The sequence below is a fragment of the Pseudanabaena yagii GIHE-NHR1 genome, from assembly GCF_012863495.1.
GTDB classification, from domain to species: Bacteria; Cyanobacteriota; Cyanobacteriia; order Pseudanabaenales; family Pseudanabaenaceae; genus Pseudanabaena; species Pseudanabaena yagii.
The window spans coordinates 348,529-463,871 of the sequence record NZ_JAAVJL010000002.1; the positions used below are offsets into that span (position 1 = coordinate 348,529).

Consider the following 115,343-nt stretch of genomic DNA (forward strand, 5'->3'; position numbering starts at 1 on the left):
TAGAACTAGGAAGAGACACTTCAAAGTTATATAAATAGCAGCATCAAAAGCAGCAATCAAATTACAATGTAAGCCAAAACGAGGGCAACCAGCAATTCTCATTATCACTTTTGCTTTGCCCAAACCGTCAAACTATCAACCAAGACATAGGTTTTTCAAGAATCGCTATTGAAATGAGTCTCAATAACTGCCTGCCACCAGAGCAAAGCAAAAATTTCATGATCAAGAATTGCTGTAATCAAATATCATGGCTTGACAATTGGATCGCAACCAAGCTAGGATAATGTGCTTATGTCTTGACCCAAAATCAGATATATACTCCGCCCACTAAAACTGCAGTCATTAGTGCATGAATAAGCCTACTCTTGTTACTCCTGCCTTCGTTCTACCAGATCTTGTAGAAATCCAGCGGGAGAGTTTTCGATGGTTCCTAGAAGAAGGACTTATTGAAGAGCTTGAGAGTTTCTCACCGATTACAGATTATACGGGCAAAATGGAACTCCATTTTATTGCCAAAGATTATAAACTCAAGCGTCCAAAATATAGTGTTGATGAGTCCAAACGTCGGGATGCCACCTATGCCGTACAGATGTACGTTCCCACGAGGCTTATTAATAAAGAAACAGGAGAAATAAAAGAGCAAGAAGTTTTTATTGGCGATCTGCCCCTGATGACAGATCGTGGAACCTTTATTATTAACGGCGCTGAGCGAGTCATCGTCAATCAGATCGTCCGTAGTCCTGGGGTTTATTACAAACAAGAAATCGACAAAAACGGTCGCCGTACCTACAACGCCAGCCTCATTCCCAACCGAGGCGCATGGCTGAAGTTTGAAACTGATAAGAATGATCTTGTCTGGGTGCGTATCGACAAAACTCGTAAACTATCGGCACAGGTATTGCTTAAAGCGATCGGCTTAAGTGATTCCGAAATTTTGGATGCCCTCACTCATCGAGAGTATTTCCAAAAGACCATTGATAAAGAAGGTCAGTTTGACGAAGACGAAGCCCTTAAAGAGCTTTATCGGAAACTACGTCCAGGTGAGCCACCTACAGAGTCTGGTGGTCGTGAACTATTGCGATCGCGCTTCTTCGATCCTAAGCGCTATGACCTCGGCAAAGTTGGACGTTACAAGCTCAACAAGAAACTACGTCTTAATACCCCTGACACCGTGCGGGTATTAACAGAGAAGGACATTCTCACCGCAATTAACTACTTGATTAACCTCAAGTTTGATATCGGCGAAATTGACGACATTGACCACTTAGGCAACCGTCGTGTACGTTCCGTTGGTGAATTGCTACAAAACCAAGTCCGTGTGGGCTTAAACCGTCTTGAAAGAATTATCCGTGAACGGATGACCGTTTCTGATGTTGATGCCCTTACGCCTGCATCATTGGTCAACCCTAAGCCCCTAGTTGCCGCAATCAAGGAATTCTTTGGTTCCAGCCAACTGTCTCAGTTTATGGATCAAACCAATCCTCTTGCTGAGCTTACCCATAAGCGTCGTCTCAGCGCCCTTGGTCCTGGCGGTCTGACTCGTGAACGCGCAGGCTTTGCGGTACGGGATATTCACCCTAGCCACTATGGTCGCATCTGCCCCATCGAAACTCCTGAAGGCCCTAACGCAGGTCTAATTGGTTCCTTGGCAACCCATGCCCGTGTTAACCAGTACGGTTTCATTGAGACTCCTTACTATGCAGTCGAGAACGGCAAGGTACTGAAAAACCAAGAGCCGATCTACATGACAGCCGACGAGGAAGATGAATTCCGTGTTGCTCCTGGTGACGTAGCTACCAATGAAGAAGGCTACATTTTTAACGAAATTGTGCCAATTCGTTACCGTCAGGAATGGGGGACGGCATCTCCTGAAGAAATCGACTATGTAGCAGTTTCTCCCGTACAGATTATTTCAGTAGCAACATCACTAATTCCTTTCCTTGAACATGATGATGCTAACCGCGCCCTGATGGGATCGAACATGCAACGTCAAGCAGTTCCTCTCTTGCGTCCTGAACGTCCCCTAGTTGGTACTGGTCTGGAAGCACAGGCAGCCCGTGACTCAGGGATGGTGATTGTCTCACGAGTTACAGGTGAAGTGTCCTACGTTTCTGCTGATGAAATTCGCGTCAGAGCCGATGATACGGGTATCGAGAGCATCTACCGTCTGCAAAAGTATCAGCGATCGAACCAAGACACTTGCTTAAATCAGCGTCCTCTGGTTTGGGTTGGTGATAGCGTTGTCGCTGGGCAAGTGCTTGCTGATGGCTCCGCAACGGAAGGCGGCGAAATTGCTCTCGGACAGAATATTCTCGTTGCCTATATGCCTTGGGAAGGCTACAACTACGAAGACGCGATCCTAATCAATGAGCGTCTCGTAATTGATGATGTTTACACCTCAATTCATGTTGAAAAATACGAAATTGAAGCGCGTCAAACTAAATTAGGGCCTGAAGAAATCACTCGCGAAATTCCTAACGTTGGTGAAGATTCTCTGCGTAACCTTGATGAACAGGGCATTATCCGCATCGGTGCTTGGGTAAGTTCTGGAGAAATCCTCGTTGGCAAGGTGACACCTAAGGGTGAATCCGATCAGCCTCCTGAAGAAAAACTATTAAGAGCTATCTTTGGTGAAAAGGCACGTGATGTGAGAGATAACTCCTTGCGCGTACCTAACGGTGAAAAGGGTCGCGTTGTTGATGTGCGCGTATTTACTCGCGAACAAGGCGATGAGTTGCCCCCTGGGGCAAACATGGTCGTCCGTGTTTATGTTGCTCAAAAGCGCAAGATTCAAGTCGGCGACAAGATGGCAGGTCGTCACGGTAATAAGGGCATTATTTCTCGAATTTTACCCAAGGAAGATATGCCTTTCTTGCCCGATGGCACTCCCCTCGACATCGTGTTGAACCCTCTGGGTGTACCTTCACGGATGAACGTCGGACAGGTGTTTGAATGCTTGCTCGGTTGGGCTGCGGAAAACTTGAACGCTCGCTTTAAGATCGTACCTTTTGATGAAATGTATGGCGAAGAAGCATCGCGTGAGTTGGTACATGGTCAGCTAGAACACGCTCGTAATCACACTGGCAAGGATTGGGTATTTAATGATGAATTCCCAGGTAAATTGACAGTCTATGATGGACGCACTGGCGAACCCTTCGATCAGCCTGTGACCGTTGGTAAGGCATATATGCTGAAACTGGTTCACCTTGTTGATGACAAGATCCATGCCCGTTCTACTGGTCCTTACTCTCTGGTTACGCAGCAGCCTCTTGGTGGTAAAGCTCAACAGGGTGGTCAGCGTTTTGGAGAAATGGAAGTATGGGCGTTGGAAGCCTTCGGTGCTGCCTATATTCTCCAAGAATTGCTCACGGTCAAGTCTGACGATATGACAGGACGTAACGAAGCCCTCAATGCGATCGTTAAGGGTCATGCAATTCCTCGTCCTGGTACACCTGAATCATTCAAGGTATTGGTACGCGAACTTCAGTCTCTCTGCTTAGATGTGTCAGTTCATAAGCTATCAGAAGATGGCAGTAACCAAGATACCGAAGTTGATCTAATGGTGGATGTTGGCTCTCGCCGCACCCCTAGTCGCCCAACCTACGAGTCAATCTATCGAGGCGACATTAACTTTGATGAGGACGATGATTAGGTTTGAGTTTTAGTGATTATTAATGGGTGATTGGTAATCGGTAATTGGTAATGGGTGAACTAATCAATTCCCAATTACCAATCCCCAATTACCAATACCCAATTAAGAATATAAATACGCAATTAATTAAGGACGTTGTAACGTATGGCGAAAGTGGAACAGCGATTTGACTATGTCAAGATTGGCTTGGCATCACCCGATCGCATTCGTAAATGGGGCGAACGTGTTCTACCAAATGGCAGTTTGGTTGGTGAAGTCACAAAACCTGAAACAATTAACTACCGCACACTCAAGCCAGAAATGGATGGCTTATTCTGTGAGCGCATTTTTGGTCCTGCGAAGGACTGGGAATGTCATTGTGGCAAATATAAACGGGTGCGCCATCGTGGTATTGTTTGCGAGCGCTGTGGTGTAGAAGTTACGGAGTCGCGAGTACGCCGTCACCGCATGGGCTTCATTAAGCTAGCCGCTTCAGTTACCCATGTATGGTATCTCAAGGGTATTCCTAGCTATATGGCAACCCTGCTGGATATGCCTTTGCGCGATGTGGAACAAATTGTTTACTTTAACGCCTACGTTGTCCTCAATCCTGGGATTGAAACTGAGGTAGATGGAGTTGTTGTATCCGTCAATAGCCGTGAAATTCGCATTCGGGGCATTGATGGCGTAGAACGCGCTCACTTATTGCATCCGAAGCATGTACCAACGGTTCATGAGAATCAAGTGGTTGAAGCGGGTGAAGCGATCGCTAGTGCCTACAATCTTTCTTACAAGCAGCTATTGACTGAAGATCAATGGATCGATCTTGAAGATCAAATCTATGCTGAAGATCCTGTTTTAGATGGCATTGAAGTTGGTATTGGTGCTGAAGCAATTAAGCAATTATTGCAAAACATCAATCTTGAAAAAGAAGCTGAGCGACTTCGTACTGATATTGAAAATTCCAAAGGGCAAAAACGCGCCAAGTTAATTAAGCGCTTGCGCGTGGTTGACAACTTTGTGGCAACTGGCTCAAAGCCTGACTGGATGGTACTCGATGTCATTCCTGTAATTCCGCCTGACTTGCGCCCAATGGTGCAGTTGGACGGTGGACGTTTTGCGACTAGCGACTTGAATGATCTTTACCGTCGCGTGATCAACCGTAATAATCGTCTGGCGCGTTTGCAGGAAATTCTCGCTCCTGAAATTATTGTCCGTAATGAAAAGCGGATGTTGCAAGAAGCGGTAGATGCCTTGATCGATAACGGTCGTCGTGGTCGGACTGTGGTTGGCGCAAATAATCGTCCCCTCAAATCTCTCTCTGACATTATCGAAGGTAAGCAAGGTCGTTTCCGTCAAAACTTGCTCGGTAAACGGGTTGACTATTCGGGACGTTCGGTAATCGTCGTTGGTCCTAACCTGAAGATTCACCAATGTGGTCTGCCCAAGGAAATGGCGATCGAGCTATTCCAACCCTTTGTAATTCATCGCTTGATCAAAACGGGCTTGGTGAATAATATCAAGGCTGCGAAAAAGCTAATTCAACGTAATGATCCAGCCGTTTGGGATGTACTCGAAGATGTAATTCGTGAACACCCTGTAATGCTGAACCGCGCTCCGACGCTTCACCGTTTGGGCATTCAAGCTTTTGAACCATTGCTAGTCAGTGGTCGGGCGATTCAACTGCATCCCCTTGTATGTCCTGCCTTTAACGCCGACTTTGACGGTGACCAAATGGCGGTTCACGTCCCCCTATCCATTGAAGCTCAGGCAGAAGCCCGTCTGTTGATGTTGGCTTCTAACAACATTCTCTCGCCTGCAACGGGTCGTCCTATCGTCACACCTAGCCAAGATATGGTTTTGGGTTGTTATTACCTCACTACGGAAAACCCCTATAAGCAAAAGGGAACAGGTCGTTATTTTGCTAATTTCAATGATGTGGTGATGGCTTACGAGCAGGGTGAAATTGATATTCACTCCAGTGTATGGGTGCGCTTTGACGGCATTATTGAAGGTCAAGGTGAGGAAAAAGACACCGAAGACCCAAAGGTCACAACCTTAGAAGATGGTACTAAAGTCAAAGAATTCCCATTCCGTCGTATTCGTGAGGACGCTGAAGGTGGCTTGATTTCACAGTATGTCAAAACTACTCCTGGACGGGTGATTTTCAATCAGGCAATTTATGCATCACTAGCTAGCTAAATGTTAAGAGAAACAGTGCAAAGCACTGTTTCTCTTACAGCATAAAAATTTGAACTAATTACAAGATTATTTAATAGCTTAATACCATGGCAGATTTCACGATTAGCAACACGGATTCGCCTGAAGAAAAGAAGCCTCAACGCTTTATTAACCGTACCATTGACAAAGGACAGCTAAAAAAGCTGATTGCTTGGGCTTTTACCCATTATGGAACTACTAGCGCTGCTAACGTTGCTGACCAATTGAAAGCGTTAGGCTTTCGCTATGCAACTCAGGCAGGAGTATCGATCAGTATCGAGGATTTACAAGTTCCTGCCAGTAAGAAGGCTTTGCTAGCAGCAGCAGAACAGGAAATCGAAGAAACTGAAAGTCGTTATACCAGAGGTGAAATTACTGAGGTAGAACGTTTCCAAAAAGTAATTGATACATGGAACGTGACTAACGAGAACCTCAAGGATGAGGTGGTGAAAAACTTTAAGAGTAATAACCCTCTTAACTCCGTTTACATGATGGCTTTCTCTGGAGCGCGGGGTAATATCTCGCAGGTGCGTCAGCTAGTCGGTATGCGTGGCTTGATGGCAGATCCTCAAGGGGAAATCATTGACTTACCAATTAAAACCAACTTCCGTGAAGGTTTGACAGTTACCGAGTACATCATTTCTTCCTACGGTGCACGTAAAGGGCTGGTAGATACAGCACTACGGACGGCAGACTCTGGCTACCTCACCCGTCGTCTAGTAGACGTATCGCAGGATGTGATCGTTCGGGAAAATGATTGCGGTACTACTCGTGGCATTCGTCTAAAAGCAATGCGTGATGGGGAGAAGACCTTAATTAAGCTTTCTGATCGCCTATTTGGTCGTGTCGCTGCCGAAGATATCGTTGATCCGAAGACTGGCGAAGTGATCGTCATGCGGAACCAAGAGATTTCTGAAGATCTCTCCTTGGCAGTGCAAAAGGCTGGTGTTGAAGAAGTTTGTGTCCGCTCGGCATTTACCTGTGAATCGACGCGATCGGTTTGCCAAATGTGCTATGGCTGGAGCTTGGCTCACGCCGAACTAGTAGATATTGGTGAAGCTGTAGGGATTATCGCCGCACAGTCCATCGGTGAACCTGGTACACAGCTAACCATGCGTACCTTCCACACTGGTGGTGTATTTACTGGGGAAGTTGCGGAACAACAACGAGCTCCCCATGATGGTGTTGTTAAGTATAGCAAAAAGCTGAAAGTTCGCCCCATGCGTACCCGTCACGGTGAAGATGCATTTATCGTGGAAGCGAATGGCGATTTCACCTTAGAAAGCTCTGAAGGTAAGCGTGTATATGCGGTCACCCAAGGTTCGACTCTCTTAGTTAGTGATGGTCAGAAGGTAACTCAAGGTCAGTTAATGGCTGAGGTTGCGGCTACAGGTCGGACTGCACGTAAGACTACAGAGAAGGCAACTAAGGCTCTCAACACTGGTTTAGCAGGTGAAGTCTTATTCTCTGATCTGGCGATCGAAGAAAAGAAAGACCGTCAAGGTAACACCAGTTATGTAGCTCGTGGTGAAAAAGGTCGGGTTTGGGTCTTGGCTGGCGAAGTTTATAACTTGCCCCCCGGTGCTGAGCCAACTGTCAAGAATGAACAACAAGTCGTTGAAGGTGATGTTTTAGCCGAAACTCGCTTGATTACTGAACATGGTGGTGTGGTACGTCTCAGCGAAGAAGACAGCCGCCATAATCGCGAAGTGGAAATTATTACGGCTTCGGTAGTGCTTGATCAGGCGATCGTGAAGGAAGAAAGCTATCAAGGTCGTGAACATTATGTTCTCGAAACTCAAGGTGGTCAAAGCTTCTCCCTCAAGGCTTCCCCTGGAACTAAGCTAACCAATAATCAGGTAGTTGCAGAGCTGATTGATGATACTTACCACACCAAGAGTGGCGGTATTATCAAGTTTGCAGGTGTGGAAGTTGCTAAGCGCAGCAAGGGCAAACAGGGCTATGAGGTCGTCAAGGGCGGTACTTTGCTCTGGATTCCTGAGGAAACCCATGAAGTCAACAAGGATGCTTCGTTGTTGATGGTCGAAGAAAACCAGTTTATCGAAGCTGGTACGGAAGTTGTGAAGGATATCTTCAGCCAAACCGCAGGTGTTGTCGAAGTCTTCCAAAAGAATGATATTTTGCGCGAAATCGTGATTAAACCAGGGGATTTGCACTTGGTTGATGATCCGCAAACAGCGATGCAAAAGAATGGCTCTTTGGCTTACCCCGGCACAGAAATCATGCCCGGATTGGTTTCACCTGAATTGCGCTATGTGGAATATTTGGATTCCACAGAAGGACCTGCGTTGCTTTTGCGTCCAGTAGAAGAATACCAAGTACCTGATGTTCCTACGGTTCCTAGCCAAGAGTCGGTAAACCAAGAAGGTCGTTCCATCGGGTTGCGGGCTGTGCAACGCATTCCCTATAAGGATGGCGATCGCGTTAAGGCGATCGATAGCGTTGAGTTACTCAAAACTCAGTTGTTGTTAGAAGTTGATACCGATGCGCCTCAATTGGCAGCCGATATCGAGTTTATTCCTAACGACAAAGACCCCGGTAGCTTGCGTTTGCAACTGGTAATTCTTGAATCCCTCGTGATTCGTCAAGATACCTCTGGCGATCCTGCCCATAGCAACTCGCGCACCCGTCTGCTTGTAAATGATGGTGATCGCATTGACCCCGGGGCAGTTGTCGCTCGTACCGAAATTCTTTGCAAACGTGCGGGACAAATTCGCGGTATTCGCCAAGGCTCGGAAGTAGTACGCCGCTTGCTCGTAGTTACTGAAGCTGATTGCATTACCACCGATTGTCCTAGCCCCAGTGTCCAACCTGGAGATTTGCTAAGAGCAGGTGACGAAATTGGCGCAGGTGTAATTACCGAAGAATCAGGTCAAGTCCTCAAAGTTGAAGATGGCAAGGTTGTCTTCCGTATCGGTCGTCCTTACCTCGTGTCCCCCGGCGCATTGCTGCAAATCCATGATGCTGACCTCGTACAACGGGGTGACAACATTGCGCTACTGGTATTTGAGCGTGCAAAAACAGGGGACATTATCCAAGGTCTACCTCGAATTGAAGAACTGCTCGAAGCCCGTAAGCCTAAGGAAATGTGCGTACTTGCCCGTACATCTGGTACTGCTCAAGTTACCTATGATTCCGATGATAATCCTGAAGTCAAGATTCTTGGCGATGATGGCACATTGGATGATGACTATTCCTTCAATGCGGGGCAGAGTGTGATTATCTCCGATGGTCAAAAGGTCTTGGCGGGTGAAGCAATTACCGATGGTCCCGCAAATCCCCATGACATTCTCGACATTTACTTCCATGCCTATAAGGAATCCCTTGGCGTGCGTCAAGCGGCACTCCTTGGGTTACAGAAGGTACAAGAGTTCTTAATGAACGAAGTCCAATCGGTATACCAATCTCAGGGTGTGGATATTTCCGATAAGCACATTGAGGTAATCGTCAAGCAGATGACCTCCAAGGTACGCATCGAGGATGGTGGCGACACCACTCGTCTACCAGGGGAACTTGTAGAACTCCATCAAGTTGAGCAAATCAACGAAGCGATGGAAATTACGGGTGGCGCACCTGCGGACTACACGCCTGTATTGATGGGTATTACCAAGGCAAGTTTGAATACCGACAGCTTTATCTCGGCAGCGAGTTTCCAAGAAACTACTCGTGTTCTCACGGAAGCAGCGATCGAAGGTAAGTCTGACTGGTTGCGTGGTCTCAAGGAAAACGTCATTATCGGTCGTCTGATTCCTGCGGGTACAGGCTTCAATGCTTACGATACGCCTATCGTTGATGTGGATACTGGCTATGAGCCAGATCTTGGCTATGACGAAGAAGCGGATGATGTAATCATTGATGATAATACTGCCCGTAATTATCAAATCATTGAGCCTCGCATCGAGCCAATCCGTGTCATTGATAAGCCTCGTAGCCGTCGCAGCTTTGATGATGAGCTAGTAGATGATGATGTGGAATTCGATGATGATGACGATGAAGAAGATGACGATGATTTCGATGATGAAGACTAACTAAAAAAAGGAGCGCTAGGCGCTCCTTTTTTTAGATCTCTTGTAGAACCCCGTAGAATGAAGGATAATCGGATTTTATAACGTTTACAAATTCATGTCTGTTCGAGTTCGTATTGCACCAAGTCCTACGGGTAACTTACATATAGGCACTGCCCGCACGGCTGTATTTAATTGGCTATATGCCCGTCACCACAAGGGGACATTTATTCTCAGGATCGAAGATACCGATCGCGAAAGATCTAAGGATGAATATACTCAAAATATTTTGGAAGGTTTGGCTTGGTTAGGAATTGATTTTGATGAGGGGCCATTCTTTCAAACCCAACGCAGCGATCGCTATATTGCTACAGTGCAAAAGCTCCTCGATGAAAAGAAAGCATATTTCTGCTATTGCACAGAAACTGAGCTAGATGCCATGCGGGAAGCTCAAAAAGCAAATAAACAAGCTCCTCGCTACGATAATCGCCATCGCCATCTTACTGATGAGCAACGTCAAGCCTTTGAAGCCGAAGGTCGTCGTCCTGTAATTCGTTTCATTATTGAGGAACCACGCACGATCGCATGGAATGACCTCGTACGCGGTACTGTCTCTTGGAGCAGCAGCGATCTCGGCGGTGACATGGTAATTGCTCGTGTTGATGATCAAGGAAAGATTGGGCTGCCTCTGTATAACTTTGCGGTGGTTGTGGATGATATCGATATGCAGATTACCCAAGTCATTCGTGGGGAAGACCATATTGCCAATACTGCTAAGCAAATTCTAATTTACGAAGCTCTCGGTACAACTCCACCTCAGTTTGGACATACACCTCTGATTCTCAATCAGCAAGGTGCGAAAATTTCTAAACGTGATGGTGCGACTTCCGTTTGGGAATTTCGGAACATGGGCTATATTCCCGAAGCCTTTAATAATTACATGGCTCTACTTGGTTGGTCGCCTTCCGATGGAAAAGAACTCTTTACGATCCAAGAAGCATCGCAAATCTTCAGTTTTGATCGCGTTAATAAAGCAGGTGCTAGATTTGACTGGGATAAGCTCAATTGGATTAATAGCCAATATTTACATTCTCTACCGACTGAAGATGTTTGCGATCGCCTTACTCCCTTTCTCAAAGAATCTGGCTATGACTTGACATCCGTAGATCGTCAATGGTTACTTGATCTCACAAAACTGATTGCCCCTAGTTTAACCTTGCTCACTGATGCGGCAACAATTAGCAAGTTCTTCTTTACGGACTTTGAAGACTATACCGATGAAGCGAAAACGACTCTCCAAGGTGAGGTGATCGCAGGTATTATCACGGCTCTGATTGATGCGCTAAAGGAAACTTCAGATTTAGATGCGGATAGCGCTGGGGAAATTATTAAAGCTGTCACCAAATCACAGGGTGTAAAGAAAGGTGTGGTAATGAAGTCATTACGGGCTGCCCTCACTGGCGATCTACATGGTCCCGAAATTTTGCCTACCTTTGTACTTCTCCATCGCAAAGGTTTAGCATTGCCTCGCCTGCAACGAGCTTTAGCTATTAATAGCAATTCTTGAGTTAGTTAACGTGAGTTCGAGATAATTTGAAATGGGCTTAAGGTTTGCTACGCAAACCTTAAGCCCAAAAGTAAAAGCCTTGCGGAGTAAAGATTTTATATGTGCAACGCCGATATGCTCATTAAATGACCCATTACCAAAATGGCTATAGAGACTGATGGGGTAACCTTGTCAGTCTCTAAATGTAATGAATTGAAGGAACAGGCTAGGATGGACTCTAACCATCGACCGATCGCTTAGAAGGCGATTGCTCTATACAACTGAGCTACTAGCCCAAACAAATTCACGGCTTATTATAATACACTGAAAGTCAAATTTTTGGCAATCAGTTGAAAAATATCATCGTCTAAAAAATTGGGGTAGTGCTAAGGGAGGTGGAGCAAAGCGCTGTCTCTCTTAGCATTTAAGCTGTAGAATTTGTTTGAGATTAAGTCTTGTAAATTCAGTAATCCAATCTATAGTGAAAAACGCTGTAAAACTCAGAAGAGAGTTGCGACGCGAAGCGTCGCAACTCTCTTCTGAGTTTATAAAACTGTCTACTGCTATAGAATGTGACATTTTGAGAGTAATTTGTTAAAAATTACTTTTTAAACCGTCTCAAGAAATTGCTAGAGTGCAATGATAGACAAAATTTATTCTGATATATAAAACTATGGATAGTACATTAGCGATCGCATACCTTGGGGCGTTAGTCCTGCTCTTAGCAGGGGTTAGCTGGTTAGTTATCCGCCAGATTCTCAAAGCCCGTAGCTTAGAAAATGTTATTTCTGAATTGCAACCTAAGCTGCAAAAAGAAAAAGGGACACCCGAAGACTATTACCAACTGGGTAGCGTATATTTACGCAAAAAGCTTTATGCTCAAGCTATTACCTTATTTAATAAGGCAATCAAAGAAGGTGGTGACAATCTTCCTGAAGTCTACAATGCGTTAGGATTTTCCTATTTTTCTCAAGATCAGTATGATCTAGCAATCAAAAATTACAAAGAGGCGATCGCTTTACAGGCTGGCTATATCACTGCAATCAATAATCTTGGTCATGCCTATGAGAAGAAAAAGTTATTGCCTCAAGCGATCGAGATGTATGAGCAGGTGCTAGTTTTGGACGAAAAAAATGAAACTGCCAAGCGCCGCCTGAATTCCTTACGCAAACAATTTGTACCTACTGCATCCTAAAAAATGAGAGGCAGCGCTTAGCGCTGCCTCTCATTTTTTAGGATGTAAAAAAACTTGCAAAGCAAGTTTTTTTGTTTAGATTTTGGACTCGATCAGTCCGCCTCCGAGCAGCAAGTCATCTCGATAAAAGACGGCTGCTTGTCCGGGGGTAATGCTAAATTGAGGCTCATCAAAGACGATGCGGGCGCGATCTCCTGATAGCGGAATTACCGTTGCCCCCGCAGGCACAGTACGATAACGGACTTGTACGTCCGCATGGAAAGGGATATCAGTAGGAGCCATCGATACCCAGTTAACTTGATTGATTGTGCATTCTTTATCATGGGCTTCAGAGCGATCGCCAACAATCACTTCATTTTTAATCGGGTCAAGGGCAATCACATAAAGAGGATTTGCCGCCGCTACACCTAAACCTTTGCGTTGACCGATGGTGTAATGATATGTGCCATCATGCTCACCCAATACATTGCCATTTGTATCAACAATTTTGCCTTGGACAGGTGTGAGATATTTATCGAGAAAAGCTTTCATAGAGCCATTAGCTTCTACAAGACAGAGATCCATACTTTCGGGCTTTTCGGCAGTAGCTAAGCCAAATTCAGCAGCAATTTTGCGAGTTTCAACTTTAGTGGTATTACCTAGAGGAAAAACACAGCAGCTTAACTCCTCTTGTCCGACTTCATAGAGAAAATAGGATTGATCCTTAGTATTGTCAATGGCACGACGTAGTTCATAGCGTCCCGATTCGGGATTGAAATTGAGCTTGGCATAATGTCCCGTAGCAATTTTGTTGATGCCCAATTTTTCACGGGCATAGGTCATCATGGGGGTAAATTTCACGGCTTTGTTACAGCGTGAACAGGGCAGAGGTGTAGAGCCTGCCGCATAGCCAGTAACGAGATAATTGATAATATTTTCTTCAAAGACATCACGACTATCGACAATTTCGTGATGAATGCCTAATTCTTCGCATAGACGTGCGGCATCGACCATTCCTTCAGAACAGCATTGTCCTTTGCCACGCATTAACCACAGCGTTAAGCCTGTGACATCATAGCCTGTACGATGTAATAGGGCTGCGGCAACAGAACTATCCACGCCGCCCGATAAGCCGACAACTACCTTTTCTTTGATTTGGGTTTGCTCTGTTGTTAAGGTTATGTTTGACATTTGCTGTGATCGAACCATTCAAACTCAATTGTAATACTAAGAATCAAAATCGCGTTGCTTTTCGCTGTAACCCAATGCATCAAAATAAAAGGAAAGGCTTTGCTTTGCAAAGCCTTTCCTTTTATTTTGATGCTGTATAACTTCGCCAACCACCATAGGCAGTTATTTCCTTCTGTTCTTCACATAGGAATGGTTCGCCTAAAACGCCTAATACTTCCTGTTGGCTTGCCAGAATAATTTTGCCAATACATAACCCCGCAGGTTCTGACAAGAGAATTTCCCCAAGGGCAGCAGGAGTAATTGACCAGATTTCTAAAGCGATCGCTTGTCCGTTTTCGCTAACTCTAAGCATGGCGGGATGGCGATCGCGGATCGACCAAAGCCGATAAATGGGGGCAGTTATATCTTCTCTGATAAAGGTAGCACCAACTTTCTGTAAGTTCCCATTTAATTCCAAACCTCGCATCAAAGTGCCATTAACTGCAAATTCAATCATATTTACGCGGTTCTCATCCATTATATTAAAGCGCTTTGCGCTCAACCCTAAACCAAGAAATTTTTTAAAAGTGTTGCTCAGCAACACTTTTAAAAAATTTCTTGGTTCGTTTAGTCAGAAATTGCTTTAGGATAGGTGGCGCTTTGCGTCGCCTATCCTAATAATTGTAGCAGTTCCTCTTCTGAGATACAGGTCACACCTAGAGATTGGGCTTTTTCGAGTTTGGAGCCAGCCTCTGCACCAACTACTAGATAATTTGTCTTTTTACTAATAGAATCCGTGACTTTACCACCTGCGGATTTGATTAAGTCTTTAGCTTCATCACGTTTGAGGGTTGGTAATGTACCTGTCACCACAAAGGTTTTGCCTGCAATATTGGGATTGAGCGCGATCGCTTTGCCTTCTTTCGGCGCACTCATAAACTGTAAGCCTGTGCTCTGAAGGCATTCCACTAAATGCTGATTGATGTCTTTACGGAACCAGTCATAAATGGATTGGGCGATTTCTTCACCGATGCCAAAGATAGAAGCGATCGCTTCTTTATTCGCACTTGCCAATAACTCCACATTGGGGAAATTGTCGGCAATGGTTTGGGCATTGACGCTACCCACATGACGGATGCCTAAGCCATAGAGGACTCGCGCCCAAGGTTTGTTTTTGGACTGAGCGATCGCCGCAATAATTTTGTCAGCAGATTTTTGTCCCATGCGATCGAGGGTTTGCAATTGTTCGCTAGTGAGTGTGTATAAATCGGCAACAGAATTAACATGATTTTCCGTAACTAATTGTTTAACTAATTTCTCACCAATGCCATTAATATCCAGAGCTTCACGGCTCACCCAATGCTCTAGCGCCCCCCGCACGATCGCAGGACATTCAAGATTAATACAACGGGTTGCGGCTTCATCTTCAGGCTTGAGAACGGGCTGACCACATTCTGGGCAATGGGTGGGCATTACAAAACGGGTGGCGCGATAGGGACGCAGTTCAGGCAAAATTCGCACCACTTCAGGGATGATTTCTCCAGCTTTGCGGACGATCGCAGTATCACCGATATGTAAATCTAGTTCCGCGAGGCGATCGCTATTGTGCAAAGTTGCCCTAGAGACTGTCGTCCCCGCAAGGAGAACGGGACGCAGTTCGGCAACGGGAGTGAGAGTTCCTGTGCGCCCCACTTGGACAGTGACAGCTTCAATGACCGTAGGCATTTCTTCGGCAGGATATTTCCATGCGATCGCCCAGCGTGGTGTTTTTTGCGTGAAGCCTAAGCGCTCCTGTTGGGGGAAAGAGTTGAGCTTAATCACCATGCCATCGGTCATGTAGGGCAGGTCATGGCGTGCGGTTGCCCAATGGTCATAATAGTCCTGTAGTTCTTGAATGGATTTGCAGAGCTTTTTATTAGGATTGACCCGAAATCCAATTTGTTGCAGAAATCCTAGAGCTTGCCATTGGGAAGAAATATCATCCAGATTTTGCAAAGCAAAATCTGGATGATTAGTATCGGGAGAGGAGGGAAGATTAAATAAGGGTAGTTCTGTTATTGCAGAATCAGATGAGTCAGATTTAGCTTCTGGGAAATGAATAGTATAGGCAAAGAAATCGAGGCGGCGTTTAGCGACGATGCGTGAATCGAGTTGGCGTAATGTACCTGCGGCGGCGTTGCGAGGATTAGCGAAGAGGGATTCTCCCAGTTGCGATCGCTCTTGGTTAATCTCATCAAAAACTGCGATCGGCAGAAATGCTTCCCCCCGAATTTCTAAGCGATCGGGAGGATTTTCTAAATTAAGCTTTAAGGGAATGGAACGAATGGTTTTAATATTGGTGGTGATATCTTCCCCTGATACACCATCACCTCTGGTTGCGCCACGCACGAGTATGCCTTGCTCGTAGGTTAAGGCGATCGCTGATCCATCAATCTTTAATTCACAAACATATTCCATTTGAGAAACAGATTGCGACGCAATTTGTTTCTCAAGATTTAATCCTTTTTGACAACGCTCTTGCCATGAGTTCACATCATCGGTAGTGAAAGCATTTTCTAAGCTATAAAGTGGAACGTGATGCTGAACTGAGACGAATTGGCTCACAGGCTTTTCACCGACGCGCTGGGTGGGGCTATCGGGGGTAATTAGCTGTGGATATTGCTTTTCGAGATCTAGCAATTCATGGTAGAGCGCATCGTAAACTGAGTCTTCCATCGTGGGAGCATCAAGGGCATAATATTCATAACTAGCCCGTTGCAAAATCTTCCGCAGTTCTGCTACTCTCGATTGAATCTCAGGATTTAGAAATAGTTCAGTCACGATGATCTTGGCATTATTGATTAATCAATATTCTAAGCAAATTTATCATCAAATTACCTCATTAACTGGGAAGCGGTCTATAAGTTGAGCAGCTTGCTTCGCAGATTGATACATTTCCGTTGGCAAGTGGGGAACATGGGGGATTTGATAGAGTAGATCAATGGTGCGCCGCATCAGACGGACAATATCACCTTCATCAAGATTGGTGTTTTGGCATAGTTCCATCCATTCCATTCCTAATGCCCATTGCTCAACAAGTCCTGTTAGTTCATAATCTAGCCATGCAGGAATATCCACTAAATGACGACGCTGGACTTGGATTAACTCACGGCGGCGATCGCGCAAACCATCAAGGGCATCCTCAACCGTTGGCGATAAGCCAAACTTAATCCAGTTGTCAGGACGGCTGTTTTCACTGACTATCGCAGCACAGACCGTGGCAAGATGGTGGGGGGCAAGATGGTCTAGCTCTCCTGAAAGTAAGGCGCAGGCTAACCAAAGTTCATTTTCACCACGCAGAGCTGCCACGACTTGACCAACATCGGTGGGCTGGGTTTCTTGGAGACATCCGTAGGCTTGAAGAATATTGACTAAGCTCATAAACTCCTGCCAATGCCTTTGGCGGCGATCATTGACCACCTTTTGCTGAAATTCGATTTGGCGTTGTAACTGTTCGAGTCGATTAACTTTTTTGAAGACAGCGCCGCGATCGCTCATTTTAGAAACAGGATGACGATCCATTTCAGATTCGATCGCTATAACTCTTGCCTGTTGTTGCAGAACTTCGGGAGCTAACTCTGGTGGTGGTAGTGGAGTAATGGTTTGCGCGATCGCCAAGCTGGTCTCATCACCATCAATTGATTGTCCGGGACGCAATGCTAACTTGGCGGGATATGCAATATCTCCATCTAGTAATAAATCACTGCCGACTAAGACAATATCTTTATAACCTGCTACATACCAGCGATTATCGCGACCAAGGCAGACAAACCAAGGGAACTGCCCAGAGCCTTGCACCTTGGCGGCTAGTACCGTATGTACGATCAAGCCCTTATTGGTGCGAATGGTCAGAGGTGAACCTGACAATAAATAGGGCGCATAGGATGCTAAGTCATGTAAACGGGTTTCTTCTGCCTGTTGGGCGAGAAGTTTGAGTAGTCGCTTTTCCTCACGGAGGCGATCGCGCAATTTATCATAGGCTTCCAATTGTTTTAAATCAACATGGGCTAAATCTTTCTCTAATTTCGCAATTTGTTCAATTACTGCTTCTAAATTCTGGATTTGTGGAGCCAGATTGAGGTCAGCAAGATATTGACCAAAGCTTCTTTCTACCAGATCTCTAGCTTGATCAAGGGAATGGGTTTGCAAGAGATTCATCACCATGCCATAGCTAGGAGCGAACTGGCTTACAAGGGGATCGGCGCTGGAGGTGGCAAGATGGGCAGCTTCCTTGGCTCCCTCAAAGGGCGTTTGCACAGTGACGACATAGCCCACCTCATCCATGCCCCTACGTCCTGCTCTACCTGCCATTTGCAGGAATTCTGAAGCGGTAAGTAATCGATGTCCGCGATCGGTACGCTTAGAGATGCTAGAGATTACCGTCGTGCGTGCTGGCATATTAATTCCCGCCGCCAAAGTCTCTGTAGCAAAGACAACTTTAATCAATCCCTGTTGAAATAGTTCTTCAACAAATCCTTTCCACGCGGGTAAAATTCCTGCATGATGTGCGGCAATACCACGATAGAGGGCATCAATATGTAAAGGTTTGCCAATATCGGGATTGGTTGCGATAAAAGCATCAATTTGAGGTTTCAGGCGCAGTGATTCTTCGGCATTAACGAGGGAAACATTTCCCAATTCTGTAATCGCTTTATCACAGCCGCGACGACTAAAGATAAAGTAAATTGCAGGCAACATATCACGCTGCCGTAAATGAGAAACAACAGTTCCAATCGTAGGGACAATTTTATGTCGTTCTTCTTTAGTTGGTGGTTTGTTTGTGAGAGGCTTTAGTCTAGGATTAATCTTTTGATTGGAACTATCTAATAGAGGGAAAAACCCTTTGCTATTGCAGAAAGAATGTTCGAGGGGAACGGGACGAAAATCAGAATAGATTAACTCAGTTTTTCCATGAACTTTGTTCAGCCAATCCGTTAATTGTTGACTATTTGCTACCGTTGCTGAAAGGGCTACTAATTGGACTTCTGCGGGACAATAAACGATTGATTCTTCCCAAACTGTTCCTCTTTGGCGATCATTCATGTAGTGACATTCATCGAGAACCACTACTTCCACATCCGTCAGTGATGTTCCCACTTCACCAATTGGCGTACCATAGAGCATATTCCGAAAAATCTCAGTAGTCATCACTAAAATCGGCGCGTCACGATTAACCGATAAGTCACCTGTCAATAACCCCACCTTATCGTCACCAAACTGTTGGCGAAAATCCCGTAATTTCTGATTTGAGAGCGCTTTGAGCGGTGTAGTATAAAAAACGCGGCGATTACCAGCCAATGCTGCATGAATGGCATACTCACCGATAAGGGTTTTTCCTGAACCAGTGGGCGCACAAACGACGACCGACTTACCCGCTTGCAAGGCGGCGATCGCCTGTAGTTGAAACTGGTCAAGTGAAAACGGATATAGTTCTTGTGGGTCTAATGCTTGCACGCACTTTTGCCTGAGTAAATATACTTAATGTTGAGTGGGCAATAATGGTTAAATGCTTGCCTAGCCTTCTATAGTATCCTATCGCAGAGATGAGTGGCGGCGCGAAGCGCCGCCACTCATCTCTTTGTTTTTGTTTGTTGACCCGCCGAAGGCGGGTCAACAAACCTTTGTACCTCGCTTAATTTCTAAGCATTGCAGGAATAGCTAAGGCTTTTCAAGAGCCTTGACTGCCATGTTGTATTGTTCGCTATTGCCTTGTTGCTTAAAAAGTTCCGCCGCTTTCTTTAAATCGGCTTTTTCACCTTGCTTATCTTTTAACCCTGATTTGGCAATTCCGCGATTGTAGTAAGCGGCAGCAAGACCTCTAATCCCCCAGTTACGATCAATTTTGATCGCTTCGTTATAATCCTCGATCGCATCTTTCATGTTGCCTGACGCATATCTCACGACTCCCCGATTGTAGTAGGCAAGCGAAAAGTCAGGCTTAAGTCGAATTGCTTCATTCCAGTCTTCGAGTGCGCCCTGATAATCACCTAGGGTGTACTTCACTAAGCCGCGATCGCAGTAGGCTTTAGCATCATCCAGTTTGAGGCTAATGGCTTGTTTGTAATCAGCAACGACTGGATCTCCTCCTTTTTCCTTTTGGGCAATATCGTGCTTCTGGTAATAAAGAAAATACTCAGGATTCAAACGAATAGACTCACTCCAGTCTGCGATCGCCCCTTTGTAATCTTTTTTAGCGACCTTATCATTACCACTATTCACAAAAGATTGCGCCTTAGTATCTTGTTCTGACTTGGGAGTAGGAGATACTTCACTAGTTGGGGTTAAAGGAGGATTGCCTGTCTTTTGTTGAAATAGAAAGTAGCTTACAAGTGCCAACCCACTGATCAGGAAAAAGGCGATGAGTATAACTACGATCTTTTGATTACTTTTTGCCATTAACTTATTTCTCCGTCAGTCTCCATACTCCGTCCCAATCATCTTCAGGAGCATTCAGCAAGAAGTGTTGACAACGGGTGATATGAATATTTGCTGCCTTATTGCTCTTATCGAGTTCTAAGACCTCGGCAAACTCAGCCATAGCTTTACTAAATCTACGATTGAGATAATGTTCTCGCCCTGTATGATAATGCTCGATGATTTGCGATTGAATGTCACCAATTGGATCTGACTTTAAACCGATTAATTCAAAAACGCTGACGGGTTGATTTTTGCCTTTCACTTGGATGCGATCAAGTTCGCGTACCCAGATGCGATCGCCACAAAGTTTATAAGTAGTTTCGCTAATAATGGCATCCGTGCCATATTGCTTGCTGGCTCCCTCTAGTCTGGAACCAAGATTGACACCATCGCCGATCGCAGTAAATTCCATCCGTCTGGTGGAGCCAATATTGCCACTGATCACGGTGTCGGAGTTAATCCCGATGCCGATCTTGATCGTCGCCATATCGATTTCTTTTTGGTTTCTGGGCTTTAATTTCTCAATCCGCTTGACATTAAACTCTTGGAGGCGATGGCGCATATCGATCGCAGTTTGCACAGCCATCCAAGCATGATCAGGAATAGGCAAAGGCGAGCCAAATACCGCCATAATCGCATCACCGATATACTTATCAAGCGTGCCTTTATAGTTAAAGACCGCTTCCACCATGGTTTCAAAATACTCATTGAGCATTAGCACCACATCTTCGGCGGCGAGGGACTCAGTTAAGGTAGTGTAGCTCCGAATATCAGAGAAGAGTACGGAAACTTCTTTGCGATCGCCTCCCATCTTGGCATCACCACCCGCTAAGAGCTGTTCCGCTAGCTCTTGGGTCATGTAGCGGTACATGGTGCTCTTGAGCCGCTTTTCTTGGCTGATGTCTTCCATTACCACCAGTGCCCCACGCACACCTTCACCCTCATCACCCTCTGACATCGTATTGATGGAGATATTGATGCTGTGTTGCTCACCGTCAGTAGAGCGGAGAGTTTGGTCAGGATAATATTGTTTCCGCGATTTATCATCACTACCTGCCAAGCTATTTTCAAACCACTTGGTAAAGTTGGCAGTCTCGATGTCAATTAGTTCATAAACCGATCGCCCTTCGAGGGAAGTATTACCCACACCCAGCAAGTCGTAGGCGCGTTCATTTGCGGCAATAATTTTGCCATGCTTATCAGTGGAGATCACACCATCGGATAGGCTTCGCAGAATGTCCTTTTGCATTTGCTGCTCTTGCTTCACCTTGGCGAATAGTTTGGCATTTTCTAACGCTACCCCAGCTTGCACGTTGAAGACCTTCATGAATTCTTCATCGTTACTGTTAAAGCTTGCCTTAAAGCGATCGGGAGCTGCTGGCCAAGTGATGGGATCATATTCAGGAAAATCGCCACGTTGTACTTTATTAACTAGCTGCGTGACTCCAATTAACTCCTTATTTGAGTTAAAAATTGGCATACAAAGCAGACTACAGGTGCGATAACCGTTAGCTTGGTCAAATTTTTTGGAATTATCCGCATCGGGATGTTCGTACAGGTCAAAGGGAATATTCAATACTTCCCCTGTAATTGCCACGCGCCCCACATAGCCGATGCCCATTGGTACACGCAGTTCCTTAGTCGTACCATCGTGATTGACGATCTGTGTCCAAAGATCATTGCGATCGCGATCGATAAGCCATAGAGTACTGCGATCGGCATTCATTAAGAGCTTGGCTTCATCCATCACCTTTTTCAAGGTTGCCTCTAGATCCAAACTTTGTCCTAGAGACATGGCGGCTTTCATCAAGGCATCCGCAGCACGTTGTTTTTGGGCAGCAGAATAAAAAGCCTGTGAGCTTTCTAAAATGAGGCGCATCGATGGCGCAAATTGGGCAAATAGGGCTTGATCCTCTTCTGTAAAGCCAACATTATCCACCCGATCTTCGAGGGGAATTGAAGGATCACTGATCTGTAACTTATTGATTAATTGGACTACAGCTACTAATTGATCGTTGTCATTTAATAGGGGCATCGCCAGCATGGAATAGGTGCGGTAGCCCGTGCGCTCAAATTGTTTCTTAGCTTGAGTCGATCGCGGATCATCAAAAAAGTCGAAGGGAATATTAACAGTTTTACGATAGGTAGCCACCTCACCCGCAATGCTGGTCGGCTCCGTAGAAATGCGAATTTCAATATTTTTGCCGTCTTCACTGGGTACATTCGTCCAGAGTTGATTCTTGTCGGCATCTAGTAAAAAAATGGTGGTGCGATCGGCTGAGAGCAATTCACCTATTTTGCCGCGAATTGCTTGGAGCATTTCGTCAAGGATCACGTCAAAATCGGTATTGAGCATTCCGAGGGTTTGATTGACGATCCGCAGGCGTTGCTCAACATCGTTAACAACTTGGCTAAACTTTTCGGGAGTTAGTGGCGCTAGTACCGAGGCGAAATTACCGCCCGTGGTCACAACCAAGGCACTAGAAGGCGCAGAACTTTCTTGGAAAGATGAAGCTGGGGAAGGCTTGCTGTGCTTGGCAGGTGGAAATTCACTCTCTGCAATCACATCAATCGTCGCGTGGGTGTCTATGGATGGTATGCGAGAAGGGGATGATTGTGTCATATCAGCACTAAGATTTTCGGTTAGTCCCAACTTTAAGAGTCTTGATGTTAATCCAAGCGCTCTTGTTCCACTTGCATAGTTTTTGCTTTTAGACTACGCAAAGCCGCTTTTAGTCAAACTGAAAACGCTATACTAGCATCCCTCAGATTGCGATCGCAAACCCAGTGGCTTAAGACAGCAATTCTCATTATAAAAATTAGTTTTGCGAAAGCTAACCTTAGGCTGGTTTTCACAAAACTAATTTTGGTGTTTTCAGGAACCTTGGCTAAGGAAACACCAAAATTGTTTTCATGAAAGAATCGTGGCGCTTCATACCGCAATGCCTTTGGGGCTTGACGATGTTAATGGGCATGATACTAATGATCATGTTTAAGACGATCTGGCTCAAGGCGATTTAAGATCATGTCGAAAAGCCTATCGCTAACGGCTTCAGGGGTTTCATTGGCATTGACCATAATCGAGATGTCGGCTTGGGCATAGCGATCGCGCCTTTGCTCGTAAATATCATTGAGGCGTTGTAAAGGATCTTCTGTTTGTAATAGGGGGCGATGCTCAGATTCAGTCTTGAGGCGATCGTACAAAACCTCTACGGGTACGTCGATCCATACCACAATCCCGTCATGTAAATGTGACCAATTCAGCGATCGCATGACAATGCCGCCACCAGTGGCAACCACTAAGCGGGTATATGCCGATACTTGCGAGAGGATCTGCTGTTCGAGATCCCGAAAACTATCTTCCCCCTCATTGGCAAAGATTTCGGGAATTGATTTACCTGCACATTGCTCAATGAGTGGGTCTGTATCCACAAAGTTGTAATGTACTTTTTGCGCTAAAAGCTTACCGATGGTACTTTTGCCAGCACCCATCATTCCAATCAAAAATATATTCGTTCCGTTGAGCATGTGCTTAGTTAATAAAGAACCAATTTTTTGTGGTACAGCAAAGCTGTACCACAAAAAATTGGTTCTTTATTTTACTGCACAGCCCTTAGCGCAAAAAACACGAAAGTTGTTTAAAAATCACCTAGAATCATTTATTGTCATCTGACGCTTGTAATGAAACTGTAAAAGAGTACGTTGTGAATGCTGAACTCGCGCATGGTCTTGTCTCGTAAAAGTTTGTTTATCGGTGTAGGAATAGTTAGTGTTGCCGCGATCGCCAATGCACTATTTTCGCTGGAACATGATTGGCACTTACTGAGCCTTAGTACCCTGATGGTTGGCGGGACATTGCTGTTTGTAAATGTGCGTCAGAGTTTAGCAACGGTCATTGAGGAGCCAATAGTAATCGATCGCAGCTTTTTATTTAAAGAATTGCGACAGGCTCAAAAGACGATCGCTAAAATTGCCAATATCAGTAGACGTGAAGCTTTAAACGAACAAGCGCAGCAAATCACCAGCAATTTACAAAAAAACAACTTTCGGATCGTGGTTTTCGGTACAGGTTCCGCAGGGAAAACCTCAGTTATTAATGCTTTGTTGGGACGCAAGGCAGGTAAAACTGCGGCAACTATTGGCACAACGATCACCCGTGAAGAGTATGGCTATCAAGGTATTGATTTTTCGCCTGTCGGCATTACCCCAATTCATACCGAAAAGATTAAGCGCCAAGTTTCCTTGTTAGATACATCAGGGATTCAGGAAATGGGTGAGATGGGTCAGCAGCGTGAATTAGAGGCAATTAAACTAGCGCAAAATGCTGATCTGATGGTATTTGTCACCGCAGGAGATTTGACTAATACGGAATACCGCGAACTTGATCGCCTTGCGAGTTTAGGTAAGCGGGTCATTCTTGCCTTTAATAAAACTGATTTATATTTACCCAGCGATCGCGAGTATGTGATCAATCAACTCAAGGCGCGTACTCAACAATTTTTAGCCGCAACTGACGTTGTAGCGATCGCGGCAAACCCCAGTCCAATTAAAGTCCGTCAATATGCCAATGCCGAAGCTTCAGCCAGCCATGAAGCAACGCAAGAATGGTGGGAAAATGTACCGCCTGATGTAGCAGCTTTGAAAGAGCGGATTGAAACGATTTTGTCTAATGAGTGGGAAGATTTGCTGATTCAAAATACCCATCTCCAGATCCAAAGCTTGCTACAGGAAATCAATGGCACGATCAATCAAGAGCGTCGCCAAGATGCCCATACAATTATTAATCGCTACCAAATTATTGCGGCGACTACAGTTTTTGCGAATCCAATTCCTGCCCTTGATTTATTAGCAGGCGCAGCAATTAATACACAAATGTTGCTCGACCTCGCCAAAATTTATGATCGACCCTTAAATTTTAAACAGGCGCAGCAATTGGCAACGACGATCGCGCAGCAGCTATTACAACTCGGTTGCATTGAGATTGCGACTTCTGCGATCGCTTCTTGCTTTAAGGTCAATGCAATCACCTATGCGATCGGTGGCTCGATGCAGGCTGTGACTGCGGCATACTTGACCCATATCGGTGGCATGAGCTTTGTGGAATATCTAGAACAACAACCCGAAACTGCTATTACGACTCCCGCAGCCAGCAATGCTTTACAAAACTTATGTCAAAAGACCTTTAAATCGCTTCAAAGTGATCGCTTTTTCCTCGATTTTGTCACCCAAATTTCCAAACGTATCGCGATCGCTACCACATAAATACAGCTCGTTGCGCTGTATTTAATGTCAGTTCGAGTTATAGATAATTCAAATAAGAACTACAGCCTCGACTTTGCTCAGCTAGCTTACACCAATGGCTGAGCGGAGTCGAAGCCCCTCTGCAAATTATTTAAAACAACTATAAGCTGGCAAATTTTAAAAATCCAAAAGTAAAAGCCGTGCATAGCACGGCTTTTACTTTTGGGCTTTGATAGAGGGTTTGCTACGCAAAGCCTCTATCAAAGCCCGTTTCAAATTATCCCGAACTCGCGTTAATGCAACAAAAAAGCCTCGCAACGCGAGGCTTTTTTGTTGCATTAACGAAAATTAAAGGTCGCCACTGTTAGCAGATAACAAGAAGATGATGACGGGACCAGATAGCACGATCAAAGCTAGGCTGGTTAATTGGAAAATTAGCTGAAAGTTGATGCTCGACAAGGCAGAAGTTACAAAATCCATAGCAGTTATCTTAAATATGATTAATTAATCGAACAAAATTCTAGAGTTATTCTAGCAAGCATCGCTACTCAAAAAAACGTCTCATACCAAATCCGATTTAGATAGTTTAGAATAGCAGCGCTTTGCGCCGCCATTCTAAATCTTTTGGGCAATCTGTCTAAGTACGGTTTTGATAAAGAAGCGCTATCATTTGAAATACATTACATCCACAATTGGTAAGAGTTATACCTGTGCGTTATCGAATTTGGTTGCTGTCAATTCTTGCTTCTGTTAGCGTTGGAGCCTCTCCACTACTCGCTCAAGCCCTTCTACCCCATACGACTCGGATCAACTTTGGCAATCTAGAAGAGCAGGCGCTCAACTTGGCAAGGGAAGCAGCACAACTTGCTCAGTTTGAGCAGTATGATTTGGCTTTACCCCGTGCGCGTCTAGCCGCGCAATTAGCGCCCAAAGCCTACCAGACTCAAGGGATTCTGGGAAGCATTTACCTCCGTCAAGAGAAATACGCAGAGGCGATCGCTGCCCTCAATACAGCAAATACGCTCAAGAAAGATGAACCGACAATCTTATTTAGTCTAGGGGCTGCCTATCTTCGTAACAAAAGCTATCCCGAAGCGATTAGCAACCTAAAAAAGGGCTTAACTATTGAACCCAAAGCCGCTTCAGCGATGTTCGATCTAGGCAATGCTTACTTTTTGACAAAACGCTACGATGAAGCGGTCACGACTTTTAATGATGTGCTCAACCTTGATAACAAGTTTTGGGCAGCTACCAACAATATTGGTCTAGTTGAATATGAGCGTGGCAATATCGATCAAGCGATCACCAAATGGCAAAACTCCCTCAAGCAAGCGGAAAAGGTTGAGTTCCTTGCAGCTGAGCCAACCCTTGCCCTCGCTACAGCTTTTTACCGCAAAGGCGATCGCGAGAAGGCGATTCAGTTAGCAGTGCAAGCGATGAAAATTGATCCGCGCTATGGCAAGGTGTCCTATTTAGTGGAAAACCTCTGGGGCGATCGCTTAGTTGCTGATGTCCAGATCGTGCTATCACAACCTCAGGTCAAACAAATTCTAGACGAGAGCGATCTCTCCACTCGCCAAGTCACCAAAGTACGTCCCAGATAAAATATAGAGTGGCGGCGCGAAGCGCCGCCACTCTAATAAAAAGAGAGTCCACAAACAGTTTGGACTCTCTTTTTATCTGTTAGGGTTTCAGTTTTAGCTGCTCCAAATTCCATAATGCACCCGTGACCCCAGTACTACCAGCGAGGGCTGAGGGCTGGACATTTTCTACGCGATCGCGCACAGCTACTAAGTACAGTGGAACCGTTAAATGGATTAGTGGTAATTGCTCCTGTACTAATTGCTGATATTCGGCATAGATTTCTTTGCGCTTAGTTTCATCAAGTTCTTGAGCGCCCTTGATCATCAGATCATGAATCTTTTGTTCCCAATCAGCAATTTCTCTTCCAGGGAAAGGTTTTTCATCACCCGCAGGACCTTTGTTAAAGAGATGCGAATCCCCATCGGTTGCCCAAAGGTTAATGCTACTATTTGGCTCTGCACCACCTGTAAAGCCTAGTAATGTGGCATCCCATTGCTTAGAGTTATCCAGTTTCTCCGTAATAATCCGAAAATCGACGGGATTAAAATCTACTTTCATCCCAATTTTTTCGAGATCGTTTTTGATTTGTGCGCCCATCGCAACCCTACCACCCGTAGGAGCCATCAAGGTAAAGCGTACTGGATTACCTTGAGCATCTAGCAATTGCTCAGCCTCATATTTATAGCCAGCCTTTAACAGAATTTCCTTCGATTTCTCAGGTTGATAGTCATATACCTTGAGTCCTTTGTCAGGAGGGAGGAAATAGGGACTGGGAATAGAAATAGGTGAGTTTTGCGTTTGCGCTAAACCGCGAGAGAGATTCGTAATCATTGCTTCACGATTAATCGCATATGCCACGGCGCGACGAAAATTGACATCATTAAACCATTTGGCTTTGATGGGATCGACAAAGGGCTGATTGGTTTTGGGATCTTTGCCCTTATTCAAGTTAAACATGATGAACGCTTGACCAGTCGCAGGTCCCGCATTATAGATTTTGTAGCGATCGCGGTTTTCAAAACGTTTAAGGAGTTGATAGTCTTCCCCTCGCAAACGATACATATCTAGATCACCTGAACGAAATCGCAACAGTGCTGTGTCAGGTGATTCTACAATCTGCATCACAAATTTATCAATATAGGGAGTTCCCTTCTTCCAATAGTAAGGATTAGGTTTATAGATGAGCCGTTCCGACGGGCGATATTCCTGAATCAGATAGGGACCATTGCCTACTAGCTTCTCAACAGGTGTAGCCAAAGTCCATGTTTCTAAAAATTGTAATTTTTGGTCACTTGGTCGTTCAGTCAATGTGGGCGCAAAAATATGTTTGGGCAAAATACCTGTGCCACCAATAGTTCGTAAGGCTGGGGCAAAAGGTTCATTCATGAAGAAAGAAATGCGGCGATCATCTAACTTCTCAACTTTCGGTAGGGTTTGGGATTTCCCAATTCGCAAAACATCACGACTGCCTGAAGGAATCTTCTCATTGAAAATAATGTCATTGAAAGTGAATAGAACATCATCGGCAGTGAGAGGTTTTCCATCTGACCATTTCAGATCTGGGCGTAGCGTGAAAATAAGTTGTTTGCCATCCTGTTGAAATTCCCATTTCTCCGCCAGTTCAGGATCTAAATCCTTAGTAATCGCATTTTCGGTAATCAGCCCAGTTAATGTATAGCCGATCGCAATACCACTGTAAGCATCATTAATTAAAATCGGATTAAAAGTTTTGATATCACTATCAATCGGGACTACCAAGCGATCTTTGAGAACTTCGGATTTGATGGAGCAACCCCAAAGCAGCAGCGAACATATGCTGATGATCAGCAATAATATCAATGCTTTCCACTGTTTCACCTTAGCTCGCTGCTGCATACTTCTTTTCACGATCGCCATCTTTCCTCAAAAAATAAACACTAAGACCTCAACAAGCTGTTAGCTAACAGCTAACAGCTATTCACCTTTAACCAACAACACGACTGCATGAACCGCGATCGCCTCCTTTTGTCCGATCGCATCCTGACCCTCATTGGTGGTTGCTTTGACACTAACGCAATCAATGGGTAAATTCATCGCTTGCGACAGGCGATCGCGCATTGCTTTAATATGCGGTTTGAGTTTAGGGGCTTCAGCAATCACCATCGCATCAAGGTTATTCACGCGCCAGCCCTGTGCGCCAATTAACTCCTGAACTTGTTGCAATAGCATAATGCTATCGGCTCCTGCCCATTTGGGATCAGAGGGTGGGAAATAATGCCCAATGTCACCGAGGGCAAGTGCTCCTAGCATGGCATCCATGATCGCATGGGTTAACACATCGGCATCGCTATGTCCCAGTAGCCCTTTTTCATAGGGGATTTCCACGCCACCAAGGATTAGACGGCGATCGCTAACGAGTCGATGGAGGTCATAACCATTACCAATGCGGATATTCATAAAAGTTTTGCAGTTTATTTGCAGTTTAACTGTTTACAATATTAAACCCAATTTTACGTGGTGTTAGGGAGGCATGATAAGCTTAAAGAGTTGTTTGTGGAAACAACATAAATATGGCAAAAGATAAATTTCATGCTGTAGTTAGATTAGCCTTAGAAAAAGAAGGTTGGCAAATCACAGATGATCCCTATGAAATTAATGTCGAAGGTGTTGATTTTGAGATTGATCTAGCCGCAGAGCAAGTATTAGCAGCAACTAGAAACAATCAAAAAATTGCTGTAGAGATTAAAAGCTTTATCAGCCCATCAAATATTTCGGATTTTCACACAGCATTAGGACAATTCTTAAATTATAGAGATGCACTTGCCTTAACTGAGCCAGAACGTCACTTGTATCTAGCAGTACGTCTACCTGTTTATGAAAGTTTTTTTCAAAAAAGATTTATTCAATCTGCGATCCGCAAATATCAGTTGAGCCTAGTTATCTACGATGTTTCAGAACAGGAGATTGTCAAATGGTTGTAAATCAATCAATTAATCAATATAGGCAATATATTCAAAATATTCTTCTAGAAAAGTCTCGCCGTTCTTCTAAGAACAAGATCTCTTCAGAATATGAAGTACAAACTATCTTTGATACTGAGAGAGATCATTATCAACTGCTTCGGGTTGGCTGGCGTAATAACAAACGTGATTTTGGATGTGTCTTACATCTTGATATCAAAGATGACAAGATTTGGATTCAGCACGATAGTACAGATACTGGTATTGCCAATCAGCTATTGGAAATGGGCGTACCCAAAGAGGATATAGTTTTGGCATTTCATGAACCAGAAGTGAGGCAGTTCACTGGATTTGGTTGTTAATGCTTATATCTCTTGCCTAATATGGTAGGTATATATAGCAGTCCTAAATCATTTGTAGATTTTTGGGTTTGTGGAAGCGCACCCCGAAGGGGTGCGCTTCCACAAACCATTTAGGATTGCTATATTGCTAGAAATCTATGGAGATTAAGCTAAATGTCGCTCATCCTAATCTCATAAATCTTGTCATCATTGTATGCTTGACTTACAACTGCCATAATCTAGCCTAGTTGCTGACAAATTTTTATGAGCGATCGCCTGTCAAGAGTTACTAATAAAAATACAGATAAGACTGCGGAATTTTCAAATTGTCATGCACTAGAAGGATGTGTCCTAGTTGTTGATGATAACCCCACTAACTTAAGTGTATTAGTTAACTTGCTGCGGGATGTGGGGCTGCGGGTGCTAGTAGCAACTGATGGTGAAAGTGCGATCGAGCAAATTAAATATGTTAAGCCAGATTTAATTTTGCTGGATGTGATGATGCCCGGAATTGATGGATTTGAGACTTGCCAGCGTCTTAAGGCAAATACAGAAACGGAGAAGATTCCCATTATTTTTATGACGGCACTTTCGGAAACAGTAGATAAGGTGCGCGGTTTATCCTTGGGGGCAGTGGACTATATAACTAAGCCCTTTGAGCATGAAGAAGTATTAGTGCGAATTCGGACCCATTTAATGATTGCTAAACAACGTCAAACTATTGAATTACAAAATATCGAACTGCAAACAGAAATTGCTGAACGCAAGCGTGCTGAAGAGGCGTTAACTATTTTTCTCCACGCAGTTTCCCATGATTTACGTAATCCTGTTACGGGATTAATTATGGTACTTGAGCATTTGATGCAAACTGGTAATACCTATGAGAATCACATTCTCTTGCCCAAAACAACGCTAGAACGTATGCGTCAAAGTGGCGATCGCCAATTAGCACTCATTAATTCTTTATTAGAGTCCCATGTGAATGATGTCCACGGGATTATAACCCACCCTGAGCCTGTGATGATCGACACAGTGATTCAAGCCTCTCTCAATGATCTCCAAGGAATTCTAGAAAAAGAAGATACAGAAATAGTACTTCAGATTCCCTCTGATTTACCACTCGCAATGATTGATGCCGCTCATATTTGTCGAGTTTTCCAAAATCTGATTGCGAATGCCATTAAACATAATCCTCCCAATCTGAAGTTGACTATTTCGGCACAGATCAATGATGAGAATATGATGCTTTGTGAAGTTGCTGATAATGGTGTAGGGATGAATAATGAGCAAAGTGAACATCTCTTTGAGCTATATGCCCAAGGAAAGAATCAGCATCAACTAAATCGGCGATCGTTAAGTCTTGGTTTAGGTCTGTATATTTGTCGTCAAATAGTACAGGCGCATGGTGGTGTAATTTGGGTAATCGGTGAACCAAATGTTGGTTCACGGTTCTGGTTTACTTTACCGATCACTTAAACCGCGTTAATAATGGTGTGCGGCTTCGCCGCACACCATTATTAACGCGGTAGCTATGCAAACCTAGTTTTGCACAGAACCATCGGGCATAATTGTGCCAAATAATTTTGCTTCGGATAAACTTACTCCATTGAGATTTGCTAAGCGCAAGTTTGCTTTTGCCAAATTAGTACCAATTAAAAAAGCCGCATCTAATTTAGCAGAAATTAACTGCGCTCCATTTAAGGCTGCTCCACTTAAATTAGCATTACTAAGGATAGCATCACTTAAAATCGTGTCTTCCAAATTACTATTACTTAAATCAGAATTGCTCAGGATTGCATTACTCAAAACAGCATTTTTGAGATTTGCATTACTCAAATTAGCATTGCTTAAATTGGCATTACTGAGAACGGCATCAGTTAAGTTGGCATGACTCAAATTAGATTGATTGATCGTGGCATTACTCAGATCACATTCTTGTAAATTGGAGTTACTGAAATTAGCTGTACTGAGATTAGAGTCCGACAAATTTACATTGCTAAGATTGGCAAATTCCAAATTAGCATTGGTCAAATCGCTACGTCTCAAATCTGCATTTGCAAGATTGACATTACTCAAAATCGCATTACTGAGATTGGTCTCACTCAAATCCGCATTTCTTAACTCACTGGCTTCTAAGTCTGCACCACTTAAATTAGCGCCTTTAAAGGAAGCCTCTGTGAGATCGGCTCCATTGAGATTAGCTAAACTCAAATCACATCTCTGTAAACAAGCTTGGCGCAAGTGAGCTTTGCTTAAATGAGCGCCACTAACTTCTGCATCCTTGAGATTGGCTTTATACAAATCTGCTTCTCGCAAATTAGCTTTAACTAGGTCAGAGCTGCTCAAATTAGCGCCCAACAAATTTGCATTACTAAGGTTTGTCCAACGTAGATTCACACCGCTTAAATCTGCTTCACGTAGATTAGCCCTTCTCAAGTTAACACCACTCAGATTGGGAATAATTTCAGGGTTTTCAAGCCGCCAAAGATTCCAGCTCGCCACCCCTTGCTTCAGTATAGCCAGATGTTCTGAGTTGCCCATTTTCCAATTACCCCGTGATTTGGTTCCGCAATTTTTCGATTTTTGAGTTTTATGAATAGCAAAGGTCTCTAAATGACGATTTAGGACGATTTAGATTGATTTAGGATGGCTTATATTCTCACTAATAGGGCTTTGCTAAAACAAGAAAAAGTCGGTTATTTATAGTGATTTTTCAGCACATTAAGGACAAAATTTCAGATTTCACTAAATAAGCGATCACCTTTTCAAGATCAGTCAAGAGCGATCGCTCTTGGTGGTCAATTTGACTCTTCGAGAAATCCCTATGCGATTGATAGCAACTAGGGACTTGCTATTAATTAAAGTACCTGTGGCTTCGACTCTGCTCAGCCAACGTTAGCTGAGCAGAGTCGAAGCTAGATAACTTTGATGGGACATTTTTTATCCGCAAGTCCCCTACTAGATTTGGGAGATTTAAACCAGTCTGTAGCTAGCAATAACCTTATTTCACGCTAGTTTACATTATTTAACAATTTGCCACGCAATCAGTCTAAAGGGGTAGGATACATAAAGGGAATGGGGCGGAATTTCTAACTAGATAATATTGATTTTTTATTAATTTTTTATTTTTTAAGATATGGCTTCTTTTAAATCAGAACCTTTTTTATGGATTCATCTATCGGGAATTGTAGCTTTCCCGATCTTTTTAGTAATTACTTGGTTTGGATTATCAACTAGCGATCGCCTGCCCACTTTGGGATTAGAACTATTACTAATGGTTGTAATTGGTATCCTCCCTATTTTTCTGATGCAATGGTCTCGACCATTTGAGATTTTTAGTCTGTTAGTTCTGGCAATGAAACCAGACAAAATCTCCTATCAGCAGCGCCAAATCTTGAGTCTATTTAAAATGCCGAAACAACGTATCCTTAGCGCAGCAACGGCTGTGGCAATGGTGGGCATATTGTATGGGCTGTATCAATTGCCACCCTTAACGATGATTGAGTTACCGATACTCAGTCAATTGCTGGATCAATTCCACATTCTGGGACTCTTCATTGCTTGTGCTGCCTTTGTCGGTGCAAATCTATTTTTGCAAGTGCCGATCAGCGTTGTAGGGGTATTGCTTAGTAACGAACAGGAGTTTGTAAAGATCACCCCCTATCCCACTGAAAAAATTACGCAGGACTTTACCTTGGCAGGTTTTCAGGTTGACCACATTATTGCAATCGATCCAGTTTCCCCACAAAAGTAGCAATAGCAATTGATGATAATGAAACGATATTCGCTCTCGATCGCTTTTTTAATTACCTGTATTAGTGGATTTGCTTTAGCTAGGAACTTACCTGCTCGTGCCGAATCGGTAAACTCATCACAATTGATCGCTTCAGAGGTTGTTACGCCGCAGAAAGCGATCGCGCAATTACTCAACTCTCCCAAACCAAAGGCGGAATGGTTCACTCCTGAATTATTAACTAAGCTACCACTTGCCCAAATTGAGCAAATCCTTGCCGATTTGCAAATAATCGTTGGCAATTGTCGTGATGTGCAAGGTCAAGGTGTCAGTTATTTGGCGATTTGCGATCGCGGTAATGTGCCGATCAAAATTCGGCTCAATCCAGACGGAAAAATTGCCGCATTTTTCTTGGGTAAGCATCAACAGACTTTTGAACAAGCAGTTGCTAGCTTTAAAGCCTTAGAAGGTGAAGTTAGTCTATTGGTGATGGAAGGCAAAAATCAACGGGCAGGTATTCGCGCCGATCAGCCAATGGCAGTGGGTTCAGCCTTTAAACTTGCGGTACTCAATGCATTAAAAAATCAAATTGCAGAAGGGAAACTAACTTGGGGTAAAGTTATCTCACTTCAAACAAAGCACCAAAGCCTACCCACAGGACTGCTACAAAATTGGTCAGCAGGTTCTCTGTTAACGGTGCAAACCTTAGCGGGTTTGATGATTTCCCTCAGTGACAATACGGCTACGGATACGCTAATCGATCTTGTTGGTAGACAGGAAGTAGAGAGATTTTCCCTTCGCAATCGTCCTCTACTGAAAACCCGTGAAATGTTTACCTTACGGGGTTCTAAGAATGCGGAACTATTAAAGAAATATCGATTTGCTAATACTAGCGATCGCCTACAGATCCTCCAAGAAATTTCGCGTCAAGACCTACCCGATGTGATGGAATTTGTGACCAATCCCAAGGTTTCTCTTGATATCGAATGGATTTTTACAACAAGAGAATTATGTGCTCTGATTGAAGATGTTGCTGATTTGCCCTTGATGTCTTTTAACTCAGGTATAGCTGATCCAACGGGATGGGCAAAGGTTGCCTTTAAAGGTGGTTCGGATGCAGGTGTGTTAAACTTTACAACTTTCCTACAATCAAAAACTGGTAAATCCTATTGTGTTTCCGCCACATGGAATAATACCAAGCCTGTAAGTGAAGTTCAATTTGCAACTCTCTATAAAGGTTTAATTGATACTATTCCCAAATAGATACAGCGCTTTGCGCTTTCTCGAAACCCAGATAAATTTTGAAAAAGCTTGCTTCGCAAGCTTTTTCAAAATTTATCTGTATTACACTAACCCTAAATAGGCTGCTGTATTCCTAACTAATGGTTGCAAAACGCTATACTAAGTAGCGATCATGATATGCGCTCCTATGAATATTGCTCCTTTAAGTTGGACAGAACTAGAATCTCTGACGGATTTTCAAATAGACTATGTCAATGGACTTACTAATGCACAATCGAAGTTGCGCCTATTTGGGCATTCGGAAAATGATGTGCGTGTTACTCTATACCGCGATAACCATGCATGGTGTCCCTACTGTCAAAAAATTTGGCTGTGGCTAGAAGAAAAGCAGATTCCCTATCGCATCGAAAAAGTCACCATGTTTTGCTATGGCGAAAAGGAAAGTTGGTACAAAAGGAAAGTACCATCGGGGATGTTGCCTGCGATCGAGCTTGATGGACGCTTAATTACTGAAAGTGATGATATTTTGATCGCATTAGAACAGGCTTTTGGTCCTCTTGGACTCGGTATGCTCGATGCTCAGGTGATTCCTATTAGAAGATTAGAGAGGCTTTTGTTTAGAGCATGGTGCGAATGGCTCTGTCGTCCGATTATGTCTGCCCGCCAAGAACAGCGCAATCGTGAGCAGTTTATCGAAGTGATGCAAAAAGTGGAAGAGGTTTTAGGTAGTACTCCTAGCCCTTACTTTTTGGATGATTTTGGAACTGCCGATGTGATTTTTACTCCTTATGTTGAGCGCATGAACGCTAGTTTGTATTATTACAAAGGCTATTCAATGCGGGAAGAGAATCCACGAATGGCTGCATGGTTTGATGCGATGGAAAGTCGAGCCACCTATCGCGGCACTCAGAGCGATTTCCATACCCATGCCCATGATCTACCACCACAAATGGGAGGTTGTTGGGAAAATGGTGAACCACAAATGCTGATCAATAAGGCTAGAGTCGATCATGGCTCTTGGTTTGGCTTACCCGATGTTACTTATCCTGAACCTGAGAACTCGCGAGAAGAAGCGCTCTATCGTGTAATTAAGCATCGTCATAATATTATTCGGGTTAATCCTGCGGACGATCGCTTATTTGATGAGGCTCTACGTTGTGCTTTGACCAATATGATCAAGGGTACAGATTGTATTCCACCATCGGGTTCTGATGGCGCATTGAGGTATTTACGCGATCGCATTAGTGTGCCACGCGATATGTCCATTTACGCCGCAAAACGGTTGCGCGAAGCTTTAGAAAAGACGGCGGCACTAGTAGGCGATCGGCAAGGTGATCCCATTCCTTTTAAGCACCGCCGCGATCAAGACCCTGCCAACTTCAGAAATTAGTTGTCCATTTCGAGAGAGGATTATTTACCCGCCTTCGGCGGGTAAATAATCCTCTCTTGAAATGCGGCAAAGCTGCACTAAATAGTTTCTCGAGCATCCTCATTCATCAGTAATTGGCGTGGTATTACTCGAAGCGCTTCTTCTAGGGTAGTAACCCCCGTAGAAACCTTCTCACGCACACCATAGGCAAAAGACTCATAGTTCTGTTCTGATGATAAGTAGGAAACTAAATGGGATTGATCCTCTTCATTGATGATTTTGCGTAGTTTTGGAGTGATATTTAAAACTTCAAATATTGCCTCCCGTCCTAAATATCCCGAACCAAAGCAATGTTCACAGCCCTTGCCTCTTCGCCAGTCTTGATACTTAATATCTTGTATACCGATATTGAGTAACTTCAATTCAGATTTGGTTGGGACATAGGACTCAGAGCAAAAAGAACAAATCTTTCTAACTAATCGCTGAGCGACTATCCCTAATAGCGATTCAATTATTAAGTTGGTATTCATTCCCAAATCTTTTAATCTCGAAATCGTACTAATGGCATCATTAGTATGCATGGTTGAGAGTACGAGATGTCCTGTAAGAGCCGCCCTAACTGTAATTTCAGCAGTTTCTAAATCACGGATTTCCCCCACCATAATGATGTCGGGATCTTGACGTAAAATCGATTTTAGCCCTGACGCGAAGGTAAGTCCCCCTACTTCCTGAACCTGACCTTGCGTGATATTTGATAAGTTGTATTCAATGGGATCTTCCATAGTAATGACATTGACTTGATCCGTGGCTAATAATTGTAAAGTGGCATAGAGCGTACTAGTTTTGCCTGAACCCGTAGGACCCGTCACAATAATTAAGCCTTGAGGTTGAGATAGCCAATTGCGATAGATATTTAGCGATCGCTCGTTAAAGCCAACATCTTCCAGTCTAGTCATCATCATTTTGTTGCGTGGCAATAGCCGAATTACTGCCTTTTCGCCACCAACACAAGGAAATGTGCTCACTCGCATATCTAAATCAAGGTCGAGATGATCGGCAGTAACATAGTGTTGACTAATACGACCATCTTGAGGACGACGACTTTCGCCAATATTCATATTACTCATAACCTTAAGCGCCACAATTGTTTTGCGGCTAACTTCGGGCGGGAGGATGCGTGTTGTTCTTAAGATGCCATCAATGCGATAACGTACTCTCAATCCCAATTCTGTGGGTTCTAAGTGGATATCACTAGCTCGATGTTGCAGTGCTACCGAAATTAGAGCATTAATCCGATGGGTTTGATCAAGTGCTTGGGATAGATATATTTCAGAAATCTCGTCGAGATGCGCTTCTTCATTGCTTCCTGTAAGGGGATTTACAATTGGAGAAGCGATACTATTTGGCTCAGGTAAATTTTGTCTAAGAAACCATAGTAAATAGCTTTCAGAAGAGACAGTGATATTTTTGATACCTGTCAATGTGCGATTACTGATTAGTTTCATTTCTTCGCTACTTAGCGGACGTGGTGAACCTAAATAAAAATAGCCATGCCACAGTAGCAAAGGAATTATAGGTGGTAAGGATTTGCGGTCTTCAAAATAATGAAAAAATCGGTAATTAATATCTTCATCAAGTAGATCAATGCGTAAGCCCCCCCTTTTATCGACTAATAGCTGAAGGGCTTCTTCGCAAGTAATTTCTTGTTTGCGGAGACGCTTCCATACAGATGTAGGAGAATTTATAAGTACGTCATTCATACTATTTTCTGTTAATTTCTTCTCTTATCCGTGAGTGCGATCATCCCTACATACCTATAACAATAGCTATCCTACCTTTGCCTTCACTGTCTACCCCCAATATGATGATTAATGAGAAATGGCAATTATTAAGATCAGGAAACTCTCTAAAAAGTTAAATTTAGCTAGTTATTTGGCAATTTATTAAAGCTGTTCTAGAATTGCTACACCCAACATCCAATCTGGAAAAGTAAAGTATGGAAACTGAAAATAATAAACAAGTTCCCACGGAACCACTTTTCTTGACTAAAGTTGAGAACCTTGAGAAAGAGATTCAGGAGTTAAAAGCTCAAAATCAAAATCTCAAAGATCAGTTAAACTCCAAGATTCTTCAAGAGCAGCAGCTCGCACTAGCTAATTATTCCCTACAAACAGAAATAATAGATCGCCAACAGACCGAGGCGGCTCTGCGATTGCTTTTGGAGAAGTTGGCAAGTGAAAAAAATGATTTAGAACTAATTTTAGATACAACTACTACCCATAGTGACACGATTGAAGCGTTGCTCTATGACAAGGCTCTATCGCTTGCCCGTGAAGTAACGATTGATGGATTGACTCAAATTTCTAATCGTCGTGCCTTTGATCAACGCCTAGTTACGGAATGGCAACGTTTAGCTAGGGAATGTGCACCTCTGTCCTTACTATTATGCGATGTGGATTTTTTTAAACGCTTTAACGATCGCTATGGACATCCTGCGGGGGATACTTGTTTAAAAGCGGTGGCAAAGGCGATCGAAACTTGTATCCGTCGTCCTGCTGATCTTGCCGCACGTTATGGTGGTGAAGAATTTGCGGTGATTTTGCCAAGTACGCAAAAAGAGGGAGCTATCTATATTGCTGAACAAATTTGTCAAGCTGTCAATGATCTACAAATTCCCCATGAAGCATCCTATATAAGTGGATATGTGTCATTGAGTATTGGTGTATCTACCATATTCCCTGAGCGACAAATCGATCCCAAGGTGCTCGTTGAAGCGGCAGATAAGGGTTTATATTTAGCAAAAAATCAAGGGCGCGATCGCGCAATATTTAGTAATCCCTAATCTCCAAAAAAGTGTTGCGAAGCAACACTTTTTTGGAGGCTAATCACGCTACTTATGGCTTGCGATCGCTTTGTCTAGATTGACAGCATTTACACAAGATCCACTTTGCTCAAATTCTGTAATATTGCTGAGAGTTGTTTCGGCGATATTCGCAAGAGCTTGACTAGTGAAAAAGGCTTGATGACCTGTCACAATCACATTAGGAAAAGTGAGTAAGCGCTGAAAAGTATCATCCTGAATGACTTCATTAGATAAATCTTCAAAGAACAAATCTGCTTCTTGTTCGTACACATCAATACCGAGATAGCCGATCGCTCCAGATTTCAAACCATCAATCGCGGCTTGGGTATCAATCAATCCACCACGGCTAGTATTAATCAGCATTGTGCCAGTCTTGAGTTTAGCGATCGCTGTCGCATTAATTAAATGATGGGTATCAGGAGTTAATGGACAATGGAGCGAAATTACATCGGACTGCGCGAGTAGCTCAGACAACGAGACATATTCCATTCCTAGCTCTAAACAAGTAGGATTGTGATAGGAATCGTAGCCTAATAGTTTGCAACCAAATCCACGCATAATCTGAGCAAAGATCGCTCCAATTTTTCCTGTTCCTATGACACCAACCGTTGCTTCATGCAAATCAAATCCAAGCAATCCTTCAATAGAAAAATTCCCTTCTCTCACACGGTTGTAGGCGCGATGCACTTTGCGATTGAGCGATAAGATCAGCGCAACAGCATGTTCAGCTACGGCATAGGGAGAATAGGCAGGAACGCGCACAATCTGAATTCCCAAATTGTGAGCTGCGGCTAAGTCCACATGGTTAAACCCTGCCGATCGCAAAGCAATTAATTGCGTACCACCTTGGGCAAGAGTTTGCAGCATTGAGCTATTGAGATAGTCATTAATAAAAATGCAAACTGCGGGAAATCCTGCGGCAAGAGAAATCGTCTCATGGCTGAGATGGGATTCAAAAAAGACGATTTCATGCTGATGCTGCTCATTGGCTATTCCAAAAAATTGGCGATCGTAGGGCTTGGTATTGAAAAAAGCGACTTTCATAACTAGTTGGATAGAATGTGCATCAAATAATAAAGGCTCGCTAAGCGAGCCTTTATCTAGTGTTTGTGGAAGCGCACCCCTTTGGGGTGCGCTTCCACAAATCATTTTAACTACCAACGTTAAGAGTTGCTTTTGCTGGATCGTAGGGTTCCAGTTCTACCTTAACGGGTTTTACATTCCAGATATCGTCGCAGTATTCCTTGATTGTGCGATCGGAAGAGAATTTACCAGAACGGGCAACATTGAGAATACTCATAGTTGTCCAACTCTCAACATCCTTATAGGCTTCAGCTACTCGATCCTGACAATCTGCATAGGCTTGATAATCTGCCAATAGCATATAGTCATCGCGATAAAGTAAAGCATCGACAAGAGGCTTAAACAAGTCCTTTTCGCCAGGGGAGAAATATCCCATAGCTAAGCGATCGAGAACATGACGCAATTCTTCATTCTTCTCGTAGTAAGAATAAGGATTGTACCCTTCAGACTTCATTTGCTCGACTTCCGCCGCAGTTAGACCAAAGAGGAAGAAATTATCTTCGCCGACTTCTTCACGAATCTCGATATTCGCTCCATCCAATGTACCAATGGTCAAGGCTCCATTCATCGTGAATTTCATGTTGCCAGTACCAGAAGCTTCCTTACCTGCGGTAGAGATTTGTTCTGATAGATCTGCCGCAGGATAAATCAATTGTCCGAGGGAAGCACTGAAGTTCGCCAAGAAGACAACCTTAATCCGTCCATGTACATCAGGATCACGATTAACGACATCAGCAACCGCATTGATGGCTTTGATAATCAACTTCGCCATGAAGTAACCAGGAGCCGCCTTACCACCAAAGATAAAGGTGCGAGGAGTCATCTGGATACTAGGATTTTGCTTGATGCGAAGGTACAGCGCAATGATATGTAAAAGGTCAAGATGTTGACGTTTGTATTCATGAATCCGCTTGACTTGAATATCAAAGATGGAATTGACATCCACTTCTACGGAATTGTGAGCCATGATGTAATCGGCAAGCCTTTGCTTATTAGCTTGTTTGATCTGTCTCCAGCGATCGCGAAAATCTTTGTCATCCACAAAAGCTTCGAGTTTACGGAGTTCATCAAGATGCTTGAGCCAAGTATCACCAATTTTTTCGGTAATCAATCCTGATAAAGCAGGGTTAGCCAGCAACACCCAACGGCGAGGGGTAACACCATTCGTTTTGTTGTTAAACTTCTCTGGCCAAAGCTTGTAGAAATCCTTTAAGACATCTTGCTTGAGTAGTTCAGTATGCAATGCCGCAACACCATTAACGGCATGACTGCCAATGGTTGCAAGGTTTGCCATGCGTACCTGTTTGCCGCCGCTTTCTTCAATGATGGATAGACGAGACAATAACTCATCATCATCGGGATACCAAGTTTGGACATCCTGCAAGAAGCGATGATTGATCTCGTAAATGATTTCCAAATGGCGAGGCAATAGGCTCTCAAACAGAGGAACTCCCCATTTTTCCAACGCCTCAGGCATGAGGGTGTGGTTAGTGTAGGCAAAGGTGCTTTGGGTAATGCGCCATGCTTCATCCCAATACAGACCATGCTCATCGACCAACAGACGCATCATTTCCGCAATGCTGATCGCGGGGTGCGTATCATTTAGCTGGATCGCGGCATGTTCAGGTAAGTTGTCAAGGCGATTATATTTTTTGAGATGACGACGAATGATATCTTGCAGTGAGCAGGACACAAAGAAGAATTGCTGCTCTAGACGCAACTGACGACCTTGAGGAGTGTTGTCGTTGGGATAGAGCACCTTGGAAATAGTTTCCGATTTGATCTTGGTGGCTACCGCGCCATCATAATCACCAGAGTTAAAAGCTTGGAAGTTAAAGTCTTCACCCGCTTCTGCTTTCCATAGACGCAAAGTATTTACGGTGTTGGTTTGATATCCGGGGACGGGGGTATCGTGGGGAATGCCTTCAACGGTGAAGCTAGGAATCCAACGGGTATGGGGACGACCGCGATCGTCGTTGTAGATTTCTGTATGTCCACCAAATTTGACTTGGACGGTGGACTCATAGCGCACTACTTCCCAAGGATTGCCGCAACGTAGCCATTTGTCAGGGATCTCCACCTGCCAGCCATGCTGAATTGATTGGTTGAAAATACCAAATTCATAGCGGATGCCATAGCCCATGGCAGGGACTTCCAAAGTAGCTAGGGAGTCTAGAAAACAAGCGGCTAAACGCCCCAAACCACCGTTACCTAAACCGGGATCGGGTTCCTGCTCTAATACTTCGGTAAGATCTAGTCCCGACTCTCGTACAGCTTGCTCGATCGATTCGTAGAGGTCAAGGTTAATCAAGCTATTACCGAGATGTCGCCCCATCAAAAATTCGGCAGAAAGGTAATAAACAGTCTTGATGTCTTGCTCATGGTAGACCTTGAGGGTTTGAAGCCAACGTTGCAACAGGCGATCGCGTGTGGTGTACGATAGCGCCATATAGTAGTCGGTAAAATTTGCCAGAAGTGCCAGTTTGCCTTGTATGTAGAAAAGGTTATCGGCAAATGCTCGCTTGAGGGTTTCAATACTTAAACCTGTGCGATCGTCTTCTACCGTAATATTGCTGGTTTGATTAGCAACATTTGTTTGCATAGAATTATTCCTGAATGATTACTTGTCTTATTGCCGTTCTGCTGACCCTAAGGCGGAGGGCAAGGCTACACTCCTATCCAACCATAAACTTTGAGATGTTGGGTATTTATTAACTGATAATTTATGTTTGGAGAGCGCAATATTTACGGTTTCCTGACATTGGCTTAAATTCTTATGAAAAAAAGCTTGTTTAACTCAATCCGTAAATACAAAAGTAGACACTTACAATACTTGCAGCGATGTGTAATCTCTGAAAGGAACTATAAAGGAGCAACATTCTTATTGGAATTGTTAATCAGCTAGGCATAATTACAAACTACGGTTAAAACCTGTGAGGCTTGCTGTGAGTGCGTCACAGGTTTTAGATTTTTGTATTTAATCGCACCTAGCTACCTATGAAATAGTACTTTCAATAACAACAAAAATTTTGAAAAATTTTGCCAACATCGCTACGCACGTCTTTATGAAGACCAATAAAATAATCAATGCAATCAATACTTCTTGGTGGATTGATAACGCAATTATTGCTGTACTTTACTTCGTTTTTAGTGCGTTAGTTTTGAAGCTGCCCCAGTCTCCTCTCGGCTCACCATTTTGGCCATCGGCGGGGATCGCTGTTTGCAAGAGGGCGATCGTGCTGGTTTGGCATATTTTTGGGAGCAGCTTTAAATAGTTTTTTGAATTCTAAAGTGCCTTTCATCTTCGCAATAATGGCAGGACTTGCACCTGCGATCGGTGCTTTATTATCAACTACGTTGGTATTACATTTTAATAAAACTAATTATTTCTTGGGCTACGTTAAGCATTTTGTAGTCTTTGCGCTAGCAGCCACCTTTAGCGGCACAATCTTGCAGGCATTCTTGGGATCTGCAATTGTGCTTTGGGCAGGATTAATCCCTTGGGATATCTATTGGACTGTTACCTTGGGATGGTGGGTTGGCGATGTGGTAGGCATTTTAGTATTTGCCCCCTTAATCTTGGCATGGTGGAATAAGGAAACAAAAATAAAACCAAATAAAATCAAGCAAAAACTTGAGATTCTTGACAACCAATTTGATCTCAAAGAACTATTTTTTGCGGTAACGCTCTTAATCGCTATTTCTTATTTAGCACTTATCGAAAGTCAACCAATTGAGTATTTACTTCTACCCTCTTTGCTATGGTCAGCATTTCGCTTTGGGGCTAAAATCACAACCTTGCTGGTAACAACTACGGCAATGGTAGCTTCCATTAGCACAGCCTATAGAATTGGTTTTTTCTACAAAGTATCTCAAGAGAGTAGTTCTCTCTTACTACTGCAACTCTTTATGGGGGTGATCTCCATTACCGCGATCGTGGTCTTATCCTTAGTTGCCGAAAATAATCGAGCCGCTGCAAAACTCCAAGAGCAGGTATTTCTCAAAGACCAAGCATATATTCAGTTAGACCAAGTTAACAAAAATCTCGAAGATATCATTGCAGAACGAACTAGTGAATTAGTTGAAGCTAATCGAGAAATTAGTTTCCTTAATCAGCAATTAACAACTGAAAACATCCGCATGAGTTCCGAACTAGCAGTTACTCGACGTTTGCAGGAAATGATCTTACCAAAGGTAAAAGAGTTAAATAGTATTGCAGAGTTAGATATTGTGGGATTTATGGAACCTGCCGATGAGGTGGGGGGGGATTATTATGATGTTCTGCAAAAAAATGGCAAGATTAAAATTGGCATTGGCGATGTGACGGGACATGGATTAGAAAGTGGCGTAATCATGATTATGGTTCAGACAGCCATTCGCGCTTTACTAATTAATGGAGAAAATGATCCTGTGAAGTTTCTCTCGACGGTAAACCATACAATCTATGAGAATATTCAACGCATGAATTCTGATAAGAATTTAAGCCTAATTCTTATGGATTATCGCGATCATGCACTGCGATTAAGTGGACAGCATGAGAGTGTGATTGTGCTTAGAGCCAGTGGGGATGTGGAAATTATTGATACAGATTCATTAGGATTTCCCATTGGTTTAACGGATGATATTAGTGATTTTATCTTTGAAGTAAATATCGATTTAGAACTGGATGATGTAGTGGTGCTTTATACAGATGGTATTACTGAGGCGGAGAACACAAATAAACAGTTCTATGGGCTTCCACGTTTAATTGAATTAATTAAACAAAACCATCAACATCCTGTTGATCAAATTAGAGAAATGATCATTGCGGATGTCCGTGAATTTATCGGTTCTGGCAAAGTCTATGATGACATCACTCTTGTGGTGATGAAGCGCAAAATTTGAGGGTTTCTGATTCCCTCGCTAGCGAATTATTACTGATATTACATCGCCAAGTACTGACTTAAATTTTGAAAAGCGTGGCTTTGCCACGCTTTTCAAAATTTAAGCTTCAATAGGATGTAGTTGGTAAATGTATTGATGACGACAAGTATTTGTGAACCAAAAGATCTATTGTGGGAACTTCACACAAAAACAAGTAGTATCACTTAGAATAACCTTAGGAAACACTTGCCATCTTCAGTCTATGAAAGCTTTTTGGATATTAGCCACGATCGCTAGCTTGTCAGGTGTAACCGCAAGTTGCACGCAAAATAATAAGGATGCCTCCCAAGCTCAAGTACAGAACCAAAAACCTGCTGTAGCCGTAGATGTGGCGATCGCAAGTTTGGAGCTACTGGAAGAAGAAAATGAATACACAGGAACGACTGCACCTATTAGAGAGGTGTCAGTGCGATCGCGTTTGGAAGGACGATTACTAGATTTGAATGTGGATGTTGGCGATCGCGTGGCAACTGGACAGCCAATAGCCCAATTGGATGATGCAGTTCTATCCGCAACTGTGCTGCAGGCAGAAGCGGAAGTTGCGGCAAGGGAATCGGAAGTATCGCAAGCAACTGCCGCAGTGGGTAATGCTCGTGCCCAAGTGGAGAGAGCGAGAGTGCAGTACCAACAGGCACAAGCAAATGCTCAGCGCTTCACCCAATTGGCTAAAGAAGGAGCAGTTTCTCCTCAAACCGCCGAGAATGCTGTTACTGAAGCCAAAGCTGCCGAACAGTCATTGCGATCGGCTGAACAGCAAGTTAGCCTCCAACAGCAAACCGTGAGTGCTAGTTCCCAAAGAGTTTTAGCCCAAGAAGCAATCAAGCTCAGAGAGCAAGAGCGCCAATCCTATACCACAATTACATCTCCCATCAATGGCATTGTCCTAGAGCGGGTGAGTGAGATTGGCAATCTCCTATTTGCAGGTAATGAAGTTGTGAAGTTAGGAGATTTTAGTCAAGTTAAGGTGATTGTCCTAATTTCGGAATTAGAAATTAGCAAAATTCGCGTAAATCAATCCGTTGATGTCCGTTTTGATACTTTCCCCGATCAAAAGTTTACGGGAACAGTAAGACGTATTTCGCCAGTAGCCGATCCAGTGGCGCGATTGATTCCTGTGGAAGTGATAGTTCCTAATCGAGATGGAAAACTGGGTAGTGGTCAATTAGCGAGAGTGCAGTTTGCAGGCAAACAGGAACGTCAAATCGCGATCGCAGAGACGGCTCTAGAGGTAGCAGGACGACCGACCCAAGCACCTAAAGATACAAATATTCAAGCGAAATCGAAAACTGATACCAAGTCTAGCCCTAATGCGAGTGACAAAGGCAAGCCCAAAACTGGCACAGTTTTTGTAATTACGGGCGATCAGAAAGATCCAAAAGTGTTGGCGCGTAAAGTTACTCTTGGAGATCGCCGTGACGGTAAAGTTGTGATTCTCTCTGGTTTGCAGGTCGGCGATCGCATTGTTGTTAGGAGTGGTGGTAAGTTGCAGGATGGCGATTCTGTAAAGCTGAGCGTGTTATCCCGATAAGTAATGAGGTAAGGCTATTCGTGCTTTGCATCGTTACCTTTTTTTTAATTATTTAAGAAATAACTATGAGCGAACAGAAATCATCCAATCCTAAGCCAACAGGATTTAGTATTAGTGCGATCGCGATTCGTCGGCATATTGGCACATTGATGCTGACCCTCGCGATTTTTGTGATGGGGGCATTCTATATCAGCCGCTTGCAGGTGGATTTACTGCCATCTATTGTTTATCCCCGAATTGGCGTACAGGTGAATATTCCGGGGATTAGTCCAGAAGTTGCGATTACGGAAGTTACCAAACCACTCGAAGAAGCTCTAGCCTTGACGGAAGGTGTGAATCAGCTTTTTTCGCGTACCCGTGAAGGGCAAGTACGAGTGGATTTGTTTTTTGAGGCAGGTAGTAATGTCGAGCAGGCGCTTAATAATACTGTGGCTAGCTTTAACCGAGGTCGTAGTCAATTACCAGACGATATTGAAGATGCGCGTATTTTCAAATTTGACCCATCTCAGTTTCCTATCTATGAGTTTGCGCTCACATCGCCTTCCCTTTCACTAACAGAGTTACGTCTATTTGCCGATGAGGAATTAGGGCGCGAGTTAGCGATCGTGCCAGGGGTAGCAGGAATCGATGTGGTTGGTGGTGTCAAAGAAGAGGTAAAGGTCAATCTCGATCTTAAGCGTCTGCAAGCCGTCGGCGTGAATATTGATGATGTCTTAAAGGCTTTACGCGATCGCAATGTCGATATTTCAGGCGGACGCTTGCGAGATGGCACTGTCGAACCGCTTACCCGTGCGATCGGTAAATTTCGCAATACTAAGGAACTAGAAAACCTATCTTTTACTGTGCGTAGTGGCAGTACCACAGCCCAACCCCGACAGGTCTATTTGCGTGACTTTGCCGAAATAGTTGATGGGACTGAGGAGCAACGGGTATTTACTTCCCTGAATGGACAATCTGCCGTTAGATTGCTAGTCACCAAACAACCCGATGCCAATACGATTGAGGTTGTCGATCTCGTCACAGAAAAGATTGCCGCCCTCCAAGCAAGTGGCGCAATTCCCAGTGATGCCATTATTACCGCCACCTTAGATGAATCCAAATTAATTCGCGCTTCCGTTGCCAACGTTGCCTCTTCAGGAATCATGGGGGCAGTTTTAGCGGGGACAGCCGTGTTGCTATTTTTGGGTTCGATCCGTCAAACCTTGATTATCACCCTCGCCATTCCCCTCGCTACCCTTGCCTCCATTATTGCGATGGGTATTTTTGGATTTTCGATGAACCTCTTTAGCTTAGGTGGTTTAGCCTTAGGTGTGGGTGGGGTCGTGGACTGCTCCATCGTCATGTTAGACAACATTATCAATGGGCTGGAGCGCAATCGCAAAAATCACGGTGTGCAAGATACGATCGCCCAAGCTCAAATTAGCAGTTCCGAAATTGAATCCGCATTGGTTGCCTCTACGAGTACTAACCTTGTGGTTATTTTTCCATTTCTATTACTCGGTGGATTTCTATCACTGCTATTCAATCAACTGATTCTCACAATTAGTTTTGGGAGTATCGCCGCGATCGCGATCGCGATTACCGTCGTCCCGATGATCGCCTCACGCCTGTTAGGTATTCCTTGGTCGAGTCGGTTGAGCGAAACTTGGTTTATGCGTGGATTTCAGCAAAGATTCGCCGCCGCTACATTGGGCTATGCAGGATTCCTCGCTAGAATCGTCCATTATCGGCTGTGGGTAGTGATTGCCGTATTTGCGATCCTTGGTGGTGGCGGCTTCTTCATGGGGAGACAACTGCCCCAAGAGATCATTCCACAGGTGAAAACAGGTGATGTTAGCTTAAACGCTCAATTTCCCGCAGGTACTACCCTTGCAGCTAACCGCAAAGTCATGGAAATTGTGGATGATATTCTCATTAAACAGCCTGAAACTGCCTATGCCTTTACAACCATCGGTGGCGGTTCCTTTGGTAATAATGTAACTGCAAATCCATTACGCAGTGGCAGCACTATTACTCTCAAACCAAATGCAGATCTGACAGGTTTTATCAGTCGCGTCAATCGGGAAATCAGCAAATTAAATCTGGCAGGTGTGAGAATCAGGGTTAACCCCGGACAAGTACGCGGCATTATCGTTAATAATTCCCCTGTACCACGCACGGATATTGATGTAATTTTGCAGGGTACTAATCCTGAAGCCCTAGCCCAAGCAGGTGCAGAAGTTCTCAGCGCCTTAGAAAAAAGTGTTAAAGGCGCAAACTTCCGTCCTGATACCGATGCCCGTCAACCCGAAGTGCAAATTTTCCCTGACTGGGAACGTTTACAAGCTTTGGGATTATCTACGCAATCCATTGGTTCTACTCTGCAAACTGCAATTACAGGCTCTGTGCCGACCCAGTTACAAAGAGGCGATCGCCTAGTCGATGTGCGCGTCCAACTCGATCCCGAATCACGCAAAAATGCCTCGCAATTGCAGCAAGTTCCGCTATTTGTCAGCAATAATCGTCCTGTCCGCCTTGCGGATGTCTCTACTATCCGCGAAGGTCTCGCCCCAGGGGAAATTCAACGTATCAACCAGCGTCAAGTGTTCTTGATTCTCGGCAGTTTAGAACGCGGCACAAGTCTCAGCGATGCGCTCAAACAGACAGAAGATGTGATTGCAGCGATCGATCTGCCTGATGGGGTCGTGGCTTTACCTAGTACCGCCAAACAAGCGAACGATAATCTCTCCAAAGCCTTTGGGGTATTAGGTTTACTCGCTTCTTTCTTAGTATTTGTGGTGATGGCAGTTCAGTACAACTCGTTGATCGATCCTTTGGTGATTATGCTGACAATTCCCCTTGCTCTAGCGGGCGGCATTGTTGGTCTATATGTCACCAATAGCTCGATCAATGTGATGGTGGTGATCGGTGTAATCTTGCTGGTGGGGATTGTGGTTAACAATGCGATCGTCATGGTCGAGTTTGCCAACCAATTGCGTGAGGAACAGAAATGTAGCCGCATTCAAGCAATTCTCCAAGCCGCACCGATGCGATTACGCCCCATCCTAATGACCACAATTACAACTGTTGTTGGTGCTTTTCCTCTGGCTCTAGGCGGCAGCGAAGGTGGCGAGTTCTTGCAACCATTGGGAATTGTTACTTTTTCTGGTTTAGCCCTTGCCACAATTCTGACTCTATTCCTAATTCCTTGCTCCTATGTCCTTTTGCACGAGTTTAGCTGGGCAAATGTAAAGAAGCTAGTACCAGTAAAAATTACATCTCGCTAAATCTAAAAACCTCGCAAAGCGAGGTTTTTAGATTTAACAATGAAAGGTTTGAAGCCATTCTCGAAACTCTCTTCTTAAAATACTTATCGGTTCCTCCTTACTTTTCTCTAGAAACAAAGAAATACCTTCAATAACTGGAATCGCTGGAAAAGCTTTACTGATGGTCGAATTGAGATATTTACCATCCTCAAATAGACTAATCTCTAATTTACCATTTCTATATCGCCAGATTTCAGGAATAGCTAAAGCTTCATAGGCGCTGATTTGTGTAATTGAGGTTAAGTCTACTTCGATCGCTAAATCAGGCACAGGATCAACTGTAAGATCAATTCTTTGTTTGCCAATTACCGCTTGGTAGTTCTGAATATAAAAACAGTCATCAGGCTCGATCCCTACCTGCATTTGCTTATTCTTAAAGGTTGTCGAGCCGAGAGATTCCCACTCCAAGGCTAATTCATCCAAGATAATCTTGAGTAAATCTCCGATCAAAACCTTAGCGCGTTCATGTCCTGCTAATGGCATTCTCAGTTCCAACACTCCTTTGTAATAGGCAATTAGTGCATGACGATGCTCTCCTAAATCTTCTAAGATGTCCTCAAATTCTTGCCAGTTAATATTTTCAAGGGTGACTCGTTGACCTTGGTTTAGCTGTATTTGCGCGATCGCAATTTTGACTGGCATGATAACAATCTCAAGTTGATCAATATCGATTCTATAGCAAATCAAAAACCAAGGGATGAGTGGCGGTGCTTTGCACTGCCACTCATCCCTTATTTTTAACTCAAGCATTGCGATATCCAGGAAATTTTTGATTAATAATGGTGAAGTGCTGTAAATCTGTAGATAGTTATGCCTCAAATAGCCAGTAATTCTGGAAAAAATCGTGAAATATTATCGGGACAGATCGCTTTAGTCTGGCATCGGCGCGATTTGCGAATTGATGACAATCCTACTTTAAGTGAGGCGATCTCACAGGTGGGAGAACAAGGGATCGTGATCGGTTTATTTATATTTGATCCTGATATTCTCGATGATGGCGTGACCGAGGGCAGCAAGGTTGACTTTATGCTTGGTTGTTTGCGCGAGTTGCAAGCTAACTATCGACGTTTGGGCAGCGAATTGCTATTCATGTATGGGCAGCCCGTGCAATCGATTCGTGAACTGGCAAAAGCAATTAATGCAAGTCATGTCTTTTTTAACCAAGATGTCGAACCCTTTGCGATTAAGCGCGATCGCGAAGCGACTCAAGCTTTACAAGAAATCGGTGTCAAGGTTCAAAGTTTCATTGATATTGGCTTGATAGCTCCCGATGCGATCGCTACGCAATCAGGAGAACCCTACAAGGTCTACACCCCCTTTTGGCGAAATTGGCAAAGTAAGTCAAAGCCTCAACCCTTTACATCTCCTCACAAATTAACAGGTTTAGCAAATTATGAAAACCTCCCTGTAATTCCTTTACCAAGCTTGCGTGAACTAAAATTCATCAATGACATTACCTTACCGAAAGCAGGTGAAGCCGCAGCTTTAGAACTATTAGAAACCTTTTGTGATGGTAATGGAATTTTGCGTTATCAAACGGAACGTGATTTTCCTGCCCATGCGGGTACATCGACATTGAGTACCCATTTGCGCTTCGGGACAGTTGGCATTAGAAGAGTATGGGAAAAAGCGATCGCGGCTGAGCAGCTAGTGCGTAGTGAAGAGGATGCCGCAGGAATTACTACATGGAAACAGGAACTAGCATGGCGGGAATTCTATCAGCATGTTCTCTTTTACTTCCCTGAATTAGAAACAGGAGCCTATCGTCCCCAAATGCGAAACTTCCCTTGGGATGATGACGAAGAGAAATTTACTGCATGGTGTGAAGGTCGCACGGGTTATCCGATTGTCGATGCAGCAATGCGGCAACTTAATCAAACGGGCTGGATGCACAACCGTTGTCGGATGATTGTCGCCAGTTTCTTAACTAAGGATTTGATAATTAATTGGCAATGGGGCGAACGCTATTTTATGCAGAAGTTGCTAGATGGTGACTTAGCCGCAAATAATGGTGGTTGGCAATGGAGCGCATCTAGTGGCATGGATCCCAAGCCTTTGCGGATTTTTAATCCTGCATCACAAGCCCGCAAGTATGATCCAGAAGGTGAGTATATTTTGCGGTGGTTGCCTGAATTACAGGGATTGACTACAGCCGAGCTTTTGAGTGGGAATATTCCACCACATCAATGCAAAAAGCGCGATTATCCTCTACCAATTGTGGATCACAATATGCAGCAGCAAAAATTTAAGAAGCTCTATCAGGATTGTAAAACTAACTAAACAGAAGAATGCCCCCTTTGGGGGCATTCTTCTGTTTAGTTAAAGAGCTGTTTCAGAAGCGACAATCATAGAACCAACGCCACTGTTAGTAAAGATTTCCAGTAATAGAGAATGTGGTACGCGCCCATCGACAATATGTGCAGCTTTTACCCCCTGCGCTAGCGATCGCACACAGCACTGAACTTTAGGAATCATGCCACCACTGACGACATTTTCATTCATCAGTTCTCTAGCTTTGCTGATCGTCAAACTGCGATAGAGCGTACTGGGATCTTTGTAATTATGGAGAATACCTGCAATGTCGGTGAGGAGAATCAATTTCTCCGCTCCCAAAGCGGCGGCGAGTTCACCAGCGACGGTATCCGCATTGATGTTGTAGGACTGACCTGTTTCATCGGTCGCGACACTAGATACAACGGGAATATGTCCTGCTTCGAGTAGGGTTGAGAGCAGACCGATATTAATGCCACTGACTTCACCCACAAAGCCGATCGCATCATTGCCTTGGGGACGCGCACGAATCAGATTGCCATCCTTACCGCATAGACCGACACCAGAGCCACCTGCGAGGTTAATCATTTCTACGATCTGCTTGTTGACTCGACCAACTAGCACCATTTCCACAACTTCCATAGTGGCGGCATCGGTAACCCGCAATCCATTGATAAACTGTGGCTCGATGTTCAGTTTGGTGAGCCATGTATTGATTTCGGGCCCGCCACCATGCACTAGTACTGGGCGCAATCCCATAAATGACATCGTGACGACATCGCGGATCACGTCCTGCCGAAGATTTTCTTCTTTCATTGCCGCCCCACCATATTTGACGACAATGGTACGCCCCGCAAATTGCTGCATGTAGGGCAAAGCTTCACTTAGAACCTGAACGCGATCGCTGTCTGTTAGCATTTAACGCCTCGACTACTCTTAAAAAAAATACTTTTATAAACCTTACAACCTCAAATACACCAATAGATAAGCGATTTAGGTTGGATATTGTTATTTGATGACTTTTACGATTATCTGTCCTCACAGCAGAGAGTAATTAAGGGTGTGTGGCTAAGCCACACACCCTTAAATTGTTTTTTATTTATTGGCGATCGCTTTTCTAGTAAAGGCTAAGACTTTTATGAGCGCTTTGTCTGTGACGATTTGGGTGATTGAGATTGCTTTGCGGCGAGTTTTTGCAATTTTTCGATTTGTTTAAGAGTTAACCCTGTAACCTGAGCAATTAAATCTGTGGACATATTAGAACGCAACATATTAAGAGCAATTTGATTAGTTGCCTCAGCCAAGCCTTTCGCCTTACCCTCAGCCAAGCCTTTTGCCTTACCTTCAGCTAATCCTTTGGCCTTACCTTCAGCTAATCCTTCAGCCAAGCCTTCTCGTAAGATTTCTTGATAAATTACTGATTCTTTCCTAAGTACAGGACAAAAATTTAATGGAGTTAAAGAAGGCTTGAGAATTGAGATGTAAGTCAAAGATGATGTGACGAAGGAAATCAAAACCAAGGCGAAAAATGCTTTTAGGAAGACGACCGTGTTTTTTAGGCTTGAGGGGATTTAGTTGAGCCAACCAAAGCCCAGAAGAAAAAGCCCAACATAAAGCCAGAGTAAGCAAAGCAATTAGTTTGGAAAGACGTTCAGGATCTTGAAGATGAGTGGACTCCAAACAAAAGCCACGGGTTTTAAAGCACCCGAATAAAGTCTCAATAGCCCAACGCTTAGCATAGTCAGCAATAGCCGTATCAGGGTCATGAGTCGTCGCGACAATTAATAAATCGCCATCATCAAGACGCATAGCGGCTATACGAAGCCAATGGTTCCAAACCTTTCTGGGCTTGGACAATACTTTGGACTGACCAACTTGGAGGTCTTGAAAACAAATGTCGGCACGCAGTTTTTTCTGCCCGTCATTGAGCAAAGTATTTTTACGAATGCGGATACGAAAACGGTTACATGGTTCACACAACAAGTAATCTAACCAATCCTCACCGACAAACTCTCGGTCTGCACTCAAAAAGTCGATTTTGCGGTCTCCAAATATTTCCAGAAATCGATTACACAATTCACAGCGCTCACGGGTGTTTGAGTTACCTTTTTTGTCCAGCATCATCCATACCAACGGGAATGCAATACCGTAATGCACTATTCCCAATGTCAGCACATTAAACACGGTTTTACCGAATTCCCAATCGGTGCGGTCGATAGAAATTACCCAAGGTTCGGGGATTTGCATGACTTTGACGACCATGAGTGCGATCTTTTCATAGTCCACTTCAAAGTCTCGAAAAAATCTCTGTAACCTCTTATAGTGTGATTCGACTTTGGCATAACCACTAAATCCTGTGGCAATTTCAGCTAGGTTTACTGTCTTTACTCGCATTAGCGCGATCAAGAACATGGACACAAAGGCTAGTCTTGCTCTATTCCATTGCCAGCAATTCTCATTATGAACGAAGGCTAGTCAAACCGTTGATATAGGGATATTGTAAATAACATGATGATTGATTTAGGGGAAGAGCTTTGAAAGCACAAGGCTCATTCGACAGAATTGTAGAAATTTTCCGACAACAACTAGAATCATTGCCAGACAAGCGGACAGGCAAAAATAGTCGCTATGGCATGGAAGATGCAGCCATGAGTGCATTCAGTGTATTTTTCACTCAAAGTCCATCATTCTTGTCTTACCAGCGGACAATGGAGCAGACAAAAGGGCGAAGCAACGCCCAAAGTTTATTTGGGGTGCATAAAATACCAACGGATAACCATATCCGAGACTTGCTAGACCCAGTGCAACCTAAAGAAATGTTTCCAGTGTTCGAGACAATCTTGGAGACGATAGAGCAAAAGGGGAAACTGCAAAGATTTCGAGGATTCGCCAACAATCTATTAATGGCGCTAGATGGGACAGAGTACTTTAGTTCAAAACAAATACACTGTCACCATTGTTCGAGTAGGAAAATGAAATCAGGAGAAATTCATTATTTTCATAGCGTAGTTACGCCAGTTATCGTCAGTCCACATCAATCGCAAGTGATTCCCCTAGTACCAGAATTTATTGTGCCGCAGGATGGAAATGACAAGCAAGACTGTGAGAATACAGCCGCCAAAAGATGGTTGTTACAACATGGCAGTAAGTACAGTGCATTCAAGGTAACTGTTTTGGGTGATGACCTTTATTCTCGCCAACCCCTCTGCCAAATGCTATTAGAGCAACAGTTCAACTTCATCTTAGTCTGCCGCCCCGAATCTCACCCCACTATCTATGAGCATATAGAAGGGATTGCTTTGCCAACGGTGGTTGTCAATAAGTGGACAGGGAAAGTTCAAGAGACCTATACCTACCAATATGTCAATGGGCTACCTATCAAAGATGGTGACGATGCTTTGCTGGTTAACTGGTGTGAACTAACTGTGACTAGACCTGATGGCAAGGTAGTTTACAAAAACTCTTTTGCCACCAATCACCTGATTACTGAGCAAACAGTGGTGGAAATCGTGCTGGCTGGTCGTACTCGTTGGAAAGTGGAAAATGAGAATAACAATACTCTCAAAACTAAGGGCTACAACCTAGAACACAACTTTGGACATGGCAAGGAGCATCTTGCTTCATTCCTAGCCACCCTCAATATTTTGTCCCTACTATTTCACACGTTATTGGAATTGGTCGATGACAAGTACCAGTTATTGCGCTCTCATTTGCCAACCCGCAAAACCTTTTTTAACGATTTACGCGCCTTGACTCGATATCTTGTTTTTGATAGTTGGGATCATCTTTTGACTTTTATGATTCAAGGTTTGGAGTTAGATCTCCCTCCCAACAGTAGTTAATTTTTCATAATGAGAATTGCTGATTCCATTGCAGATGTTGCTGCAACTTTTCTCGGAATAGGTTAATCTCTTTCATAGGGGTTTTATTTACGATGTGGTTATCTTTTATAAAACCCCTCCCTGCCTACTTTTGCAACTTTTTGTCCTGTACTAAGGATTCTTTCATAATTTCGCTCCTGAGTAATCTTTGGATGATTTCTTTGCTTAGGGCTATGCCAGATATTATAGCGGTTGAGGCGGCTACGTTGCTCTGTACCTGCTTATCGGCAATATTTTCAATTTGTTTGGCGACTTGTCTTAAGGTTGCTTCTGGGTTGTTAGTCTGAGATAGGGTGGCAAAGGGTAATAGTCCTTGGTATTGCTGAAATATTTCCGTGGGTTGTTCCCATAGTCGGATGACGTTAAAGCGATGGTTTAGCTCTCTAAGGGTGAATGTGGTTTCATGGACTAGTGGTGATTGACTGGGACTTAGATAGATAACGACTTGATGGGTTTGCTTTTCAGGGAATTTGCGATATAGGCGTAGGCGATAGTCTGCCATACGAAAGGGGATATTTTTATTGGGATCGGTCTGAAACTCGATGTGCAGGATAATTTCTGAGGATTCCAGAAATATGACTGAGTCGACACGAATTGGCTCGGTTGAGAGTTCTGATGGTTCGAGTTTGGTGAGGGTTATGGATTCGCCTAAGATCCAACTGGCAAAGTCACTGGAAAAGCTTTCTGCTAAGAATTTACAAATGTTATCGATCATTCTTGAACTATCGTCTCCTTCTAAACATCAATGAATAATCCACAAGAATTAGGCGATCGCCATTTCAAATTCGGCACAGACAGAGGGAATTGAGAACTTTAATTTTGCTTGGCTATAGGCAGCTTCGACCATCTTTTGGGTTGCTTCGCGATCGCTAAAAATTTGTTGCATGGCAGCCGCCAGTAATTGCGGATCGTTAGGAGGAATTAATAAACCTGTCACGCCATTGGTAATAATTTCGCTAGTACCACCACCGATAGTTGCGATCGCAGGTCTTTTCGATAATTGCGCCTCGACAATTACGCGCCCAAAGGGTTCAGGAGCAGTTGAACAATGGGCGATCGCATCGCAAGCTTTCATTAAGGCGGGAATATCTTGCCGAAAGCCGAGCCAATGCACACGACCCTTGAGACTCTCTTGCGCCGCAATATTTTTCAGCTTTTCCCTATACTCTGCTTCGCCAAAAAGCGCATCACCGACTAGCAACACATGGACATCAGGGAGTTGACTAGCAGCTTCTAATAAAATATGTTGCCCTTTCCAGTAAGACAGCCGACTGAACATTCCCACTAAAGGGCGATCGCGGGGAATGCCTAATTCCTCTCGCAAAGTGGCTTGATTATCATCAACTTGATCAAACTTTTCACTATCAAATCCGTTATATACCGTGCGTAATAGTCGGCGATTGCCCCCTGCGGCAATAAATGCGTCTGCTGTCGCTTGAGAATTGACAATTACTCTCGTAGCAAACCAATTCGCTAAGGTAACTGCGATCCTACGATTGGTTGCACTAAAAATATCGGCGGTCAAAATATCATGCAAGTGCCAAACTACAGGTGCACCACCCAATAATCTTGCGATCGCCGCCACCACAAATCCTTTTTGATTATTGGCATGGATTAAATCAAAGGCTTGACTTTTATTGGCAATCTGTTTGCCAAGTCGCCAGAGATCACCAATAGATTTCAGAGATGAGCCTAGCCCACTTGATAGCTTGACATCAGCAAGTGATCGCGATGCTTGCAAAACCTCAACCTTGACCCCTAAATCTTCCAATCGTGTTTTTAAAATTCCATCGGTGAGCAGCACTACCTGACTAGTTTCACGATAAGCATTAGCAAAATCGATTAAACAAAGTTCTCCCCCACCTAAAACTGCGGTATAGCTCACAAATAAAATTTTTTTATTATCCATATTTTTATGCTTGATGTGTAACTTAATTACACGTTGTTTTTTATATTATTTATTTGACGAATTTAGCGTAATCTCCCAACCATTCCGATTTAGGATTTAACTCGAATTTCGTCACATCTATCATTGCTAACAGTAATGATTTTTGTTTCACAGCCTTTTTACGGTAGATAGTCGCTTCCTGCTGTTTCTCAACATAGTTATCCCAAGAAACATCTGTTAATAGAGCTACACCAATATTAGTAATCATTTGCTGCCTCATTTGTAAATGCTTATGAAATAGCTCCTCTAGGCTAAGAGTAGGATAATAAATACGCACACTTCTAGGATTACGCCAGAAACCGTAAGCAATACTAGCTGTAATACTTACCTCTTGATTAATGCTACTTAATGTCCAGCCTTGCTCTAGGCTACTCATAATTGAGACATTTCTAGAAAATGATTCTCCAGTTGCTTTAAAAACCTCGTTTACTTCTGCATAACAATAATTGTCTGGATGAGCAAAACACTTCGCAAAGCCTGATGTTTGTGCGATTTTATAATCCATAACCTGCACAAATCCAAGAAGTTCTAATTGATTAGTTTGATCTTGGAACCAATTAAAATTTAAGAGTGGATAGTCTTCAATACTAGCAGTTTCATAATTAAATTTATCCGATTGTGATCTGATTAGTTTTTCCTTAATATCTGACAGCAACCAAATAAAACAAATAAACAGAAAAAAAGCAATTATACTAGCTACTCTCCATCCATAAAAGTGAAAAGCAACTGCAATAGTCAAGGCAGAAGAAAGAGAATATCCTCTAATTTGTGACCAAAAATTCTGGGTTCCATCGCTTAATTTCATACTGTTTTCTGTTATTTGCTGATATTTACAGTAAATTAGTCAGATTAAAAATAGGGATGAGCAAAGAGAGACAAACACTACTTAACTGATGATTTTGTTGCGTCGGTATTTAGTAACCCAATAAAAGCATCAATATCTAAGTTTTGATTGGTAGCAAATCCTGATTTCAAGATTTCATTTCTGGCATTTCTTGTTTTGAGATCCTTAGGATTAATTTTTAGCCAACGGGTATAACCATCGATCGCCTCAAACCAATATCCCGCTTCAGCATAAATCTTGGCGCGATCGCGAGTTGTCAAAGCACGCATCAAAGACTTTTGCAGACTACTTTCAGGAGGGGAATATACAATCCAGCCACTTACAATTACGTCCTCTTCCAGTTCATTTTGTTGAGCTGGTAATGTGATTTCCCAACGGTAGCTTTTAGATGATTGCAAAGAAGCTGCGATCGGCAATTTGAAGCTGGACAAACCACTCTTCATTGTTAACTTAGTTTGAAATATTGTCGTTGTGTCCTTTTGATCCTCCGTCAAGATGACACGAAGTTGTCCAACAAAACAATCCTGAGACTCTGTTGTGTGAGTCGACTCATCCGTTTTGTTGACATGATGCTCAAGATCATTAGTAGATGAAGACATTTGTTTGGGTTGATCATACAAATACCAATACAAAGTAGGTTGAGCATTGGCTGTCCGCCCACCATCCTCAGGCGTAATCAATGTTAGGAGAGGTTGTGGCTGTAGCTGTCGCATTAGTAATGCTGGGGATCTATCTCTGCTACGTATCGAAGGTATAACCCCACGTCGAGGTTGCGTATTAGGAGCATTTTCATCTGTTTCAAGGCTATCTCTATTCACAAGCCTCGTCCCTCCCCCTGTACTTGCACTTTTGGGTAAACCTAAGCCATAACCTTTATTGTTAGATTGGGCTAACAACAAAGGTTGAGCGATCGCGGCTAAGGGGATCAACTCGCCTGTACCTATACTTGCCAAAGAGCAGGTCAAGATGAGTAATGCTCTGCCCAAATAAGTCCGCGATCGCCGCTTATTCGCTACGGTAAACGGACTACTTGAAGGGATAAGGGCTTTAAGTTTCATGATTTTTGTAGTCGTGAAGGTTGATCCATGCACGAGATTATGGCTTTAGATTAAACGTTTAGGCAACAAAATTTCCCACCGCTAATTCTATAAATCATACTGAGTCCGTCTTAAACCGTCACAGAGGCTAGAAATATGAGTGAGAATGAGCTACCAAAATCTGGAACTCGCCCCAAAGTAAGCAGAGGATTTTTGATCACTGTGGGCATTCTCGCAATTTTAGCGGTAGTAGGCAAACCAGTGATGCAATGGGGCAAGGTTCAATACGATGCTTATAAGGCGCGTACTACTGACTTAACAGCTAGTGAGCCTAAATACCAAGAACTGCGCAAGGTAATCCAAGCAAATCAGCGCCCAAATTCTGGATACAATTCTGGAAATACCAATACTAAAAATGACTTAAAGACTCCTGAAAAAATTTTTCAAACTGCTTTATCCCGTGACCTTTTGGGTAGAAGTAGTCTGTATGAACCGAATACTAGTAATGGCAAGTTAGCCTGTGCGCGTATGGTAAATATGGTGCTTGATCGCGCCTTGGGCTATCAAGTTGGGCAGAATACTCTATATGTTCCTTCTATAGTTGCAGACTTAGATAAAGGTCAGGGTAAACGCATTGACCAAAAGCAAGCTGTACGCGGAGATATTGCGATCGCTAATGGTACAGACTACACCAATGGACAGTGGCATATTGGTATTTGTATGAATGATGGCTGTCGTTTAATTCTGTCAAATTCTCCCTTTAAATCGGAATTTTCGTGGCTCACAGGTACAACTTTTGAAGGAGCATTTGATCAATATCCAGGCAAGACTACTTTCTATCGAATTTTGCAACACTAGTACTATAAACCTACAGCGCTTTACACTATATTCAAACCTACAGCGCTTTACACTATATTCTTAGAATTGCCGAGAAAAGCACGCATAATTAAATGTTGAAGTACATCCAAAAATTCACTTATTGGGCAATCTATGCAGGCGTAAGTCTTGGAGTTGTCAGCAACATTGTCCCATTCCCTGCCCCTACATTTGCTGAAGATAGTAGCCTAGGGATTGTGATGCGTCGTGGGCACTTGCGAGTAGGAATTGATGCCGCAATTGGTGGTCCCTATATGTTCTGGAACGCCAAAACCCAATTTTATGATGGATTTGAGCTAGAAATTCTTCAAGAAATTGCGTCAAGATTAAATATTGAGCCACGTCCGATTAATGTTCCTTGGACAACTCAGCCTGAGAATTTAGCTTCCAGACAAGTTGATCTCTTACTCAGTGCGCGGGAAGAGGGTGCGCTAGAAAATGGTGATACCAAGGGTAAATTTATAGAATCCTTGCCCTATTATCGCAGTGCTCAGCGATTGCTGATTCGAGCTGATGGTACGCAAATTAAATCCTTGCGTGACATGATCGGTAAGCGGGTAGGAGTTGTTGCTAATAGTGGTGGTGCAGCGATCGCGGAAACCTATAATAAAAATAGGGGCAACGCCATTCGGCTATTTTCATCAAGGGATCTTGATCGGATGATTATCCAATTACGCGATCGCCAACTCGATGCGATGATTCTTGATGAGCCTGTAGCGGTGTGGCAGGTACGAAACAATCCTAACTTTATAATTGTCGGTGAGCCTTTAATCCCGATTCGCTTAGTAGCGATCATCAATAAGGATGATGTATCCCTTAAAAAAGCGATCGATAAGGCTTTAACTGAGATGATTCAAGACGGTAAACTCGAACAGATACTTAAGAGGTGGAACCTGTGGGAAAGCCAGAAAACTTTAAAATCGACAAAGGACTTGCCAGCTTCGGTGTTAGCGATCATTACGCCATACTCGGTCTACCGTTAAATACCGATGCGGCTCACATTCGCAAAAAATTTCTCAAGCTTGCTAAAATCTTGCATCCCGACGTTTTTGGGCGCACTGATGAAGAAAAGGACACCGCAACCAAATATTTTTCTAAGATGGTTAGTCCTGCTTATCAAGTGCTAAATAGCGATCGCGATCGCGGTGAATATTTAGCCACCTTGAGAATATTTGCTCAGACTCAAAAACAAAAAGGCACTGCACTCACCCTAAGTACGGAAATTGCTCAAAAACTATATCGGCTACCCCACGAAATCACCTATACGCAATTCGTGGAACAAGTTGCCCCAAAGCAATACGAAACCCTAGAGTCGATTTTGGAATATACGGCAACTCTCAGCGAATTAAATCTTGTGTATTTAATGACGCAATCTAGCCTCAGCTTTACGACAGGCAGCAGTGCGGCGGCTCCCGCATTCAGTCAATCCCCCAGTCAGTCACCCAGTCAAACGGTGGCTCAAAATGGCAATGGTCAGCCCAGTGTTGCTCCAAAACCTGCCCAATCTCCCGCACTGCGGAACCTCAACATGGCAGAGCTATTTATTGGGAAAAAGCAATGGACGGATGCGCTCAAGGAGTTAATCGCCGCCGAGAAACTAGATCCTAATAATGCCAAAGTCTATGCCCTCAAAGGTCTAGTGCAGATGAATCAAAATGCGGCAGCGATCGCTAAAGTAAGTTTCCAAAAGGCTCTAAAACTTGATCCAAAAGAACCAACTGCTCTGAAGTACATTAATCAAGTGAGTGCTGCACAGGCTCAAACTCCTGCCAAGGCTCCTGAGAAGAAGGGAGGTCTATTTGGATGGGGGAAAAAATAATTCATTACATTTTTCTCTAGTAAACAGAAATATTTTGGTTAAAAGCTGCACTAGTTAAAAGTTTTACTTAGGCAGACTTTTAACCAAACTTCTTGACATTTCGGATAGCGCTTGGCGCTGTCAACTCGGCGGTGACAAGGTGGTTTTTTGGGAATTTAGATAGGGCGAGGCAAATACCTTGGATTTTCGCAGATTAAAATATTATCGTCGCAATTCGCTAATTCTAGTTACTAGTGGCGATCTTAAGCTACTGTCTGAAGTTGCAGAAGTTTTATCCTCAGAAAAATATAACTACATCACTGAACCCAGTGGCGAGAAGGCTTGGGAAATAATTCTCCAAAAAAGACCTGTAATTGTGCTAGCGGACTGGACAATTCCTGATGTTTCGGGCTTAGCACTATGTCATCGGGTGAAATCGAATCTGGCTTATCCTGAGCTGAGCGCTACCTACTTTGTCTTGATTGTAGAGGCGTTGAATTCTCAACAACGCCAGATCGGTCTAGATACAGGGGTAGATGATTTTCTCAATAGTCCGATAGATAGCGCTGAGCTAAAGGTGAGATTACGAACAGGGCTAAGAATTAGCGCGTTAGTTCAGTCTTTAACATGGACTAATCAAAGACTATTAGCGCAAAATGATTTGTTAGATGCCCTGACATTATCCGATCCCTTAACTAAAGTTTTGAATGAGCAAGCATTTGCAGGGATTATTCCCAAAATGATGCAGCAGTTTAAAGGATTTGGAAATTATAAAGGCTATAGCTTTCTTAGTATCTTAGTAATTGATATCGATCAGTTTCAACAGGTTACTCAGTCCTATGGAGATAAAGTGGGTAATGAAACTATTAAGGCGATCGCAGGCAGATTGAGTCATAACTGCGCGGCGAATAGTCTGTTGTATCGGTATGGACTAGATGAATTTGTCTGTGTGACACCACATATGGATGCCCAAAGTGGCTCACAGCTTGCTAATGATCTACTAGCTAGTATTCGCAGCCATCCGATCTCCGTATCTTCGGGTTTACTGTTTCCCCTCACAGTTAGCGTTGGTGGAGTGATAAAACAATTAGCCAATCAAAAGAGTGAAACGAATTTCAATAACGAGCCTGATATTAGTTTCAGTGAATTAATTTTCCTCGCTAAGCGATCGCTGGAGCAAGCTCAACAATCTGGCGGCAATCGTGCGTATATCGAACATGGGTTTTGAGTTTTTATTTTGTCTTCAGCAAAATAAAAACTCTGACTAGGATTATTGGGAATTGAAGATGACGATCATTGCGATTGATTTTGGTACAAGTAATACGGCGATCGCCATACTCACTTCTCAAGGCGATCGCGATATATCTACACCCAAAACTTTATGCTTTGATGACATTTCCTGCGATTTTGCTACTCCTGACGGTTTCGCTTGTTTAGTCCCCAGTTTGGTCTATGTCAGTGGTAAGCAGCAATTTTTCTTTGGTAAACAGGCGGAAAAACAAGCAGGAATACAACTCCAATCGCAGGATCACTCAAAACGTCTATTTCAAGGCTTTAAGCGGGATATTGTCGCAAATTTCCGATCGCCTGATCGCGAGATTGATGGTGAACGTTACGATGTGGAAGCGATCGCTGAAATCTTTTTGATGGAACTATGGCAACGCTTACGATTACAAAATATTGAACCGGCCCAATTAATCTTAACCGTTCCTGTGGGGGCTTTTGAGGCATATCTCAACTGGTTTCATAGCTTTGCTGACAAGATTCAAGTTCCAAATCTGCAAATTATTGATGAATCTACGGCGGCTGCCTTAGGCTATGCCGTGACCCGTCCCAATGCGTTGGTATTGGTAATTGATTTTGGTGGTGGAACCTTAGATCTCAGTCTGGTGCGTACTGCCCCAATTAATGAAAAATCTCAAGTTACCAAAGCCGAAGCGATCGCGAAATCCGATGCTTATATCGGCGGGATCGATGTTGATCGCTGGATTACTGAACATTTTTTGCGTCAATGGGGAATGGCGCGATCGCAAATTAGTGAAGTTGATTGGCTAAAAATTTTAAAACTTGCGGAACAGATCAAGATTAAATTGTCGCTGGTTACAGAAGTAACGGAAACTTGGCTAGATGAGCAGATGATCTCCCATGAAATGAGTCTGACGCAAGCGGAATTGACTGATATTCTCGAACAAAATCAAATGCTCGAACAGTTACGCGAAGCAATTGATGAAGTGCTAACGCTTGCTCTCAATAAAGGCACGAGCAAGGCAGCCATTGAGCAAGTTCTCTTAGTTGGGGGAAGTTGCCAAATTGTCGCAATTCAGCAATTAATCATTTCCTATTTCGGTAAATCTAAAGTCAAACTTGGTAAACCTTTTGAAGCAGTTGCTCATGGAGCCTTAGCTTTAGGACAGGCGATCGCGATCGAAGACCATCTCCGCCATAGCTATGCGATTCGCCTGTGGGAACCCTACCTCAATCAATATTCTTTCTATACCCTATTTGAGAAGGGGGTAAAATATCCTTGTCAGCGTCCCGAACCACTGATCCTACAAGCCGCGATCACAGGACAAGCAGAAATCTGGCTAGACATCGGCGAAGTTGCGGATATTTCCCAAGCAGAAGTTACCTATGATGGCTCAGGACGAATGACCAGCAGTCAACTATTAAAACAGTCAGATTTTCGTTCCCTCGCAATTAATAGCAGAAATGCCCCTATACATGACTCTAGCAACAACTATCAGGTGATTAATCAGGAGCAAGCTGAGCCAAGTCAGGTTTGTATTGCTCGCCTCGAACCCCTCGGACAATTAGGTAGCGATCGCATTGCTGTGGATTTTGCCATTGATGAGCGCCGTGTCTTAATTGCCACGATTAAAGACTTACTTACTGACAAATTGTTAATAAATCAGCAAGCGATCGCTAAATTAGAATAAATTTTCAAAAGGATTGCAAAGCAATCCTTTTGAAAATTTATTCTAATTTTATGAAAGCACAAAGCAATAAAGAGAAATTTTTGAAAGCGTGGCTTTGCCACGCTTTCAAAAATTTCTCTGGTTTTTAACCCAGCACATTGTGCTGTAACAGAAATTTGGGTTTAATTTAAGCTTATGCCTAGATTAAATTGCATGAAATTTTGTAGAATCTAAGTAGGTATATCCTAACGTTCTGATTCTAGAGTGGTATTTGTTCTGTTGCAGACAAAACGAGTACCGCAAATCCTTAGCTGTAATTGATTTTTTGTTTTACAAATGAGTATGTACTTACTTTGTACAACACTATACTTTTCAGAAGATAGCAGGCAGCAATTGTGACACACACTCGATCTAAACATTCCCGCCTGATGATTGCTGTCTTACCTGACGAATCCTCAGCCTTTGAAGCATATCGTCTTCTTCAATGTCATGGTATTTCTCCAGAAAATTTAGCACTAGTTGGCAAGGGCTACAGTAGCCCCGATAGCGTTGGGCTATTTAATCCTACCCGCACGACATGGCGTTATGCCAAGCGGGGAATGTTTTGGGTGGGAGCGTTCAGCATTCTCATGGGGATGATTTTGCATCTGATTTTTAACTTGCAATTGCCGAATCTTGATTGGTATCAAACACTACTAACGATCGCCTCAACCTCAGGAATTATTGGTATTGCGATTGGGGGCGTGATTGGAACTTTATATGGATGGTTTTTTAAGAGTAGCCTGTCAATTTCTTGCCGAAATTGTTTGGATCGAGGGCAATACCTACTAATGCTAGAGGGTTCAGAAACATTGACTCGTCGCGGACGCGAAATTCTAGATAGTTATACAGTCAAGCCTTATTGATCTTAAATTTTGGGTTAAATAATGCCAGATGCTGTAACTATTCTGATTTTGGATGATTCTGATAGCGATCGCTTACTATGTCGTCAATATATTCAAAGAGATACGCAGAATACCTATCGCATCTTAGAAGCAGATACGATCGATCAAGCAATGGAACTTTGGCGATCACAACAGCCTGATGTGACTTTGGTTGACTTTAATTTGCGTGATGGCAACGGGCTGAAATTTCTAGAATCCATCCGAGCCTATCTCCTAGCCAAAAACGCATCGAATAGTGGCATCCTCGACCCAAAATTGCCCGTAATCATGCTGACTGGTCATGGTGATGAGAGAGTGGCTGTGAATGCCATGAAGTTGGGAGCCTTTGATTATCTAGTCAAAAATGACATCACAGAATTTTCATTGCGACAGAGTATCCATAGCTTACTAGAGCATATCGCCTTGAGATATCAACTAGAGCAGTCTCGAAGACGGGAAGCTCTGATTAATCATCTCTCTTTAAATATTCGGCAGTTTTTAAATTTAGAAGGTATCTGTCAGACCGTCACTCAAGAAATTCAGAAGTTCTTGCAGGCTGATCGCACTCTGATTTATAAATTTAATCAAGACATGAGTCGGCGGATTGTGGCAGAAACTGTGGTTGATCCTTGGCAGTCTTGTATGAATGCAGTCTCTGAGGAAGATTGTATTAATACTCATGCCAATGGGCAAATCCACGAATATAAAAAAGGCAGGGTTTTAGTAGCTTCGGATATATATAACGCTAATTTTGCGGATTGCCATGTGCAAATGTTAGAGGGTTTTCAGGTAAGAGCAAATATTGTTGTGCCGATCCTGCTATCCGAATCGATGAATCATCATCTCCATGATTTGCGGCATCCCCAAGATCCATCGTTATGGGGACTACTCATTGCCCATCAATGTTCTGCGCCCCGTATATGGAAAGATGGTGAAATTCAATTACTTCAGCAGATGTCTGTCCAAATTGCGATCGCTATTCAGCAAGCAGAAATCTATCAGAATCTCCAAAATCTCAATAATTCCCTAGAGTGCCAAATCCAAGAACGGACATTAGCCCTGCAAACGAGCGAGAATAAGTTGCGTTCTATCCTGACCTCATTGCCAGATCTGATCAATTTATTTGCTGAAGATGGCACTTATCTTGAATCAATTCACAATAACGCAGACCATGACCTTATCCCGCCAAATATTGATCGCATTGGCAAAAAAATTACGGAACTACTGCCAGAATCAATTACCAATCGGCAGATAACAGCGATTCAGAAAGCAATTGCTACTAGAGAAATGCAGACTCTCGAACAAAGCTTTATGGTCAACAATTGCTTAGCCTATGAAGACGTGCGAGTAGTTCCGTTTGAAGATAATTCCGCAATTGTGGTTGTCCGCGATATTAGCGATCGTAAGTATGCTGAAGAAGAGCTACAACGTCAATATCAAATGACACAGCTACTTTCTGAAGTCACGCTCAAAATCCGTCAATCTCTTAAAATAGATGATATCTTAACAACAACTGTTGCTGAAATCAAAAGAATCCTTCAAGTAGATCGAGCATTAATTTGCCAAATTCAGGATGATGGTTCAGGAATTATCTTAAAAGAAACTGTGACGGGTCAGTTTGCACCAGTCACTGGTCAAGTCACTCCCTCTGTTCGTGAAGAATATTATAAACCCTATCACCAAGGCATATTTAGCAAGATCGATAATATCGATACCGCTAATATTAGTGCTATTCATACCGAGTTTTTGCGTCAGAACGCTGTCAAAGCCGATATTGTTGTACCAATTATGCAATCTGAACGGCTATGGGGATTGCTCATTGTCAATCAATGCGATCGCCCTAGACAATGGACAGAATCCGAAATTGACCTCATGCAACAATTGGCTAACCAAGTCGCGATCGCCATTACCCAAAGTCAACTGATAGAAGCATTACAAAAAAGTGAAGAGCAACGCAGGCTTTCTACCGATTTAAGTCAAGTAGGTACTTGGGACTTAGATCTAGCAACAGGTAAGGCAATATGGAATACAAATAAATTTAACTTATTGGGAGTAAACGCTAATGAGTATGAAAGTAGTTATGTAACATGGCGTAATCGAGTACATCCCGATGATTTGGAATGGGTAGAAGTTGCTTTCATAAATGCGCTAGAAAACTGCACAGTGCTAGATATGGAGTATCGCATCGTCCAACCACAAGGAGATATCTACTGGGTTCTAAGTAAAGGTAGAGGGATTTACGATAAATCAGGTAAAGCAGTTCGGATGGTTGGCGTGATCTTAGATATCAATGACCGCAAAAAGATGGAATTAGCGTTACAAAATAGTTTGAAACGTGAACAAATGATTAATCATTTTGTGCAAACTATTCGCAATTCCCTAGACTTAGAAGTTGTATTTAAGGCGGCAACTAATGCGATCGCTAATTTACTCAATTTAGAGCAGGTCACAATCGTTAAATATTTGCCAGAGCGAAAAATCTGGAGACAGGTTGCCGTCTTTCTGGATGGATCAGAAGTTTTTAACAAGGTTGGGTTAGAGATTCCTGATGAGGGTAATCCTTTTGCTGAGCGTCTCAAACGCATGGAGATTGTGCAAGTTGATGATGCGAATGAAATTGAAGATGAAATTAATCGTGAATTAGCGGAACATGCTTCTGGAGCTTGGTTACTGGTTCCAATTGTTGTAAACGATCAAGTATGGGGCTGTCTCAGTTCACGTAAAACTTATAACGTCAAACCTTGGGAGTCCCAAGAAATTGAGCTAGCACAAGCGATCTCTAACCAACTTGCGATCGCCATTCAACAAGCAACACTCTATCAACAGTTACAACTAGAACTCGCAGAACGTAAACAAACAGAAATTAAATTAGCGCAAGCTAAGGAATCAGCCGAAACTGCCAATAAAGCTAAGAGTGAATTTCTCGCTAATATGAGCCATGAAATCCGTACTCCGATGAATGGAGTAATTGGAATGGCACAACTACTAGCGACTACACCTCTTAGGGATGATCAAAAGCATTTTGTGCAAATCATCTTAGATAGTGGTGATGCCCTGTTAACTATCATTAACGACATTTTAGATTTATCCAAAATTGAATCAGGCAAATTGAATCTAGAAGCGAAAGAATTTAATTTGATTGACACCTTAAATTCTGCTTGTAATCTATTGAGCAAACAAGCATTTGATAAAGGTATTAATCTGCGCTACCAGATTCAGCCCAATATTCCCAAGATGTTTATTGGTGATAGTCCGCGATTACGTCAAATATTGATTAACTTAATTGGCAATGCGATCAAGTTTACGGAGCAAGGAAGTATTACAATCGCAGTTAGTGGCAAGTCTATGACAGCTAATACCTACGAATTGAGATTTGCGATCGCAGATACAGGTATTGGTATTAACAGTGAGCATATTGGCAATTTATTTAAACCATTTATGCAAGCAGATACTTCCATCAATCGTCAATTTGGCGGTACTGGATTAGGACTAGCGATTTGCAAACGTCTCGTCGAGTTAATGGGCGGTACAATATGGGTAGAAAGCCTTGGCAATATCGGTGGTAGTCCTCCCCCAGATTGGAATATTGCAAGAACTAATACGCCATCTCAAGGTTCAATATTTCATTTTGCGATCGATTTACCTGTCCATGATAGTAATCAGTCCATTGAGGCATCAGATTCCTTAGCTTCTATTGATGTTGAAATTATTCCTGAGCAATTACCAATCAAAATTTTGATAGTTGAAGACAATATTCTCAATCAAAAAATTACACAACTCATGCTAAAAAAATTGGGCTATGAGCCAGATATTATTGAAAACGGACAGCAATGTTTAACTATTCTAGCCAATCCAAATCCAGCAACAGAATATGAAATTATCTTCATGGATGTGCAAATGCCTGTAATGGATGGGATTACAGCAACTAAGAGGATTCGAGAAAATCGGGCTTCTCCTAATAAGCCTTGGATTATTGCACTTACTGCTGATGCTTTAGCTGAGGAGCAGAAGGCTTGTATGGATGCAGGAATGAATGACTTTATTAGTAAACCTGTCCGCATTAAGGAAGTAAGTAGAGCTATAGTGACATATATTCAACAAAAAGAGAGATAAGGCTATTGCGGATAAAAACTGTCCCACCAAGGTGATCTAGCTTCGACTTCGCTCAGCTAAAGTTGGCTGAGCGGAGTCGAAGCCACTGCGAACCATACTGCTAGCATCATTAGACCAAAAGCAACAACATAGTTCCATTTCAGGCTTTCTCAGAAGACAATATCATAGAGACGTTGCAATGCAACGTCTCTATGATGTCGCATCCTCTATGATTAGACTTTTGCTAAACCACTGTGACGAAGTAAAGGTGCAGTGCTAGGTTCACGTCCTCGGAAGGTCTTGAAGACTTCCATTGGATGCTTACTACCACCAAGGGCTAAGACTGTATCGCGATAGAGCCTACCTGTCGAAGCGATCGCCTCTTCATTTTCGAGACCAGCTTCCTCAAATGCAGCAAAGGCATCGGCACTGAGGACTTCAGCCCACTTGTAGCTGTAGTAACCTGCGGCATAGCCACCTGCGAAGATATGACCAAAGGAGCAGAGGAAGTTATCTTCAGGCAAGGGGGGGATAACCATTGTTTTTTCTGCAAGGCGCGATCGCACTTGTATGGGAGTTTCGCCGCTACCAACTTGATAACGATGGTGTAGCTCAATATCTACAAGGCTAAAGTGCAACTGACGCAACATTCCCGAACCACTCATATAGTTCTTGGAATCAACGAGCTTTTGGTAATAGGATTCAGGCAGAGTTTCGCCTGTTTCATAATGCTTTGCCATGCCAAACAAGGTGGCGCGATCATAGCACCAGTTTTCCATAAATTGGCTGGGTAGCTCTACTGCGTCCCATTCTACATTATTGATACCAGAAGCACCCGAATAGTCAACCTTAGTGAGCATATGCTGTAAGCCATGTCCAAACTCATGGAAGAGGGTTTCCACTTCGCCAAAGGTCATCAGGCTAGGCTTGCCATCAACGGGGGGAGACTGGTTGCAAATGAGATAGGCAACGGGTAAGCGAGTGATCGGCTGACCATCTTCGATGACCTTAGCACGTCCAATGCAGTCATTCATCCATGCCCCACCACGCTTTTCGGCAGGACGGCTGTAGGGATCAAGGTAGAAATAGGCGATCGCTTCATTGCTTTCGTTTTGAATCTCAAAGAAGCGTACGCTCTCATGCCAAATGGGAGCCTTACCATCCGCAGGAACTACGGTTACGCCAAATAGGCGATTTACGAGGGCAAAGAGACCTTCGAGGACTTTTGGCAAGGGGAAATAGGGACGCAATTCTTCAACGGTAAAGTTGAATTTGGTTTCGCGTTGACGTTCTGACCAGTAAGCAGTATCCCAATGCTTCAGTTCTTCCGTTTCACCTTGAGATTTGGCAAATTCCTTTAATTCGGCAAATTCTGCAACGGCGGCGGTGTAACTTGACTGGCGCAATTCTTCTAGCAATTTCTCTACAGCATCAACATTAGGAGCCATCTTCCGAGCGAGACTCAATTCCGCATAGGTAGGATAGCCGAGCAAGTTTGCCTTTTGTTGACGCAATTCGAGAATGCGATCGATCAATGGCGAATTATCAAATTCACCACTGGCGGCACGACTGACGAAAGCGCGATAAAGCTTCTCACGTAAATCACGGCGGCGGCTATGCTGCATAAATGGAACATAGCTAGGATAGTCGAGGGTAATGCACCAAGGACCATGTTCAGGGGTAGCTTTGTCGTCTCCGTCAAGACGCGCAGCTTGGGCAGCTTGAGCCAATAAACTTGGTGGTAAACCTTCGATCTCTTCGGGTAAGGTCAGGGTCATGCTAAAGGCTTTGGTGGCATCTAGTACATGATTTGAGAAGTTAGTCGAGAGTTCCGCAAGTTCCATTTGAATTGCATTGAACTTTTCTTTGGCTTCACCTTCTAAACCGACACCCGATAGCTCAGCATCGCGGATGGCTGCTTCAACGATGCGTTTTTGGGCAGCCTCGAGACTATCCCACTGTGCTGATGTATAGATTGATTTGTAAGCCTTATAAACTGGCTGACTTTGGCTAAAGCGGTTGAAGAATTTAATTACACTAGGCTGAACTACCTTGTGAGCATCACGCAGTTCAACACTGTTTCTGACGCTAAGCAAATGCTCGATCGCACCCCATGCCCAACCAATTCGCTCGGTGAGACGTTCTAGTGGCTCCACTAAGCCCGACCATGTGGGTTCGAGCGTTGCTTCGAGATCCGTTAAGCTTGCATTCACTTCTTCCAGCAATTGCGTTACCGCAGGGATCACATGCTCAGATTTAATTTCTGGAAATGGTGGTAAACCTTTACCAATTAAAAGAGGGTTAGAAACTTCGCTCATAAATAATCTTTAAGATTTGTAAATATCTAATTTGATTATATCGCAATCCTAAAAGGTTTGAGGAAGCGTATCCCTATGGGATACGCTTCCTCAAACTCAAAAACCTACTGAAGAGATGTAATTCCTGCAATTAAGCCTTGGCAAACATTGGTGAGAAATTCTAAATCTAGAGTCTCTAGGCGATCGCTACTTTTGTGATAGTGAGGATTTCGCATATTTGCCGTATCTGTAATCATTAAAGCCTTATAGCCTGCATCCCAGAAAGGAGCATGATCGCTGCGGCGCGTGTCAGGTATAGCTAAACCACGCCAACCTGCGGGGAGCCATTCACAGGGGACTGTAGATTTCATATGACGCTGCAAATGGAGCAGATCGGGAATTGTGGAAATGTTGCCGATCAAACCAATGAAATCGCCTGTATTGGGGTAAAACCTGTCTAAACCTGCGGGATAGCTTTGTGAATTAGGATTGCGATCGCAATAGCCTAGCATCTCCAAGGAAATCATCAGGCGCAGCTTTTGCCGATCACCCTTGAGCTTCTTGGCATAGGCATGACTTCCCGATAAGCCATATTCCTCCATATCAAAGGCGATCAAGTGAACAGGATATTTAAGGGGATTGGCGGAGAGATATTCAGCAAGTTCCAAAAGTACAGCCACACCTGAGCCATTATCATCTGCACCAACACAGGCAGGAACCGTGTCGTAATGTGCACCAATAATCAGAGGCGATCGCTGTTTGCCATCTTTAGCCGCAATTTGCAAAATCAAGTTTTGGTGCTGATTTCCATTCACATCAAATTCATGGGTTAACACTTCACCGAATTTGGCGAAATGCGATCGGATATATTCTCTCGCAAATAAATGTCCTGCCGAAGCGTAATAAGGATTACGTTCAATCACAATTTTTTCGAGATATGTGCTTAATCGGGATTGTAAATTATTCATTATCTAGAGAAAAATAGCCCTACTCGATTCTTAAACTTTGGCGAAAGTATCGATAATAAAGTTCACACATCGGAATAACCAGATTACCTTTGAATTTGACTAAGCCAATATTTCTGAGTTTAAAAGCGACACGACTATCTAACTGTAAAGGGCTATCACTAGCAATCAGGCTTTTAAAAGCTTCCATCATTTCAGGTTCTTGTTTTAAGTTTTCTAATTGATGACGTAGATGATCGTTATAAATACCTTCTTCAGTAGCAGCTAGTTTTTCTAAATTTTCCCAATCCGTCCTTCCACTTGCTATTTGATAGAGAGCTTGTCTTACTAAATAAGGATGCCCACCCGTCAAGATATGCAAACGCTCAACTTGCTTAGGAAACCAATTAAGTTGATGACGAACTACTAAATCTTCCAGTTGTGAATATGTAAATTCTGGCAATTCAATAGGTAAGCCTACGTTAAAGGGAGATTCGTGTATCTTCAAAGGAATATATACTTCCTTTGAGTGGACGATTACTAATCGTAATTTCTTCCAAATATCCTCATTCTTGCCCTTTTCGTGCCACGATCTAAGTAACCCAAAAAAATCAGTAGCAATCTTAGGATATTGAAAAATCAAATCTACTTCATCTAGTCCAAGTACCAAAGGTAATTCATTAGAGGTTAATAGATAGCGCTGAAAGTACTTAGTACATTTGTTCTTACTTCCTAAAACTCCGTGCCAATATTCTCCCAGATTCTCTTCAAGATCTAGCTCAGAAGCAACACTTGCACATAACCATTGCAAAAACAGATCTAGATTCTCAAAGATATCTCGATCCGCTTGCTGAAAATTTAGATGGACAACTTGATATTCATTAGATTTAGCAAAGGCAAGTATCCTTGAAAGCAAGGATGATTTGCCCATTTGTCCAGATGCTTTAATCCGAATGAGTGAGCCATCACGAAGGATAGTATCTCGACAGTCTTGTTCAATTGGAAGCCTTTGGATATAGAGATGAGATCCTATTGATACCTGACCTTTTGGCTCTTCTAAATGCTCTAACCGCAGTTGTGATTGTGAGACATGCACAAGTGTTCTCGTCTCACCAGAAATATTGAGAAGTTTAGATGTTGCCTTTAAAGATTCATTGGGAAATTCATTGGGAAAATTACGAACATTCCTTAGTGGAGCTAGTTGTCGCTGATCACTATTTCTTTCCTTGTCAATCCTGTCTAAATCTTCAGTATTCATCAAGTAATAAGTCTGTGGAAGCATGTCAAAGGGAGATAATGGTGCTCTCAACAAAATTGCCCCATTACTAATTAAGGGATGTAACTGCTTAGCGATCGCTAGTGGATCTTTACCCAGTAATGCACCTATTTGACAAAAGTTAGCACCTCGTAAAAGTCGCCCAAGCTTTTGTACATTTTTAGTAGACATGTACTTTTCAGCTATTGCTTGACTAACTAAATATGGGCATTGATAGGGTGATAGGATTGTAGGTCCAAATTCATACCACAATTCGAGGCGATGTGTAACGATATCAATAATCCTATCGATAGATAAACTACAGTAGGTTGATATCAAGAAATGTTCGTGATAGATTCCATTGAACTCCCCATTTGGTAGGCTTAAGAAAGCCTCAATCACTTCTAAGATAATCTTTTCTACCAGCTTAATTGCCATAGGCTTTGGCAAATGCTTTTCACTTACGAGCCAGATGATCGCAAGGTACTCAACACTAAGAAGTTCCGACGCAACCACATAGTCGTTATCTCGTGATGGGTTCTCAAACATTATTCGCAGTTGCTTTCGCAATTTACTATCAAGGGCTGGTAGTTTGCGACTTAAGCTACGCAAATGTCTTTCTAATCTTTCAAAGCTATCTAATGAATGCGCGGCATAAACTATTTTCCCGTTCTCAACGTAAAAAGACCAACGAATACCGTTGTTTACCACATAAACACAACCGTCTCTGCTTAGCTCTAGGCTTTTTAGCATTTCTCTAGTAGTCTCTGTCTTATCCCCACTTACGTCACCTAAGTCAAGATCACCATACATAAAGATTGCAGAATATTAGAGTGATACAAATTAGAATAGCATAAGTCAAAATCAGTTATAGATAGTTACATTAATGTGGGTTTCTGCTGTTATAAGGTGGGGTAAATCACCACTTTATACCGGTTGATTTTTGAATTGTTCTAATACAATTGCTTCGAGTTACAAAAAGTTTGACAAACAGATTTGATTTGTTAACTGTTATCAGGAAAATTCAGCATTTTGGCTTAATTGCACAAACTCTAATTACTTTAGCGCTTTAATTATAAATAAATAGGATTTAATAGAATTTTGTCTTGGATCTTTAGGGGAAAAACTTATACGAGCTATTTCCCAACATTACTTGTCAAAAGTTTGTCTCGATAAATTCTTGCGGTTATTTTGCCATTTTTATTGCCTCTAAAAATATTTTCCCATTTCTACTTTCTCGCATCTCATTTAGGATTGATATAGTAATCTAAGGGTTCTGCTATTTAATAAAGAACTAAATTTTTTGTGGCTGGGCAAAGCCTCACCCACAAAATCGGTTCCTTATGTTACTGAACGTCCCTAATTGAGGTAATTGAGGTCAAGTAATGAGCGATCGCCAACCTACTGTTTCTGTGATCATCCCAGCATATAATGCGGCTAATTTCATCAGCCAAACTATTGAATCTGTTCTAAATCAAACCTTTACAGATTTTGAATTATTAGTCATTGATGACGGCTCCACAGATAATACATTGGCAGTAACAAATCAATATGCTTTACGCGATCGCCGTATCCAAGTTTTATCTCAAACTAATCAGGGCGTATCAGCTACACGCAATTACGGAGTTCAAATTGCTAAGGGGAATTTAATCGCCTTCCTTGATGCAGATGATCTGTGGTTCCCAGATAAACTCACTTTACATATCCAGCATTTTCATGCAAATCCAAACCTAGCAGTCAGTTTTAGTCGAGTCGAATTTATCAATTTTCAAGGGGAACCTACAGGACAGTTATCTACTTCGCGCCTCACAGATCTTAAAGCTGAGGATTTCCTCTACGAAAATCCCACTACTACAGTTTCCAATATTATTACTCGCTCTCAGGTCTTTGCAGAAGTGGGTGGCTTTGCTGAAGATATGAGCTATTCTGAAGATCTTGAATGGTTATTTCGAGTGCTCTGTCATCAAGATCATATCTGGCAGATTGAAGGCATCGATCGCGTATTACTTTACTATCGCGCTAGTCCATCAGGTCTCTCAGCATCACTATATCGAATGGAAGCAGGATGGGACTTACTCATTGATAGAGCAAAAAAGTATGCCCCTAGTCTGGTACAGCGGCATTATTCCATTGCTAGAGCCGTACATTTACGCTATTTGGCGCGACGTGCTTTTCGACTGCAATTACCAGCCTCAGTCGGGTTAGACTTTATCAATCGGGCGATAGTTTCTGATTGGCGGATTCTATTCCGTGAGCCACATCGTACTTTATTGACAATATTGGCAGTCTACGGGCGCTATTTCCTGAGTTTATTTCAAGGCAAAAAGCAATTGATTGCCAAATCAAAATGATTGGCATAAGGATGAGAATCATGCAATTGCTATATGTTTAGTTTCTAGAATTTTGCGAGTGTTTAGGGAGGTGGCTATGCCTAAGGTTTCAGTAATTGTTCCTGTCTACAATGTTGAGAAATATATTGCAGAAACTATTAATTCAGTTTTGGCACAGACCTTTACTGATTTTGAAATAATAATCATTGATGATGAGTCAAAAGATCGCAGTATTGAAATTTGTGAAAACTTTATAGATCCAAGGATCAAAATTGTCCGTCAAAAAAATCGGGGACTTGCGGGAGCGCGAAATACGGGAATTCGTCACGCACAGGGGGAATATTTAGCTTTTTTAGATTCTGATGATGTTTGGCGATCGCAAAAACTGGCGAAACATGTTCAACATTTAGATGAAAATCCTTTAGTTGGAGTTAGTTTCTGTGGATCAGAGTTTATTGATGATGACAGTCAACCCCTTGGAATTTATCAAATTCCGCAAAATAGAGATATTACTCCTGAAATAGTTCTTTGTCGTAATCCTATTGGCAATGGTTCTGTCCCTGTAATTCGTAGAGCTGTATTTCAAGATATTGAATTTCCTGAAAACTTTTATGGAATAGAAGAGAAGTTCTATTTTGACGATCGCTTTCGCCAGTCTGAGGATATTGAATGTTGGGTAAGAATTGCACTAACGACAAATTGGCAACTTGAGGGGATTCCCGATATATTGACACTCTATCGGGTCAATACTGGTAGCCTATCGGCAAATATGCTCAAGCAGTTAGAATCTTGGGAAAAGGCGATCGCTAAAACACGTACCTATGCCCCTGAGTTTATTGCGAAGTGGGAGTCTTTAGCGCGAGCCTATCAATTACGCTATCTTGCTCGTCGGGCAGTCCGTAATCGCGATGGCAAAGCGGCAGTACAACTGATTAATCGTGCCTTAGCCACTAATTGGAAGATCTTACTTTACGAGCCGAAGCGATCGCTCTTGACGATTGTGGCAGCATATCTGATTTGGATTTTACCGAGAGGCTTATATCGCAGTCTAGAAAACTTAGCTCTTAAGGTGACAGGAAAAAATCAACGCAAGGCGATCGCTAATAGTCATAAAAAATAAGAGAGGCGGCGCATTGCGCCGCCTCTCTTATTTTGGGGTGAAACTACCAGCTAGATTTCACAACACCAGGTAATAGTCCTTGGTGAGCCATTTCACGTAAAACGTTGCGGCATACACCAAAATCTTTGTAATAGCCACGAGGTCTGCCAGTCAACCAGCAACGGTTGCGGTGACGAGTGGGGTTAGCATTACGGGGAATTTGTTGAATTTCGCGATGTACTGCGATCTTCTGTTGTTGTGTCAGTTCAGGACTGGCAAACTTTTCTTTAAGTGCTTCGAGCTTAGCTGCATATTTTTCAGCTAACTTAGCGCGCTTTTTTTCGCGCTCGATCATGCTTTTCTTAGCCATTGCGGTTCTATCAGGTGATGTAGAGGTAAAAGTCTAAAAATTTAATACAATTCGCGACAGTTACCGATCATAACCTAAATAGACAGATTATTGAGTATAAATTTTTTAAAGGTAATTAATTACCTCCTGCATTTCCTAATCTTTATACATTTAGCAATAAAACCCAAGAGATGAGTGGCAGCGCTTCGCGCCGCCACTCGTCTCTTGATGACTGAAAACCAAGTACCTTGCCTCTCGCGTATTAGGCGGCACTATAAGGGACTTGCGGATAAAAAATGTCCCACCAAAGTTATCTAGCTTCGACTTCGCTCAGCTAACGTTGGCTGAGCGGAGTCGAAGCCACAGGTACTTTAATTAATAGCAAGCCCTAATCTTGGTTTGGTTTATAAATTGCAATCAAGTTTTAGGTAATCTGGAAGATCTACCTTTAAAAATTAAACCTGAGGTGCATTGTTGACCAATCCTCACTCGATCGCTCCTTTTCCTCTCACATCACGTCCCCATGGATTAGCACGATGGATACCATTAATTGCTGTATTGCGGAATTACAAACGATCTTGGCTGATGCAGGACATTGGCGCAGGGTTAGCGCTGACAGCAATTTTGATCCCCGCAGGAATGGGATATGCCGAGGCTACTAACTTATCCGCGATTTATGGACTCTATGCCACCATTATTCCCTTAATTGCCTATGCTATTTTTGGTCCCAGTCGGATTTTGGTACTAGGTCCCGACTCTGCACTGATTCCATTAATTTCGGCAACTGTGATCCCACTAGCGAATGGAGATCCCATCAAGGCGATCGCGATCGCAGGTATGTTAGCCATTCTTTCGGGGGGAATGTGCATTATCGCTGGCATCGCCCGATTTGGTTTTGTTACTGATTTAATTTCTAAACCCATTCGCTATGGATATCTCAATGGCATTGCTCTAAGCGTCATTATTAGTCAATTACCTAAAATATTTGGCTTCTCTATCAGTGCAAATTCGATGGGAGCAGAACTGAGTGCTTTTATCCAGAATGTCCATGATGGCAAAACGAATTACACGGCTTTTGCGATCGGTGCAGCTTGTTTATTCGTAATTCTAGTTTTGAAACATATTGCACCTAAAATTTCAGGGGTATTAATAGCTGTAGTTGGTGCAACCATTATTAGCTCGCTATTTGACCTGTCTCATCAGGCGGGGATATCTGTAATTGGAGTATTGCCACAGGGATTACCAACATTGCAGATCCCTAATATTACGCCATTGGATTTTCAAACTTTATTATCGAGTGGCTTAGCGATCGCCTTAGTTTCCTTTGCGGATATGAGCTTACTGTCACGGACTTTTGCGATTAGGGGGGGATATAAAGTCGAACGCAATCAAGAATTAATTGCCCTTGGAATTGCCAATATTGCCGCAGGATTATTTCAAGGTTTTTCGGTTAGTAGTAGTGCCTCGCGTACACCAGTTGCTGAGGCAGCAGGAGCCAAAACGCAAATTACAGGAATTGTTGGGGCAATTTGCATTGCGATCGTGTTATTATTTGCGCCCATGCTCTTGCAAAATTTGCCCCAATCAGCGCTTAGTGCAGTAGTGATTTCGGCGGGGATTGCCATTTTCGAGATTTCGGGGACATTGCGGCTTTATAAGTTACGGCGATTTGAGTTTGCCCTATCAATTGTTTGTTTTGCAGGGGTAGCCTTTCTAGGAGTGATTCAAGGGATTTTCATTGCGGTTGGCTTAGCTCTGTTGGCATTTGTGTGGAGTGCATGGCGACCACATTATGCAGTGTTAGGACGAGTTGATGGGATTAAGGGCTATCACGATGTTTCGCGTCATCCTGAAGCTAGACGGATTCCTGGTTTGGTAATTTTTCGCTGGGATGCACCATTATTTTTTGCTAATGCAGAAACCTTTTGCGAACATGTCATGCAAGCTGTAGTGACTGCACCCACGATCACCAATTGGGTTCTAGTTGCCGCAGAGCCTGTAACTGATATCGATCTAACGGCGGCAGATGCGATCGCTGAACTTGACAAAACCCTCTGCCAAGCGGGCATCGAGTTATGTTTTGCAGAAATGAAGGGGCCAACTAAAGATCGTCTAAAGCGCTATGGACTGTTTAATACATTGGGCAAAGAAAACTTTTTTCCCACAATTGGGCAAGCCGTAGATGCTTATTTAGAAATCAATCAGGTGGAATGGAAAGACTGGGATGAATAAGGCTCTTGCGGATAAAAAATGTCCCACCAAAGTTATCTAGCTTCGACTTCGCTCAGCTAACGTTGGCTGAGCGGAGTCGAAGCCACAGGTACTTTAATTAATAGCAAGTCATAAAGTTTAGAGAGAGCCGCTAAGCGGCTCTCTCTAAACTTTATGACTTAATTGTGATCCAATCTCTCTTTAGTAATGCTCGAAATGTTGTAATGCCTTTAGAAAATCCATCGGGATCTTGTAAAACATATTCAGGAAATTCTTCGTAGTTGCGCCATTGTTCCAATGGGCTATGGCGCAAGTGCAAGACATGCTCGCCATCTTCGCGCTTCCAGCACATTTGACCACCAGTTGGGATATTAGACATGGACTCCTCCTGTTACTTAATAAGAACACTGATAGCACTTTTCGAGGTGTTGCATTTGCTGAAAGCAAGCATACAAACCTAATAACTTGAAAATTGCTATAGCGTTTTCGCAATCAATATGAGCAAATTGCTAACCTAATTGTGGCGATCTAAATATTAAATTCTGTAAATATTGTTACCTTAAATATCGCTATTGTCGCCAAATTGGTGTATAGAGCCAAGGCATAATTAGTTCCTTCCAAAGGAGGATTTATTGAAAGTTAAAGCTTGTTGCAAGTTTTTTGTGGCACAGCGAAGCTGCGCCACAAAAAATCGGGTTCTTTAGCACCCTAGTAGTTAATCAGGCTCGGTAAATGTCAAAATAAACTTTAACGTTGCGAGATTGAGGCGAAACGATGTCACTGAAAGCTGGCAAAGAGGCATTGTTGCGAAAACATTACACTGAAGCGATCGCGATCTTGACTGAATATAGCCAAGGTTGTGCAGATCCCACATCCAAAGATTACGTGCAAGCGCAGATTTGGCTGGTTTCTGCATACAAAAAAACGGGACGCGCGGATAAAGCGATCGCTATTTGTGAACAGTTAGAGACCTATGCTGACCCACAGTTACAAAAGTGGGCACAAAAATCTTTAATTACCCTACGTGCAGTCCTTGATGAGCCATCCGATGATCGCATCAAGCGCAATGAAGATGTTGCCTCAGTCATCAAATCTGCGCCTCGCCGCTATCGCAAAAAGGATGTCACCCTAGCACTTCCATCTCGTTATACTTACTTTCTAATTGCCGCAATTCTATTTACGATTCTCGCAATTGTTGGCTTACAGTTTTTAATTGGCTATGCAATTTCACTGATTTTCACCACTACCTTCACGAGTGCTTGGTTAACTGCGATCTCGATTGTGACTTTCGTGGTTAGCATTTTGCTGTTTTTCATGTCACCTTGGATTATTGATATCACCCAAAAGCAGTATCATCGTATTCAATGGATTACGCTGGCAGACTTGGATGAAAAGAGTCCTGAAGCTGTAGAAATCATTGAGAATTTTTGTGAGAAATACAATATTTTTGTGCCGCGCTTGGGGTGGATTGAGGATGATGCGCCTGTTGCCTTTACCTATGGGGTAATTTCTAATTCTGCACGCATTGTCGTTAGTCGAGGTTTATTTGAATGTCTTGATGATGATGAAATCGCCACAGTTTATGCCTATCAATTGGGGAGAATTCGCAATAAAAGTTTTGCAGTCTTGACCTTTATTTCTGCTCCTGTGCAAGTTCTCTATTACCTCTATGTATTACTAAGCCGCCAAAGTTATCGTGCCAAAAGTGCAAAGCAAATCTGGCAAATTGCGGCAACTTTCGCTAATGTGCTCTACTCACTCAGTAATTATTTGTTGGTTTGGCTCTCCCATGCCAGTACGATTGTCAGCGATCGCTTTGCCTCAGAAGTAACGGGAAACCCCAATGCTCTCGCCCGTGCTTTGCCAAAAATGGCAAGGCAAATGTTGCCTTACAATCAACCTGCCATGCCCACTAATCGTCTTTTAGAATCGACAAGAGCCTTGGGTATTTGCGATCGCCAAACGATGACTGCGATCGGGCTAGCGATGGAAATTGCCCATGTGGGACAAACTGATCAAGATCCCTACCGTGTATTCCTATGGGAGCTATTCAATCCTTGGCGACGTTGGCTAGAAATCCATTCTACCCATCCTTTGACTGGCAAGCGTCTGAGGTTTCTATCGGGCTATTCCAAACAGCTCGGACTAGTCACGGAATATGACTTTGCTGAATTATTGAAAGAAGAGAAGAAACTGAATAAAAAGCGTCTATATCAAAACTTTTGGCGCGATTTATTTATTCAAATTTCACCATTTATTGGTGTGGCGATCGCGCTCATCGCCTCTATGTTGTTATATCAACTCTTTAATCGATGGTTATTACTGAGTTTCTCATTGATCGGCTTAGGGCTAGGCTTTATGTTTCAAGGAAGCCTACGCTATCCCGATTTTCGGAAAGTTGCTGATACAGATCTTGTGAGTTTACTGATCGATCCCTATGCTAGCTATGTTCAAGGTTCGCCTGTACAAATACCAGGGGAATTGCTGGGGTATGGTACTGATGAGTTTTATATTGGCTATTCATTACGTTTAGAAGATCAAGGGGGATTAGCTTTTCTCAACTACATTCCCAATTTCCGTCAATGGATTATCGATCCTTCCAATACAATTAAAAATTTAGAGTTACTATGCGATCGCTCAGTACTAGCTTCTGGGTGGTTTCGTCGCGGTAAGTTTCCCATTATTGATCTATCCACTTTACAGCCGATCATGCAGGATAGCCCTAAACACAGAGCTTCTCTAATCAGCTATCACCAGTTTTGGAATAATATCGGTAGTTCCGTTCTCGTATTATTAGGTCTATCAATCTTATTACTAACTTCTCGCTTATTTTGATTCCGAAATTCCAAAAGATAGGTACTGCTTTGCTCTACCACCTATCTTCTGGAATTTAATTAATTGGTAGTGCTAAATAGGTAAAGATGGGCGGCGCGAAGCGCCGCCCATCTTTACCTATTTAACGCGAGTTCGAGATAATTTGAAACGGGCTTTGGGAGAGGGTTTGCTATGCAAACCCTCTCCCAAAGCCCAAAAGTAAAAGCCTTGCTACGCAAGGCTTTTACTTTTGGGCTTTTAAAATTTGTCAGCTTAACCTGAACTGACGTTATTTAGCACTTTTCGTTGCTATAGTGTTGATCTCAACGATAGAGTAAGCAAAAGTTAATGCTAAATCGTTTTTTATTGGTAATATTGTTAACCTGCCAATTAATATGTTTAGGCTTGCTATGGGTTAGCTGTTTCCCTGGGCTGATTTTAGATTTACTATTTATTATTGGTGCCATTATTTATGTATGTGCAATTCCGTTTGCAATCGCCTTAATCTTGGGCGCTATATTTGTGGCACGGCTTGCCAACAAAGAAAAGTTTTTACCAGTTAAACTAGCAAATCAAACTAAATATGATCGCCGTAGATTATTGCTTGCTTTTGCGATCACAATTGGTCTAACTACGATTTTATTAAAAACAAATCTGCCTCAAACAGTTACTTTTGCCCTATCACGTCCTGCTTTTGAAGCGGTAATTGCCGATGCCGATAAACTCAAATCTATTTGTAATAGTAAACCCACTGAGCAACAATTAGGTTTCTATAAGGTCATAGAATGCGATCGCGATAATCGTGGTGGTATTTACTTTAGTACTGGTCAATATGGCTTTCTGTTTGACTCTTTCTACTTTGGATTTGTTTACCAACCTAATCCCCGTGGAAGTCAACATTTTGGTACTAAAGTTTATGAATATCCCATTATTGGTGATTGGTATGGATTTAAAGCTGGCAATAGTTTTTGATAAGTAGCTGGGCATAATTAAAAACCAGAGCCAAAACCTGTGGCGCACGCTGTGCGTGCGCTACAGGTTTTGGGCTTTTATATTTAATTGCGCCCACCTACTTAGTAAAGTCTTAATCAAGATGGTTTAGTTATGAACACAATTTTAAATTCCCTTTCAAATTCTCTTACGCTCGCTTTTGGATTATCCTGTTTAGCGATCGCCCCTGTCGCTGCTGAAACCATTGCCCAATCGCAAATATTTGGTGTAGCAGCTCCTGCCTGTGAGTCCCAAACGCAAATTGGTCTGAATATCTGTGCTTCCCGATGGGCAAAAACTACCAATTTCTTGCGATCGCTGATTTATGAAGAAGTCTCTAGTCAGCAATCTGAAGCAGGTCGAACTCAACTAAAAGTGATCGAAAAAACTTGGACTTCCTATCGAGATAACCATTGCCAAGAAGTGAGTGAACCATTTCGTGAAGGTTCCATTTATCCATTACTTTACTTGAGTTGTCTGGCGAGGGTGACGAATGATCGCATTGCTGATTTACAGGGTACAAACAATCCAAAACTGACACCAGATGCGACGGCTCAGCGCTTAGCCAAAATTCTCAATCAAGGAAATCTCAAGAATTCGGCTGGACAACGTCAATGGTTACAATACCAAGCACAACATTGTCAGTTTGAGTCATTACGCTTTACTGAGCGATCGCAGGTAGTCAAACAATGTCGCGATCGCCTAGCTGAGAGTCGCCTCAGGGAACTAGAAGCATTGGTACGAATTCGCTAATGTGGAAGCGCACCCCGAAAGGGTGCGCTTCCAACTATTGCCTTTTAGGTGCTCTATTTTCCCAAACTAGGATGATTGCCGTACCAAGGACATAGGCAAGGATATCTTTCCAATCAAAGGTTGTGCCTAAAATAATCGCTAAAACCTTGTACTGTCTCCATCCTAACTTATCGATTAGATTGAGGTACTGCAATCCTTCGACAAAACAGGCAAAGACTAAAACCGATAGAGCCGCTACATTTGCCTTGATTTTCCAAAAGGTTCTCACAAAGCTGTAAATGAGGATAACTACTAACACATCGCCAACAAAGGGACGAATAAATTGATCATCGAAAAAAACTGCGATCGCCACTTCTATGAGAAAGAGTAAAACCGTCAAATAGAAATACTGGCGATTGAAAGTAAGTTTATTGGTCATCATTATATTTTCATTAACTAGACAGCGCTTTGCTCTGCCTCCTCTAATTTTAGGATTTTAGGTAAAGATTGCGCCGCCTTGTAAGCGCTGATAGTGCATTTCAAATTCGGCTTTAAGGGCAGGGAAATGTTCTAAAGTGGGATCTTTTTTGATAATGCGTTCGGCGGCTTCACGGGCAATTTGGAAAATCTCTTGACGGGCTGCCTCATCGGGTAAGCGATCCTCAATGGAAAAACCTGCATGACCTGATTGTTCTGTCCCTTCGTCTCTGCCCTTGCCGCGCATCTGAAAATCACGCTCGGCAATAAAAAAGCCATCCTGCGATTGTTCAAGAACTTGTAAACGCTCTTGGGCGGTTTGTGATTTAGAACTGCTCAGTAAGAGGCAATAGGATTGGGATGCACCACGACCAACTCTGCCCCGCAGTTGGTGTAACTGGGCTAAACCAAAGCGATCGGCATGTTCGATTAACATTACAGAAGCATTGGGAATATCGACCCCAACTTCCACAACGGTTGTAGCAACTAGAATTTGAGTCTCGCCCCGACGGAATGTGCTAATCGCTTCATCCTTTTCCGCAGAAGACATTTGTCCATGCAGTAACCCAATTTGGAAGTGCGGAAAAACTACATTCTGTAAATGTTCGCGTTCTTGTGTGGCTGCCTTAATATCTTCCATTTTCTCCGACTCTTCCACTAGAGGCAGCACGATATAAACCTGTCTGCCTTGAGCAATTTCGCGCTTAATCAGATCATAGGCATCTTTGCGCTGTGAAGGTTTGAGCAGGACAGTTTGAATTGGTTTGCGTCCAGGAGGAAGTTCATCAATGACGCTAACTTCGATTTCGGAATTAGTGAGATAGAGAGTACGCGGAATCGGTGTTGCTGTCATGATTAGTACATGGGGATCATTGCCCTTTTGCAAAAGTCGCGATCGCTGATCTCTACCAAAACGATGCTGCTCATCAATTACCGCTAAACCTAATCGCGCAAAGTTTACCCCATCTTGAATTAAGGCATGGGTTCCAATCACTAGAGGTAATTCCCCCGTTTCCAATTGCCTTAAAATCTCGCGCCGCTTGGCAGTTTTGGTGGAACCCGTGAGAATTTCCACGGGGAGATTTAGCTGCATAAACCATTCCACAATCTTGCGATAATGTTGCTCCGTGAGGACTTCCGTAGGAGCCATCAGCGCTGTTTGATAACCTGCCTCGATCGCGGTTAAAAGTGCATATACCGCCACAATTGTTTTACCTGAACCGACATCCCCCTGCACCAGTCGATTCATCGGTGTTTGCCCTTGCAGGTCGGCGCGAATTTCGGCGACAACTCGTTTTTGAGCCTTAGTTAATTCAAAGGGTAGAATTTTTTCGAGCTGAGCGATCGCCTCACTCTTTGGTACAAAATGAATTGCCTTTTGCTGTTGCCGACGATAGAGGGACACAAGGCGGCGATAGAAATATTTATCAAAGGTCAGGCGAATTACGGCTTGCTCCAGCATTTCGCTCGTATCGGGATAATGCACTTGGGCGATCGCCTCTGGCAAGGGCATCATTTGATAATCCCGCAAAAAGCGATCGGGCATCGGATCGCTAATTTGGGATACTGCGGGTAAACATTGAGCGACAAGGCGACGGATTGCTTCGGGGGTAATTCCTTCCGTAAGCGGATAGACTGGTACTACGCGCCCAACGGTTTTCGATTGGATCGTATCTTGAGTATGTTCGAGAACTTCTACTTCATAATTCTCTAGGGTCAAGCCATATTTACTCTGTTTGACTACTCCCGAAGCTGCGATCGTACAGCCTTGGGGATAGAGCTTTTTCTGAGTTTCTTGCCAACCGCGATTGGCGTAGCGTTTACCTGTCCAAAAGCGACTTAATTTGATTTGTCCCGTATGGTCACGCAGAATAATTTCCACAATTGTGAGATTGGGATTTTTAGGACTGGTAAAGCAGCCAAATTTTTTAATCGTCCCGATGACCGTCACCGTATCCCCATCCTTTAGTTCACGAATGGGAATTTGCCGCGCGTAGTCAATATGATCGCGGGGATAGTAACTAAGCACATCACGCACGGTATACAAATCGAGCAGCTTAAACCTAGTTGCCATAAATGAACCAACACCTTCGACATCTTTTAGTTCGGTTTCGGGAGTCAGTTTTTTAATGGTTTTGGGTTCAGTCGTTGCGATCGCGGCCGTTTTAGGTTTCTTCTGCTTCGGTGCTGCATTAGTTTCCGCCAGTTCGCGACGACGCACTTCATAGAGCAAGCGCCTCGTCTCCGCTATTAGATGCTGCCTACGTCCTAGTGGCAAATCACCATATTGAGCATATTGATTAGCAAGGGTTTGGGCTTGTAAGCGATCGCTCATTTCCCAATCGTCAGGCAAATCCTCCTGCAAACTTACTTTTAAAAAATCCGCAAACAGAAATTGCTTTCCCTGCAAATTAGAAAAGCCTCTTTCTGCCTCGATACTCAAGGCTTGCTGTAAGCGGTTTATATCAAGGGGCACAGGATTGAGACTAGTTATTGGTTATTCTGGGTTAACTGTTCACAAATTTCCACTAAACGAAAGTTCGGGGGGAATTTCCCATCGGCTTTAATTTGTTTAATATATTCGGAAGGAATTCGCCAAAGTAGCTTGCTATCTAGGGCTTTGATAATATCGCCACGATCAATTACCCCTGCCACCGATCCAACAGGCGATCGCACAATTACATAACGCAACTGTTTTTGCTCGAGTAGACTGACAATTTTGGAAATTTGGTCTTTGAGTTCGACGGTATCAATCTCATCAAAGGGTTTAATTAGAGCTTGGAGAGATTTTGATGGCCACTCATGGCTATCGATATGACGAATCTGCTCTGCTGACACCAAACCGCGATCACGTCCATTTGCCGAAGCAACATAGATAGGATTCGCGTCCTTATCTTCCATCAAGAGAAATTTATCTGCAAAGTCCCTCAATGAAATATCCGCATCTACCAAGCGAAAATCCCTTGTCATCGCAGCTTCGGCATTAAGATCTAGAAGAGCTTGTTGCAAGTTATTGAGATAGAGATATCCACCTGCACTACCGAACATAAACCAACCGAGGACAATCAAGAAGAGTCCGCCAAAGTTGTTCAACAATATCAGTCCACCTAAGACCATAATCAGGATTCCAAAAAATTGTCCTGATCTGGCTGCCCATCGGATTCCTGCGAAGCGATCGCCTGTTAATTTCCAAATTGCTGCTTTGAGAATATGCCCACCCTCAAAGGGAAGCGCAGGAATGAGACTAAACACGCCAATAAAGAGATTGATTTGAGCAAAATAGAGAGCAATAATTGTCCAAATAGTCCGCATAGTCCCGATACTAGAGGGTAAAGCTTCGATCACTTTGGGATTACTCGATAAAATAGCATCCCCTGCAATTAGCCAAGTGGTTGTAAAGCCAATCGCACTTAAAAATAAGCTAGTTAAAGGTCCTGAAATAGCAATGCTAAATACGGAAAATGGATCTTGAGATTCTCGCTCAACGTTATTTGCTGCCCCCATAAACTGAATATTAATGGAATTGATTTCAACTCCCCTAGCCTTAGCCATGAGACCATGGGCAACTTTATTTAGAGCGATCGATAAGAAGAAGAGAATTGCGGTAATTGCACCATAGCCTAGGGAAAAAGATGGCGATAACTTCGCATAGGCATTTCCTAATAACACAGCAAGAATGCTAAGTATAAGAAACCACGATGGATCAATATATAGTGATATGCCGTAAATACTGCCGATGCGGATACCGCCTCTCATGATATGCCTGTCCTAGATTGATGTACTGATTGGCGCTGAAAGCTATGCCTAACATTTTATAGCAATCAAGCCCTGCAATGAATTGCGGACTAAAAGCTAAAACCCTTTTAAACGGGTTTGTTTAACTTACTTTTGATTAACGCTGCTCAGGATGACAAATCATGGGGTTGCCACTATCACAGGTGTCATTAATTGCTGTGATCAACTCCTGCAATCGTCCAAAGCCATGCTGATTAAAGTACATCGCTAAACGAGGCAGGTTGATAATATGCGGTTCGTTGTCTTCCTTGGGAAGAGCCTGACTCCGCTCGATTCTGCCATTGTTTAACAGATCGCCAAAATTACTATTAAGGCGCTCTAGATGCTCATCGGTAATATCGCAATTTAAGCGAATTACAAATAAATCACCAACCCATCGCGAGGAATGATAAACACTGTAAAAAGATGAAATATACTGACAAGCCTCATCAATATCGTCAGTAATTTTGTAGAGACTCCGATCTTCCTTGACAATTAAGCCCCGTTCAATCAGTTGTTGTTGGACAAAAACATCCCATTGCTTCCAATAATCACCGCCCTTTTTATCCATTAACACCATTGGACGTGGTGTGGTGCGCCCCGTTTGACAAAGCGTTAAGCATTCAAAAAATTCATCCTGTGTGCCAAATCCCCCTGGGAAAAGCGCGATCGCATCGCTTTCTTTCACAAAATATAATTTGCGTGTAAAGAAATAGCGAAACTTAACTAGCCGTGAGTCTTCAGGCACAAAACCATTGCTAGTCTGTTCAAATGGCAAACTGATATTTAAACCAAAGGAATTCTGACCTGCACCTGCATTTCCTGCCGCCATGATGCCCCCACCTGCACCAGTAATTACCATAAAACCTTGCTGGGTAATCCGTTCCGCAAACTCATAGGCTTGTCGATATTCAGGAGCATCCGCATGAGTACGCGCTGAGCCAAAAATACTCACCTTACGATTAAAGCGATAGGGGTGAAACATCGTGATCGCCTTTTGCATATCCTGCAAGGAACCCGTCAAAATTTTCCAGTCGAGACGCTCAGCATTGGTCTGACTAAGTTGGGCGATCGCTTTTAAAGCGCTATAAATTAGCTCCCCATGCTCAGTTGATTCCAGATGATCAACCAGCTTATACAAATCGTCGGCAAGAGCTTTAATGTCTGAAGATGAAGGAATTGTAGCCATAAATGCCATTTTATACCAAACACAATCATCTAAGCTTTTGGCTCATCTAGCTCATCTACGTTTTTGGTTAGATTGCTATAAGCTGCCATTTCGTAAGATACTGACTAAGTAATAAAAATTAACAAAGAATTAATACTTAGCTATGGCAAACATTACGTTTGTGAATGAAGGTAAGGAAGCGATCGCTATGGATGGCGTAAACCTCCGCATCAAGGCTCTCGAAAACAACATCGATATCTACAAATTTGTTGCGAAGCTCACTAACTGTAATGGTTATGGTCAATGTGCTACCTGTGTTGTAGAGATTGTGGATGGTCTAGAAAACCTCTCGCCTAGAACCGAATTTGAAGAGAAAAAGCTCAAAAATAAACCTGCCAACTATCGTCTTGCCTGTCAGACATTAGTCAACGGCAATGTTAGCGTCAAGACTAAGCCATAGCCATAGTTTTGTATTTCAATCTCGGCTAAGCCGAGATTGAAATAATTATGTGCGGTAAAACGTACTTACTACGAATATCCACAAACACACGATAAGTGCTAGGTTAAACTAGAATAATTGTCCATGAATCCTTTAGGCGACAGAGAAACCCCCTATGGCGCGTGATTATTACGAAATCCTTGGAGTCGATCGCAATACTGACAAAGAGGAAATCAAACGAGCATATCGACGTTTAGCTCGAAAATATCACCCCGATGTCAACAAAGAACCAGGGGCGGATGAACGATTTAAAGAAATTAACCGTGCTTACGAAGTTCTTTCAGAGCCAGAAACTCGTGCGCGGTACGATCGCTTTGGCGAAGCTGGCGTATCGGGTGGCGGTGGCGCACCTGATATGGGTGATATGGGTGGATTTGCCGATATCTTTGAAAGCTTCTTTAGTGGTTTTTCTAACACGGGGCAACAGCAAGCACGCCGTCGCAGTGGACCTACTCGCGGTGAAGATTTACGTTTCGATTTAAAGTTAGAGTTTCGCGAAGCCATCTTTGGCGGCGAAAAGCAGATCAAAATCTCGCATTTGGAAACCTGTGCTACCTGTAGCGGCTCAGGGGCAAAACCCGGAACTAGACCGCGTACTTGCGGAACTTGTAGCGGTACTGGTCAGGTTCGTCGAGCCACACGTACACCCTTTGGTAGCTTTACCCAAGTTTCGACCTGTCCCACCTGTAACGGGACTGGTCAAACCATTGAGGACAAGTGCGAAAGCTGTAATGGCTTAGGACTAAATCAAGTTACCAAGAAACTGAAGATTACCATCCCCGCAGGTGTCGATAGCGGTACAAGACTGCGCGTATCAAATGAGGGTGATGCAGGACAGCGTGGTGGTCCTTCGGGCGATCTCTATGTATACCTATTTGTGCAAGCTGACAACGAGTTTGAGCGTGAAGGCATTAATATCCTGTCGGAAATCAAGATTAGCTATCTTCAAGCTATCCTTGGTGACAAGATTGCAATTAACACAGTTGATGGCAAGAAACCCCTCACGATTCCCGCAGGTACTCAACCTGACACAGTACTGACCCTAGAGGGATTAGGTGTACCGAAATTGGGCAATCCCGTCGCTCGTGGCGATCATTTAATCAGAGTCAAGATTGATATTCCGACCAAAATCGGTAGTGAAGAACGCGAGGTTCTCGAAAAACTGAAGGAAAAGCAATTTGGGAATGCAGCTAAAGGTGGCATTGGCGATATTTTAGGCGGCATATTTGGCAACCAAAAGTAAAACCTAATAATTTAAAAAAGCCTTGCTTTGCAAGGCTTTTTTAAATTTATAATATTTTTTCAAGAACAATCCAGAGATATATGTGCATTCAGGCTATCCAATCAATCGATTTACGTGGTGTTCCCTGTCCTCTTAGTTTTGTACGCGCTAAATTGCATTTAGAAAAGTTAGAAACAGGACAATTGTTGGAAGTTTTCCTTGATGGTGGTGAGCCAATTGAGCAGGTTCCTAATAGCCTAACCTCTGACGGACATCAGGTCAAAGGGATCGAAGAACGCGATCGCTTTTTTGTATTAACTGTCCAAAAAGCATGATGCAAGTACTTTTATGTTGGCTTTAACAGGTACAGTTTTGGCTGTACAGGCCAATTTTTATCGGGTCATGCTTGATCATGCGTTTCGATTAGAATTACTAGATGAACTTGGACAAAATACTAGCCAAATCATTGATGAATTGCTTTGTACTAGACGTGCAAGGCTTAAAAAAATTGGACAGCAGATTTGTGTAGGCGATCGCGTCACTATCGAGGAACCTGATTGGCATGGTAAACGGGGTGCAATCTCAGAAGTAGCCGCACGCCGCAATTTACTAGATCGCCCGACAGTGGCGAATGTCGATCGCATCTTATTAGTATTTGCGCTTGCGGAACCGAGCCTAGATCCACACCAACTCAGCCGCTTTTTAGTGAAAGCTGAAAGTACACAGGTCGAAGTTCTGCTATGCCTAAATAAGCGGGATCTAGTTAGTGATGAACTATGGCAAACATGGCGAGATCGCCTCAAGTCTTGGGGATATCCTCCAGTTGCTATTAGCACCTATACCCATGAAGGGATTAATGAACTAGCGCAACATTTACAAACTGGTGTCACCGTTGTCGCAGGGCTATCGGGCGTTGGCAAGTCCAGTCTAATTAATTTACTAATTCCCAATTTACAAGTTCGTGTTGGTGAAGTTTCTCAGCGATTGGGGCATGGGCGACATACGACACGCCATGTTGAACTGTTTGCTTTACCTGCTGGCGGTTATCTCGCGGATACCCCCGGATTCATGCAGCCCAATCTCACTGTTATTCCTCAAGAACTAGCGGATTGTTTTCCTGAAGCTAAGCAAAGATTAAGCGCTGGCGATGTCTGTCATTTTAATAATTGTTTACATCGTCGCGATGAACCTAATTGCTTAGTACGTGGTGATTGGGAACGTTACGAGCATTACCTCGCCTATCTCGAAGAGGCGATCGCCTATCAACAAAAGCTCAAAAATACTGCTACGGCTGATTCTTCGCTGAAAGTTAAAGATGCCAGTGATGGGAAACAACAGGAGCCAAGATTACTCAAAAAGCGCTACCGACGTGAGTCCCGCCGCAGTGAACATCAAAATTTAGATGAAGAGTTGGATTAAGGTCAGTTCGGGTTAAGCTAGCAGGTTTTAAAAATCCAAAGTAAAAGCCTTGCTAAGCAAGGCTTTTACTTTGGGGCTTTTAGAGAGGGTTTGCGTAGCAAACCCTCTCTAAAAGCCTGTTTCAAATCATCTCGAACTCGCGTTGGATTAGATGAATGTGCAAAACACATTCATCTAATTTCTGTTAATACTCTTGCAAGGCGCGATATAGTAGCTAACGAGCTTTATGCTTGTCCCCAAATCAAAGGTCATAGCTTAAATTAGATATGAAAAAGTATATTTCCCTTGCTGCTGGTTTAGTCTTATTTGCAGTCAGTGCTTGCAATTCCTCTACACCTGTAGCTGATAATGCGACTCCCAGCAAAGCAGCATCACCTACAGCAACTTCCTCTGAAAAGCCAACAGAAAAACCTAAAGAATCTGCAACCCTAAGCGCTAAAGCAACAGAAAAGGCTACAACCAATGCTGAGGGTTGGCAAGACTACAAATCTGCGGCTGGGAAGTTTAGTGTGCAATTACCTAGCAAGCCACAGGAGCAATCTCAAGACCAAACAACTGATGTGGGGACAATTAAGCTCAATATGGTAATTGCTGAAGCCAATGATTCAGGTTATTTTGTGGGCTATGCTGATTTCCCCAACAAAATTGCCAATCCTGCGGATATCCAAAAAGGTTTAGCTGATTCTGTAAAAGGCTCAGTTGGAAATCTCAAGGGAGAAATTAAGGTGGAGAAGGAATCGACCCTTGGTGATGTACCTTGTCGAGATTTTGAAGCGATCGGTAAGGTCAAAACGACAGATGTATCTATGAAAGGCAGATTTTGCCTAGCAGACAATCGCTTGTATCAGGTATTTGCTCTAGGAGCCAAGGATAAGCTAGCGGCTACTGATGTTGATCGCTTTATTACTTCTTTTAAACTAGAAAAGTAATCTTTTACAAAAAAGGGCGCTTAGCGCCCTTTTTTATTGCTTTATGCCTCTTCATACTCGTCATCGTCATCATCTCTTGTGAGCCAATTACAAAGCCCTAACAGCATCGATACCGCCACAATCGAAAAGATTTGGGAGCCGTCACCATGATGCCAATATTTAAATAATTCTGTTTGATTAGAAATAATTACTAGCAATGCTACTCGCACGGAGTTAACAATAAAAGCGATCGCCATTGCCGATGGAAACATAATCCACATATGAAAGCGTGATACAGGGAAAACCAAAACGAACATTAAGGTGATCCTCAAGAGCATAAAAATCGGTGGCAACCCTGCACAACCTCTTGCAACTTCCACCGCACCATATTGACTAACAATTGTGATTCCTTGCTGAGCAACTTTAACTCCTCCATACCACAGCACCGAATTAGCAAATTGCGCCGTAAAAACGTTAACTGGAATAAATTTTTCGATCGCTGCAAATAAAAATGGTACAGGTATTCCCAAAGTTGCTATTAGCAAAATCGGTTGCCAATATTGTCTTAATCCTTTCCATCCTGAAGCGATCAGAGCAACACCAACCGTCGATGTTAAAGGAGTCAGGATAAATAAAATATCATAAACTCTACGGGTTAATAGGCTTTTTATTAATGTCCAAATAATTAGTAGCGTTCCAACCGCGATCGCTGATGGTGTAGTTTCAAATTTGAAATGTTGACGATTACGAACAACCAATAAAATTGCCACTGCCCAAGTCAAAACTAGCAATGCATTATCGTCAATATTGTCACCCAGACGACATTGAAGAGCAATGTTAATGGCGATTAAACTTCCCCATATTGCTAGTAACCAAAACTCTAATTTATTAATAGCTTTTTGGAGAGCAGTTGGTAAATCAGAGAAGTCTCCGCGCAAAATATTATTGAGCATGGCTAGTAAAAAACAAATTATATTTAATATAAAAGAGGCAGTGCCAAGCACTGCCTCTTTTATATTAAGAGCTAAAGAATGTAAAGCAATAAAAATAGGATGATCCAGACAATATCGACAAAGTGCCAGTAAATTGAGGCGGCTTCGATGCCAAAGTGACTGGTGCTGCTATAGTGTCCTGCTTTAAGCGATCGCACTAATACTGAGGCAATTAAGGTTAGCCCGATGATGACGTGTAAACCATGAAAACCTGTGAGCACATAAAAGGTACTGGCAAATAGATTAGTGGTTAGCCCAAATTCTAAATGCTGGTATTCATAGATTTGTCCAGCAATGAAGATTGCACCCATGACGAAGGTGGCGAGAAACCATAGCTGAGCAGCTTTGACTTTATTCTCTTTAATCGCGCTATCGGCTTGATGAATCACAAAGCTACTCGATACCAGAATGATTGTGTTAATTCCGGGTAAGAGAAGTTCAAGCTCAGGTGTGCCTTCGGGCGGCCATGAGGTGGCGACGGAGCGAAAGGTCAGATAGGCGGCGAACAAGCCGAAAAAGAGCATTCCTTCAGAAATTAGGAAGACAATTAATCCAAAAACTCGTAGGTCGGGATGTTCGGCATGACCCGTTGACTCATGGGCATGAATTGTATCTTCGGAGATGGTGGTAGTGGTAGCGATCGATCCTTGCATAGGTAAATGTTTGGATAATTTGGACTAAAAAATACTTTTTAGATATTTAAAGCTTTGCTTTAAATATCTAATGAAAAAACTAGGCGATCGCTTCTTGACGATCTTCTTTATACTCTTCACCGTAGTCATAAGGTCCTGTCGCTAGTACAGGATCACCAACCCAGTTATGGGGAATAGGAGGCGAAGAAGTTGTCCATTCTAGGGTTAGGGCATTCCAAGGATTATCAGGAGCTTGCTCACCCTTAAACCAACTGTAAACCGCATTGATCACGAAAGGAACTGTAGAAAATGCCAAGATCAATGCGCCAACGGTGCAGATCACATTAATTGGTGCAAATTGTGGATCGTACTGGGCAACGCGGCGCGGCATTCCCTGCAAACCAAGAATATGCATAGGACCAAAGGTTAAGTGCATTCCGATAAAGGTCAGCACAAAATGAATCTTGCCCCAAAATTCATTCAACATCCGTCCAGTCATCTTGGGGAACCAGTGATATAGACCAGCATAAATGCCAAACACACTGCCACCAAAAAGAACGTAATGGAAGTGAGCCACTACAAAATATGTGTCATGCACATGGATATCAACGGGAGCCGAACCCAGCATAACGCCACTCAAACCACCGATTAAGAAGGTAGAGATGAATCCCATCGCAAAGAGCAAAGGACTATCTAGGCGCAACTTACCACCCCAAAGTGTGGCAACCCAGCTAAATACTTTGATGCCAGTTGGTACGGCTACCAATAAAGTCGCTACCATGAAGAACACACGCAACCAATCAGGTGTACCACTGGTAAACATATGGTGCGCCCACACAAATAAGCCCAAAGCACAAATCATCATGCTGGAATAGGCGATCGCCTTATATCCAAAAATCGGCTTGCGGCTGTGAGGTGGAATCACTTCAGAAATGATCCCAAATACAGGCAGGATCATCACATAGACGGCAGGGTGAGAATAGAACCAGAATAAGTGCTGATACACGACGGGATCGCCGCCGCCTGTGGGATTAAAGAAATTTGTGCCGATCAATAGGTCAAACCCTAGCAGCACCATTGCACCTGCCAAGACAGGGGTTGCCAATAGCGCCAATACCGAGGTTGCCATCATCGCCCAGCAAAAGAGAGGCATACTAAAAAGATCCATCCCCTTCATCCGCATCGACCAGATTGTGACGATGAAATTTACTGCCGCCAAAATCGATGAGGTTCCCACCAAGAGAATGCTGAGAATCCAGATCGCTTGTCCGACATGTTCATCGGTCAAAATGCTCAAAGGTGGATAGGCTGTCCAACCCGTGGATGCTGGTCCTACAAAGAAGCTGCCCATGAGCAGCAGACCCGCAGGAATCGTCAACCAAAAGGCGATCGCATTCAATTTTGGAAAAGCCATATCTCGTGCCCCAATCATCAAAGGCACAAGGTAATTGCCGAAACCACCCGTCACCGCAGGCACGATCCACAAAAAGATCATCACCGTACCGTGCATCGTAAACAGGCTGTTATAAAAAGCAGGATCAACAAGATCGGAATCGGGTGTAGCAAGTTCCACACGCACCGCCGAGGCAAGCGCCCCACCGATCAAATAAAACATAAATGACGTAACGAGATATTGAATCCCAATTACTTTGTGATCGACGCTAAAGGTAAAGAACTCCCACCAAGGAGTCTTTTGGGGTTCTGCCCCTGCGCTCGAACTTTGAGTTGGAGTAAGAGTTTGGGTCATAGAGGGGAATTGTTAATGGATGATGGGTAACGGGTGATTAGCTTTTGGCTGTTAGCTTTTGGCTTTTTTACTTTTGCCTTTTTACTTTTTACTTGTCATGCCCATTTGAGCGACCTTACCTGCAAGGTATTCCTGCTCCGACATTTGGGATGGAGGACGTGAGGCGACGATCGCTTCGGGATCGTTGCTAGCGATTTCTTGCTGTTCCTTGAGCCACTTGGCATAGTCTTCGGGAGTATCAATCACCATAGTGGTACGCATACCGCCATGATAGGAACCGCACAGCTCAGCGCAGACGACAGGATATTCCCCAACAACACGGGGCGTAAATTCGAGATAGGTTTCACGTCCGGGAATTACGTCCTGTTTGATGCGTAATTGAGGAACCCAAAAAGCATGGAGAACATCAACAGCATTCATATTTAAACGAATCTTTTTGCCGACAGGCACATGTAATTCCGCAGTGGCAATTTCATCAGTGTAGTTAAAAACCCAAGCAAACTGCATGGCACTGACATTGATCGCGACAACATCGGAATCCTCTGATGGTATGACCCCCGCCATCATTACGCCATTATTATTCGACGAAGCTAGTGTTGCTTTCGATGTCATAGGATTTGAGTGCATTCCACCACTTTCATGATGGGCAGCATGATCTACATGGGCAACGGCATTGTGCATTCCACCATGAGCCATACCACTCAGATCTTGTGTACCTTGCATCGCAGTATAGACATCAAAGCTATAAATCGCGACCCACATCACAATTACAGTAGGAATTGCTGTCCAAGCTATTTCGAGGGTTAGGTTCTCGTGGATTGCAGGTCCATCGGCTTCATCGCCTTTGCGCTTCCGAAATTTGATGATTGAATATAGCAAGACTCCCTCAACGATGAGGAAAAATCCCGCAGCGATCGCAAGGATCGTGTTGAATAAGCCGTCATACAAAGTAGCTTCATCACCTGCGGCAACGGGAAGCAAGCCATTGTTGCGACCATACCAGATGCTGGCGGCAATGATCAGCCCAATGATGACGACTATGGAAATTAGTTTGTTGTTTACTTTCATGGTGAGGTTGCCCTATCGTGCTGCTCCTACAAAGTGAATCGAAATCAATGGGAGCGTCCTAGCGGATATTTTGAGAATTAGGACAGATTGACATAGTGTCTATACTTGCATCTAATTCCAGAATGAGGGGCAATTGTTTGCAATCTTTTAGCAATTTCTTTGGGATCATGCCTTATAGAATGGTCTAAATGTGTCAATTAGGTATGGCGATCGCTTATTTTTTAATGTAACGGTTAAACTTAGATAAGCGAATAATTACTAAAATTAGGGCTAACGCATAATTGACGATAGCCTTGAGAAGATACAAAGTCTCTGGGTAACAAGTGCTAGTAAGCACCTAAATTTTCAAGTATGATCATCATATTCAGCCTAATTATAAGCAAAACCTAGATATTGAGTGACCTGCGTAGTAGCCCGCTCAACAGTTTCGATTTTAAGTTTAGTTAGTTCCAGATCAATTGATAAAAAATTCCAATTATGTCAACTCCTGAAAAATTAAAAGAAAGATTTGTGGCGATCGCCAGTAAGCGCGAACTCTTAGTCCAATTATCTCTCAAGGATAATTTGGGTACATTGAGCATTGATGTAATCCAAGCATTAGAAGAACTCGACGATCTGCTCATTGAAATTAGAAAAGTGTTCCCCGATTGGCAGGACTAAGCAGGATTAATAAGCAGCACTAAATTTCCATGCCTCCTAAACTAACTTCCTTCCATTCCAAAGTTAATGTGCAGCGTCAGGTAAAAATACCCATGCGTGATCGCATTAACTTAACTGCCGATATTTATCTCCCCAAGGGTATCGATACTTCACTGCCAGTATTATTAATGCGCTTGCCCTATGGTCGAGCGATCGCCTCGACCTGCACCTATGCTCATCCTAGTTGGTATGCCCACCAAGGCTATATCGTGGTGATCCAAGATGTGAGGGGTTGCGGCACTTCTGAGGGTGAGTTATATCCATTTCGCAATGAATATAACGATGGTTTTGATACGGTGGAATGGTGCGCGAAGGAATTAGAAGGCAGTAATGGCAAGGTGGGGATGTATGGATTTTCTTACCAAGGCGTAACCCAATTTCAGGCAGCAGTACAGCAACCCGAAGGACTAGTTACAATTTGCCCAAGTATGGCAACAGCCGATTTGTATCATGGTTGGTTCTATTTTGGTGGTGCAGTTTGCCTAGATTTTGATGTGAATTGGGCTTTGCAACTCGCGCAAAATCGTGCATGGTATTTAAAACAGGAACCGCAAGCCACAAAACTTTTTGAAGCTCAAAAACAATCTGCCAAATGGTTAGAATCTGCACCATTAAGTGAAATTGAACTATTTAAGAATCCAGATTTCGGCAATTTTGGAAAATTCTTTTTTGATTGGATTGGAAATCAGCAAGCGAATGATGAATATTGGCAAAAGTTGAATCCGCTTAGTTATTTTGATCGCTATGATTTGCCAGCATTACATATCGCAGGATGGGCAGATATTTTTATCGAAGCGACTATTAACACCTATCATCAAGCCAAATCCGTAACTAAAAAGCCTCAGCATTTAGTTGTCGCGCCTTGGCAGCATTTGCCTTGGTTGCCTAAAGTCGGAGAGATTGATTTCGGCGAAACTGCTGTTTCTAAAGTTGATCAGTTACAAGTAGATTGGTTCGATTTCTGGCTCAAAGGAATTGATAACGGCATTAGCGATCGCGCACCAGTCCAACTTTTCCTGATGGGCAAAAATCACTGGCTAGACCTCCCAGAATTTCCTACTTCCCCTAATATCCAAAATCTCTATCTCTCATCAAACAAACAGTTAATCCCCCAATTACCTAACAGCCAACAGCTAACAGCTAATAGCTCCCTACCCGATATCTACGTCTACGATCCCCGCAATCCTAATCCCTCCACAAATTATGGATTTTACGATCAGCGCAATGTCCATCAGCGTTGGGATGTTATGGTTTACCAAAGCGACGAACTTGATCAAGATTTAGCGATCGCAGGTATTCCCGAATTTATCCTCTATGCAGCTACTACGGCTCCAGATACTGATTGGGTGATTAAGCTCTTAGATATTTATCCCGATGGTAAGCAGATGCTTGTATCGATGGGAGTTATGCGGGCAAAGTTCCGTAATTCATGGACTGAGCCTGAGTGGGTTAAGCCTGATGTGATGACTGAATATCGCATCAATCTCCGTCCTACTTGCCAAAACTTTGCTAAAGGTCATCGTATTGGTGTAGCAATTTCCAGTTCAGCTTTCCCGATTATTGAGCGACACTCGAATACTCAGAAGTTACCGTCTGAAGCAACCGTAAGTGATTTTGTCGAAGCAACTCAGCAAATTTTTTATGGGGCAGAATATCCTTCCCATTTACAATTACCAATATAGATAAGTGGCACAAAGTGCCACTTAGTAATCATATGGATTTTTAGGCTCAGCGATCGCTGTAATATTACTTGCCACAATTACGACTTGACGCTTGCCATTGTTAGTTTCTACATCCGCTTGACCTTCTATTTGCAACCAGCGATCAGGCGGATAATTGGAACGGCTTTCAGTAATCTTGACGGGTAAACTCACAGGATACACATCGGCGGCGCAGCAGGTAATCACAAATCTCGTCAGCAAAATCATATTGTCAGGCTGATCGGGAGAATGTACAACAAATCCTGTGATTTTAACCTTCTGTCCCTTGTAAGCATCAGGTTCGGGATAGGCACTGATAGTGCGTACCCATTCTACGAGTGTGCGTTCTTCAGGACGGTTGCTAGCTCGAAAGGATTTCGGAATAGTACGAGCATCTGCAATATTTTCAATCACACCTCGATGAATCGCCTTTTCGCTAGTGAAGGGGCGAGGATTGATGAATAGGGCAATGACTGCCACGATTAAAAGCAAACTACTACTCAAGGATGGCTTGATGAGATTAACGTGTTGCTGGCTGTTGGTATAGCCACGCCGACGTTTAGCGACTCGCCAAGCTTCTGCCCCACCGACAAAAAGTAGCCCTAATCCTGCGATCGCTGTTAGTGGAATGTAGTTAGGGTGGACTAAGAGATATAGCTGTCCAGAAAGCCAAAGTTTAGTCAGTGTAATTCCCCAAGCTGCGATCGCGCAGGATTCGAGCCAAGGTAAAAACTTTTGCCAGTAAGTATGAATGCGTGAAAAGTTGGCTGATCGGGAGGACATTGGAGGTCTTATTCTCTAGTAGCAGGTTTTGATCTTAACGCGAATCTCTATTTGTCTAACAAAAATATATTAGTCAAACATTTTTAAAAATTCTTTCAGTTCATCTAAAGCAGGATGTTCAAAATCCCAAATATCTTTAGTCATTACATATTCAAATTTAGTCATACTACAATATTCACTAGCATTGTTCTTCTCTTGATTAGTGCAAGTATCATGTCGTATGTAATTGCTAACCCAAAGCTTATTAAACTCTTTTGTGCTAATTGATTTATTAGTACTTGTTTCTACGCAGGTTTTCCATGCTTCAAGGCAGTCAGCTTTTGGTGAGGGTTGAGATTTAATTACTTTTAGTAATGTTTCTAATTCACCTATCCCATCTACGTTAATCAAATAACATGCTATTTGAATATCTGGAATTTCTTCAGAACTAACAGTTATAAAATCACTAGTTTTTTCTATTTTATTTTGCTCTGTTGATGAAAATATGTTTGCAATTGCCTCATTTATAATCCCAAACCATTCTAAGGGTTGTTTATAATCCATATCTAAAACTATACCAATTTTATTTATGGGATTTTTCTGAGCCTCATCTTTGATTTTACGTAATTCATTTTTTATTTTTGTAGAATCCGATCCGCCTAAAGGTAAATAAGCATTTTCAGCTATATTAATTGCTTCAATGTCTACACTATTTTTATTGAGATAATTGACTAGAGATTGTATAAAAGTTCTATCGTTTTTACTCTCAACAATTAATCGGTTACTCACCTCTAACCCCTCCGTTACGAGACAAACTATATTCAAGAGTTTCCATGTCACGTTTAATACCAATGATTTGACCAGTTTTGACACTTCGAGCCATCTCAAAATGTGCAGCTAAATCACTAAACTCACTTTCTAATCCAACTTGATTAAATGCTGTCAGCATTTCTAAACTATGAGTAGTTGCAAATATTTGAATATTTAATTGTTTCGCTAAACGAAATAACATCCTCCACAAATCTGCTTGAATAGTATAGTGAATACCATTTTCTATCTCATCTAAAAGCAAAATATCGCTTTTGTTATTTATGACATACAGTATTATTGCTGTAATACGATTAATAGCATCTCCAAATAATGATATGGGTAATCTTTCTTCATTTTCTCTTTTTAAATAAAGTAATGGACTTCCGATATTAAAAGATTCAATCATTTTTATAGAAGGATCTATAATCTGAATGCCTTTCAACACTTCTTTTTCCTGATTGTTTAGCCTAGCTCGATCATACTCTGAAGCTAATTGTGTATTGAGAAATCCCAAAATTGCTGGAATAAAAGATATTTTTTTTTGTCCTGTGAATTGAGTTTTTTTGTCTAAAACTCCTTGAAAAGTACCTTGAGCCGTAGCTATTAAGTTGTATTCAAATAAATCATCATTATTAATAGTTATATTTGCCTGAAGTACCGATGATTTGGAATCATCGTTAGGTATAAAATCAACATATTTTTTGTCGATAATATCACTTGGTAAACTTGATTCTATAGTAAACCTAATAGGAATATCATTAATAGATAAATTTAGTTTGGTTGATTGATCATCATCTTCATTAACCTGTATAAAAATATTCTTGGATTTATCTTGGTTGAAGAACAAACTGTCCCAAGTTCTTTCAGGCAGGGCTTTGTTAAATTCTTGTGACTCTCTCCGATGTTTTTTAAGAGCATCAATGGCTTCTGCTCTAGGTAAACTGCCTATTAGTAAAGCTTCTAGAAGTGCTGTTTTACCTGCGTTATTTTTACCCGTGATGAGATTTATGGTTTTAAAACCAGAGATTGAGGTATTTTCAAAGCATCTGAAATTTTGGATTGAGATATCTCTGATCATGGATTTTATTGCCTAGACATTACAAAATATTTTAATCTGAAAACAAGAAAGGGCAGCGCATCGCACTACCCTTTCAATTGCTATAAATAGCGATCGCAATTTATAGGAAAACCCACATTAATAAAATGCCTAAGATCGACCCCGCAACAACTTGGGCAGGGGTATGACCTAATAACTCCTTAAGCGGATCATGCTCTTCCTCAAACACTTCCACCATGATCTGATTGAGAACCTTTGCTTGCTTACCTGCGGCGCGGCGAATACCTGCGGCATCGTACATCACGATAAATGCGAAAACTGTAGCGATCGCAAACTGTGGTGTATCCCATCCTTGAGTACGACCGATCCCTGTAGCAAGTGCCGAAACCAAAGCTGAATGCGAACTAGGCATTCCCCCTGTTTCAAAGATCACCTTGGGTCTGATTTTTCCAAACTGCGCTAGCTCAATAAATAACTTGAGAAGCTGAGCAGTTAGGCTAGAACATAAAGCAATTAGCAGAACTTGGTTATCGAGGATTTCGCCAACAGGATGTATGTTCATAATCAATTGCAACAGTTAAAGGGTAAGAAAAGGTCAAGAAAGAGTTTGAGAATGTAGTCTAGTTTTTCCGAGCAGTGATGTAATCAGCAAGTGCCATAAGAGGTAAAGCCGCATCACCATAACTTACCAGTTGAGCTTTTGCTTGTTCTACCAATTCCTGAGCTTTTTGCTGAGAAACCTCAATTCCCCATAGGCTAGGGTAAGTAACCTTTTGAGCAGCGAGATCTTTACCAGCAGTTTTTCCAAGCTCTTCAGAAGTAGCAGTGATATCTAAGATGTCATCAATGATTTGAAAAGCTAAACCGATATTATTAGAATAAGTGGATAAACGCTTAATGTCGGTATCATTTGCACCTGCTAGCAATGCTCCGCAGATGACACAGGACTCTAGTAGAGCCGCCGTTTTATGTAAATGAATAAAGGTGAGTGTGTCCGCAGTCACATCCTGCTTACCCTCACATTCTAAGTCAACTACCTGACCACCAACCAAACCCGTCGCCGCCACCGCATGACCGAGATGGGCGATCGCTTTTAAAACCCTCTCCGCAGGTACGTTTTTGGTTTGAGCTGCGATAAATTCAAAGGCATAGGCAAGTAAGGCATCCCCTGCCAAAATTGCAATATCATCACCATAAACCTTGTGATTGGTTGGTTTGCCGCGTCGAAAATCGTCATTGTCCATCGACGGTAAATCATCATGGATTAAAGACATAGTATGTACCATTTCCATTGCGCAGGCTGTGGGCATTGCCCAAGCGCGATCGCCGCCTAACAATTCACAAGCGGCAAGGGTGAGAATCGGACGCAAGCGCTTATCACAAGCTAGTAGCGAGTAACGCATTGATTCATAAATTTTTTCGGGATAAGTAACAGAGATCGAAGTATCAAGGGTTGATTAGGGTTCACCTCAGTTTTGCTATAAGTATAAATATTCATAGCGAAAATTCAGGATTTCAGACTTTAATAAAAAAATACCATATATCGATTAACGAATTTAGCAGCTTTTAATCCTAAGTATAATTATTCATCACAAAACTGAAATGCAATCGATTGCTAATTAATATTAAGACTCCGTTCAATTAGTATTATTTACTAATATCCTCTTAATCAAGACATATCAAATGTCAAAACGGTCTAAGATTACAGCAACCATCCAAGGGGGGTGGAGTTGGTGCGTTTGAGGCTCATCAAATGACTTAAATCAAGACATATCAAATGTCAAAACGGTCTAAGATTACAGCAACCATCCAAGCGGGGTGGAGTTGGTGCGTTTGAGGCTCATCAAATGACTTAAATCAAGACATATCAAATGTCAAAACGGTCTAAGATTACAGCAACCATCCAAGCGGGGTGGAGTTGGTGCGTTTGAGGCTCATCAAATGACTTAAATCAAGACATATCAGTGTTAAATCACATCAAAAAATTGCTGGAATAACCGTTGCTTGCTCCCCCTTGGATAAGTACAAACCATCAGTACAATCAGAGGGTTAAACATGACAGAAAATCTAGATTCTAATCAGCAAACTCTGGCAGAGCGGTCTAGCCTCAGTACTCGGGCAGCGAAGCAGTTGGCCACAACCACCAAGACTGCTCCGCAGATGCAGGGCATCACCTCGCGCTGGATCAGTCGCCTGCTGCCTTGGGTGGAGTTGCGCGGCGGCTCCTATCGTGTCAATCGCCGCTTGACCTATGCGCTAGGTGATGGTCGTGTCACCTTTACGAACGTCGGGTCAACGATTCAAGTAATTCCTCAGGAGTTGCGCGAGCTGGCTTTTCTGCGAGAATTTGAGGATGAGGCTGTCTTGAATGCCTTAGCTGATCGCTTTGTGCAGCAGGAGTTTCAACCCGGTGATGTGCTGGTAGACAAGGGAACCCCCGCCGACCAGATCGTGCTGATTGCTCACGGCAAGGTCAGTAAGATCGGTACAGGCAAGTATGGCGATGAGGTGGAGCTTGCGGTGTTGACCAATGGCGATCACTTTACCTATCAAGCCATTCTTGAATCAGAAGATCTATGGGACTTCACCATCAAAGCGATCACACGTTGTACGGTCTTAGCACTAACACAAAGCTCCTTTGAAGAACTGGTCAACTCCTCAGAATCACTTCAAGCACACATTGAGGCATTTCGCACCCAACCCCCCAAAGATCAGGATCGGTACGGTCAGTCCGCCATTGATCTGGCCGCTGGTCACAGTGGTGAACCCGTACTGCCCACAACCTTTGTCGACTACGAAACCTCTCCGCGTGAATATGAGCTAAGCTTGGCGCAGACAGTGCTGCGTGTTCATACCCGCGTTGCCGACCTCTACAACGAGCCAATGAACCAGATTGCGGAACAGCTTAAGCTAACAGTACACGAGTTGCGTGAGCGTCAAGAGTACGAGTTGGTTAACAACCAAGAGTTTGGGCTGCTGCACAATGCTGACCTCGGTCAGCGCTTCTCCACCCGCAATGGTCCGCCCACGCCAGATGATTTTGATGAGCTGATCACCCGCCGACGCAATGCACAGTACATTTTTGCCCACCCGCGTGCCATTGCGGCCTTCGGTCGGGAGTGCAACAAGCTAGGTCTCTATCCCGACAGCCTTGATATGGGGGGCGAACGAGTGTTGACTTGGCGCAACATCCCGATTTTGCCCTGCGACAAGATTCCCATTAGCAACACCCAGACCAGTTCCGTGATCGTTGTCCGTACTGGTGAAGATAATCAGGGCGTAGTAGGGCTTCGACCCGCAGCATTGCCCGATCAACATGAGCCGGGGTTGAACGTACGCTTCATGGGCATCAATGAAAAAGCCATCATCTCCTACCTCGTCAGCAACTACTTCTCCGCTGCCATCCTCGTGCCCGATGCCGTCGGCGTACTTGAAGATGTCGAGCTAGGACGCTAGTAGATCCCAGTAGAGGTAACTGAACAGCCAACTGTCAGCATCTTCACCATACACTCATTGAAACACCTATTCACCAGTAACACATTCTATGTCAACGCCCCAAACTATCACTGCCGACAATGTTTTGCGTAGCGAGTATCAGAAGTCAGTTGCCAACTATTGGAACCAAGAAAAAAATCCCGTTAATCTTCTACTCGGTCACGTTGATGGCTATTATCACCACCACTACGGGATCGGCGATGTCGATTGGTCGGTATTAGAGGCTCCCGAAGGTGAGCGCAACGATCAGATTATTCGTGAGCTACACCGACTCGAACACGCTCAGGCGGTTTTCCTGCTCGACCATCTGGGCAATGTCAAGCCTGATGACCGCGTGATGGATGGCGGTTCTGGTCGCGGCGGTACCAGCTTTGTGGTCAATGAACGCTTTGGCTGTCAGGTCGATGGAGTGTCAATCTCAGAATCTCAGGTCAAGTTTGCCAACGACCAGTCTGTGCAGCGCGGCATAGCCGACAAGGTAAAGTTCCACTTTCGCAATATGCTGGATACTGGCTTCGAGACGGGAGCCATGCGCAGCATTTGGACGAATGAGACCACAATGTATGTAGATCTGTTCAAGCTGTTCGCCGAGTTTTCTCGTCTTTTGCAGGATGGTGGTCGCTACGCCTGCATAACGGGTTGCTACAACGATGTTACGGGAGGACGATCGCGGGCGGTCAGCCAGATAGATGCACATTATATCTGTAACATCCACCCGCGTAGTCAATATTTCAAGGCACTAGCGGCGAACAACCTCGCCCCTATTACTGTAATCGATCTGACTCCCCTAACGATTCCCTACTGGGAACTACGGGCCAAGTCTTCGCTCATCACTGGGGTCGAGGATTACTTCCTTACTGCATATAAAGAGGGCAGTTTCCACTATCTGCTCATCGTTGCTGACCGCATCATTCGGTAAGGATTCTCCAAAACACAACCCGCACCATGGTGTGGTGCGTAGCACGCATACTGCAAACGCACCACACATCACTGCCCTAATACAGGGATAAGAGCATGAAAGATACCAACCTGGATAATACGAGTACCACATTTTTATTTGGTCCGACTGGTCTTGGTACATCCGCCGCTCGCTTTGTGAGTGAGATAGCCAAGGCTGCTCGTACCGATAACCTAGATTCAGGACTACTCCAGACAGATCTCGCCTCGGTGGGGGATTGCGATCCTGCCTATGCAGAGAGAGCTTGGGGCGATGGAACTGCCTCACCACTCTACTGCCCCATTCCCGAACGATTCAACGAGCCACTGGCAGACGAGGTCGATGATCGACTGGCGGACTGGGCATTGGAATGCGGGTTTGATGAGGACGAGGCGCAGAAAATTCGCAAGGTACGGTTTGGACGCCTGGTGATGCTGGCACACCCAGACTGCGATGACCCATCTCGGCTGTTGATCGGTGCCAAGTTGAACATGGCTTGGTGGGCTGCTGATGACTACTACGCTGACGACACCGAGCTTGGGGCAGATCCAAAGTTGCTCCCCCCTCGTCTCCTGTTGGCGATGACCGCAATGGACCCGCCCCCGCCAGCAGGGGAATTTACCACCCCGCTAGAGGAAGCGATCGCCGAAGAGCGGGTGCTGGTAGCCCTCGGTAGGGGCATCGACTATTTAGGACAGTACGCCACGCCAGAGCAAGTCCAGCGTACCTGTTACGCCACCTTCTCTATGTTCGTCTCTTGGAGTGCCTACGCAGCGTGGCGTTATACTGGCGAGTATCCGCCAGCGTGGAAGTATCTGGCTGCGCGACAGCACGACAGCTTCTACACCTCCATGACGCTAATCGACCCCATCGGAGGCTACGTCCTCCCACCAGATATTTTCTTCGATTCGCGCGTCCGTCACGCAGCGTTCCTAGCTGGGACGGCGGTCGTTCTGGTCAACGATCTCCTTTCGGTCGCCAAAGATCTGGCAGACGAGCAGCCACCTGTCAACATGGTGCTACAGATTGCGGCGGATCGGGGCTGCTCTATCGAAGAGGCGACGGAGATCACTGTCAAGTTTCATAACGACTTGGTTCATGACTTTCGGGAACGCCACCAGAAGCTCCAAGCTTTACCCAACGTTGAGCTTCAGAGGTTCCTGCGCGGATTGCGCGGCTGGATGGGCGGCGCATTTGAATGGCATAACAGCAACCCGCGCTATAAAAACAGCAACGGTGCTTCACAGCCAGATTCACAATCACTAGCCTAATTATAGAAGCGCACATAGTTCAACCAGATTTCATGCGGTTGAATAAACCAGCTCATGTGTATATAGAAAGCGAGGTAAAAAATGACCCAAGACTTTAACTCCCATGGGCAGGGGCTGGCGGAGCAGTCGAGCCTGAGTACAGATGCGGCGCGGAAGTTAGCCACAACTGCCAAGACTACTCCGCAGACTCAGGGTATTAGTTCGCGCTGGATCAGCCGTCTGTTGCCGTGGGTGGAGCTGCGCGGTGGCTCCTATCGGGTCAATCGACGTTTGACCTATGCGCTGGGCGATGGACGAGTGACCTTTACCAACGTGGGGGCTACCATACGAGTGATCCCGCAAGAGTTGCGCGAAATAGACCTGTTGCGTGACTTTGACGAGGAGGCAGTGCTAAACAGGTTGGCAGAGCGTTTTGTGCAGCAGGAGTTTCAACCCGGTGATGTGCTGGTGGAAAAGGGAATCCCTGCTGATCAGATTGTGCTAATTGCTCACGGCAAGGTCAGCAAGATCGGTACGGGGAAGTATGGGGATGACATGGAGCTTGCGGTATTGACCGACGGAGACCACTTCACCTACCAGGCTATTATCGAATCCGCCGATCTCTGGGACTTCACCATGAAGGCGGTTACACGCTGCACGGTCTTGGTGCTAACACAGCAATCGTTTGAAGATGTGGTGGCTTCCTCTGAATCGCTGCAAGCCCACATCGAAGAATTTAAGGCTCGTCCGCCAAAAGCCCAAGATAAATATGGTCAGTCCGCGATTGCGTTAGCTGCTGGTCATACAGGCGAACCCGTGCTGCCCACGACTTTTGTTAATTACGAGACCTCGCCGCGCGAATACGAGTTGAGCCTAGTGCAGACGGTGCTGCGTGTCCATACGCGCGTTGCCGATCTCTACAACGAGCCAATGAACCAGATCGAACAACAGCTCAAATTGACTGTGCATGAGTTGCGCGAGCGGCAGGAGTATGAATTGGTCAATAATCAAGAGTTCGGACTGCTGCACAACACCGATCTTAGCCAACGCTTCCCCACCCGCAATGGTCTACCTCACCCAGATGATTTTGATGAGCTGATCACCCGCCGCCGCAATTCACAGTATATTTTTGCCCACCCACGTGCCATCGCTGCCTTTGCGCGTCAGTGCAACAAGATGGGGATTGATTTGGAAAGTATCGATGTAGGTGGAAACCGAATTCCGGCTTGGCGCGGCATCCCTATCTATCCTTGTGGCAAAATCCCCATTGACAGAACGACTCAAACCACATCGATTATCGTTATGCGTACTGGTGAGGACAATCAGGGCGTGGTAGGTCTTCAGCCTGCGGAGTTACCTGATCAATATGAACCAGGGTTGAACGTGCGCTTTATGGGTATTAACGAAAAGGCCATCATCTCCTATCTAGTCAGCAACTACTTCTCCGCCGCTATCCTTGTCCCCGATGCCATCGGCATTCTCGAAGATGTCGAGATCGGGCGGTAGGATCAAAAAATAGGATCAAGAGAAATTGTGAGCTTGGCGATTTAGTTTTTCCGAGCAGTGATGTAATCAGCGATCGCCATCAGAGGTAAAGCCGAGTCACCATAACTGACCAGTTGCGCCTTCGCATCTGCTACTAGTTCCTGAGCCTTTTGTTGCGAGGTTTCGATACCCCACAGACTCGGATAAGTAACTTTTTGGGCGGCGAGGTCTTTACCCGCAGTTTTGCCAAGCTGCTCAGATGTAGCGGTGATGTCGAGAATGTCATCAATAATCTGAAAAGCTAAACCAATATTCTTAGCATAGGTGGATAAGCGCGTGATGTCAGTATCATTTGCACCTGCTAGTAATGCACCACAGATGACGCATGACTCTAGCAAAGCCGCAGTTTTATGGATATGGATAAATGTGAGGGTTTCCGCAGTCACATCTGGCTTACCTTCACATTCTAGATCGACAACTTGACCACCTGCTAAACCTGTCGCCGTCACAGCATGACCCAGATGGGCAATCGCCTTTAAAATTCTGTCAGCAGGTACAGCTTGAGTATACGCAGCGATATATTCAAAAGCATAGGCAAGTAGAGCATCCCCTGCCAAAATTGCAATGTCATCACCATAAACCTTATGGTTTGTCGGTTTGCCGCGCCGAAAATCGTCATTGTCCAACGCAGGCAGATCATCATGGATTAATGACATGGTATGTACCATTTCCATTGCACAGGCGGTGGGCATTGCCGATGCACGATCGCCGCCTAACAATTCACAAGCGGCAAGGGTGAGAATCGGACGCAAGCGCTTACCACCAGCTAGTAGCGAGTAACGCATTGATTCATAAATTTTTTCAGGATAGGTGACAGAGATCGAAGTATCAAGGGCTGATTCAACCTCTTGTTTGCGATCGCGTAAATACTTATCTAAATTGAATGCGACGGTTTGTGATGGCATAGCTGGCTTTAGTGATTTCGACAGTTACTCGACAATAAATAATTAAAGAATTTACTGATTTTTGTTTAGATGTGACGCGGGCGTTGCCCGCGCCACATCTAAACGATGTGTAAGTCCTAATAATTGCTGGAATTGGGGCAGAATTCCAGACAGTATCCAGAATGTATATTATGCAACGTCTTGCGATCCTCTCTCTAGAATTTTTGGGTTTTAATACATTAGGTATTAAAACCCAAAAATTCTAGGGTTTAGCAAACTTTTGCTTGTAGCTCCATACAGTGTTGTGTAGGAGCATGGTTACAGTCATTGGACCAACTCCCCCCGGAACAGGGGTAATGTGGGAGGCAACTTCACTGACGCTGGCATAGTCCACATCACCGACTAAGCGGGATTTGCCTTCATAGTCAGTGATGCGGTTAATTCCCACATCGATGACCACTGACTCAGGCTTAACCATCTCGGCGGTTACAAATTCGGGTCTACCGATCGCTGCAATTAAAATATCAGCTTTGCGGGTAATTTCGGCAAGATTCTTCGTACGGGAATGGGCGATCGTCACTGTGGCATTTTCTTCGAGCAGCATTAGGGCAACGGGCTTGCCTACGAGAATGCTGCGCCCGATCACCACGGCATTTTTCCCAGCAATATCAATCTTGGCTTCGGCTAATAGCTCCATCACTCCCGCAGGTGTGCAACTCCGTAAGCCTGCTTCGCCTCGCGCCAGTTTACCTAAATTATTGGGGTGCAAGCCATCAGCATCTTTATCAGGATCGAGGCGATTTAACAGGGCGATCGCATCAAATTTGTCGGGCAAAGGTAATTGAATCAAAATGCCATCCACGCGATCATCGGCATTGAGTTCATCAATTACTTGCTCTAATTCTTGTTGGGTAACGCTTGCAGGAAAATGCTTGCCAAAAGATGCGATCCCCGCTTTGTGACAGGCAGTTTCTTTGTTTTTGACATAGGCGGCACTGGCGGGATTGTCGCCAACCATCAGCACGGCTAGCCCCGGAGGACGACCATACTGGGTTTGCAATTGTGCGACCTCTTCTGCGATCGCGCTTTGCATTTTCTTAGCAAGTGCCTTGCCGTCAATAATTACTGCCATATTCTCTAAATTTTTTGCGATACCCACTATCTAAACGATTGTATCGTTTGATGGCTCAATATGAGGAGGGGCGCAATGCACCCCAGCAATTCTCATTATGAAAAATTAACTACTGTTGGGAGGGAGATCTAACTCCAAACCTTGAATCATAAAAGTCAAAAGATGATCCCAACTATCAAAAACAAGATATCGAGTCAAGGCGCGTAAATCGTTAAAAAAGGTTTTGCGGGTTGGCAAATGAGAGCGCAATAACTGGTACTTGTCATCGACCAATTCCAATAACGTGCGAAATAGTAGGGACAAAATATTGAGGGTGGCTAGGAATGAAGCAAGATGCTCCTTGCCATGTCCAAAGTTGTGTTCTAGGTTGTAGCCCTTAGTTTTGAGAGTATTGTTATTCTCATTTTCCACTTTCCAACGAGTACGACCAGCCAGCACGATTTCCACCACTGTTTGCTCAGTAATCAGGTGATTGGTGGCAAAAGAGTTTTTGTAAACTACCTTGCCATCAGGTCTAGTCACAGTTAGTTCACACCAGTTAACCAGCAAAGCATCGTCACCATCTTTGATAGGTAGCCCATTGACATATTGGTAGGTATAGGTCTCTTGAACTTTCCCTGTCCACTTATTGACAACCACCGTTGGCAAAGCAATCCCTTCTATATGCTCATAGATAGTGGGGTGAGATTCGGGGCGGCAGACTAAGATGAAGTTGAACTGTTGCTCTAATAGCATTTGGCAGAGGGGTTGGCGAGAATAAAGGTCATCACCCAAAACAGTTACCTTGAATGCACTGTACTTACTGCCATGTTGTAACAACCATCTTTTGGCGGCTGTATTCTCACAGTCTTGCTTGTCATTTCCATCCTGCGGCACAATAAATTCTGGTACTAGGGGAATCACTTGCGATTGATGTGGACTGACGATAACTGGCGTAACTACGCTATGAAAATAATGAATTTCTCCTGATTTCATTTTCCTACTCGAACAATGGTGACAGTGTATTTGTTTTGAACTAAAGTACTCTGTCCCATCTAGCGCCATTAATAGATTGTTGGCGAATCCTCGAAATCCTTGCAGTTTCCCCTTTTGCTCTATCGTCTCCAAGATTGTCTCGAACACTGGAAACATTTCTTTAGGTTGCACTGGGTCTAGCAAGTCTCGGATATGGTTATCCGTTGGTATTT

General features: G+C 43.4%; 84 protein-coding genes, 1 tRNA gene and 3 pseudogenes (1 of these 88 running past the window's edge). 44 read left to right on the forward strand and 44 right to left on the reverse strand.

Annotated features, from left to right (window positions below):
* The first annotated feature begins 349 nt into the window (after window positions 1–349).
* The 4 genes from rpoB to gltX all read left to right on the forward strand — a co-directional run bounded on the left by rpoB (window position 350) and on the right by gltX (window position 11,443).
* Entirely contained in the window at window positions 350–3,652 is a 3,303-nt protein-coding gene (gene rpoB / locus HC246_RS18460; RefSeq protein WP_169364915.1) for a DNA-directed RNA polymerase subunit beta, read from the forward strand.
* A 144-nt stretch (window positions 3,653–3,796) separates the two neighbouring features.
* The gene (gene rpoC1 / locus HC246_RS18465; RefSeq protein ID WP_169364916.1) at window positions 3,797–5,833 is read left to right on the forward strand and encodes a DNA-directed RNA polymerase subunit gamma; all 2,037 of its coding nucleotides are present in this window, start codon (window positions 3,797–3,799) and stop codon (window positions 5,831–5,833) included.
* 86 nt (window positions 5,834–5,919) lie between these two features.
* Window positions 5,920–9,900, forward strand: coding sequence for a DNA-directed RNA polymerase subunit beta' (locus HC246_RS18470; protein WP_169364917.1), 3,981 nt, complete (start codon window positions 5,920–5,922; stop codon window positions 9,898–9,900).
* 94 nt (window positions 9,901–9,994) lie between these two features.
* Entirely contained in the window at window positions 9,995–11,443 is a 1,449-nt protein-coding gene (gene gltX, locus HC246_RS18475; protein ID WP_169364918.1) for a glutamate--tRNA ligase, read from the forward strand.
* A gap of 201 nt (window positions 11,444–11,644) precedes the next feature.
* Here the strand turns inward: gltX and HC246_RS18480 are convergent.
* Window positions 11,645–11,718: transfer RNA gene (locus HC246_RS18480), tRNA-Arg, on the reverse strand.
* A 377-nt stretch (window positions 11,719–12,095) separates the two neighbouring features.
* Here HC246_RS18480 and HC246_RS18485 point away from each other — a divergent pair.
* The gene (locus HC246_RS18485; RefSeq protein ID WP_169364919.1) at window positions 12,096–12,617 is read left to right on the forward strand and encodes a tetratricopeptide repeat protein; all 522 of its coding nucleotides are present in this window, start codon (window positions 12,096–12,098) and stop codon (window positions 12,615–12,617) included.
* A gap of 75 nt (window positions 12,618–12,692) precedes the next feature.
* On the opposite strand, the gene mnmA is transcribed toward HC246_RS18485, so the two are convergent.
* The 7 genes from mnmA to HC246_RS18520 all read right to left on the reverse strand — a co-directional run bounded on the left by mnmA (window position 12,693) and on the right by HC246_RS18520 (window position 23,750).
* On the reverse strand, window positions 12,693–13,787 hold the full coding sequence (mnmA, locus tag HC246_RS18490; RefSeq protein WP_169364920.1) for a tRNA 2-thiouridine(34) synthase MnmA: 1,095 nt from the start codon (window positions 13,785–13,787) through the stop codon (window positions 12,693–12,695).
* 121 nt (window positions 13,788–13,908) lie between these two features.
* The gene (locus HC246_RS18495; RefSeq protein ID WP_169364921.1) at window positions 13,909–14,283 is read right to left on the reverse strand and encodes an allophanate hydrolase-related protein; all 375 of its coding nucleotides are present in this window, start codon (window positions 14,281–14,283) and stop codon (window positions 13,909–13,911) included.
* A gap of 152 nt (window positions 14,284–14,435) precedes the next feature.
* Window positions 14,436–16,586 carry an NAD-dependent DNA ligase LigA gene (ligA, locus tag HC246_RS18500; protein WP_169364922.1) on the reverse strand — a complete coding sequence of 717 codons (2,151 nt, stop codon included), beginning with the start codon at window positions 16,584–16,586 and terminating at the stop codon, window positions 14,436–14,438.
* 48 nt (window positions 16,587–16,634) lie between these two features.
* Entirely contained in the window at window positions 16,635–19,259 is a 2,625-nt protein-coding gene (locus HC246_RS18505; protein WP_169364923.1) for a DEAD/DEAH box helicase, read from the reverse strand.
* Between the two features lie 204 nt (window positions 19,260–19,463).
* A complete protein-coding gene (locus tag HC246_RS18510; protein ID WP_169364924.1) occupies window positions 19,464–20,201 on the reverse strand; it encodes a tetratricopeptide repeat protein in 738 nt (245 codons plus the stop codon).
* Between the two features lie 4 nt (window positions 20,202–20,205).
* Entirely contained in the window at window positions 20,206–22,845 is a 2,640-nt protein-coding gene (locus HC246_RS18515) for an adenylate/guanylate cyclase domain-containing protein (RefSeq protein ID WP_169364925.1), read from the reverse strand.
* A 356-nt stretch (window positions 22,846–23,201) separates the two neighbouring features.
* Window positions 23,202–23,750, reverse strand: coding sequence for a shikimate kinase (locus HC246_RS18520; RefSeq protein ID WP_169364926.1), 549 nt, complete (start codon window positions 23,748–23,750; stop codon window positions 23,202–23,204).
* A gap of 180 nt (window positions 23,751–23,930) precedes the next feature.
* Here HC246_RS18520 and HC246_RS18525 point away from each other — a divergent pair, with 180 nt between their 5' ends.
* Entirely contained in the window at window positions 23,931–25,484 is a 1,554-nt protein-coding gene (locus tag HC246_RS18525) for a YcjF family protein (RefSeq protein WP_169364927.1), read from the forward strand.
* A 327-nt stretch (window positions 25,485–25,811) separates the two neighbouring features.
* Here HC246_RS18525 and psb30 read toward each other — a convergent pair whose 3' ends face one another.
* Window positions 25,812–25,943 carry a photosystem II reaction center protein Ycf12/Psb30 gene (psb30, locus tag HC246_RS18530; protein WP_169364928.1) on the reverse strand — a complete coding sequence of 44 codons (132 nt, stop codon included), beginning with the start codon at window positions 25,941–25,943 and terminating at the stop codon, window positions 25,812–25,814.
* Between the two features lie 230 nt (window positions 25,944–26,173).
* On the opposite strand from psb30, the gene HC246_RS18535 reads away from it, so the two are divergent.
* Window positions 26,174–27,067: a tetratricopeptide repeat protein gene (locus HC246_RS18535; RefSeq protein ID WP_169364929.1), complete on the forward strand. Its 894-nt coding sequence runs from the start codon at window positions 26,174–26,176 to the stop codon at window positions 27,065–27,067.
* Window positions 27,068–27,146: 79 nt separating this feature from the next.
* Here the strand turns inward: HC246_RS18535 and HC246_RS18540 are convergent, their stop codons facing one another.
* Window positions 27,147–28,943 carry an ABC transporter substrate-binding protein gene (locus tag HC246_RS18540; RefSeq protein WP_169364930.1) on the reverse strand — a complete coding sequence of 599 codons (1,797 nt, stop codon included), beginning with the start codon at window positions 28,941–28,943 and terminating at the stop codon, window positions 27,147–27,149.
* 57 nt (window positions 28,944–29,000) lie between these two features.
* On the reverse strand, window positions 29,001–29,483 hold the full coding sequence (gene ispF / locus HC246_RS18545; RefSeq protein WP_169364931.1) for a 2-C-methyl-D-erythritol 2,4-cyclodiphosphate synthase: 483 nt from the start codon (window positions 29,481–29,483) through the stop codon (window positions 29,001–29,003).
* A gap of 113 nt (window positions 29,484–29,596) precedes the next feature.
* Between ispF and HC246_RS18550 the strand changes: the two genes are divergently transcribed.
* The 3 genes from HC246_RS18550 (at window position 29,597) to HC246_RS18560 (ending at window position 31,803) form a co-directional block, all read left to right on the forward strand.
* Window positions 29,597–30,007 (forward strand): XisH family protein, encoded by a 411-nt coding sequence (locus HC246_RS18550; RefSeq protein ID WP_169364932.1) that lies wholly within the window; start codon window positions 29,597–29,599, stop codon window positions 30,005–30,007.
* Window positions 29,998–30,348 (forward strand): XisI protein, encoded by a 351-nt coding sequence (locus tag HC246_RS18555; RefSeq protein WP_169364933.1) that lies wholly within the window; start codon window positions 29,998–30,000, stop codon window positions 30,346–30,348. The genes HC246_RS18550 and HC246_RS18555 overlap by 10 nt, the downstream gene beginning before the upstream one ends.
* 243 nt (window positions 30,349–30,591) lie before the next feature.
* The gene (locus HC246_RS18560; RefSeq protein WP_169364934.1) at window positions 30,592–31,803 is read left to right on the forward strand and encodes a hybrid sensor histidine kinase/response regulator; all 1,212 of its coding nucleotides are present in this window, start codon (window positions 30,592–30,594) and stop codon (window positions 31,801–31,803) included.
* 63 nt (window positions 31,804–31,866) lie between these two features.
* Here HC246_RS18560 and HC246_RS18565 read toward each other — a convergent pair whose 3' ends face one another.
* A complete protein-coding gene (locus tag HC246_RS18565; protein WP_169364935.1) occupies window positions 31,867–32,868 on the reverse strand; it encodes a pentapeptide repeat-containing protein in 1,002 nt (333 codons plus the stop codon).
* Window positions 32,869–33,463: 595 nt separating this feature from the next.
* On the opposite strand from HC246_RS18565, the gene HC246_RS18570 reads away from it, so the two are divergent.
* The 3 genes from HC246_RS18570 (at window position 33,464) to HC246_RS18580 (ending at window position 36,692) form a co-directional block, all read left to right on the forward strand.
* On the forward strand, window positions 33,464–34,081 hold the full coding sequence (locus HC246_RS18570; RefSeq protein ID WP_169364936.1) for a low-complexity tail membrane protein: 618 nt from the start codon (window positions 33,464–33,466) through the stop codon (window positions 34,079–34,081).
* 18 nt (window positions 34,082–34,099) lie between these two features.
* Entirely contained in the window at window positions 34,100–35,323 is a 1,224-nt protein-coding gene (locus HC246_RS18575) for a serine hydrolase (RefSeq protein WP_169364937.1), read from the forward strand.
* Between the two features lie 166 nt (window positions 35,324–35,489).
* Window positions 35,490–36,692: a glutathione S-transferase family protein gene (locus HC246_RS18580; protein WP_169364938.1), complete on the forward strand. Its 1,203-nt coding sequence runs from the start codon at window positions 35,490–35,492 to the stop codon at window positions 36,690–36,692.
* A gap of 77 nt (window positions 36,693–36,769) precedes the next feature.
* Here the strand turns inward: HC246_RS18580 and HC246_RS18585 are convergent, their stop codons facing one another.
* The gene (locus HC246_RS18585; protein ID WP_169364939.1) at window positions 36,770–38,431 is read right to left on the reverse strand and encodes a GspE/PulE family protein; all 1,662 of its coding nucleotides are present in this window, start codon (window positions 38,429–38,431) and stop codon (window positions 36,770–36,772) included.
* A gap of 236 nt (window positions 38,432–38,667) precedes the next feature.
* Here HC246_RS18585 and HC246_RS18590 point away from each other — a divergent pair, with 236 nt between their 5' ends.
* Window positions 38,668–39,513 (forward strand): diguanylate cyclase, encoded by an 846-nt coding sequence (locus HC246_RS18590; protein WP_169364940.1) that lies wholly within the window; start codon window positions 38,668–38,670, stop codon window positions 39,511–39,513.
* 48 nt (window positions 39,514–39,561) lie between these two features.
* Here HC246_RS18590 and HC246_RS18595 read toward each other — a convergent pair whose 3' ends face one another.
* The gene (locus tag HC246_RS18595; protein WP_169364941.1) at window positions 39,562–40,578 is read right to left on the reverse strand and encodes a 2-hydroxyacid dehydrogenase; all 1,017 of its coding nucleotides are present in this window, start codon (window positions 40,576–40,578) and stop codon (window positions 39,562–39,564) included.
* A gap of 106 nt (window positions 40,579–40,684) precedes the next feature.
* Window positions 40,685–43,219 carry a glycogen/starch/alpha-glucan phosphorylase gene (locus HC246_RS18600; protein WP_169364942.1) on the reverse strand — a complete coding sequence of 845 codons (2,535 nt, stop codon included), beginning with the start codon at window positions 43,217–43,219 and terminating at the stop codon, window positions 40,685–40,687.
* Between the two features lie 463 nt (window positions 43,220–43,682).
* On the opposite strand from HC246_RS18600, the gene HC246_RS26015 reads away from it, so the two are divergent.
* The 4 genes from HC246_RS26015 (at window position 43,683) to HC246_RS18620 (ending at window position 50,334) form a co-directional block, all read left to right on the forward strand.
* Window positions 43,683–43,892, forward strand: a complete 210-nt coding sequence (locus HC246_RS26015; RefSeq protein WP_169364943.1) for a hypothetical protein — start codon at window positions 43,683–43,685, stop codon at window positions 43,890–43,892.
* Entirely contained in the window at window positions 43,873–45,501 is a 1,629-nt protein-coding gene (locus HC246_RS18610; protein ID WP_263972532.1) for a SpoIIE family protein phosphatase, read from the forward strand. The genes HC246_RS26015 and HC246_RS18610 overlap by 20 nt, the downstream gene beginning before the upstream one ends.
* A 241-nt stretch (window positions 45,502–45,742) precedes the next feature.
* Window positions 45,743–47,068 carry an efflux RND transporter periplasmic adaptor subunit gene (locus HC246_RS18615; protein ID WP_169364945.1) on the forward strand — a complete coding sequence of 442 codons (1,326 nt, stop codon included), beginning with the start codon at window positions 45,743–45,745 and terminating at the stop codon, window positions 47,066–47,068.
* 65 nt (window positions 47,069–47,133) lie between these two features.
* Window positions 47,134–50,334, forward strand: a complete 3,201-nt coding sequence (locus tag HC246_RS18620) for an efflux RND transporter permease subunit (RefSeq protein ID WP_169364946.1) — start codon at window positions 47,134–47,136, stop codon at window positions 50,332–50,334.
* Window positions 50,335–50,367: 33 nt separating this feature from the next.
* On the opposite strand, the gene HC246_RS18625 is transcribed toward HC246_RS18620, so the two are convergent.
* Window positions 50,368–51,015 (reverse strand): Uma2 family endonuclease, encoded by a 648-nt coding sequence (locus tag HC246_RS18625; protein WP_169364947.1) that lies wholly within the window; start codon window positions 51,013–51,015, stop codon window positions 50,368–50,370.
* A 168-nt stretch (window positions 51,016–51,183) separates the two neighbouring features.
* Here HC246_RS18625 and HC246_RS18630 point away from each other — a divergent pair, with 168 nt between their 5' ends.
* Window positions 51,184–52,653 carry a cryptochrome/photolyase family protein gene (locus tag HC246_RS18630; RefSeq protein ID WP_169364948.1) on the forward strand — a complete coding sequence of 490 codons (1,470 nt, stop codon included), beginning with the start codon at window positions 51,184–51,186 and terminating at the stop codon, window positions 52,651–52,653.
* A 39-nt stretch (window positions 52,654–52,692) separates the two neighbouring features.
* Here the strand turns inward: HC246_RS18630 and argB are convergent, their stop codons facing one another.
* From argB to HC246_RS18645, 3 genes and pseudogenes are all read right to left on the reverse strand, one after another.
* Window positions 52,693–53,562, reverse strand: coding sequence for an acetylglutamate kinase (gene argB, locus HC246_RS18635; protein ID WP_126386819.1), 870 nt, complete (start codon window positions 53,560–53,562; stop codon window positions 52,693–52,695).
* A gap of 218 nt (window positions 53,563–53,780) precedes the next feature.
* Window positions 53,781–54,134, reverse strand: coding sequence for an RpnC/YadD family protein (locus HC246_RS18640; RefSeq protein WP_225903048.1), 354 nt, complete (start codon window positions 54,132–54,134; stop codon window positions 53,781–53,783).
* A pseudogene (locus HC246_RS18645) lies at window positions 54,073–55,086 on the reverse strand (IS4 family transposase); the annotation flags it as partial. The pseudogene HC246_RS18645 and the gene HC246_RS18640, both read right to left, overlap by 62 nt.
* 119 nt (window positions 55,087–55,205) lie before the next feature.
* Here HC246_RS18645 and HC246_RS18650 point away from each other — a divergent pair.
* The gene (locus HC246_RS18650) at window positions 55,206–56,486 is read left to right on the forward strand and encodes an ISNCY family transposase (RefSeq protein ID WP_169365215.1); all 1,281 of its coding nucleotides are present in this window, start codon (window positions 55,206–55,208) and stop codon (window positions 56,484–56,486) included.
* A gap of 133 nt (window positions 56,487–56,619) precedes the next feature.
* Here HC246_RS18650 and HC246_RS18655 read toward each other — a convergent pair.
* The 4 genes and pseudogenes from HC246_RS18655 to HC246_RS18670 all read right to left on the reverse strand — a co-directional run.
* Window positions 56,620–57,240 (reverse strand): annotated as a pseudogene (locus HC246_RS18655) (Rpn family recombination-promoting nuclease/putative transposase); the annotation flags it as partial.
* Between the two features lie 48 nt (window positions 57,241–57,288).
* Window positions 57,289–58,434, reverse strand: coding sequence for a glycosyltransferase family 4 protein (locus HC246_RS18660; protein ID WP_169364950.1), 1,146 nt, complete (start codon window positions 58,432–58,434; stop codon window positions 57,289–57,291).
* A gap of 49 nt (window positions 58,435–58,483) precedes the next feature.
* Complete coding sequence (locus HC246_RS18665) at window positions 58,484–59,278, reverse strand: hypothetical protein (protein WP_169364951.1); 795 nt, start codon at window positions 59,276–59,278, stop codon at window positions 58,484–58,486.
* Between the two features lie 77 nt (window positions 59,279–59,355).
* Window positions 59,356–60,375 carry a DUF928 domain-containing protein gene (locus HC246_RS18670; RefSeq protein WP_169364952.1) on the reverse strand — a complete coding sequence of 340 codons (1,020 nt, stop codon included), beginning with the start codon at window positions 60,373–60,375 and terminating at the stop codon, window positions 59,356–59,358.
* A gap of 135 nt (window positions 60,376–60,510) precedes the next feature.
* Here HC246_RS18670 and HC246_RS18675 point away from each other — a divergent pair, with 135 nt between their 5' ends.
* From HC246_RS18675 to HC246_RS18705, 7 genes are all read left to right on the forward strand, one after another.
* Window positions 60,511–61,212 (forward strand): hypothetical protein, encoded by a 702-nt coding sequence (locus HC246_RS18675; protein WP_169364953.1) that lies wholly within the window; start codon window positions 60,511–60,513, stop codon window positions 61,210–61,212.
* Between the two features lie 92 nt (window positions 61,213–61,304).
* Window positions 61,305–62,213: a substrate-binding periplasmic protein gene (locus tag HC246_RS18680; protein WP_169364954.1), complete on the forward strand. Its 909-nt coding sequence runs from the start codon at window positions 61,305–61,307 to the stop codon at window positions 62,211–62,213.
* Entirely contained in the window at window positions 62,126–63,049 is a 924-nt protein-coding gene (locus HC246_RS18685) for a J domain-containing protein (protein ID WP_318655971.1), read from the forward strand. Before HC246_RS18680 ends, HC246_RS18685 begins: the two co-directional genes overlap by 88 nt.
* 178 nt (window positions 63,050–63,227) lie before the next feature.
* Window positions 63,228–64,256, forward strand: coding sequence for a GGDEF domain-containing response regulator (locus HC246_RS18690; protein WP_169364955.1), 1,029 nt, complete (start codon window positions 63,228–63,230; stop codon window positions 64,254–64,256).
* 58 nt (window positions 64,257–64,314) lie between these two features.
* Window positions 64,315–65,964, forward strand: coding sequence for an Hsp70 family protein (locus HC246_RS18695; RefSeq protein WP_169364956.1), 1,650 nt, complete (start codon window positions 64,315–64,317; stop codon window positions 65,962–65,964).
* A 374-nt stretch (window positions 65,965–66,338) separates the two neighbouring features.
* Complete coding sequence (locus HC246_RS18700; RefSeq protein WP_318655972.1) at window positions 66,339–66,848, forward strand: hypothetical protein; 510 nt, start codon at window positions 66,339–66,341, stop codon at window positions 66,846–66,848.
* 21 nt (window positions 66,849–66,869) lie between these two features.
* Window positions 66,870–70,979 (forward strand): GAF domain-containing protein, encoded by a 4,110-nt coding sequence (locus HC246_RS18705; RefSeq protein WP_169364957.1) that lies wholly within the window; start codon window positions 66,870–66,872, stop codon window positions 70,977–70,979.
* A 212-nt stretch (window positions 70,980–71,191) separates the two neighbouring features.
* On the opposite strand, the gene HC246_RS18710 is transcribed toward HC246_RS18705, so the two are convergent.
* The 3 genes from HC246_RS18710 to HC246_RS18720 all read right to left on the reverse strand — a co-directional run bounded on the left by HC246_RS18710 (window position 71,192) and on the right by HC246_RS18720 (window position 76,267).
* On the reverse strand, window positions 71,192–73,276 hold the full coding sequence (locus tag HC246_RS18710) for a M3 family metallopeptidase (protein WP_169364958.1): 2,085 nt from the start codon (window positions 73,274–73,276) through the stop codon (window positions 71,192–71,194).
* A gap of 104 nt (window positions 73,277–73,380) precedes the next feature.
* Window positions 73,381–74,223 (reverse strand): M28 family peptidase, encoded by an 843-nt coding sequence (locus HC246_RS18715; protein ID WP_169364959.1) that lies wholly within the window; start codon window positions 74,221–74,223, stop codon window positions 73,381–73,383.
* Window positions 74,224–74,242: 19 nt separating this feature from the next.
* Window positions 74,243–76,267, reverse strand: a complete 2,025-nt coding sequence (locus HC246_RS18720) for an AAA-like domain-containing protein (protein WP_225903049.1) — start codon at window positions 76,265–76,267, stop codon at window positions 74,243–74,245.
* 572 nt (window positions 76,268–76,839) lie between these two features.
* Here HC246_RS18720 and HC246_RS18725 point away from each other — a divergent pair.
* Both HC246_RS18725 and HC246_RS18730 read left to right on the forward strand, forming a co-directional pair.
* A complete protein-coding gene (locus HC246_RS18725) occupies window positions 76,840–77,805 on the forward strand; it encodes a glycosyltransferase family 2 protein (RefSeq protein WP_169364960.1) in 966 nt (321 codons plus the stop codon).
* 76 nt (window positions 77,806–77,881) lie between these two features.
* Window positions 77,882–78,904, forward strand: coding sequence for a glycosyltransferase family 2 protein (locus tag HC246_RS18730; RefSeq protein WP_169364961.1), 1,023 nt, complete (start codon window positions 77,882–77,884; stop codon window positions 78,902–78,904).
* Window positions 78,905–78,947: 43 nt separating this feature from the next.
* Here HC246_RS18730 and rpsN read toward each other — a convergent pair whose 3' ends face one another.
* A complete protein-coding gene (gene rpsN, locus HC246_RS18735; protein WP_169364962.1) occupies window positions 78,948–79,253 on the reverse strand; it encodes a 30S ribosomal protein S14 in 306 nt (101 codons plus the stop codon).
* A gap of 453 nt (window positions 79,254–79,706) precedes the next feature.
* Between rpsN and HC246_RS18740 the strand changes: the two genes are divergently transcribed.
* A complete protein-coding gene (locus HC246_RS18740; RefSeq protein WP_225903050.1) occupies window positions 79,707–81,464 on the forward strand; it encodes a SulP family inorganic anion transporter in 1,758 nt (585 codons plus the stop codon).
* A 151-nt stretch (window positions 81,465–81,615) separates the two neighbouring features.
* On the opposite strand, the gene HC246_RS18745 is transcribed toward HC246_RS18740, so the two are convergent.
* Window positions 81,616–81,822, reverse strand: coding sequence for a hypothetical protein (locus HC246_RS18745; RefSeq protein WP_169364963.1), 207 nt, complete (start codon window positions 81,820–81,822; stop codon window positions 81,616–81,618).
* 395 nt (window positions 81,823–82,217) lie between these two features.
* On the opposite strand from HC246_RS18745, the gene HC246_RS18750 reads away from it, so the two are divergent.
* The 3 genes from HC246_RS18750 (at window position 82,218) to HC246_RS18760 (ending at window position 86,000) form a co-directional block, all read left to right on the forward strand.
* Window positions 82,218–84,278: a M48 family metalloprotease gene (locus HC246_RS18750; RefSeq protein ID WP_169364964.1), complete on the forward strand. Its 2,061-nt coding sequence runs from the start codon at window positions 82,218–82,220 to the stop codon at window positions 84,276–84,278.
* Between the two features lie 501 nt (window positions 84,279–84,779).
* Window positions 84,780–85,229 carry a hypothetical protein gene (locus HC246_RS18755; RefSeq protein ID WP_169364965.1) on the forward strand — a complete coding sequence of 150 codons (450 nt, stop codon included), beginning with the start codon at window positions 84,780–84,782 and terminating at the stop codon, window positions 85,227–85,229.
* A 132-nt stretch (window positions 85,230–85,361) separates the two neighbouring features.
* Complete coding sequence (locus tag HC246_RS18760) at window positions 85,362–86,000, forward strand: lysozyme inhibitor LprI family protein (protein WP_169364966.1); 639 nt, start codon at window positions 85,362–85,364, stop codon at window positions 85,998–86,000.
* A gap of 34 nt (window positions 86,001–86,034) precedes the next feature.
* Here HC246_RS18760 and HC246_RS18765 read toward each other — a convergent pair whose 3' ends face one another.
* The 4 genes from HC246_RS18765 to HC246_RS18780 all read right to left on the reverse strand — a co-directional run bounded on the left by HC246_RS18765 (window position 86,035) and on the right by HC246_RS18780 (window position 91,419).
* Entirely contained in the window at window positions 86,035–86,421 is a 387-nt protein-coding gene (locus HC246_RS18765; RefSeq protein ID WP_169364967.1) for a ribosomal maturation YjgA family protein, read from the reverse strand.
* A 54-nt stretch (window positions 86,422–86,475) separates the two neighbouring features.
* Entirely contained in the window at window positions 86,476–88,932 is a 2,457-nt protein-coding gene (recG, locus tag HC246_RS18770; RefSeq protein WP_169364968.1) for an ATP-dependent DNA helicase RecG, read from the reverse strand.
* A 14-nt stretch (window positions 88,933–88,946) separates the two neighbouring features.
* Complete coding sequence (locus HC246_RS18775; protein WP_169364969.1) at window positions 88,947–90,212, reverse strand: site-2 protease family protein; 1,266 nt, start codon at window positions 90,210–90,212, stop codon at window positions 88,947–88,949.
* A gap of 136 nt (window positions 90,213–90,348) precedes the next feature.
* Entirely contained in the window at window positions 90,349–91,419 is a 1,071-nt protein-coding gene (locus HC246_RS18780; RefSeq protein WP_169364970.1) for an LOG family protein, read from the reverse strand.
* A gap of 142 nt (window positions 91,420–91,561) precedes the next feature.
* On the opposite strand from HC246_RS18780, the gene HC246_RS18785 reads away from it, so the two are divergent.
* From HC246_RS18785 to HC246_RS18805, 5 genes are all read left to right on the forward strand, one after another.
* Window positions 91,562–91,858: a 2Fe-2S iron-sulfur cluster-binding protein gene (locus tag HC246_RS18785; protein ID WP_169364971.1), complete on the forward strand. Its 297-nt coding sequence runs from the start codon at window positions 91,562–91,564 to the stop codon at window positions 91,856–91,858.
* Window positions 91,859–92,012: 154 nt separating this feature from the next.
* On the forward strand, window positions 92,013–93,140 hold the full coding sequence (gene dnaJ, locus HC246_RS18790; RefSeq protein ID WP_169364972.1) for a molecular chaperone DnaJ: 1,128 nt from the start codon (window positions 92,013–92,015) through the stop codon (window positions 93,138–93,140).
* Window positions 93,141–93,220: 80 nt separating this feature from the next.
* Window positions 93,221–93,454 (forward strand): sulfurtransferase TusA family protein, encoded by a 234-nt coding sequence (locus HC246_RS18795; protein WP_169364973.1) that lies wholly within the window; start codon window positions 93,221–93,223, stop codon window positions 93,452–93,454.
* 13 nt (window positions 93,455–93,467) lie between these two features.
* Window positions 93,468–94,538 (forward strand): small ribosomal subunit biogenesis GTPase RsgA, encoded by a 1,071-nt coding sequence (rsgA, locus tag HC246_RS18800; protein ID WP_169364974.1) that lies wholly within the window; start codon window positions 93,468–93,470, stop codon window positions 94,536–94,538.
* 266 nt (window positions 94,539–94,804) lie between these two features.
* Window positions 94,805–95,467 carry a hypothetical protein gene (locus HC246_RS18805; protein ID WP_169364975.1) on the forward strand — a complete coding sequence of 221 codons (663 nt, stop codon included), beginning with the start codon at window positions 94,805–94,807 and terminating at the stop codon, window positions 95,465–95,467.
* Window positions 95,468–95,508: 41 nt separating this feature from the next.
* Here HC246_RS18805 and crtA read toward each other — a convergent pair whose 3' ends face one another.
* From crtA to HC246_RS18825, 4 genes are all read right to left on the reverse strand, one after another.
* Complete coding sequence (gene crtA / locus HC246_RS18810; protein ID WP_169364976.1) at window positions 95,509–96,399, reverse strand: cyanoexosortase A; 891 nt, start codon at window positions 96,397–96,399, stop codon at window positions 95,509–95,511.
* Window positions 96,400–96,470: 71 nt separating this feature from the next.
* Window positions 96,471–97,091: a cytochrome c oxidase subunit 3 gene (locus HC246_RS18815; RefSeq protein ID WP_169364977.1), complete on the reverse strand. Its 621-nt coding sequence runs from the start codon at window positions 97,089–97,091 to the stop codon at window positions 96,471–96,473.
* A 79-nt stretch (window positions 97,092–97,170) separates the two neighbouring features.
* Window positions 97,171–98,817, reverse strand: a complete 1,647-nt coding sequence (gene ctaD / locus HC246_RS18820) for a cytochrome c oxidase subunit I (protein WP_169364978.1) — start codon at window positions 98,815–98,817, stop codon at window positions 97,171–97,173.
* An 81-nt stretch (window positions 98,818–98,898) separates the two neighbouring features.
* Window positions 98,899–99,885: a cytochrome c oxidase subunit II gene (locus HC246_RS18825; protein WP_169364979.1), complete on the reverse strand. Its 987-nt coding sequence runs from the start codon at window positions 99,883–99,885 to the stop codon at window positions 98,899–98,901.
* A gap of 477 nt (window positions 99,886–100,362) precedes the next feature.
* Here HC246_RS18825 and HC246_RS18830 point away from each other — a divergent pair, with 477 nt between their 5' ends.
* Both HC246_RS18830 and HC246_RS18835 read left to right on the forward strand, forming a co-directional pair.
* Window positions 100,363–100,545: a hypothetical protein gene (locus tag HC246_RS18830; protein WP_169364980.1), complete on the forward strand. Its 183-nt coding sequence runs from the start codon at window positions 100,363–100,365 to the stop codon at window positions 100,543–100,545.
* Window positions 100,546–100,574: 29 nt separating this feature from the next.
* Window positions 100,575–102,266: a CocE/NonD family hydrolase gene (locus HC246_RS18835; protein ID WP_169364981.1), complete on the forward strand. Its 1,692-nt coding sequence runs from the start codon at window positions 100,575–100,577 to the stop codon at window positions 102,264–102,266.
* 21 nt (window positions 102,267–102,287) lie between these two features.
* Here HC246_RS18835 and HC246_RS18840 read toward each other — a convergent pair whose 3' ends face one another.
* From HC246_RS18840 to crtE (HC246_RS18860), 5 genes and pseudogenes are all read right to left on the reverse strand, one after another.
* Window positions 102,288–103,067, reverse strand: a complete 780-nt coding sequence (locus HC246_RS18840; RefSeq protein ID WP_169364982.1) for a TIGR03943 family putative permease subunit — start codon at window positions 103,065–103,067, stop codon at window positions 102,288–102,290.
* A 69-nt stretch (window positions 103,068–103,136) separates the two neighbouring features.
* Window positions 103,137–103,835: a DUF3226 domain-containing protein gene (locus HC246_RS18845; RefSeq protein ID WP_169364983.1), complete on the reverse strand. Its 699-nt coding sequence runs from the start codon at window positions 103,833–103,835 to the stop codon at window positions 103,137–103,139.
* Entirely contained in the window at window positions 103,828–104,934 is a 1,107-nt protein-coding gene (locus HC246_RS18850) for an AAA family ATPase (RefSeq protein ID WP_169364984.1), read from the reverse strand. Before HC246_RS18850 ends, HC246_RS18845 begins: the two co-directional genes overlap by 8 nt.
* Before the next feature lie 100 nt (window positions 104,935–105,034).
* Window positions 105,035–105,469 (reverse strand): divergent PAP2 family protein, encoded by a 435-nt coding sequence (locus tag HC246_RS18855; protein WP_169365235.1) that lies wholly within the window; start codon window positions 105,467–105,469, stop codon window positions 105,035–105,037.
* Between the two features lie 64 nt (window positions 105,470–105,533).
* Window positions 105,534–106,370, reverse strand: a pseudogene (gene crtE / locus HC246_RS18860) (geranylgeranyl diphosphate synthase CrtE); the annotation flags it as partial.
* 598 nt (window positions 106,371–106,968) lie between these two features.
* Here crtE (HC246_RS18860) and HC246_RS18865 point away from each other — a divergent pair.
* The 4 genes from HC246_RS18865 (at window position 106,969) to HC246_RS18880 (ending at window position 112,101) form a co-directional block, all read left to right on the forward strand.
* Entirely contained in the window at window positions 106,969–108,369 is a 1,401-nt protein-coding gene (locus HC246_RS18865) for a family 2B encapsulin nanocompartment shell protein (RefSeq protein WP_169364985.1), read from the forward strand.
* Window positions 108,370–108,457: 88 nt separating this feature from the next.
* Entirely contained in the window at window positions 108,458–109,327 is an 870-nt protein-coding gene (locus HC246_RS18870; RefSeq protein WP_169364986.1) for a geranyl diphosphate 2-C-methyltransferase, read from the forward strand.
* A 95-nt stretch (window positions 109,328–109,422) separates the two neighbouring features.
* Window positions 109,423–110,616: a family 2 encapsulin nanocompartment cargo protein terpene cyclase gene (locus HC246_RS18875; RefSeq protein WP_169364987.1), complete on the forward strand. Its 1,194-nt coding sequence runs from the start codon at window positions 109,423–109,425 to the stop codon at window positions 110,614–110,616.
* Window positions 110,617–110,697: 81 nt separating this feature from the next.
* The gene (locus HC246_RS18880) at window positions 110,698–112,101 is read left to right on the forward strand and encodes a family 2B encapsulin nanocompartment shell protein (protein WP_169364988.1); all 1,404 of its coding nucleotides are present in this window, start codon (window positions 110,698–110,700) and stop codon (window positions 112,099–112,101) included.
* A gap of 41 nt (window positions 112,102–112,142) precedes the next feature.
* Here the strand turns inward: HC246_RS18880 and crtE (HC246_RS18885) are convergent, their stop codons facing one another.
* From crtE (HC246_RS18885) to HC246_RS18895, 3 genes are all read right to left on the reverse strand, one after another.
* Window positions 112,143–113,045: a geranylgeranyl diphosphate synthase CrtE gene (gene crtE / locus HC246_RS18885; RefSeq protein WP_169364989.1), complete on the reverse strand. Its 903-nt coding sequence runs from the start codon at window positions 113,043–113,045 to the stop codon at window positions 112,143–112,145.
* Window positions 113,046–113,286: 241 nt separating this feature from the next.
* Window positions 113,287–114,156 (reverse strand): bifunctional methylenetetrahydrofolate dehydrogenase/methenyltetrahydrofolate cyclohydrolase FolD, encoded by an 870-nt coding sequence (folD, locus tag HC246_RS18890; RefSeq protein ID WP_169364990.1) that lies wholly within the window; start codon window positions 114,154–114,156, stop codon window positions 113,287–113,289.
* A 105-nt stretch (window positions 114,157–114,261) separates the two neighbouring features.
* On the reverse strand, window positions 114,262–115,343 hold the 3' portion of the coding sequence (locus HC246_RS18895; protein ID WP_169365236.1) for an ISNCY family transposase. It continues 199 nt past the right edge of the window; the window shows 1,082 of its 1,281 coding nt (coding positions 200–1,281); its start codon lies off the right edge, out of view; the stop codon is at window positions 114,262–114,264.

Bases quoted from the DNA above. Each gene is read 5' to 3' on its own strand.
- rpoB (WP_169364915.1), top strand. From the start codon at position 350: ATGAATAAGCCTACTCTTGTTACTCCTGCCTTCGTTCTACCAGATCTT.
- rpoC1 (WP_169364916.1), top strand. From the start codon at position 3,797: ATGGCGAAAGTGGAACAGCGATTTGACTATGTCAAGATTGGCTTGGCA.
- HC246_RS18470 (WP_169364917.1), top strand. From the start codon at position 5,920: ATGGCAGATTTCACGATTAGCAACACGGATTCGCCTGAAGAAAAGAAG.
- gltX (WP_169364918.1), top strand. From the start codon at position 9,995: ATGTCTGTTCGAGTTCGTATTGCACCAAGTCCTACGGGTAACTTACAT.
- HC246_RS18485 (WP_169364919.1), top strand. From the start codon at position 12,096: ATGGATAGTACATTAGCGATCGCATACCTTGGGGCGTTAGTCCTGCTC.
- mnmA (WP_169364920.1), bottom strand. From the start codon at position 13,787: ATGTCAAACATAACCTTAACAACAGAGCAAACCCAAATCAAAGAAAAG.
- HC246_RS18495 (WP_169364921.1), bottom strand. From the start codon at position 14,283: ATGATTGAATTTGCAGTTAATGGCACTTTGATGCGAGGTTTGGAATTA.
- HC246_RS18510 (WP_169364924.1), bottom strand. From the start codon at position 20,201: ATGGCAAAAAGTAATCAAAAGATCGTAGTTATACTCATCGCCTTTTTC.
- HC246_RS18515 (WP_169364925.1), bottom strand. From the start codon at position 22,845: ATGACACAATCATCCCCTTCTCGCATACCATCCATAGACACCCACGCG.
- HC246_RS18520 (WP_169364926.1), bottom strand. From the start codon at position 23,750: ATGCTCAACGGAACGAATATATTTTTGATTGGAATGATGGGTGCTGGC.
- HC246_RS18525 (WP_169364927.1), top strand. From the start codon at position 23,931: ATGCTGAACTCGCGCATGGTCTTGTCTCGTAAAAGTTTGTTTATCGGT.
- psb30 (WP_169364928.1), bottom strand. From the start codon at position 25,943: ATGGATTTTGTAACTTCTGCCTTGTCGAGCATCAACTTTCAGCTAATT.
- HC246_RS18540 (WP_169364930.1), bottom strand. From the start codon at position 28,943: ATGGCGATCGTGAAAAGAAGTATGCAGCAGCGAGCTAAGGTGAAACAG.
- ispF (WP_169364931.1), bottom strand. From the start codon at position 29,483: ATGAATATCCGCATTGGTAATGGTTATGACCTCCATCGACTCGTTAGC.
- HC246_RS18550 (WP_169364932.1), top strand. From the start codon at position 29,597: ATGGCAAAAGATAAATTTCATGCTGTAGTTAGATTAGCCTTAGAAAAA.
- HC246_RS18555 (WP_169364933.1), top strand. From the start codon at position 29,998: ATGGTTGTAAATCAATCAATTAATCAATATAGGCAATATATTCAAAAT.
- HC246_RS18560 (WP_169364934.1), top strand. From the start codon at position 30,592: ATGAGCGATCGCCTGTCAAGAGTTACTAATAAAAATACAGATAAGACT.
- HC246_RS18565 (WP_169364935.1), bottom strand. From the start codon at position 32,868: ATGGGCAACTCAGAACATCTGGCTATACTGAAGCAAGGGGTGGCGAGC.
- HC246_RS18570 (WP_169364936.1), top strand. From the start codon at position 33,464: ATGGCTTCTTTTAAATCAGAACCTTTTTTATGGATTCATCTATCGGGA.
- HC246_RS18575 (WP_169364937.1), top strand. From the start codon at position 34,100: ATGAAACGATATTCGCTCTCGATCGCTTTTTTAATTACCTGTATTAGT.
- HC246_RS18580 (WP_169364938.1), top strand. From the start codon at position 35,490: ATGAATATTGCTCCTTTAAGTTGGACAGAACTAGAATCTCTGACGGAT.
- HC246_RS18585 (WP_169364939.1), bottom strand. From the start codon at position 38,431: ATGAATGACGTACTTATAAATTCTCCTACATCTGTATGGAAGCGTCTC.
- HC246_RS18590 (WP_169364940.1), top strand. From the start codon at position 38,668: ATGGAAACTGAAAATAATAAACAAGTTCCCACGGAACCACTTTTCTTG.
- HC246_RS18595 (WP_169364941.1), bottom strand. From the start codon at position 40,578: ATGAAAGTCGCTTTTTTCAATACCAAGCCCTACGATCGCCAATTTTTT.
- HC246_RS18600 (WP_169364942.1), bottom strand. From the start codon at position 43,219: ATGCAAACAAATGTTGCTAATCAAACCAGCAATATTACGGTAGAAGAC.
- HC246_RS26015 (WP_169364943.1), top strand. From the start codon at position 43,683: ATGAAGACCAATAAAATAATCAATGCAATCAATACTTCTTGGTGGATT.
- HC246_RS18615 (WP_169364945.1), top strand. From the start codon at position 45,743: ATGAAAGCTTTTTGGATATTAGCCACGATCGCTAGCTTGTCAGGTGTA.
- HC246_RS18620 (WP_169364946.1), top strand. From the start codon at position 47,134: ATGAGCGAACAGAAATCATCCAATCCTAAGCCAACAGGATTTAGTATT.
- HC246_RS18625 (WP_169364947.1), bottom strand. From the start codon at position 51,015: ATGCCAGTCAAAATTGCGATCGCGCAAATACAGCTAAACCAAGGTCAA.
- HC246_RS18630 (WP_169364948.1), top strand. From the start codon at position 51,184: ATGCCTCAAATAGCCAGTAATTCTGGAAAAAATCGTGAAATATTATCG.
- argB (WP_126386819.1), bottom strand. From the start codon at position 53,562: ATGCTAACAGACAGCGATCGCGTTCAGGTTCTAAGTGAAGCTTTGCCC.
- HC246_RS18660 (WP_169364950.1), bottom strand. From the start codon at position 58,434: ATGGATAATAAAAAAATTTTATTTGTGAGCTATACCGCAGTTTTAGGT.
- HC246_RS18665 (WP_169364951.1), bottom strand. From the start codon at position 59,278: ATGAAATTAAGCGATGGAACCCAGAATTTTTGGTCACAAATTAGAGGA.
- HC246_RS18670 (WP_169364952.1), bottom strand. From the start codon at position 60,375: ATGAAACTTAAAGCCCTTATCCCTTCAAGTAGTCCGTTTACCGTAGCG.
- HC246_RS18675 (WP_169364953.1), top strand. From the start codon at position 60,511: ATGAGTGAGAATGAGCTACCAAAATCTGGAACTCGCCCCAAAGTAAGC.
- HC246_RS18680 (WP_169364954.1), top strand. From the start codon at position 61,305: ATGTTGAAGTACATCCAAAAATTCACTTATTGGGCAATCTATGCAGGC.
- HC246_RS18695 (WP_169364956.1), top strand. From the start codon at position 64,315: ATGACGATCATTGCGATTGATTTTGGTACAAGTAATACGGCGATCGCC.
- HC246_RS18705 (WP_169364957.1), top strand. From the start codon at position 66,870: ATGCCAGATGCTGTAACTATTCTGATTTTGGATGATTCTGATAGCGAT.
- HC246_RS18710 (WP_169364958.1), bottom strand. From the start codon at position 73,276: ATGAGCGAAGTTTCTAACCCTCTTTTAATTGGTAAAGGTTTACCACCA.
- HC246_RS18715 (WP_169364959.1), bottom strand. From the start codon at position 74,223: ATGAATAATTTACAATCCCGATTAAGCACATATCTCGAAAAAATTGTG.
- HC246_RS18720 (WP_225903049.1), bottom strand. From the start codon at position 76,267: ATGTATGGTGATCTTGACTTAGGTGACGTAAGTGGGGATAAGACAGAG.
- HC246_RS18725 (WP_169364960.1), top strand. From the start codon at position 76,840: ATGAGCGATCGCCAACCTACTGTTTCTGTGATCATCCCAGCATATAAT.
- HC246_RS18730 (WP_169364961.1), top strand. From the start codon at position 77,882: ATGCCTAAGGTTTCAGTAATTGTTCCTGTCTACAATGTTGAGAAATAT.
- rpsN (WP_169364962.1), bottom strand. From the start codon at position 79,253: ATGGCTAAGAAAAGCATGATCGAGCGCGAAAAAAAGCGCGCTAAGTTA.
- HC246_RS18745 (WP_169364963.1), bottom strand. From the start codon at position 81,822: ATGTCTAATATCCCAACTGGTGGTCAAATGTGCTGGAAGCGCGAAGAT.
- HC246_RS18750 (WP_169364964.1), top strand. From the start codon at position 82,218: ATGTCACTGAAAGCTGGCAAAGAGGCATTGTTGCGAAAACATTACACT.
- HC246_RS18760 (WP_169364966.1), top strand. From the start codon at position 85,362: ATGAACACAATTTTAAATTCCCTTTCAAATTCTCTTACGCTCGCTTTT.
- HC246_RS18765 (WP_169364967.1), bottom strand. From the start codon at position 86,421: ATGATGACCAATAAACTTACTTTCAATCGCCAGTATTTCTATTTGACG.
- HC246_RS18775 (WP_169364969.1), bottom strand. From the start codon at position 90,212: ATGAGAGGCGGTATCCGCATCGGCAGTATTTACGGCATATCACTATAT.
- HC246_RS18780 (WP_169364970.1), bottom strand. From the start codon at position 91,419: ATGGCTACAATTCCTTCATCTTCAGACATTAAAGCTCTTGCCGACGAT.
- HC246_RS18785 (WP_169364971.1), top strand. From the start codon at position 91,562: ATGGCAAACATTACGTTTGTGAATGAAGGTAAGGAAGCGATCGCTATG.
- dnaJ (WP_169364972.1), top strand. From the start codon at position 92,013: ATGGCGCGTGATTATTACGAAATCCTTGGAGTCGATCGCAATACTGAC.
- HC246_RS18795 (WP_169364973.1), top strand. From the start codon at position 93,221: ATGTGCATTCAGGCTATCCAATCAATCGATTTACGTGGTGTTCCCTGT.
- rsgA (WP_169364974.1), top strand. From the start codon at position 93,468: ATGTTGGCTTTAACAGGTACAGTTTTGGCTGTACAGGCCAATTTTTAT.
- HC246_RS18805 (WP_169364975.1), top strand. From the start codon at position 94,805: ATGAAAAAGTATATTTCCCTTGCTGCTGGTTTAGTCTTATTTGCAGTC.
- crtA (WP_169364976.1), bottom strand. From the start codon at position 96,399: ATGCTCAATAATATTTTGCGCGGAGACTTCTCTGATTTACCAACTGCT.
- HC246_RS18815 (WP_169364977.1), bottom strand. From the start codon at position 97,091: ATGCAAGGATCGATCGCTACCACTACCACCATCTCCGAAGATACAATT.
- ctaD (WP_169364978.1), bottom strand. From the start codon at position 98,817: ATGACCCAAACTCTTACTCCAACTCAAAGTTCGAGCGCAGGGGCAGAA.
- HC246_RS18825 (WP_169364979.1), bottom strand. From the start codon at position 99,885: ATGAAAGTAAACAACAAACTAATTTCCATAGTCGTCATCATTGGGCTG.
- HC246_RS18830 (WP_169364980.1), top strand. From the start codon at position 100,363: ATGTCAACTCCTGAAAAATTAAAAGAAAGATTTGTGGCGATCGCCAGT.
- HC246_RS18835 (WP_169364981.1), top strand. From the start codon at position 100,575: ATGCCTCCTAAACTAACTTCCTTCCATTCCAAAGTTAATGTGCAGCGT.
- HC246_RS18840 (WP_169364982.1), bottom strand. From the start codon at position 103,067: ATGTCCTCCCGATCAGCCAACTTTTCACGCATTCATACTTACTGGCAA.
- HC246_RS18850 (WP_169364984.1), bottom strand. From the start codon at position 104,934: ATGATCAGAGATATCTCAATCCAAAATTTCAGATGCTTTGAAAATACC.
- HC246_RS18865 (WP_169364985.1), top strand. From the start codon at position 106,969: ATGACAGAAAATCTAGATTCTAATCAGCAAACTCTGGCAGAGCGGTCT.
- HC246_RS18870 (WP_169364986.1), top strand. From the start codon at position 108,458: ATGTCAACGCCCCAAACTATCACTGCCGACAATGTTTTGCGTAGCGAG.
- HC246_RS18875 (WP_169364987.1), top strand. From the start codon at position 109,423: ATGAAAGATACCAACCTGGATAATACGAGTACCACATTTTTATTTGGT.
- HC246_RS18880 (WP_169364988.1), top strand. From the start codon at position 110,698: ATGACCCAAGACTTTAACTCCCATGGGCAGGGGCTGGCGGAGCAGTCG.
- crtE (WP_169364989.1), bottom strand. From the start codon at position 113,045: ATGCCATCACAAACCGTCGCATTCAATTTAGATAAGTATTTACGCGAT.
- folD (WP_169364990.1), bottom strand. From the start codon at position 114,156: ATGGCAGTAATTATTGACGGCAAGGCACTTGCTAAGAAAATGCAAAGC.